Source organism: Acinetobacter sp. AYS6 (assembly GCF_025630795.1).
In the GTDB taxonomy this organism is placed as follows: domain Bacteria; phylum Pseudomonadota; class Gammaproteobacteria; order Pseudomonadales; family Moraxellaceae; genus Acinetobacter.
The window spans coordinates 684,370-799,712 of the sequence record NZ_JAOTNV010000004.1; the positions used below are offsets into that span (position 1 = coordinate 684,370).

Annotated in this window: 93 protein-coding genes, 1 tRNA gene and 3 pseudogenes (2 of these 97 only partly in view); 46 read left to right on the forward strand and 51 right to left on the reverse strand. The window is 38.2% G+C overall.

The window, feature by feature from the left end:
- Positions 1-233, reverse strand: the beginning of a protein-coding gene (locus tag OD757_RS04080; protein ID WP_263030933.1) for a nicotinate-nicotinamide nucleotide adenylyltransferase. It extends 340 nt beyond the left edge of the window; the window shows 233 of its 573 coding nt (coding positions 1-233); the start codon lies at positions 231-233; its stop codon lies beyond the left edge, outside the window.
- A 109-nt stretch (positions 234-342) separates the two neighbouring features.
- Here OD757_RS04080 and OD757_RS04085 point away from each other — a divergent pair, with 109 nt between their 5' ends.
- Positions 343-1,143: an enoyl-CoA hydratase-related protein gene (locus OD757_RS04085; RefSeq protein ID WP_263030934.1), complete on the forward strand. Its 801-nt coding sequence runs from the start codon at positions 343-345 to the stop codon at positions 1,141-1,143.
- On the opposite strand, the gene OD757_RS04090 is transcribed toward OD757_RS04085, so the two are convergent.
- The 4 genes from OD757_RS04090 to purL form a co-directional block, all read right to left on the reverse strand.
- Entirely contained in the window at positions 1,136-1,456 is a 321-nt protein-coding gene (locus OD757_RS04090) for an NGG1p interacting factor NIF3 (protein ID WP_263030935.1), read from the reverse strand. The two genes, OD757_RS04085 and OD757_RS04090, sit on opposite strands and share 8 nt — an antisense overlap.
- 68 nt (positions 1,457-1,524) lie before the next feature.
- A complete protein-coding gene (locus OD757_RS04095) occupies positions 1,525-1,650 on the reverse strand; it encodes a KGW motif small protein (protein ID WP_005307535.1) in 126 nt (41 codons plus the stop codon).
- Between the two features lie 200 nt (positions 1,651-1,850).
- On the reverse strand, positions 1,851-3,056 hold the full coding sequence (locus OD757_RS04100) for a multidrug effflux MFS transporter (protein ID WP_263030936.1): 1,206 nt from the start codon (positions 3,054-3,056) through the stop codon (positions 1,851-1,853).
- Positions 3,057-3,133: 77 nt separating this feature from the next.
- Positions 3,134-6,967 carry a phosphoribosylformylglycinamidine synthase gene (gene purL / locus OD757_RS04105; RefSeq protein WP_263030937.1) on the reverse strand — a complete coding sequence of 1,278 codons (3,834 nt, stop codon included), beginning with the start codon at positions 6,965-6,967 and terminating at the stop codon, positions 3,134-3,136.
- A gap of 309 nt (positions 6,968-7,276) precedes the next feature.
- Between purL and OD757_RS04110 the strand changes: the two genes are divergently transcribed.
- The 10 genes from OD757_RS04110 to pal all read left to right on the forward strand — a co-directional run bounded on the left by OD757_RS04110 (position 7,277) and on the right by pal (position 16,962).
- The gene (locus tag OD757_RS04110) at positions 7,277-8,617 is read left to right on the forward strand and encodes a deoxyguanosinetriphosphate triphosphohydrolase (RefSeq protein ID WP_263030938.1); all 1,341 of its coding nucleotides are present in this window, start codon (positions 7,277-7,279) and stop codon (positions 8,615-8,617) included.
- 92 nt (positions 8,618-8,709) lie between these two features.
- On the forward strand, positions 8,710-9,309 hold the full coding sequence (gene ruvA / locus OD757_RS04115; protein WP_016137345.1) for a Holliday junction branch migration protein RuvA: 600 nt from the start codon (positions 8,710-8,712) through the stop codon (positions 9,307-9,309).
- A 7-nt stretch (positions 9,310-9,316) separates the two neighbouring features.
- Entirely contained in the window at positions 9,317-10,321 is a 1,005-nt protein-coding gene (ruvB, locus tag OD757_RS04120; protein WP_009393711.1) for a Holliday junction branch migration DNA helicase RuvB, read from the forward strand.
- A 203-nt stretch (positions 10,322-10,524) separates the two neighbouring features.
- Complete coding sequence (locus OD757_RS04125) at positions 10,525-11,859, forward strand: M20 family metallopeptidase (protein WP_263030939.1); 1,335 nt, start codon at positions 10,525-10,527, stop codon at positions 11,857-11,859.
- A gap of 210 nt (positions 11,860-12,069) precedes the next feature.
- The gene (ybgC, locus tag OD757_RS04130) at positions 12,070-12,477 is read left to right on the forward strand and encodes a tol-pal system-associated acyl-CoA thioesterase (protein ID WP_009393444.1); all 408 of its coding nucleotides are present in this window, start codon (positions 12,070-12,072) and stop codon (positions 12,475-12,477) included.
- 23 nt (positions 12,478-12,500) lie between these two features.
- Positions 12,501-13,199 carry a protein TolQ gene (gene tolQ, locus OD757_RS04135; protein WP_003650232.1) on the forward strand — a complete coding sequence of 233 codons (699 nt, stop codon included), beginning with the start codon at positions 12,501-12,503 and terminating at the stop codon, positions 13,197-13,199.
- Positions 13,199-13,651, forward strand: a complete 453-nt coding sequence (tolR, locus tag OD757_RS04140) for a protein TolR (protein WP_003650231.1) — start codon at positions 13,199-13,201, stop codon at positions 13,649-13,651. Before tolQ ends, tolR begins: the two co-directional genes overlap by 1 nt.
- Before the next feature lie 3 nt (positions 13,652-13,654).
- On the forward strand, positions 13,655-15,001 hold the full coding sequence (gene tolA / locus OD757_RS04145; protein ID WP_263030940.1) for a cell envelope integrity protein TolA: 1,347 nt from the start codon (positions 13,655-13,657) through the stop codon (positions 14,999-15,001).
- Positions 15,002-15,093: 92 nt separating this feature from the next.
- Entirely contained in the window at positions 15,094-16,374 is a 1,281-nt protein-coding gene (gene tolB / locus OD757_RS04150; RefSeq protein WP_009393565.1) for a Tol-Pal system beta propeller repeat protein TolB, read from the forward strand.
- A gap of 27 nt (positions 16,375-16,401) precedes the next feature.
- Positions 16,402-16,962 (forward strand): peptidoglycan-associated lipoprotein Pal, encoded by a 561-nt coding sequence (gene pal, locus OD757_RS04155; protein ID WP_009393712.1) that lies wholly within the window; start codon positions 16,402-16,404, stop codon positions 16,960-16,962.
- Between the two features lie 58 nt (positions 16,963-17,020).
- Here pal and OD757_RS04160 read toward each other — a convergent pair whose 3' ends face one another.
- Entirely contained in the window at positions 17,021-17,206 is a 186-nt protein-coding gene (locus OD757_RS04160) for an NF038105 family protein (protein WP_009393678.1), read from the reverse strand.
- 185 nt (positions 17,207-17,391) lie between these two features.
- Between OD757_RS04160 and OD757_RS04165 the strand changes: the two genes are divergently transcribed.
- The 5 genes from OD757_RS04165 (at position 17,392) to OD757_RS04185 (ending at position 20,662) form a co-directional block, all read left to right on the forward strand.
- Positions 17,392-18,363, forward strand: coding sequence for a class 1 fructose-bisphosphatase (locus OD757_RS04165; RefSeq protein ID WP_263030941.1), 972 nt, complete (start codon positions 17,392-17,394; stop codon positions 18,361-18,363).
- A 59-nt stretch (positions 18,364-18,422) separates the two neighbouring features.
- A complete protein-coding gene (locus OD757_RS04170; protein ID WP_009393594.1) occupies positions 18,423-19,199 on the forward strand; it encodes a TrmH family RNA methyltransferase in 777 nt (258 codons plus the stop codon).
- A 159-nt stretch (positions 19,200-19,358) separates the two neighbouring features.
- The gene (locus tag OD757_RS04175) at positions 19,359-19,973 is read left to right on the forward strand and encodes an RNA polymerase sigma factor (RefSeq protein ID WP_004790645.1); all 615 of its coding nucleotides are present in this window, start codon (positions 19,359-19,361) and stop codon (positions 19,971-19,973) included.
- Positions 19,963-20,283 (forward strand): hypothetical protein, encoded by a 321-nt coding sequence (locus tag OD757_RS04180; protein WP_004643705.1) that lies wholly within the window; start codon positions 19,963-19,965, stop codon positions 20,281-20,283. The genes OD757_RS04175 and OD757_RS04180 overlap by 11 nt, the downstream gene beginning before the upstream one ends.
- The gene (locus tag OD757_RS04185) at positions 20,273-20,662 is read left to right on the forward strand and encodes a DUF3106 domain-containing protein (RefSeq protein WP_004790640.1); all 390 of its coding nucleotides are present in this window, start codon (positions 20,273-20,275) and stop codon (positions 20,660-20,662) included. The genes OD757_RS04180 and OD757_RS04185 overlap by 11 nt, the downstream gene beginning before the upstream one ends.
- Before the next feature lie 95 nt (positions 20,663-20,757).
- Here OD757_RS04185 and OD757_RS04190 read toward each other — a convergent pair whose 3' ends face one another.
- The 4 genes from OD757_RS04190 to cxpE form a co-directional block, all read right to left on the reverse strand.
- Positions 20,758-23,181 carry a CSLREA domain-containing protein gene (locus OD757_RS04190; protein WP_263030942.1) on the reverse strand — a complete coding sequence of 808 codons (2,424 nt, stop codon included), beginning with the start codon at positions 23,179-23,181 and terminating at the stop codon, positions 20,758-20,760.
- Positions 23,182-23,196: 15 nt separating this feature from the next.
- The gene (gene rbtA, locus OD757_RS04195) at positions 23,197-25,047 is read right to left on the reverse strand and encodes a rhombotarget A (RefSeq protein ID WP_263030943.1); all 1,851 of its coding nucleotides are present in this window, start codon (positions 25,045-25,047) and stop codon (positions 23,197-23,199) included.
- Positions 25,048-25,377: 330 nt separating this feature from the next.
- On the reverse strand, positions 25,378-26,076 hold the full coding sequence (gene hda / locus OD757_RS04200; protein WP_003650214.1) for a DnaA regulatory inactivator Hda: 699 nt from the start codon (positions 26,074-26,076) through the stop codon (positions 25,378-25,380).
- Positions 26,077-26,096: 20 nt separating this feature from the next.
- Positions 26,097-27,293 carry a chloramphenicol efflux transporter CxpE gene (gene cxpE, locus OD757_RS04205; protein WP_009393553.1) on the reverse strand — a complete coding sequence of 399 codons (1,197 nt, stop codon included), beginning with the start codon at positions 27,291-27,293 and terminating at the stop codon, positions 26,097-26,099.
- Between the two features lie 135 nt (positions 27,294-27,428).
- On the opposite strand from cxpE, the gene purM reads away from it, so the two are divergent.
- Together purM and purN are read left to right on the forward strand one after the other, a co-directional pair.
- On the forward strand, positions 27,429-28,499 hold the full coding sequence (purM, locus tag OD757_RS04210) for a phosphoribosylformylglycinamidine cyclo-ligase (RefSeq protein ID WP_263030944.1): 1,071 nt from the start codon (positions 27,429-27,431) through the stop codon (positions 28,497-28,499).
- Entirely contained in the window at positions 28,496-29,125 is a 630-nt protein-coding gene (purN, locus tag OD757_RS04215) for a phosphoribosylglycinamide formyltransferase (RefSeq protein ID WP_263030945.1), read from the forward strand. The genes purM and purN overlap by 4 nt, the downstream gene beginning before the upstream one ends.
- Positions 29,126-29,193: 68 nt before the next feature.
- On the opposite strand, the gene OD757_RS04220 is transcribed toward purN, so the two are convergent.
- Positions 29,194-30,003: an alpha/beta fold hydrolase gene (locus OD757_RS04220; protein WP_263030946.1), complete on the reverse strand. Its 810-nt coding sequence runs from the start codon at positions 30,001-30,003 to the stop codon at positions 29,194-29,196.
- Positions 30,004-30,024: 21 nt separating this feature from the next.
- Positions 30,025-31,041 (reverse strand): signal peptide peptidase SppA, encoded by a 1,017-nt coding sequence (gene sppA / locus OD757_RS04225; RefSeq protein ID WP_263030947.1) that lies wholly within the window; start codon positions 31,039-31,041, stop codon positions 30,025-30,027.
- A gap of 133 nt (positions 31,042-31,174) precedes the next feature.
- On the opposite strand from sppA, the gene OD757_RS04230 reads away from it, so the two are divergent.
- Complete coding sequence (locus OD757_RS04230) at positions 31,175-32,158, forward strand: lysophospholipid acyltransferase family protein (RefSeq protein WP_009393703.1); 984 nt, start codon at positions 31,175-31,177, stop codon at positions 32,156-32,158.
- Here OD757_RS04230 and OD757_RS04235 read toward each other — a convergent pair.
- The 3 genes from OD757_RS04235 to OD757_RS04245 all read right to left on the reverse strand — a co-directional run bounded on the left by OD757_RS04235 (position 32,111) and on the right by OD757_RS04245 (position 36,541).
- Positions 32,111-34,543, reverse strand: coding sequence for a DNA internalization-related competence protein ComEC/Rec2 (locus OD757_RS04235; RefSeq protein WP_263030948.1), 2,433 nt, complete (start codon positions 34,541-34,543; stop codon positions 32,111-32,113). The genes OD757_RS04230 and OD757_RS04235 overlap by 48 nt on opposite strands.
- Positions 34,544-34,626: 83 nt before the next feature.
- Positions 34,627-35,313 (reverse strand): ABC transporter ATP-binding protein, encoded by a 687-nt coding sequence (locus OD757_RS04240; protein WP_263030949.1) that lies wholly within the window; start codon positions 35,311-35,313, stop codon positions 34,627-34,629.
- On the reverse strand, positions 35,306-36,541 hold the full coding sequence (locus OD757_RS04245) for a lipoprotein-releasing ABC transporter permease subunit (RefSeq protein WP_034679099.1): 1,236 nt from the start codon (positions 36,539-36,541) through the stop codon (positions 35,306-35,308). Before OD757_RS04245 ends, OD757_RS04240 begins: the two co-directional genes overlap by 8 nt.
- Before the next feature lie 149 nt (positions 36,542-36,690).
- On the opposite strand from OD757_RS04245, the pseudogene OD757_RS04250 reads away from it, so the two are divergent.
- A pseudogene (locus tag OD757_RS04250) lies at positions 36,691-36,771 on the forward strand (PilZ domain-containing protein); the annotation flags it as partial.
- A gap of 29 nt (positions 36,772-36,800) precedes the next feature.
- Here OD757_RS04250 and OD757_RS04255 read toward each other — a convergent pair.
- Positions 36,801-37,709, reverse strand: coding sequence for a DMT family transporter (locus OD757_RS04255; protein WP_263030950.1), 909 nt, complete (start codon positions 37,707-37,709; stop codon positions 36,801-36,803).
- Positions 37,710-37,716: 7 nt separating this feature from the next.
- Positions 37,717-38,205, reverse strand: coding sequence for a YaiI/YqxD family protein (locus OD757_RS04260; protein WP_263030951.1), 489 nt, complete (start codon positions 38,203-38,205; stop codon positions 37,717-37,719).
- A 245-nt stretch (positions 38,206-38,450) separates the two neighbouring features.
- Here OD757_RS04260 and OD757_RS04265 point away from each other — a divergent pair, with 245 nt between their 5' ends.
- Both OD757_RS04265 and OD757_RS04270 read left to right on the forward strand, forming a co-directional pair.
- Complete coding sequence (locus OD757_RS04265; protein ID WP_263030952.1) at positions 38,451-39,392, forward strand: hypothetical protein; 942 nt, start codon at positions 38,451-38,453, stop codon at positions 39,390-39,392.
- A gap of 33 nt (positions 39,393-39,425) precedes the next feature.
- Entirely contained in the window at positions 39,426-39,572 is a 147-nt protein-coding gene (locus OD757_RS04270; protein ID WP_171061988.1) for a hypothetical protein, read from the forward strand.
- A 58-nt stretch (positions 39,573-39,630) separates the two neighbouring features.
- Here OD757_RS04270 and serC read toward each other — a convergent pair whose 3' ends face one another.
- Entirely contained in the window at positions 39,631-40,710 is a 1,080-nt protein-coding gene (serC, locus tag OD757_RS04275) for a 3-phosphoserine/phosphohydroxythreonine transaminase (RefSeq protein ID WP_009393618.1), read from the reverse strand.
- Between the two features lie 386 nt (positions 40,711-41,096).
- On the opposite strand from serC, the gene OD757_RS04280 reads away from it, so the two are divergent.
- The 8 genes from OD757_RS04280 (at position 41,097) to OD757_RS04315 (ending at position 50,007) form a co-directional block, all read left to right on the forward strand.
- On the forward strand, positions 41,097-42,584 hold the full coding sequence (locus tag OD757_RS04280; RefSeq protein ID WP_263030953.1) for a TolC family protein: 1,488 nt from the start codon (positions 41,097-41,099) through the stop codon (positions 42,582-42,584).
- 12 nt (positions 42,585-42,596) lie between these two features.
- Positions 42,597-43,718, forward strand: a complete 1,122-nt coding sequence (locus OD757_RS04285; protein ID WP_263030954.1) for an HlyD family secretion protein — start codon at positions 42,597-42,599, stop codon at positions 43,716-43,718.
- Between the two features lie 3 nt (positions 43,719-43,721).
- The gene (locus OD757_RS04290) at positions 43,722-44,849 is read left to right on the forward strand and encodes an ABC transporter permease (protein WP_263030955.1); all 1,128 of its coding nucleotides are present in this window, start codon (positions 43,722-43,724) and stop codon (positions 44,847-44,849) included.
- Positions 44,849-45,940, forward strand: a complete 1,092-nt coding sequence (locus OD757_RS04295; RefSeq protein ID WP_263030956.1) for an ABC transporter permease — start codon at positions 44,849-44,851, stop codon at positions 45,938-45,940. Before OD757_RS04290 ends, OD757_RS04295 begins: the two co-directional genes overlap by 1 nt.
- Before the next feature lie 259 nt (positions 45,941-46,199).
- Positions 46,200-46,994, forward strand: a complete 795-nt coding sequence (locus tag OD757_RS04300; protein WP_263030957.1) for a ChbG/HpnK family deacetylase — start codon at positions 46,200-46,202, stop codon at positions 46,992-46,994.
- Positions 46,991-47,971, forward strand: a complete 981-nt coding sequence (locus OD757_RS04305) for a glycosyltransferase family 2 protein (protein WP_263030958.1) — start codon at positions 46,991-46,993, stop codon at positions 47,969-47,971. The genes OD757_RS04300 and OD757_RS04305 overlap by 4 nt, the downstream gene beginning before the upstream one ends.
- Positions 47,971-48,351, forward strand: a complete 381-nt coding sequence (locus tag OD757_RS04310) for a GtrA family protein (protein WP_263030959.1) — start codon at positions 47,971-47,973, stop codon at positions 48,349-48,351. The genes OD757_RS04305 and OD757_RS04310 overlap by 1 nt, the downstream gene beginning before the upstream one ends.
- 9 nt (positions 48,352-48,360) lie before the next feature.
- Positions 48,361-50,007, forward strand: a complete 1,647-nt coding sequence (locus OD757_RS04315; RefSeq protein ID WP_263030960.1) for an ArnT family glycosyltransferase — start codon at positions 48,361-48,363, stop codon at positions 50,005-50,007.
- 52 nt (positions 50,008-50,059) lie between these two features.
- Here OD757_RS04315 and gyrA read toward each other — a convergent pair whose 3' ends face one another.
- The 6 genes from gyrA to xerA all read right to left on the reverse strand — a co-directional run bounded on the left by gyrA (position 50,060) and on the right by xerA (position 58,210).
- Positions 50,060-52,774, reverse strand: coding sequence for a DNA gyrase subunit A (gene gyrA, locus OD757_RS04320; protein WP_263030961.1), 2,715 nt, complete (start codon positions 52,772-52,774; stop codon positions 50,060-50,062).
- A gap of 415 nt (positions 52,775-53,189) precedes the next feature.
- Positions 53,190-54,149 (reverse strand): MBL fold metallo-hydrolase, encoded by a 960-nt coding sequence (locus OD757_RS04325; RefSeq protein ID WP_263030962.1) that lies wholly within the window; start codon positions 54,147-54,149, stop codon positions 53,190-53,192.
- A 90-nt stretch (positions 54,150-54,239) separates the two neighbouring features.
- Positions 54,240-55,082 (reverse strand): helix-turn-helix domain-containing protein, encoded by an 843-nt coding sequence (locus OD757_RS04330; protein ID WP_263030963.1) that lies wholly within the window; start codon positions 55,080-55,082, stop codon positions 54,240-54,242.
- Between the two features lie 76 nt (positions 55,083-55,158).
- Positions 55,159-56,091: an electron transfer flavoprotein subunit alpha/FixB family protein gene (locus OD757_RS04335; protein WP_009393589.1), complete on the reverse strand. Its 933-nt coding sequence runs from the start codon at positions 56,089-56,091 to the stop codon at positions 55,159-55,161.
- A 17-nt stretch (positions 56,092-56,108) separates the two neighbouring features.
- Positions 56,109-56,858: an electron transfer flavoprotein subunit beta/FixA family protein gene (locus tag OD757_RS04340; protein ID WP_009393511.1), complete on the reverse strand. Its 750-nt coding sequence runs from the start codon at positions 56,856-56,858 to the stop codon at positions 56,109-56,111.
- A gap of 455 nt (positions 56,859-57,313) precedes the next feature.
- On the reverse strand, positions 57,314-58,210 hold the full coding sequence (xerA, locus tag OD757_RS04345) for a site-specific tyrosine recombinase/integron integrase (RefSeq protein WP_263031016.1): 897 nt from the start codon (positions 58,208-58,210) through the stop codon (positions 57,314-57,316).
- 170 nt (positions 58,211-58,380) lie between these two features.
- Between xerA and OD757_RS04350 the strand changes: the two genes are divergently transcribed.
- Positions 58,381-59,004, forward strand: coding sequence for a LysE family translocator (locus OD757_RS04350; RefSeq protein ID WP_263030964.1), 624 nt, complete (start codon positions 58,381-58,383; stop codon positions 59,002-59,004).
- A gap of 49 nt (positions 59,005-59,053) precedes the next feature.
- Here the strand turns inward: OD757_RS04350 and OD757_RS04355 are convergent, their stop codons facing one another.
- The 5 genes from OD757_RS04355 to OD757_RS04375 all read right to left on the reverse strand — a co-directional run bounded on the left by OD757_RS04355 (position 59,054) and on the right by OD757_RS04375 (position 63,652).
- Positions 59,054-59,659: an alpha/beta fold hydrolase gene (locus OD757_RS04355; protein ID WP_263030965.1), complete on the reverse strand. Its 606-nt coding sequence runs from the start codon at positions 59,657-59,659 to the stop codon at positions 59,054-59,056.
- Positions 59,660-59,759: 100 nt separating this feature from the next.
- Positions 59,760-60,605, reverse strand: coding sequence for a diaminopimelate epimerase (dapF, locus tag OD757_RS04360; protein ID WP_263030966.1), 846 nt, complete (start codon positions 60,603-60,605; stop codon positions 59,760-59,762).
- 5 nt (positions 60,606-60,610) lie between these two features.
- Positions 60,611-61,861, reverse strand: a complete 1,251-nt coding sequence (gene lysA / locus OD757_RS04365; RefSeq protein WP_263030967.1) for a diaminopimelate decarboxylase — start codon at positions 61,859-61,861, stop codon at positions 60,611-60,613.
- A 22-nt stretch (positions 61,862-61,883) separates the two neighbouring features.
- A complete protein-coding gene (lptM, locus tag OD757_RS04370; protein ID WP_263030968.1) occupies positions 61,884-62,105 on the reverse strand; it encodes an LPS translocon maturation chaperone LptM in 222 nt (73 codons plus the stop codon).
- 140 nt (positions 62,106-62,245) lie between these two features.
- A complete protein-coding gene (locus OD757_RS04375; RefSeq protein WP_263030969.1) occupies positions 62,246-63,652 on the reverse strand; it encodes an amino acid permease in 1,407 nt (468 codons plus the stop codon).
- A gap of 488 nt (positions 63,653-64,140) precedes the next feature.
- Here OD757_RS04375 and radA point away from each other — a divergent pair, with 488 nt between their 5' ends.
- Together radA and OD757_RS04385 are read left to right on the forward strand one after the other, a co-directional pair.
- On the forward strand, positions 64,141-65,529 hold the full coding sequence (radA, locus tag OD757_RS04380; protein ID WP_009393526.1) for a DNA repair protein RadA: 1,389 nt from the start codon (positions 64,141-64,143) through the stop codon (positions 65,527-65,529).
- Between the two features lie 82 nt (positions 65,530-65,611).
- A complete protein-coding gene (locus OD757_RS04385; RefSeq protein WP_263030970.1) occupies positions 65,612-66,601 on the forward strand; it encodes a Tim44 domain-containing protein in 990 nt (329 codons plus the stop codon).
- 58 nt (positions 66,602-66,659) lie between these two features.
- On the opposite strand, the gene epmA is transcribed toward OD757_RS04385, so the two are convergent.
- From epmA to OD757_RS04410, 5 genes are all read right to left on the reverse strand, one after another.
- Positions 66,660-67,634, reverse strand: a complete 975-nt coding sequence (epmA, locus tag OD757_RS04390) for an EF-P lysine aminoacylase EpmA (protein ID WP_263030971.1) — start codon at positions 67,632-67,634, stop codon at positions 66,660-66,662.
- The gene (locus OD757_RS04395; RefSeq protein ID WP_263030972.1) at positions 67,631-68,698 is read right to left on the reverse strand and encodes a 4-phosphoerythronate dehydrogenase; all 1,068 of its coding nucleotides are present in this window, start codon (positions 68,696-68,698) and stop codon (positions 67,631-67,633) included. Before OD757_RS04395 ends, epmA begins: the two co-directional genes overlap by 4 nt.
- Positions 68,699-68,804: 106 nt before the next feature.
- Positions 68,805-69,197 carry a YkvA family protein gene (locus OD757_RS04400; RefSeq protein WP_009393458.1) on the reverse strand — a complete coding sequence of 131 codons (393 nt, stop codon included), beginning with the start codon at positions 69,195-69,197 and terminating at the stop codon, positions 68,805-68,807.
- 151 nt (positions 69,198-69,348) lie between these two features.
- Positions 69,349-70,131, reverse strand: a complete 783-nt coding sequence (fdhD, locus tag OD757_RS04405) for a formate dehydrogenase accessory sulfurtransferase FdhD (RefSeq protein ID WP_263030973.1) — start codon at positions 70,129-70,131, stop codon at positions 69,349-69,351.
- 77 nt (positions 70,132-70,208) lie between these two features.
- Entirely contained in the window at positions 70,209-72,617 is a 2,409-nt protein-coding gene (locus tag OD757_RS04410; RefSeq protein ID WP_263030974.1) for an FdhF/YdeP family oxidoreductase, read from the reverse strand.
- A 397-nt stretch (positions 72,618-73,014) separates the two neighbouring features.
- On the opposite strand from OD757_RS04410, the gene OD757_RS04415 reads away from it, so the two are divergent.
- The gene (locus OD757_RS04415; protein WP_263030975.1) at positions 73,015-74,157 is read left to right on the forward strand and encodes a glycerate kinase; all 1,143 of its coding nucleotides are present in this window, start codon (positions 73,015-73,017) and stop codon (positions 74,155-74,157) included.
- A 51-nt stretch (positions 74,158-74,208) separates the two neighbouring features.
- Positions 74,209-74,814 carry a nitroreductase family protein gene (locus tag OD757_RS04420; protein ID WP_263030976.1) on the forward strand — a complete coding sequence of 202 codons (606 nt, stop codon included), beginning with the start codon at positions 74,209-74,211 and terminating at the stop codon, positions 74,812-74,814.
- A gap of 166 nt (positions 74,815-74,980) precedes the next feature.
- Here the strand turns inward: OD757_RS04420 and OD757_RS04425 are convergent, their stop codons facing one another.
- Positions 74,981-75,667: a hypothetical protein gene (locus OD757_RS04425; protein ID WP_263030977.1), complete on the reverse strand. Its 687-nt coding sequence runs from the start codon at positions 75,665-75,667 to the stop codon at positions 74,981-74,983.
- A gap of 287 nt (positions 75,668-75,954) precedes the next feature.
- Positions 75,955-76,515, reverse strand: a complete 561-nt coding sequence (locus OD757_RS04430) for a TetR/AcrR family transcriptional regulator (protein WP_263030978.1) — start codon at positions 76,513-76,515, stop codon at positions 75,955-75,957.
- A 673-nt stretch (positions 76,516-77,188) separates the two neighbouring features.
- Between OD757_RS04430 and OD757_RS04435 the strand changes: the two genes are divergently transcribed.
- From OD757_RS04435 to OD757_RS04445, 3 genes and pseudogenes are all read left to right on the forward strand, one after another.
- Positions 77,189-77,653 (forward strand): hypothetical protein, encoded by a 465-nt coding sequence (locus OD757_RS04435; protein ID WP_263030979.1) that lies wholly within the window; start codon positions 77,189-77,191, stop codon positions 77,651-77,653.
- A gap of 88 nt (positions 77,654-77,741) precedes the next feature.
- Positions 77,742-78,158: pseudogene (locus tag OD757_RS04440) on the forward strand (histidine phosphatase family protein); the annotation flags it as partial.
- A gap of 78 nt (positions 78,159-78,236) precedes the next feature.
- Entirely contained in the window at positions 78,237-78,512 is a 276-nt protein-coding gene (locus OD757_RS04445; RefSeq protein ID WP_263030980.1) for a hypothetical protein, read from the forward strand.
- A 301-nt stretch (positions 78,513-78,813) separates the two neighbouring features.
- On the opposite strand, the gene OD757_RS04450 is transcribed toward OD757_RS04445, so the two are convergent.
- The 3 genes from OD757_RS04450 to OD757_RS04460 form a co-directional block, all read right to left on the reverse strand.
- A complete protein-coding gene (locus OD757_RS04450) occupies positions 78,814-79,692 on the reverse strand; it encodes a MetQ/NlpA family ABC transporter substrate-binding protein (protein WP_009393726.1) in 879 nt (292 codons plus the stop codon).
- A gap of 467 nt (positions 79,693-80,159) precedes the next feature.
- A complete protein-coding gene (gene posA / locus OD757_RS04455; RefSeq protein WP_263030981.1) occupies positions 80,160-84,158 on the reverse strand; it encodes a delta-poly-L-ornithine synthetase PosA in 3,999 nt (1,332 codons plus the stop codon).
- Between the two features lie 279 nt (positions 84,159-84,437).
- Positions 84,438-85,340 carry a LysR family transcriptional regulator gene (locus OD757_RS04460; protein WP_009393614.1) on the reverse strand — a complete coding sequence of 301 codons (903 nt, stop codon included), beginning with the start codon at positions 85,338-85,340 and terminating at the stop codon, positions 84,438-84,440.
- A 107-nt stretch (positions 85,341-85,447) separates the two neighbouring features.
- Here OD757_RS04460 and OD757_RS04465 point away from each other — a divergent pair, with 107 nt between their 5' ends.
- Positions 85,448-85,771, forward strand: a complete 324-nt coding sequence (locus tag OD757_RS04465) for a nuclear transport factor 2 family protein (RefSeq protein WP_263030982.1) — start codon at positions 85,448-85,450, stop codon at positions 85,769-85,771.
- The gene (locus OD757_RS04470) at positions 85,771-86,553 is read left to right on the forward strand and encodes an SDR family oxidoreductase (RefSeq protein ID WP_263030983.1); all 783 of its coding nucleotides are present in this window, start codon (positions 85,771-85,773) and stop codon (positions 86,551-86,553) included. Before OD757_RS04465 ends, OD757_RS04470 begins: the two co-directional genes overlap by 1 nt.
- A 259-nt stretch (positions 86,554-86,812) precedes the next feature.
- On the opposite strand, the gene OD757_RS04475 is transcribed toward OD757_RS04470, so the two are convergent.
- Positions 86,813-86,902: transfer RNA gene (locus OD757_RS04475), tRNA-Ser, on the reverse strand.
- Between the two features lie 89 nt (positions 86,903-86,991).
- Positions 86,992-87,486 (reverse strand): transcription elongation factor GreB, encoded by a 495-nt coding sequence (greB, locus tag OD757_RS04480; protein WP_009393688.1) that lies wholly within the window; start codon positions 87,484-87,486, stop codon positions 86,992-86,994.
- Between the two features lie 371 nt (positions 87,487-87,857).
- Between greB and OD757_RS04485 the strand changes: the two genes are divergently transcribed.
- Positions 87,858-88,970 (forward strand): transglycosylase SLT domain-containing protein, encoded by a 1,113-nt coding sequence (locus OD757_RS04485; protein WP_034679120.1) that lies wholly within the window; start codon positions 87,858-87,860, stop codon positions 88,968-88,970.
- Positions 88,971-89,062: 92 nt separating this feature from the next.
- On the opposite strand, the gene OD757_RS04490 is transcribed toward OD757_RS04485, so the two are convergent.
- Both OD757_RS04490 and ttcA read right to left on the reverse strand, forming a co-directional pair.
- A complete protein-coding gene (locus OD757_RS04490) occupies positions 89,063-89,446 on the reverse strand; it encodes an SCP2 sterol-binding domain-containing protein (protein WP_002118641.1) in 384 nt (127 codons plus the stop codon).
- Positions 89,447-89,651: 205 nt separating this feature from the next.
- Positions 89,652-90,557, reverse strand: coding sequence for a tRNA 2-thiocytidine(32) synthetase TtcA (ttcA, locus tag OD757_RS04495; protein ID WP_009393631.1), 906 nt, complete (start codon positions 90,555-90,557; stop codon positions 89,652-89,654).
- 574 nt (positions 90,558-91,131) lie between these two features.
- Between ttcA and OD757_RS04500 the strand changes: the two are divergent.
- Together OD757_RS04500 and htpX are read left to right on the forward strand one after the other, a co-directional pair.
- Positions 91,132-91,923 (forward strand): annotated as a pseudogene (locus OD757_RS04500) (lytic transglycosylase domain-containing protein); the annotation flags it as partial.
- A 247-nt stretch (positions 91,924-92,170) separates the two neighbouring features.
- Positions 92,171-93,076 carry a protease HtpX gene (htpX, locus tag OD757_RS04505; protein WP_005307880.1) on the forward strand — a complete coding sequence of 302 codons (906 nt, stop codon included), beginning with the start codon at positions 92,171-92,173 and terminating at the stop codon, positions 93,074-93,076.
- Between the two features lie 51 nt (positions 93,077-93,127).
- Here the strand turns inward: htpX and OD757_RS04510 are convergent, their stop codons facing one another.
- Together OD757_RS04510 and OD757_RS04515 are read right to left on the reverse strand one after the other, a co-directional pair.
- A complete protein-coding gene (locus OD757_RS04510) occupies positions 93,128-93,703 on the reverse strand; it encodes a DUF4112 domain-containing protein (protein ID WP_263030985.1) in 576 nt (191 codons plus the stop codon).
- A gap of 72 nt (positions 93,704-93,775) precedes the next feature.
- Positions 93,776-96,871 (reverse strand): multidrug efflux RND transporter permease subunit, encoded by a 3,096-nt coding sequence (locus OD757_RS04515; RefSeq protein WP_263030986.1) that lies wholly within the window; start codon positions 96,869-96,871, stop codon positions 93,776-93,778.
- Between the two features lie 263 nt (positions 96,872-97,134).
- Here OD757_RS04515 and OD757_RS04520 point away from each other — a divergent pair, with 263 nt between their 5' ends.
- On the forward strand, positions 97,135-98,277 hold the full coding sequence (locus OD757_RS04520; protein ID WP_263030987.1) for a glycerophosphodiester phosphodiesterase: 1,143 nt from the start codon (positions 97,135-97,137) through the stop codon (positions 98,275-98,277).
- Between the two features lie 46 nt (positions 98,278-98,323).
- Here OD757_RS04520 and OD757_RS04525 read toward each other — a convergent pair whose 3' ends face one another.
- The gene (locus OD757_RS04525; protein ID WP_263030988.1) at positions 98,324-99,286 is read right to left on the reverse strand and encodes an MBL fold metallo-hydrolase; all 963 of its coding nucleotides are present in this window, start codon (positions 99,284-99,286) and stop codon (positions 98,324-98,326) included.
- A gap of 106 nt (positions 99,287-99,392) precedes the next feature.
- On the opposite strand from OD757_RS04525, the gene OD757_RS04530 reads away from it, so the two are divergent.
- On the forward strand, positions 99,393-99,767 hold the full coding sequence (locus OD757_RS04530; protein ID WP_009393710.1) for a diacylglycerol kinase: 375 nt from the start codon (positions 99,393-99,395) through the stop codon (positions 99,765-99,767).
- 170 nt (positions 99,768-99,937) lie between these two features.
- Here OD757_RS04530 and groL read toward each other — a convergent pair whose 3' ends face one another.
- The 5 genes from groL to OD757_RS04555 form a co-directional block, all read right to left on the reverse strand.
- Entirely contained in the window at positions 99,938-101,572 is a 1,635-nt protein-coding gene (gene groL, locus OD757_RS04535; RefSeq protein ID WP_004790490.1) for a chaperonin GroEL, read from the reverse strand.
- A gap of 58 nt (positions 101,573-101,630) precedes the next feature.
- Positions 101,631-101,921, reverse strand: coding sequence for a co-chaperone GroES (gene groES / locus OD757_RS04540; protein ID WP_002120604.1), 291 nt, complete (start codon positions 101,919-101,921; stop codon positions 101,631-101,633).
- A gap of 240 nt (positions 101,922-102,161) precedes the next feature.
- Positions 102,162-111,743 (reverse strand): biofilm-associated Ig-like repeat protein Blp1, encoded by a 9,582-nt coding sequence (gene blp1 / locus OD757_RS04545; protein ID WP_263030989.1) that lies wholly within the window; start codon positions 111,741-111,743, stop codon positions 102,162-102,164.
- A 305-nt stretch (positions 111,744-112,048) separates the two neighbouring features.
- A complete protein-coding gene (locus OD757_RS04550; protein WP_263030990.1) occupies positions 112,049-112,807 on the reverse strand; it encodes a metallophosphoesterase family protein in 759 nt (252 codons plus the stop codon).
- Positions 112,788-113,726 (reverse strand): diacylglycerol/lipid kinase family protein, encoded by a 939-nt coding sequence (locus OD757_RS04555; protein ID WP_263030991.1) that lies wholly within the window; start codon positions 113,724-113,726, stop codon positions 112,788-112,790. The genes OD757_RS04550 and OD757_RS04555 overlap by 20 nt, the downstream gene beginning before the upstream one ends.
- A gap of 388 nt (positions 113,727-114,114) precedes the next feature.
- Here OD757_RS04555 and OD757_RS04560 point away from each other — a divergent pair, with 388 nt between their 5' ends.
- On the forward strand, positions 114,115-115,343 hold the 5' portion of the coding sequence (locus OD757_RS04560; protein ID WP_009392199.1) for a phosphoenolpyruvate carboxykinase (GTP). Its footprint extends 604 nt past the window's final position; 1,229 of the gene's 1,833 nt are visible here — the first part of the coding sequence; it begins with the start codon at positions 114,115-114,117; its stop codon lies off the right edge, out of view.

Below are 115,343 nucleotides of genomic sequence, written 5' to 3' on the forward strand. Positions count from 1 at the left end.
ACTACATGTACAAAAAGAATCCGCTTTTGTTCTTCCAATGAAAAATTTGACAAGATCATTTGCTCACGCTCTACTGCTAAGAATGGATTCTTAATATTACGTTCCATTTGAGCAGAGCCTAAAGCTAAAACTACATAGTGGCTTTGTTGTAACGCAATTTCAATTGTCTGCATATGAGCCAAATGAAATGGTTGAAAACGCCCTATAAAAACGAGATAGTCAAATTTATACATAATTAGATTTTCACTTTTTATGAACTCATCAGTAACGCTCATTGCAAAAAATATGCGCCATAATGAGAACCTAAAAATTAACAACGTGGTTTAAAGCAAGGATAGTACGATGACACTTAGCTGTATTCAACAACCTCATCAACATTTACACGCAAATTTAGAAGGTGGCGTACTCACCTTAGCCATAAATCGCCCAGATGCAAAAAATGCACTCTATGGCGAACTTTATTTATGGATTGCTCAAGCACTAGATGAAGCCGACCTTAATAAAGATGTTCGAGTAGTCATTCTACGTGGTGTAGAGCAAGATTTTACCGCTGGCAATGACATGAAAGATTTTATGGGTTTTGTACAAAATCCTAACATGGGCCCAGCCGGAAAAGTTCCGCCATTCGTTTTACTTAAAGCGGCTGCCAAATTATCAAAGCCACTTATTATTGCAGTAAAAGGTGTGGCAATTGGAATTGGCGTTACGATTTTATTACACGCAGATTTAGTTTTTGCTGACAACACCGCCCTTTTCCAAATTCCATTTGTAAGTCTTGGCCTTTCTCCAGAAGGTGGTGCAAGTCAATTACTCATTCAACAAGCGGGTTATCACAAAGCAGCTGAACTTCTATTTACTGCGAAAAAGTTCAATGCAGAAACCGCGGTACAAGCTGGGTTAGTTAATGAAGTCGTTGAAGATGCTTATGCCTCTGCTCAGGCAACAGCTCAGCATTTAGCAGCTTTACCACTTGCATCGTTAAAACAAACCAAAGCGCTCATGAAGCATAATTTAGAACAGATTATTGAATGTATTGATCACGAAGCTGAAATCTTTATGCAACGCGTTCACTCACCTGAAATGCTAGAAGCAGTGCAAGCATTTATGCAAAAACGCAAACCGGATTTTTCTCAGTTTAATTAAAATCAATTTCTATGATTTGAATAAACTCAAAGGCAGGCTCTTCATAAGGATGGCTTGCCTTTAGTGCTTTCGCTACGGCCTTGGCATTTTCTTCAATCACGATTGTTTCCACACGCCATTCTTCGACTTGTTCAAGTTCACCTAGTTCTCCGATATAAGGGTCTGCGCCTTTAACTGGCTTAAACTGCCCTATTCCTTTCACTTGCCATGCGCAGTGTTCATAATTACCAATACCACCTGCACCAGCAGAGAAAATGGCTTGTTTAGTCGACTCAAGATGTGACTCAGGTACGTAATAAATCAGCTTTAACATGAGCAAAATGACTCAAAACTAGTGAACATGCTTTAAATCATACCGTTAAAAAAGCTTCAGAATCAAAGTCAGCTCATCATTACCAAATAATTTGCTCCAATAAAGAGAATTTGAATCGCAAGCGCCAAGCCAAATAAACGCCAGCCCATATCTTTTTTATAAAACGTTTTTATGTGATTTTCATTTTTCATCATTTTGATCTCCGATTTTTTATCGTTGTTACAGAGAAAGCAAAAATTGAACCAACCTCAAATAAAGCATAAGGGGTTAAATAGTAAGCTGTCTATACTCTTATACTTTTTTTTAAAATGCTTCAAGAGTTTCAAAAATCCATATGCAGCTATTAGTTTAAAGAAATTTGAAAAATCAGTGAATTATCTTCATTCCTATAATTTTAAGCATCCGATTTCTTTAAATATCTATTCTCATATATTGTCATGGCAAAAGCTAAACCACACAAAATAACAAAACCAAAGGTCATTGGAATTAATGTACCGTTATATAACTGTCCAATAATAGAGGCAAGAATAAGTGACAAGACAGAGGAAGCTGCACCAATAATAGCCGATGCCATTCCAGCGACATGCCCCATTGGTTCCATCGCAATCGCGTTTAAATTACCAAATAGAGTTCCAAATAATAAAAATAAAATACAGGCATAAAGCATAAACATCCAGAATGATACAGCCACGCCTAAAAGCTGAATTCCTAAGAAAATTAAAGAAATTAAGCACAAGCCTAAAAAGCCATAAATACAGATTGGACGCATTCCAAACTTCATAACAATTTTAGAGTTTGTAAATGAGGCGACTCCCATCACACCAGCAAGCACGGCAAAATAAGCACTAAATTCTTGTCCTGTTTTACCAAACTGTTGCATAAAGATTTGTTGAGAAGTTCCCAAATAACCAATGAATCCACCAAAGCAAAAACCTGCACATAGCAAATAGCTCATGGTGGTTTTATTACTCACAACTTCTTTAAAGCCCTCTTGAAATGCTTGCAACCGCATAGGTAAACGATTTTCAGGCATTAAGGTTTCTTCTAATCGTAAAGCAACCCATGCTCCAATCACTGTGGCATAAACCATATATAAAACAAAGATCTCACGCCAACCAAAGAAATGAATAATGAGTTGCCCTAGACTCGGTGCAACTGCTGGAGCCACCATAAATACCATCATGATTAAAGACATGATGCGAGCCATTTGAGCTCCGCTGTATTTATCTCTAACAATTGAAATAGTAGCAACATAAGGCCCTGAAACACCAATGCCTTGAATAAAGCGCCCAACTAAAAACCACTCAAAACTTTGTGTTGTAAAGCACAATAAACTTCCCAGAAAATAAATAATAATTCCTGTGAATAAAATACGTTTACGCCCAATCGCATCGGATAGAGGCCCCGCAATGAGCTGCCCAATGGTCATGCCAGAAAAAATACCAATAATGACCCATTGTGACTGATTACTATTTTTTAAGTCAAAAACTCGCCCAATCTCACCTAAAGCAGGTAAAACTGCATCTATCGAAAAAGAAACAATCGACATGAGCAATGCCATGAGCAATGCAAATTCACGGAAATGGATTTTTGATTTCATTTTTCTTCTCCACTATTTATTAATATTCTACTACATATAAATAAGCCACCTTACGGTGGCTTATTTTAATCTTTATATTAACCAATAAACTTACGAGCATTACGGAACATACGTAACCATGCACCGTCTTCAGTCCACTCTTCTGGTTTCCAAGAATGCTGAAGCGCACGGAAAGTACGCTCAGGATGTGGCATCATAATCGTTGCACGACCATCTTTAGAAGTCACACCAGTAATCGCTTCAGGTGAGCCATTTGGGTTCAATGGATAATGCTGAGTCGGGTTACCAAGGCTATCAACATAGCGTAATACAACTTGGTTACCTGCATTTAAACCAGCAAGTGCACTTTCACTAGCAACCGCACGACCTTCACCATGTGCAACAGCAATCGGTAAGATTGATCCTTCCATGCCATCAAGTAATACAGAAACAGATTTTTCAACACGAACGTTTACGCTACGAGCTTCAAAAACTTCTGACATATTGCGGTGGAAACGTGGCCAGTGTTCAGCACCCGGAATAAGTGGCGCTAATTGTGACAACATTTGGCAACCATTACAGATACCTAAGCTGAACGTATCTTCACGGTGGAAGAATTGTTCAAACTGATCACGTAATTTAGCGTTGAACAATACTGATTTTGCCCAACCACCACCAGCGCCCATTACGTCACCGTAAGAGAAACCACCACAAGTCACTAAACCTTCAAAATCACTTAGGCTAACGCGACCAGCAAGTAAATCACTCATATGCACATCAATAGTATTGAACCCAACCTTATCAAAGGCTGCTGCCATTTCAATATGACCATTTACACCTTGCTCACGCAAGATCGCCATATTAGGACGACGTGTATTAATGAACGGCGCTTCAATAGGTTCATTCAAATCGAATGTTGGTTTAGCAATTAAACCTTGGTGTGCATTATCAGTAATTAATGAAAATTCCTGGTCAGCAGTTTCTACGTTATCACGTAAACGTTGGATCTGATGAGATACCTCAGACCAAGCTTGTTGTAATTCAGCACGATCTAAAGTTAAACCATTTACAGATAATTGATCTGAGTTATTTACACGACCAACTACAGCAATTGCATCTTTTAAGCTAGAAGCTGCGATTTCTGCTTGTAAAGCTTCCCAATCAGTTGCTTTGATTTGAAGTACTGCACCAATTTCTTCTGCAAATAAGCCAGCAGTAGTCTGGTTTTCTAACGCAACACCTAAACGTGCAGCAAACATCATTTCAGCTACAGAAGCTAATAAACCACCATCACCGATGTCATGGTAAGCTTGAATCAAGCCACGATTGTTCCAGTCTTGGATTAAAGCAAAGAACGCTTTGAAGTCATCAAAACTATCTACGTCTGGAGTGATTGAACCGATTGCTTTATATACTTGTGCAAGAATCGAACCGCCTAGACGGAACTGACCTTTAGATAAATCAATACGTACAAGTACAGAATCTTCTAGATTCTTAAGTTCAGGCGTTAAGGTCTTACGAACATCTGTCACTGGAGCAAAAGCAGTGATTACACCCGTCATTGGAGAAGTTACAGCTTTATCTTCGCCGTTGTCATTCCAAGTCGTGCGCATTGAAAGTGAGTCTTTACCTACTGGAATTGCAATTCCTAAAGCAGGACACATTTCCATACCAATTGCTTTCACGCCTTCAAACAGTGCTTGGTCTTCACCTTTTTGACCAGCAGCAGCCATCCAGTTTGCAGAAAGTTTGATATCGCTAATTTGTTCAATGTTTGCACATGCAATATTGGTAATTGCTTCAGCAACTGCCAAACGAGCAGATGCTGCTGGATTTAACAATGCAACTGGTGGACGTTCGCCCATTGCCATTGCTTCACCAGTGAAACCTTGCAAACTTGTTGTCGTTACTGCTGCATCTGCAACAGGAACCTGCCAACGACCAACCATTTGATCACGAGCAACCATACCTGTAATTGAACGGTCGCCAATTGTGATTAAGAATGACTTAGATGCAACTGTCGGGTTTTTCAATACACGGAAAATCGCATCTTTCAAATCAACTTTTGAAGCGTCAAAATCATCGCCACTACGTTCAATAGTTTCATAAGAACGCTGCATGCGTGGCGTACCACCAAGCATTACCTGCATTGGGATATCAACAGCATCATTTTGGAACAATGGATCTTCAACTGTTAAGTGACGTGCTTCAGTTGCTTCACCTAACACAGCAAACGGACAACGTTCACGTGCACAGATTGCTTCGAACTGCTCTAAAGATTCGGGACGAATAGCAAGAACATAACGCTCTTGTGCTTCATTTGACCAGATTTCCATTGGGCTCATGCCCGGCTCTAATGAAGGGATCTTACGAAGGTTAAGAACTGCACCTAACTCATGATCATTCACAAGTTCAGGCATAGCATTTGATAGACCGCCCGCGCCAACGTCGTGTACAGAAACGATTGGATTGAAGTCTTCTAAGCGCCAGCAAGTATCGATCACTTCTTGACAACGGCGTTCCATTTCTGGGTTTTCACGTTGTACTGAAGCGAAATCAAGGCTTTCACCCATTGTACCGCTATCTACAGAAGATGCTGCACCGCCACCAAGACCGATTAACATTGCAGGGCCACCCAATACAATGAGTAAATCACCTGGTTGAATCGCATCTTTTTCTACATGGTCAGGACGGATATTACCGTAACCACCAGCGATCATGATTGGCTTGTGGAAGCCCTTCACTTCACCATTTACATTCTGTTCGAAAGTACGGAAATAACCATTTAACGCAGGACGACCAAATTCGTTATTAAATGCCGCACCACCTAATGGACCTTCAATCATGATTTGTAATGGCGATGCCATACGTGAAGGTTTACCGTAGTTTTCTTCCCAAGGTTGTTCAAAACCAGGAATGTTTAAGTTCGAAACTGTGAAACCTGTTAAACCAGCTTTTGGTTTACCACCACGACCTGTTGCACCTTCATCACGGATTTCACCGCCTGAACCAGTTGCAGCACCAGCAAATGGAGAAATTGCTGTTGGGTGGTTGTGAGTTTCAACCTTCATTAAAATATGAGCAGCTTGGCTCTTATATTTATAAACAAAGTGACCATTTTCATCCGCTTTCGGATAAAAACGCATCGTGTCATAACCCACAATTACTGACGCATTATCTTTATATGCCGATAAAACATCATTTGGTGATTCTTTATAGGTGTTTTTAATCATCTGGAACAATGATAATGGTTGTTTTTCACCATCAATTGTCCATTCAGAACCAAAGATTTTATGACGACAGTGCTCAGAGTTTGCTTGTGCAAACATCATCAACTCGATGTCATTTGGATTACGACCAAGCTTACCGAATGCTTCAGTTAAGTAATCAATTTCTTGTTCAGACAACGCAAAACCGAACTCATTGTTTGCTTTAACCAAAGCTTCTTTGCCTTGACCTAAGATATCAATTGAATTTAATGGTTTTGGAGCAGTTTCTGAAAATAATGCTTTTGCATCATCAATTTGAGCAAAAACTGTTTCTGTCATACGGTCATGAAGTACTTGTTTAACTTCATTCGTAATTTCAGTAACACCTTTTAACGTGAATAAAAGACCACGTTCTAGACGGTGTACTGGTGTATTACAGTTTTTGAAAATATCAGTTGCTTTAGAAGACCAAGGTGAAATAGTACCCACACGTGGCGTAACTAAAATCTGAATCTCATCACTTGCAGATTGACGAAGTTCAAAAGACTCACCGTCATTTAATAATTGCAAAGCAGATTGATGTTGCTGCTCGTTGAGCGCTTGATCAAACAAATAGACCCACTGGCTGTCAAAAGATTGAACAGAACTAATTGACGATAAACGTGTTAATAGTTGAGCTTTCTTAAAAGAAGAATGTGCTGCTGCACCGGCCACGATAAACATGTTGATTTTGGCTCCACGGGCAGGTCTTGTGAACCTTACCGCAATGTGACTTTAGAGAGAGCGCATATTCTACTGCGTCTTGCTAAAATCAGCTAGATGTAGAATCAGTATTCTGTAACCTAATTCTGCAAGAAGTGATGAGTTTTTTGTTCAAAATCATTTTTTTAGGCATTCTGGCTAAAAATAAATTGTTTCATGTTTAGTCAATAACATAATAAAACCTGAACTAAGACAAACTATGTCGCACCATGCTAGTGCTTTTAACTTTTTTTTGGCATGATCAGGTTTTATAGTTTTGAATAATGATAAATGGAACAAATGCGTTGGTTAGAGCTGCTTTCTGCAGTTCGTTTAGGTAGTAAAAAAAGTAGTACAGAACTGGCTCGTAGCCCATTCCATAAAGATTATGATCGCATTATATTTTCTCAAAGTTTTCGTCAGCTAAACCGTAAGACGCAAGTTCACCCACTCGCACAGCATGATGGCATTCACACCCGTTTAACTCACTCACTTGAAGTTTCCTGTATTGGCCGCTCAATGGGTATGCTTGCAGCAGAAAAAATAAAAAATGAATTACCTGTCTGGATTTCTCCTGCCGATGTTGGTGCAATTATTCAAGCAGCCTGTCTAGCTCACGATATTGGTAACCCTCCTTTCGGTCATGCTGGTGAATATGCAATTCGAGAATGGTTCGATGATGCTTCACATAATGATTTTTTAAAAAAATTAAGTCCAGAAGAAGAAGCAGATGTTCGCCAGTTTGAGGGTAATGCTCAGGGATTACGTTTATTAAGTCGTATTGACTATCATCCGAATGATGGAGGAATGCGCTTAACCTATGCAACCTTAGGAGCTTATTTAAAGTATCCATGGCTTTCAAAGACCATTGCTTCACAAGGTGATCGCCCTTCTCATCAACGAGCAAAGTTTGGGTGCTATCAGTCTGAAAAAGAAATTTTAAAACAAATTGCTGAACAGCTCGGGCTTATTCAGTTAGGTGAATATCACTACTGCCGTCACCCACTGACCTACTTGTTAGAAGCTGCTGATGACATTTGCTATGCCTTAATTGATTTAGAAGATGGCATTATCTTAAATATGCTCACTTACCAAGAAGTTGAACCAATTTTCTTAAATCTTATTGCCGATTATGGGCAGCCCGAAGAATTGTCACACCCGAACAGTACGTGGCAACAAAAAATTTCGGCACTACGTGGTCGTGTCATGAAACGTCTAGTTGATGAAGTCACCACAGCCTTTGCTAAACATCATTATGAAATCATTACCGGTCAGCTTAAAGGCAACCTTTTACAATATTGTTCACCCGATATTACAGTTGGTATCGAAACAGCCAAAAATCTGGCACGTGACAAAATTTTTGAACATCCACAAAAATCAGGGCTAGAAATTATTGCGCATCAAAGTTTGCAAACGATTTTGGATGCATTTGTACCGCTGACTACCCCACATAAATCTTTAAGCTTTAAAGAACAACGTTTAATGTCTATCCTTAGTCTATATGGTGCTAACTTTAGCAATAATCACTACAGCAATATTATGCAAGTACTCGATATTATTAGTAAGTTCTCAGATCATCAGGCTTATAGCTTGGCGCAAGAGTTGCAAGGTAATAAAATAGGTTTGTTTTAAACTGGCTTAATATAGAAAGAAATAAAACCAGTATCATTTTAATTAATTTTAAAATGACCAGATTTACAGTTATGAATAAGTGAAACTACTCTATGATCGGATGTTTAATTGGCGAAGTGTTTGCCCTAGAAGCCCCTACTGTATTACTAAATGTAAATGGTGTGGGCTATGAAATTGATACGCCACTTTCAACATTTTGCCAATTACAAAAAGGCCAGAAAGTTACGCTATGGACGCATTTGGTTGTCCGTGAAGATGCTCAACAGCTCTATGGGTTTAGTGATGCTCAAGAAAAAACTATTTTCCGCACCCTATTAAAAGTAAATGGTGTCGGTCCGAAAATGGCATTAGGTATCTTGTCGACATTAAGCGTTGAGTTGTTAGTGCATACGATTGAGCATGACGATATCAACACGTTAGTCAAAGTTCCGGGCGTTGGCAAAAAAACAGCCGAGCGTTTAATGATTGAGCTTCGTGACCGTTTCAAAACATTGGCTCAAGGAACTTCTACTTCAGCTACCCTGCCTCAAATTCAGTTTGCTGCAAACTCACCTGTAGCAGAAGCAGAAGCCGCTTTGCAATCTTTAGGTTATAAGCCACTTGAAGCACAAAAAGCTGTTGCTGCGGTTAAAGCCGATTACACCGAATCAGCCGATATTATTCGTGCTGCTCTAAAATCAATGATGAAGTAAAACACTTATGCAAGACCGTTTAATCAGTGGAGCAGAAAAACCAGAAGATCATTTTGATCGGGCGATTCGACCGACTTCACTTGCCGACTACATTGGACAACCTGTAGTACGCGAGCAAATGGAAATTTTTATTGGCGCAGCTCGCGGTCGTGGTGAAGCACTCGACCACACGCTAATTTTTGGTCCACCGGGCTTGGGTAAAACCACACTTGCCAACATTATTGCGCGTGAAATGGGCGGTAATCTTAAATCTACTTCAGGGCCAGTTTTAGAGCGTGCGGGCGACTTAGCGGCAATGCTCACCAACCTTGAAGAAGGCGATGTCTTGTTCATTGATGAAATTCACCGCCTTTCTCCAGTGATTGAAGAAATTCTCTATCCAGCGATGGAAGATTACCAATTAGATATCATGATTGGTGAAGGTCCGGCTGCTCGTTCAATTAAACTCGATTTACCACCGTTTACATTGGTCGCTGCAACGACTCGTGCGGGCTTGCTTACATCACCACTACGTGACCGTTTCGGTATTGTGCAACGTCTTGAGTTTTATTCTGTAGAAGACTTAACTCATATTGTGTCACGCTCTGCAAACTTAATGAATGTGCCAACTACAGTTGAGGGTGCAGAAGAAATTGCACGTCGTGCACGTGGAACACCTCGTATTGCCAATCGATTATTACGACGTGTGCGTGACTATGCACAAGTGAAAGGTACAGGTGAAGTGACCCACGAAATGGCGCAACGTGCTCTTGATATGCTCAATGTTGATAAGGCAGGCTTAGACACCTTAGACCGCCGTTATTTGAGCATGCTGTTAGAGCGCTTTGATGGTGGTCCTGCAGGAGTTGAAGCGCTAGCAGCCGCAATGGCTGAAGATAGTGGCACACTTGAAGACGTGATTGAACCTTATTTAATTCAACAAGGTTATGTGATGCGTACCGCTAGAGGACGTATTGCAACTAATCAGTCTTATTTACAATTTGGACTGACGCCACCCGAGCCTAAAAACTAGCCAAAGGAAGAGAACTTTCTCTTCCTTTTTAGTCTCACTATACTTTCTTAAATAAAATAATAATTGTCTTATCAATCGATTAGCGAATCGATACCTTTTAAGTCTTTCTTTATACCTTATTGATTTTTTAATTTTTTTAAAAACTGAATTATAAGAAATCTAGATATTAAATCTTATGAACAATAATATTTTAGGATAAGGACATGTATAAGAAAGCCGCTTTATTTTTGCCACTCGCCTTCATGAGTCAGCTGAGCCTAGCAGATTGGGTTAACGATGCTACTCAACAAAATGAAAATCAGGTCATTCAGCTAAGACAAAACATTCACCAACATCCTGAACTGGGCAATATGGAATTTAAAACCTCTGCACTTGTTCAAAAAGAATTAAAGTCTTATGGCATTCAAGTCAAAACAGGCTATGCGAAAACCGGTGTAATTGGCATCTTAAAAGGCAACAAACCAGGCCCTATTATCGCACTTCGAGCGGATATGGATGCTCTACCCATGGAAGAAAAAAGTGGTGTTCCCTTTGCCAGTAAACAAAAGGCAATTTATCAAGGTAAGGAAACTTACGTAATGCATGCTTGTGGTCATGATGCACACACTGCAATGTTATTAGGCGCAGCAAAAATTTTAGCTGCGAATAAAGATAAAATATCGGGCATCGTTATTTTTGTTTTCCAACCTGCTGAAGAAGGTGGTGCAGATATAGATAACTTCACTCAGGGTGATCAAATCGGTTCACGAAAAATGATCGCCGATGGTGCTTTTAATAACTATAAACCAGAAGCTATTTTTGGAATACATGTCATAGCTGGTATGAAAAGTGGTCATCTTTATTACAAGGATGGTGCTATTTTAAACAGTGCAGATCACTTACGTATTCAGGTCAATGGCAAACAGGTCCATGGCTCTACCCCGTGGTTAGGTAGAGATCCAATTTATGCATCGGCACAAATGATTAACAATTTACAAAGTCTTATTAGTCGAAGAACCGACCTAACTCAAGGTATGGGTGTAGTGAGTATTGGCAATATTCAAGGTGGTACAGCAGGAAATGTAATTCCCGAACAGGTTAATATGATCGGTACCATTCGCTCTAATAACGAAGAAATAAGAAATAACATCTTAAAAAGTCTACCGGTCATGATAGAGCATAATGCTCAAGCCAATGATGTAACTGCTAAGGTTGAAATTGCACCTTATGCACCAGTGACCATGAACGATAAAACCCTTACTCAACTTATTCAGCCAACATTAGCCAAAGTTGCTGGAGATTCAAAACTGCATGTGCTTGATCACAATGCCAGCGCCAGTGAAGATTTTGCCTATTATGGCAAGTTAATGCCCTCATTTTTTGTTTTCTTAGGTGCAACTCCAGAAAATCAAGACTTAACTCAGGCTGCGCCAAATCATAGTCCTTATTTTATCGTAGATGACAAGGCCTTAAAAACTGGAACAGAGCTGCATGTAAGATTCGTATTAAATTATCCGAATATATCAAAACAAGTTCAAACCGCATGGAAACCGTCATAATTTAAAAGCATACTCGCCATGAGATGTACCGTTTTTAGACCAGAATTACAGCAATCGCAATTGAAAGGTTGTGCCATAGGACTTAGTATGCAATCTGCTAAACTGCCCCGTATTTAAAGCATATACGTGGCCTCGAATAAAATTGATGTTTTATTCAGCAGTCACAATTTAAATGCAAAGCTCTATAGTGAACTAAAACGGAATCCTCTCATGGCGAATCATTTTGAATTCAACATTCGTGTTTATATTGAAGATACGGACGCAGGTGGCATCGTTTATCATGCCAACCACATTCGCTATATGGAACGTACTCGTACTGAGTGGCTCCGTGCCGCTGGCGTTGATCATTACTGGCATCAAAAAGACTACAACTTTGTCGTACACAAAATTGATGTAAAATACATGCGTCCTATTTTAATGGATGATTTAATTACTGTTACAGCACGTGTAGTTTCATGTAAAGCTGCGTCATTTATGTTGCAACAAAATATTTATCGTGGTGAAATCTTGCTTGCTTCTGGTGAGGTCGAGTTGGCATGTTTAAACAAAGAAATGATGCCTCGTCGTCTTCCAGAAGAAATACGTGATCTTATTCGTAAAGAATTGGAACAAGACTAAAAAAACAACCGGCATATGTAACTATGGCAACAAACATTGAATCAACCCTGCATATTTCTGACCTTATTTTACAGGCAAGTCCAGTCGTTCAGTTGGTCATGCTAATTTTATTGTTAGCATCAATCTTTAGTTGGTATCTGATTGCCAAGTTACATATGAGTTATAAAAAAGCACATCAAGAAGACGAGCATTTTCAAAAAATGTTCTGGTCGGGTGCTGAACTCAACACGCTTTACAACAATGCTCAGCTCAACTCAAAACGCTCAGGTCTTGAAGACATCTTTTATCAAGGGTTGAGTGAGTTTTTTAAACTTAAAAAACGTCAGGCTCCTGTTTCACAAACCATTGAAGGAACTGAACGTATTTTACGTGTAGGTTTGAGTCGTGATCAGAGCCATCTAGAATATGGCTTAGGTAGTTTAGCCAGTATCGGTTCTGTAGCTCCTTACATCGGTCTATTCGGTACCGTTTGGGGAATTATGAATGCCTTTATCGGCTTAGCTGCTGTTGATCAAGTTACTCTAGCAACTGTTGCACCGGGTATTGCCGAAGCACTTATTGCAACTGCAATTGGTTTATTTGCTGCAATTCCTGCCGTATTGGCTTTTAACCATTTCACTTCTAAAAGCGAAAGTGTTTACTCTGATCGTGCTTTATTTGCTGAAGAGATGATTGCCTTATTGCAACGTCAGTCTGTGGGTTCATCACAGGAAGATGCATAATGGCAATTCAGCGTTCAGGGCGCTTTGAGCGCATAAAAAAACCACTAAAAAGTGATATGAACGTCGTACCCTATATTGACGTTATGCTCGTACTTTTGGTTATTTTCATGGTGACTGCTCCCATGATTACTAGTGGTATTAAAGTCGATTTACCTCAAGCAAATAACCACCCAATCGAATCAAAAGATATGCCAGCCATGGTAACGATTGGTAAAGATGGCAATATTTATCTTCAATATGAAGATTACAAAGATAGTGAACCATTGTCTCGTGAAAAACTTGAAGAAGTTTTAAGCGATGCTCAAAAACAAGCTGAACAAGAAAATAAACAACTCACAGTTTTAGTCAATGGTGATAAGTCTCGTCCTTACGGGGAAGTCGTATCATTGATGGCAAGTTTACAAGAAGCAGGTTTAACTCAAGTTGGCCTTCTGACAGAGCCTTTAAAATAAGCTATGAATAAAAATCAAAAGCCACACTTTAAACAAAATGCGATTGCATTGAGCTTTACACTAGGAGTTCATGCAATTGCCATTGTTGGCTTGCTTTTTTTAGGCTTGAGTAAACCACCTGAACAGCCAAAAAAGCTCACAACTATTTTAGTTAAGCCAGAAGATTTACCTCCTCCATTAGCAAAAGAAGTTGAACAAGAGACTACAGCTACAAATGAAGCAAAAGAGGTATTAACCCCTATTGTGGATGAAACGCTTCCTCAAAATCTTCCGGTTACGCCTCCTCCTCCAACAGCTCAACAACTTGCTGCTCAAAAGCAAAAGGCCGAACAAGCACAGCAAGCAAAATTAGCTGAACAAAAACGTAAAGCTGAAGAAGCTGCAAAAGCTAAACAAGCGGCAGAACAGCAACGTATAGAGGAAATACAAAAGCAACAGGTTGAAGCTAAGCGCCAAGCCGAGGCTAAAGCAAAATCTGAAGCTGAACAAAAACGTAAGACCGAACAAAGTGCGAAAGCCGAAGCAGAAGCTAAGGCCAGACAAAAAGTTGCTGAAGAGGCTAAGCGTAAAGCTGAGACTGATGCAAGGCTAAAACATGAGGCCCAAAAAGCCGAAAACGCTAAACTTCAAGCACAGCAAGACGCTAAACGTAAAGCTGAAGCCGATGCAAAAGCGAAACAGCAAAAAGCCAATGAAGATGCTAAGCGTAAAGCCGAAGCGGACTCGAAAGCTAAACAGCAAAAAGCTAATGAAGACGCTAAACGTAAAGCTGAAGCAGACGCCAAAGCTAAACAGCAAAAAGCCAATGACGATGCTAAACGTAAAGCTGAAGCAGATGCTAAAGCGAAACAGCAAAAAGCCAATGACGATGCTAAACGTAAAGCTGAAGCAGACGCTAAAGCTAAACAGCAAAAAGCTGACGACGCTAAACACAAAGCTGAGGCTGATGCAAAAGCGAAACAGCAAAAAGCTGCTGATGATGCTAAACGTAAAGCTGAAGCAGAGGCCGAAGCAAAAGCTGCATCTGCTCAAAAAGCACAAGAAGAAGCAGCTCAGAAGAAAGCCGAAGCTAAAAAAATTGCTTCTTCAGCTAGACGTGATTTTGAGCAAAAAATTCGACGCTCTTGGGATGTTCCGACTGGCAGTAGCGGTAAAACAGTTGGTGTCCGTTTTACCCTTTCAGACTCAGGTAGCGTTAATTCTATTGTGATCACACGTTCAAGTGGCGATGATGCTTTAGATGCAAGTATTAAGGCCGCAATTCAAGCCTCTGCACCATATCCTATGCCATCAGACCCTGATGCAAGACGCGAAGCAAGAAGTGTTAACTCTACATTTAGAGCGCAATAATTTTGAAAGAGTTACATGCTTTAAATAGTTTAAGGCATGTAACTATGCTACAAAATCAACAGTCACAAAATACCAGCTATGACTTTAAACTTATGAATACGAGCCGCAAACACCTGCTATCTTTAGCATTAATCACCGCCTTAAGCCCTATTGCTTCTACAACTGCTTTTGCCCAGTTATATCTGGAAATTGCTAAAGCACCAGATCAGGCACCAAAAATTGCTATTGTTCCGTTTAATAATGACAATGGGCTCTCACCTATTGTCGAAACTGACTTAAACCGTTCTGGACGCTTTACAAGCTCATCTAAAAATTTACCGGCTAATGCTGCAATCAATCAGATTCAAGCTTCTGATTGGCAAGCCGCTGGAATTCCCTATGTAGTTACTGGACAAATTAAACAGACAGCTACAGGTTTTGAAGTTCATTACCAACTTTATGATGTACAAAAGCAGCAATACATTTTAAATGAACTTTTAAATGTGCCTGCTTCACGCATACGTCAAGCTGGCCATATGGTGAGTGATGCTATTTATCAGGCACTTACTGGTATTCCAGGTGATTTTAGCGGCCGTATTGCGTATGTACTGAGAAATCCAGCCACTCCTGCTGAACGTTATACTTTACAAATTGCAGATACAGATGGTGAACAACCAAAAACTGTTTTGTCATCTCGTGACCCAATTCTTTCTCCGGCATGGACACCTGATGCCAAGAAAATTGCTTATGTTTCTTTTGAAACCAAACGTCCAGCAATTTATCTACAAGATTTATCTACTGGAACACGTGAAGTACTCACGAGCTTTAAAGGTCTAAATGGCGCACCGAGTTTTTCACCTGATGGCCAATCAATGCTATTTACAGCATCTATGAATGGCAATCCAGAAATCTATCAAATGGACTTATCAACTCGCCAAGTCAAACGTATGACAAATGACTCGGCAATTGATACAGAAGCACGTTATACACCAGATGGAAAATCGTTTATTTTCACTTCTGACCGTGGTGGTTCAGCCCAAATCTATCGTTATACCTTTGCTGATGGGTCAGTAAAACGTATAACGTTTAAAGGGTCATTTAATGCACGTGGAACTTTGAGTGCAGATGGCAAAAAGATTGCTCTTGTTCATCGTCCAAGTGGCAGCAGTTATAAAGTTGCAATTCAGGACATTAATACTGGTATCACCAATATTCTTACTCCAACCAGTTTAGATGAATCACCAAGTTTCTCACCGAATGGGCAAATGGTGGTCTATGCGACTCGTGAAGGCAACCGTGGCTTGTTATCTATCATGTCTACTGATGGACGTTTCCGTATGAATTTACCAAGCGAACAAGGTGAAGTACGTGAACCAGCTTGGGCACCAAAATAACTTTTAATTCCATTGATGGAGATAGTCATGAAATCAATCAAATATTTAGCTTTACCCTTTCTTAGCGTAGCGCTTGTGATGACAGGTTGTGCTAGCCGCAAACCTGCAGCAACTACAACAACTGGTACAAATCCAAGTACAGTTAACACTTCTGGTTTAAGTGAAGATGCAGCATTAAATGCTCAAAATTTGGCTGGTGCTTCATCGAAAGGTGTAACTGAAGCAAATAAAGCTGCTTTAGCTAAACGCGTTGTTCATTTTGATTATGACAGCAGTGACTTATCTACTGAAGACTATCAAACGCTTCAAGCTCATGCTCAGTTCCTTATGGCAAATGCAAACTCAAAAGTTGCTTTAACTGGCCATACAGATGAACGTGGTACACGTGAATACAACATGGCTTTAGGCGAGCGTCGTGCTAAAGCTGTACAAAGCTACCTAATTACCAATGGTGTAAACCCACAGCAACTTGAAGCTGTAAGTTATGGTAAAGAAGCGCCTGTTAATGCAGGACATGATGAATCTGCATGGAAAGAAAATCGCCGCGTTGAAATTAATTACGAAGCAGTACCTCCTTTATTAAAATAAGGGAATATGCATAAAAAAACGCTCATATTTTATGAGCGTTTTTTTATAACAACATAACTTAAGAAGATTTCTTTTCTTCTTCAGTATGTTGCATAGATTCAATCAAATCATGCTTATTAAAATCTTTATATTCAGGTTTTGCCTCATAATCTTTCCACGCTTCCTGAACATTCTCTTTCGAAATTTCATCTAGATTGATTGGTTCACCTGCCGTGGGGGTCGCATCAAACTTCTTTGTTGTCATTTCGATTCTCCTAAAAATATACAGTCCGTTGTCATGTAATCAACATACCATTTAAAATGAGGGTTGTAAGCATAAATCCAACACAAATAAAGTAAGATAATTTTTATTTTGTGACATTCTCATCTAGAATATGCCACGTATTTATCTGACTCATTTTGATGCTTGAAGCACAGGAGCTATTCTATATGTCCAACCTCACATTGTCCCAATTTTTACAACAACAAAAAGGGAACCTGACACCTGAGTTGGCTCAAGTCATCGACACTATCGCCACTACCTGTAAAACAATCGATCAAGCCTTACAAAAAGGTGCGCTCGCTGGTATTTTGGGTAGTGCTGGTAATGAAAATGTTCAAGGTGAAACACAGAAAAAACTTGATGTGATTTCTAATGACTATTTAATTGATGCTTTAAAAGTTCATCCACAAGTGGGTGGTCTTGCTTCTGAAGAACTTGATGAGTTCACACCTGCACAAGAAAATGGTAAATATTTGGTTTTATTTGATCCATTAGACGGCTCAAGCAACATCGACATCAATATGTGTGTAGGCACAATTTTCTCTATTCTTCCTGCAAAAAATGCGGTAACTCAAGCAGACGATTTCATGCAAGCTGGTACACAGCAAGTTGCTGCTGGTTACGTACTTTATGGTCCATCAACCATGATGGCCTTAACTGTAGGGAATGGCGTAGTATTCTTTACTTTAGACCCAGAAACTCAAACATTCTTACTCACAACTGACAATGTTCAAGTTTCAGCAGATACTCAAGAGTTTGCAATTAACGCGTCTAACCAGCGTCATTGGGAAGAACCAGTAAAACAATATATTGATGAATTACTTGCAGGCAAAACCTCTGTTCGCGAAAAAGATTTCAATATGCGCTGGGTCGCATGTATGGTTGGCGATATTCACCGTATCTTATGTCGTAGTGGTATTTTCCTTTATCCATATGACTTAAAAGATCCGACAAAAGCGGGGCGCTTACGTTTAATGTATGAAGCAAATCCAATGAGTATGCTCATTGAACAAGCTGGTGGTGCATCAACTACAGGCCGTGTTCGCATTTTAGATATTGAACCTACAGAACTTCACCAACGTGTTCCTGTAATTATTGGTTCTAAAAACGAAGTTGAACGCGTAACAAGCTATCATTAATAATTTTAATTATTTAGGGCATCATAGTATGATGGTGCCCTTTTGTTGGATATTTTCTTATGGCGGTTATTTTTTTAGAATCAAAAGACAATGCAAAAATTAAACATTTGCGTGGGTTAATCGAACTTAATAGCGCCCGAAAAAAGCACCAACAAACTGTCCTTGAAGGTACCCATCTCTGCTTGACGTGGTTACAACAGCAAAAGAAGATTTTTTCTTTATTTACAACAGAACAAGCATTAGAACATACTGATTTAAAAAAAATAATTGAACTGCATCAAGGTCATATTTTTGTTATTAGTGAAGTTTTATATAGAGATTTGAGCACATTAGGTACAAGCTTACCTTGTTTAGCTATTATTGACTTGCCAAAAACTGCATCAACAATTGACTATAAAGTAGATACTTTAATTCTGGAAAATATACAAGATCCAGGTAATGTAGGCACATTATTACGTTCAGCAGCAGCAGCAAATATTAAACAAATTATTTGTACACAAGGCTCTGCATCACTTTGGTCGCCACGAGTTTTAAGAGCAGGTATGGGCGCTCATTTTAGCTTACATTGTTTTGAAAACTTTCAACTGACAGATATTCTTCCAAAATTTCATATTCCAGTTTTTGTTACAAGCTCACATCGCTCAACCAGTATCTACTCAAAAGATCTTTCCAAACCGTGTGTCTGGATTTTAGGAAATGAAGGTCAAGGTGCAAGTGATTACGCCTTAGAGCATGCAGAATCGGTGACTATTCCTCAGCCAGGTGGCCAAGAGTCATTAAATGTAGCAATTGCAGGTTCTATTTGTTTTTTTGAAATGGTTCGTCAGCGCCAATAAAACGTTAATTTATTTTACATCTCACATATTTGTGAAAAAAATCAATTACACTAGTAAAAAATAACCGATTGTTGTCAACCTCCCACCTCTTTTCAACGTTATATAAGAGATATATTGAAGATAAGGTGGGTATGTCCAATGACAGGATTTTCCATCTCCATGGATTTAGCACCGAAAAAGTCTCGATCGGAAACATCTAGTGCTCATGCAAGCACGGCTGAACAACGCCTGAAGGTTTTCATGCAAGATGTTACTGGACGTGCTTTGGTGATGATGGAGAGTGCTACCCAAGGTCAACAAGGTATTGCCATGGATTTGGTTCAAGAAGCATTTATTGCTTTACACAAATCTTATGCCGATAAAAGTACTGAAGAATGGTATCCCCTGTTTTATACTATTTTAAACAACAAACTTCAGGATTGGCGCCGCAAAGAATCTCGTAGAGCAAACCCATTTTCATTCTTCAAAAAAGTTAGTCTGGACAATGACGACGACGAAGTTATTGATGTAGTTGATGAAAAAGCCATCAATCCTGCAGATTTTCTTGATCAAGCAGTGACTATCGAAGAAATTCGAGAAGCAATTTCAAAGCTACCTGTTCGTCAACAACAGGCATTTATGTTACGTGCGTGGGAAGGTTTTGACACACACACAACAGCTCAGATCATGAACTGTACTGAAGGTAGTGTTAAAACCCATTATCACCGAGCAATTCAGGGACTTAGAGAGTACTTAGCCCATTTAAATCCCTTGGGAGGTTCTGATGAATCATGATGATTTCACTAAAAAGGTGACGTCTAAACTTGATAGTTTGGCACATCACCATAAAAATAAAACAGTGGTCATGAATCATGTGCTTGACCATATTCAACAAAAACCAGCCTCTTTTTATAGTGTCTGGAAAATGTCTGGTTTTGCACTTGCAGCTGCGATCACAGGTTTTGTAATTTTACCTAATTCAGCAGATATTGTTGATAAGCCGCAAAATCAAGTGATTGTAAATCCTAAATTATCTCCACAAATGGTGGAAGATTTAGAAATGCTAATGGTCTTGGGTGAGGATAAAGTACAACATGGCAGCTAAAAAATTAGCACTTATCCTGTGTTCATTAAGTTTCTTGCAAACCAGTTTTGCAGGTTTTGAACGATTTTGGATTTTTTCTAAGGATGCCAATACACAAGTTGATGACACATGGAATGCTCTTTCTGAAGAGGAACAACGTGCAGTTATCAAACGTTATCAGAGTTTAAAAGAGTTACCAGCAAATCAAAGTACGAACCTACAACAACGTATGGACTGGTTTACTCAACTCCCCGATGCTGAAAAAGAAAAAATGCGTGAAGCATGGCAAAAAATGAGTACACAAGAGCGTAATGACTTGCGCCAGCGTATGCTTAAAGCGAATGGAGAAGAAAGAACAGCTATTCGTGAAGAGTATATGAACAAGTATTTAGAACACTAAATATACTCTATAAAATTCCTACACAGTGAATTTAATGTCTTAAATAATTTTCTATAAAAAAGCCTCCAATTGGAGGCTTTTTTATTTTATATCGTTTATTTACGGTAGCGTCTATAGATCACTAAACCAAGTAAAGATGCTAAAGACAAAATTCCTAAGCTACCACCACCACCGCCCCCACTTCGAGAATCATCTGTGGTAGTTGCAGTACTTATTAGATTAATTGTCCCCGGTTTCGCTGAAATTAATCCATTAGCATCATAGACATTATAAGAAAGTGTATCGTTAAAGGTGTTAAAGACATTTTTAGCTTGAATATAAATATTGCCGCCATAACATGTATTTTTACTGTCTTTACCAGGACACGGTCCTTCTCGATCTGCCTTAACGACCGTAAAAATTCCATCTTTTGAAGCTTTGCTTGGTAAATAAATTGGTAAATCCGCAAATTGAGACTTATTAGAATTTGTACTAAGTGTACTAGCCGGCCCATCTCCATCATCATTCGCATATTTGAGCAAATTCAAAGGAATCATTTCATTTGCTAAATACTTAAAAGTTATTGTGCCGTCTCCAGAAACAGGAGCGATATTTGCAAATTTTGCTTTAATCAATCCACTACTAAGTTCGACACCCGCTTTAGTGGTAATTGTATATTTACAAAATTCATTAGTTGTACTTGAAGTAACATCATCATCGACACGATAAAAAAGAATTTGCTGTACGGTTGGATTCCACACACATCTCTGGTTTTTCTTAGTCTCTGTTTTGGGAGTTAAATCTTCTACTTTTTGTGCCACCCCCAAAGGTTCTGCTTTAACATTATAATCAGCCGTATTAAAAAACTTTAACACATGGTTACTGTCTTCAGTTGGTAGAGGAAAACCATAATTTTTTAAATCTATATAAATTGCTCGATATTTTGTATTTACATGAGCCGTATCATTTTTAAACTTATCCAGTAAATCCTTAAATTCAGCTAAACGAACTTTATAGTAAACGATAAAGTTTGATGGCGTAGTTGGATCTTTGAGCAGGCTATCATACAAATCATAGCTTTTTTGATATGTCTCTATTAAAGTCGTAAATGAAATATTACCTAAACCTTCTAGATCACCTGCCGTAAGTTTCATTAATTCAACTGAACCAATATCACAACTATTTTTATTTTCATTTAAAGTTTGATAATAGTATGTGTTACTTACCAACCTAGCTAACCCACGCTGATCTTGAGTCTGGCAAGTACCTTTATTTTCTGAATCTACATCAATTAAATCTGGCTCTGAAAAATTATTTTTAGGATAGTAAATTGGTAAAAAACCATTATTTTCATTAGGTCCTTTTAAAGGCTCTAATAAAGTATTTAAAGTATTATTTTTTACATCAATATTAGTATTACCTGTAGGAACTACTTCTTTGGGTACATCACATTTTGGTGCATTGCCTGTTAAATTTAAAGCATTAAACCTCAAATCTAGTCCAGTATCTTTTTCCTCAGCTGCAGCCCCAAGTAAATATCGGCAAGCATAAGCCCCTTCATTAAAAGCTAATACATTAAAATTTAAGTTTTTATCACCTAATTTATCATATAAAAAAGTTGTGTTTGCAGAGTTCTCAACAATCGTATTATTTTGCAGTATTAAACTACTATCCGAACTTAAATTACTGGTTTGATTTTTTGCTGGATCAGCATCACCTGTAAATTTAAGAATACTACCGTTAGTCGGACTCGCAATATTTTGTGCAATTGTATTATTTGTAAAGGAGGCTGTAGGGCTACCACAAAAATTAAAAGCACTTATTGAACTAGCCGATCCATTATTAACAAAACTATTTGAATCCAACGATATAGTACGTGCGCTATATGAAGTATTAAACATACAACTCATTGCGAGAATACTACCTTCCGTTGAAGACTGGCCATTGTTTTGAATTAAAGAATGACTCATCGTTAAACTGGCAGTATTACCTCCAAGGTAAATCGCTCCACCTTTAGATGCTTGTGAGTTTAATATCTGACTATTTTTTAAAGTTACATCGGCGCCAGCATAAATTGCACCACCAGACTCAGTAGTTTTACCATTTTCTAAAATAATATTAGTTAATGTTAAAGGTTGCTGGTAAACAGCCGTATTAAAGATACGTGATTTTCCCCCAGCATTTATACGAGTTTCAAGCGCTTTTTGGGCTGGATAGTCATTAGTTAGAACCCCTTTTCGCTCCCAATCCGTCGCTTCTTTCCCAATAATATTCAAACCGATTTTAGGGGTTAATTCTTTATTTAAGGTGTAAGTACCACCTTCGAGTTGAATTGTGTAGTTTGCATCAATTGCAGAAACCTCACATCCCCCATAAGATTTACGCATTTCTGCTGCTGTAATAGCTTCACGTAGAGAACATGCATTCATGTTCTCATTATCCTCATCAGCAAATGTTGTAACTTTTATTGTTGTTTGAGCCATTAAAGGCATTGCTGCGATAACAGTAATTACACCCAGTGCTTTTTGATAATTTTTCATAGCCCACATCCCTGTTTATGACTTGAAACGGCGTAATGCAATTAATCCAATTAACCCTAAAATTAAACCACCGCCTACACTTCCCCCACCGCCAGTACTTACCGATTTATCTTCAATTCCAGATAAAGGTTCCTGAACAATTCTTGTTGGGATAGTAATATATTGAAAATCTTCACCCTCATTAAAACGAGATACGCTAGTAACTACTTGCATACTAAAAATATCTGCACCATGCCAATTTCCATTTGGCGTATAAATTACATTACCATTTTGATCTAAGGTTATAGTGCCTTTTGAAACTGGTGTATCTGTACTTTGTCTAACTTTAAGACATCCTGGTTGCCAGTCTTTGCCATCAGCACGCTCACCAAACAATCGCTTACACGTAGCAGGCGTAACCAAATCAGCTTCACTTAAAGAACCTAAAATACCGAATTTTGCAACTTGGCCATATTTAATATCTTGACCAACTGAAGAGACTTCACTATCTACAATATATTCGATTGCACCTAAATCACAGAGCTCATCATATCCACTCCGACTCTTACCACGTTGATCGTATCGTTCACAACTCGCTAAACCAATTGAAGAGCCATCACTATAAAGACGTCCCTTATTAATGATCAATGATTCAGCTAAATTTTTATAATTCTCAAGTAATCGTGGTCTAAAGAAACCCAAAAAGCTATTTTTTGGCGTGTTATAAGGGCATAACAATCCATTTTGAGCCGTTACATCGCATACACCTTCATCTGTATCTCCCGCAATTAATTTTTCATTAGCGGGATAAAGAATATTAGGAAGCTTTGAGGTCGCATTTCGGTTACATTCTGCGGTAACCAAATTACTTTGTATAACTGCTTTATCGGTTGTACCTACCTGACAATTTAGAGTATTCCCTACTAATATACTGTTTGAAACAGAAGCATTTCCTTGAGGAGCATCAAGAAATAGTCCTTTGTCATTTTTAATCATCGTAATGTTATTAACAAACATCCCATCTCGGATATTTGCAATAAAACCACCTTTATTATGAAAAATTGTACTATTACTTAATCCAATAGCACGTGAAGTTAAATATCCCCCAGTACTTTCATCTGCAAACTTGGTTTGAACATACAATAAAGCGTTATCTGCGGCTGTAACTTCATTATCACGTAAAACAGATTGAGTAATGTAATAAAGAGGCATTTCGCTATATAAAACTGCTCCCTGAGCCGCTTTATTATTCTGTATTAAATTATTGGTAAGAGTAACTGTACCAGCTGTTCTTGTCGTATTAGATAAATTACCAGCATTGTAAATTGCACCACCACGGGTAGCATAACCATTGAGCAAACGTGAATTTTTAATAGTTAATTGTTCATGGTTATAAATTAGCCCTCCATCTAATACGGAGGTTTTAGAGCCAGCCCCTTGTAAATTAAGGTCACTCAAAGAAACAGAGAAAGAGGTTTTTTCAACATTACCATCATCAATTTTAAACAGGCGGTCTGTACCTGCCATTTTAATGCTAGCGTTATGGGTTCCTGGAGCATCATTATCAATAAAACTAGAGTCACTCTCTGTAAGAATATTTAGAGGCCCGGTAATTGTTATACTTGTATTCAATGCATATTCTTTATCACGCTGCAAAATAATATTTGAAGAGGCGTCTTTACCTCCGCATCCATGATAACCAGTTGCATATTTTTCAACATCAGCAGCATTGGAAGATGCTCGATAATTAAGAAACTGTACTGCTTCACGCAATGTACATAGCGTATCGTCTTTATCTTCATCAATTAAGCTTGTGACTTGAATATCGGCAGAATAAGCGTGTCCAGCAGCAGCCAATAAAGCAAAAGCAATGCTCCGTTTGAGCATACCCATCTCCTTACATCTTTTTTCATTTTTTTTGTCAATATTGCAAAATTTTCACTTTTGCAATCGCATCCTTTGTGCGTACTTTGTCACAGCAAGTAGAATTTCTCAAGACATTTTGGTCGGTCTATAGAGTCATTTTTGAGTCAGATTACAAAAAGCTTCATACCCTAAAAAACTTTTTTAAATACAAAAATTCACTCATTTAAAAATTAGAAGGGATTTAAAAGACATAAAGATAAGTACTCTAAAATTAGCGATCTTTTATCAGAAAATCTTTTTTAATAGGTTTTATAAACTTAGGCCAAGCAATAAGCCCAAATGAAAGAATATCTATTGTTGATATTCATCAATCAAAGCATAAATTTGCCTTAAAGTTGCATTCGAAAGTTTTGTTTTTTCGCCTTTGAGTAATTTTTCTAATTGGGCAACTGTCTGTAGCAAAAGAGAGGCTTGGTGAGGGCCATGTAACAATAAATAGTCAACAATTTGCTGATCAAAATGAATACCTCGTCTAGACATTACAGAGGTGACTAACGCATAACGGTCTGCATATAGACTTCCACTCGGCACTTTAACGCTGACAGCTTGGGTCAGTCTTGACTGTAAATCGGGTAATTCCAACTTTAATTCGATAGGTGCTACACGCGAAGAAAATACTAACTGTCCTTCATGATTATTCATCAAATGAAAGACAGCTTTTTGCCAATGAGGCACGCCACTAATCGATTCAATATCATCTAAAGCAACAAGGTCATAATGTTCTAAAGAAGTAATAGCTTCGATAGGTGCATCAAGGAGTTCAAGCAAAGAAACTTTAATTGCAGATTTGCCTATTTCTAAATAAGAGTCACAAATTGCGGAAAGTAAATGACTCTTACCTGTCCCTGCTCCACCGTAGATGTAAAACCTACTGACCAGACCGGCATGTAGTTGACGCACAGCATCGACTACATTCCCCCAACTCGGTCCCGAAAAATCACTGATTCGAGCATCAAGTTGAGGTTCTATATCCAGTTGGAGTTGACGCATATATTGAATTAACCTTGAAATTATTTCTGGTCAGATGGTTTCACTTTATCTGTATCTTGCTGTGTTTTAACCTCAAGATCAAGCTTAGTGCTTTCGGTTTCTACATGAATTTGCTCAATATTGCCGCCTTCTTGTATCAATAAAGTAGAAGGTGGAGCATATAATGAACTACGCTCATAATTATCTCTTAAATGTTTTAACAGCACTACAATAACAGCCGCAACAGGTAATGCAATTAACATTCCCAAGAAACCTGCAAGCTGTGCACCAGCTAGTACTGCAAAGACAACTGCTACAGGAGATAGACCAATTTTATCGCCCAATAGGAATGGCTGTAGGATATAGCCTTCTACGACTTGGCCAATCATAAAAACTACACCAACAAGTAATAAATGCATCCAGTCCAATCCAAACTGGAATAAGCTTGCGATAACTGCAGCAATAATACCTACTGCAAATCCTAAATAAGGAATAATACTGGCAAGGCCAGCCACCATACCAATAATAAGACCAACTTCCAAGCCAATGAGCTGCAAACCAACTGCATAGACCACGCCTAGCAATAGCATAACGAGGAACTGACCTTTAACAAATGCTCCTAAAACGCTATGGCATTCACCCACTATCTGTAAGGTAGTGGCTTCATATGGACGTGGAATGAGACGACGTAAGTTTTGTAACATACGGTCCCAATCTAGTAAAAAATAAAAGGCAATAATTGGAATTAAAACAACTGTCCCACCGATCTGAATAAAATTAAGACCCGATTGCGCAAGCTTTAATAAGACAGCTTGAATACTATCAGCACTGTAATTTGTCTGAACATAGTCCATGACAGCTTTGGACATTTGATCGGTATCAATTTCCATTTGCTGAACATTAAATGTCGAAGAAACCCATGGTAATAGTTTTGCATTAATCCAGTGAATACCCGCTGGAATGCTATCTCGAGCGTAGACCAATTGTTTCCAAATCAGGGGAACCAAATACCAGAGTGCAATAGTTAGGGTAACGCCTATTCCTATAAACACCGCACTAATCGCTAACCAGCGTGGCAATTTGATTTTTACCAGAACATCAACAAGGGGGCTGAATAAATAAGCCAGGAAAAAAGCACCGATAAAAGGAATGACTACAGGCTTGAGTAAGTACAATACCCATACCAGCAATACAATACCTGCGAGTAAAAGAATACGGCGCAGTATACGATCTTGCATAAAATCTAGCCTTTTTTGATTTAATCGTTATAAATGAAAAAATATTTTTATTAAAGATAGCATTTTCGAGCATAAATAACATAAGAGTTTCGTATATTCAGGTTATAATCTGCCGCCAATGCGGAGACTTCATTTATGAGCAACTCAACTTCTACCCCAAATACCGGTTTAAGCTATAAAGATGCGGGTGTCGACATTGAAGCGGGCGACGCACTGGTCGATCGTATCAAGTCAGTCGCTAAACGTACAAGTCGTCCTGAAGTAATGGGCGGTCTTGGTGGCTTTGGTGCACTATGCAAAATTCCCAAAGGTTATGAAGAGCCTGTTTTAGTTTCTGGAACCGATGGTGTAGGAACTAAATTACGTTTGGCACTTAATCTCAATCGTCATGACACAATCGGCCAAGATCTTGTGGCTATGTGTGTAAATGATCTTTTAGTTTGTGGCGCAGAACCATTATTCTTCCTTGATTATTATGCAACAGGTCACTTAAATGTTGACGTTGCTGCAAATGTTGTTACTGGTATTGGTAAAGGTTGTGAGCTTGCGGGTTGTGCACTTGTAGGTGGGGAAACCGCAGAAATGCCAGGCATGTATGAAGGCGAAGATTACGATCTTGCTGGTTTTGCCGTTGGTGTTGTTGAGCAAAGCAAAATTATTGATGGCTCTAAAGTAAAGTCTGGTGACGTACTTATCGGTGTTGCATCAAGCGGTGCTCACTCGAATGGATATTCATTACTACGTAAAATTTTAGACGTTAAAAATGTTGATTTAACTCAAACGATTGATGGTCGTCCTCTTGCAGATGTTGCAATGGAACCAACACGTATTTATGTAAAACCAGTTCTTGAGCTTTGCAAACAAGTTGATGTACATGCTATGGCACACATCACTGGTGGCGGTTTACCTGGTAACTTACCACGTGTATTACCAAATGGTGCTCAAGCAGTTATTGATGAATCGTCTTGGGAATGGTCTGAGTTATTCAAACTTCTACAACGCGAAGGCAATGTAGAGCGCTTTGAGATGTACCGTACGTTTAACTGTGGCGTAGGTATGGTCATTGCTGTTGATGCAAATGATGCAGAAAAAGCAATTGAAGTGCTTAATGCTCAAGGTGAAAAAGCTTGGAAAATTGGACACATCCAAGAAAATGCTGAATCAGTGGAAGGTGCAGACGAAAAAATTCGTGTGATCTTTGCATGATAAAAATTGCTGTTCTAGTCTCTGGGAACGGCAGTAATTTACAGGCCTTGATAGATGCAAATCTATCAGGGCAAATTGTAGGTGTACTGTCTAATAAAGCAGATGCTTATGCCCTTGAGCGCGCTCAAAAAGCCAATATTGCTACGGCTGTTATTTCCCATAAAGACTTTCCAACTCGTGAAGTGTTTGATGAAGCAATGCATCAACAACTCTTGGCTTGGCAAGTGGACGTGGTTATTTTAGCTGGTTTCATGCGCATTTTAACTCCCGCCTTTGTCAACAAATGGCAAGGGAAAATGCTGAACATACATCCCTCCCTCCTTCCAGCTTATAAAGGTGTGAATACTCATCAACGTGTTTTAAACACAGGTGATCGTTTACATGGTTGTACCGTACACTTTGTAACTGCTGAACTGGATTCTGGTCAATCGATTGCCCAATCCGCTATTTCAGTTAGAGAACATGATACTGCCGCTTCATTAGCAGATCGAGTGCATACACTTGAGCACTTTATCTACCCACAAGTAGCAGAGTGGTTATGTAACGGTCAGCTTACATGGAAAAATGGACAAGCTTATTTCCGTGATCAAGTTCTTGAACACCCTATTCGTTTTGCAAATTGGTAAAACTTTTTACTTAAAAGCAAAATAAAAAAAGGACATGCTGGCATGTCCTTTTTTTATAAGTCTAAAAATTAATTTGGCTGATGATGAATCAATTTCTTTATAGTGTTCACTGTATCAATAGGATGTTCTAGAGGGAACATATGCCCTCCTTCAACTACAGTAAATGGAATTCCCATTTTTCGCTTTGCCATTTGAGGAAAGCCTCTCTTTAAGAAAGCACTTTCTTTCCCCACAACCAAATGCACAGGCATCTTAGGTTTTGGCATTGGTAGCCACCACCAAGAAGGATTTTTGCGGAAAATTGCCACTTCATCATCACGAGAAATCGTTAAAGTTACTCCACCGCGAACCGGATCCTCTTTCAAAGCATAGTCAATGTAAGCTTGAAAACAATCTTCATCAAAATCTTTATAGAAACCTTTAGGACGCAGTAACTCAGCAGCCTGCTCTCTCGATTCCCAATGTTCACGACGTCGTGCAGATAAGCCTGCAGGAGTCATCGCGTCAACCAATTTAGGACGAAATAGTTTTGCCATGTGAAAAGCAAATGAATATCGTCCTAAAATAAGAGGTGGATCTAACATAATGACTTGAGAAAAGAGTTCAGGACGCTGAAATGATGCCATCAATGTTAAAACCGAACCAAGGGAATGGCCCAATCCAATGACTTTACGTCCTTTCGCCTGACGCACAATACTATCAATCACCTGATCAACTAAAGCAGGCCAATGATTCGTCACAGGATAACGTTTATCAGGACCAATCAAGGGAACATAAATAACGTCATATTCCCCTTTCAATTGGTCAAACAGTTTTTGATACACTTTTGAGGGTACGCCATTGGCATGAGCAAAGTGTATAACTGGTTTCATTGACATAACGCTATCCTAAAACAGATTTTATTGTAATTTTGCGCTTTGACGAGTCTGCACTTCTTGAGCAATAGATTCACTTACCCCTTGCCCGATTTGTGCACCCATACGACCTAAAATGGATTGTAATGGGTTGCGTTCAATTGTGTAGTCAACTTTATTATCAAGGTTTAGTTCACGCATCAAGCTTGTAATGTTACCTGAACGGTCAGCAACGCCTAATTGGATTGCTTGTTCACCAGTCCAGAATAAACCAGAAAAAATAGCTGGATCATTCGATTTCAAACGCTTTCCTCGCCCTTCTTTAACTGCGCTGATAAAGTGAGTATGAACATTATCAAGAACAGATTGAATATGTTGCTTTTGCACAGGATCAATCGGTTTTGTCATACTTAAAATGTCTTTATTCGTTCCTGCGATTAAAGTGCGATCTTCAATACCAAGTTTCTGAGCTAAACCAGTAATTCCATAGTTAGGCATGATCACACCAATTGAGCCCACCAAACTTGATGGATTGACAATAATCTCATCAGCAGCAGAAGCAATATAGTACGCACCCGATGCACCCATATCACCAATAACAGCGTAAACCTTCTTATCTGGATGCTGTTTTTTCAAATAACGAATTTCCTGCCAGATTTCATCAGACTGAACTGGAGAACCGCCAGGTGAGTTAATATTAAGTGCAATAGCTTTACTGTTTGATGCTTCAAAAGCACGCTTAAGCGCTTTATTTGTATCTTCACTATTTACCGCTTGATTGCTTGAAGCATCAATAGTACCCACAATATCAACGACTGCCAGATGAGCACCACTACTACCCACAGCTGAGCCATCTTTATTGGTTGAGCAGCCTTTACCCATGAGTACAATAATGAATAATAAGTAAATAAAAGTTAATGTTTTAAAGAAGATACCCCAACGACGACTACGACGTTGCTCCTCTACAGAGGCAAGTACAGCCTTCTCGATAATTTGCCATTCTTGTCCATTGTGTTTAGGAGTTATAGGTTCATTTTGTGGTTTTGGTGGCCAATCGGACATAAAATTCCAATCCAAATTAATCTAAAATGATGTCATTATATACGTTGATTTGATAAAAACTGTCTAAATAATATGATTTCATTTATAATAATTTTATCTTTTTTTAATTGTTGCTTCCTTTTTCCCGCGATAGATGACCAAATTAGATTCAAAAAGCATGAACTATTACCTACTCAAAACTTTTAGCCGTCAGCCAATTAAATTTGGACGTTTTATTGCTCGTATGTTGGCAGGGTTAATCAATACTTTAAAAATCACTAAAACATCAAAAAGTATAGAACTAAACTTACAAATCGCCCTTCCACATTTAACGCCACAGCAGCGAATAGAGATTACGCAACAAGCTATTCGTAATGAAATAACCTCATACTTTGAATTTTTAAGTATTTGGGGTTCATCAAATAGTCAGAATATCGAGAGAATTCACCATATTGAAGGTGAGCATTACTTTCATGAAGCGCTTGCAGCAAAAAAAGGTGTGGTATTGATTGTTCCACATTTTGGCACATGGGAAATCATGAATGCTTGGTGTGCCCAGTTCACTTCAATGACAATTTTATACAAGCCTGTAAAAAATGTAGATGCAGACCGTTTTGTTCGTGAAGCGCGTAGTCGTGAACAGGCCAACTTAGTACCTACCGATGAAACAGGTGTTAGACAAATTTTTAAAGCGCTAAAACAAGGTGAAACTACTGTAATTTTACCCGACCATACACCGAATGTTGGTGGGGATATGATCAATTACTTTGGTGTTCCGCTTGCCTCAAGCAATTTAAGTGCTAAGCTCATCCAAAAAACAAAAGCCAAAGCATTATTTCTTTATGCAATTCGTAATGAACATGACGGTTTTACGATGCATATTGAACCAATGGATGAGAAGATTTATGAAGGTAGTGCGGATGATGGAACCTTTGTTATTCATCAAGCCATAGAACAACTGATTCAACACTATCCGGATCACTATCACTGGAGCTATAAACGTTTTAAAGCAAATCCTGCTTTAGATAATATTTATAATATTGATCCAACTGAAGCTCTTCAAATTGTGGATAAGCTTAAAGCTGAAGCTTCACCAATTTCTGTGAAGCCACGTACGCTCGAAACGTCGAGTGTATAAAATCATTTGATGATTGTGAGATACAAAACTTAATGTTCCTTGCTCAACTGTGCTTTTAAACGGAATATTAAGTGCTTGTATTCTCGCTAAGACTTCTTTGCTTGGATGACCATATCGGTTATTAAAACCGGCAGAGGCAACAACAAGCTTTGGCTTTAAAGTCGCTAAGAAGTCATAGGCTGAACTATGTTTACTACCATGATGACCTAAGACCAAAACATCTACTTTTAAATCAGGATATTCTTTTATCAATTGATATTCTGCTTCCCATCCCGCATCCCCCATAATTAAATAATTTTGATAACCCCCTACTTGTTTCAAATGAATATAAACGACACAAGAATATTGATTTTGATTTGAAGAAACTAAATTTAAATCTTTTTCTTTAGGCCAAAGTATCTCAATATCTATCTGTGGATATTGCCATTTTTGCCCTTGATGACAATAAGTAAATGGTTGTGTCACCTGCTCTGCCCATAGCTCATTTGATATGACTTGTTTAATAGGAAAAGCCCGAGCGATAAAAGGAAATGCCCCACTATGATCTTGGTCTAGATGAGATAACACCACATGATCTAGTTGTTTAATACCTTTCTGACGTAAATATGGAATCACTACATTTTGACCAATACTAAAAGCTTTCTCATCATAAGAACCACCCGTATCAATTAACCATGTCTGCTCTGGATGTTTTAGAAAAATCGCTTGTCCTTGGCCTACGTCTATAATATTTAATTGAATTTGCTGGGATGACTTATCTGGAATGACTAAGGGTAAACAACATATGAGCCCCCAAGATTTCGGTAAAACACCACGTGGTAAAAATAAAATAATAATGACACAGCTAAAACCCAACAAAGCAACTGGTGTCAGGCTAAAACCTTGCAATGGTAAGGATAATTTCTCTAAAAAACTAAAACATGTCAGCACTATACTGAGCAAAATATCATTAATCTGAAAAAGAGCATTTCCAATTGAATTAAAAATAAGCCACACACAGGCAGCAAAAATATTCAAAGGAACAATAACTCCTCCTAACAGAGGAACAGCAATAATATTTGTGAGAGGTGCTACCCATGAAATCTGCTGAAAGAAAATCAACATTAAAGGACATAGGGCGATAAATATTTTACCCTGAGATTCTATTAAGGTTTTAGTTAAAAGAATTATTCTAGATAGCACACTCACTGAAACAAGCTTTGGAGTCTGTACAATAGTTTGATAAATGCGCAATAAAATAAAGCAAGAACCATAAGAGAGCCAAAAACCTGCCGACAAGACACTAAATGGGTCGAAAAGTAAAAGTAGACTTGCGCTATAAACCAAGAGCGAAAATGGCTTGATAGGCAGTTTAACTAACAATAAAAAGGCAAATAAAAATATTGAAAGTAAAGTTCTTAAGGCTGGAATTTCAAAGCCCACGAAAGCCGTATAAATTAAAACCCCAAAACATAATGGAATCATGGTCAATATTTGCTTGGGTTGCCATAAATAAATCTGCGAATAATAACGTCGTATGAGTTGGTGTAATCCCCAAGACAACATGATAGAAAAAATAAGGACATGGGGTCCTGAAATGGCCAATAAATGAGAGACTCCTAACTGCTTAAATTGATTTTTAGTTTCTTCATTTAAAAGACTTTCATCCCCTGTTAGGAGCGCTAATAACAATCCTTTATTCTGAAAGGGAGATTTTTTTAGCATTAATCTAAATTTAAGACGGAGTTTTTCTATATTTAACTGTTGTCTAGTAAAAAACTTTTGTTGCTGTTTTAAGTGATTTTGATAACCCAACCGATAAATTTCATTAGAACTTAAAGACTCAATATGCTGAACACTAAAACCTGACATTATGTTTCTTTGAATGAACCATTGTTCTTGATCAAAAGCACCTGATACTGCATAACTATGAGCTGGTCTGGTTTTACCCGAAATTCGATAATAATGACCTAATTGTAATTTTGGCCCCTCTATTAATGCACTCTCATTTTCATTTTTTAAATATAGTAACCAATTCACCACATGAGATGACTGCCCTAGAACCTGAGCAAGTTGCTGCGTCTTATTATCTTTTTCTTCGCTTATTCGGTCTATATACACAACAATGTCTAAAGACTCAGGTTGCATTGCTCTTAGCTGTAACCTTTCATTTAAGGCATGCTGCACATACTGATGACCTATAACAAAAAGGCTTAGACCACAGATTAGGCAATAAACTGCCTTTAATATGGGGCGATTTACAATTATGGACCGCTTAAAAATATAAAAAATAAAGCTAATAAAGAGCAGAACTTTACCAATCCAACCATATTGCATTACTAGAGGAATATTTACTCCCATGAATGCAATACCTACAACCCACCCCACTAAAATAAGTTTTAACATTTAAAGTCATATCGTTATCTTTTTAGGGGCAAAATTAAAGCCCAACTAAGTGGGCTTTAACAATGTGTTTTAATGACAATTTTTTAAGAACCGCTCACCCACAGACCATCTTCCATATGCAAGATTGAATCTGCTGCCTGAGCCAACTGCTCATCATGAGTCACAATAAGCATAGCCATATTGAGCTCTTTCTTAAGATCGGTCAGTAATTCAAAAATACCTAGAGCTGTTTTACGATCGAGGTTTCCTGTTGGTTCATCGGCCAGAACAACAGCAGGTTGAGTGACCAAAGCACGAGCCAAAGCAACACGCTGGCGCTCACCGCCTGAAAGCTCACCTGGCTTATGATCCATACGATGGGATAACCCCACCCGATCTAGTAAATATTCAGCTTGTGCTTTTACCGATTTGAATTGACTATCTGGTCGAAGCATAAGAGGCATTGCCACATTTTCAAGCGCAGAAAACTCAGGTAACAAATGATGAAATTGATAAACAAAACCGAGATATTTGTTACGTTGGAAGCCACGTTCGGCTTCACCTAAATTATCAAAACGCTGACCATTTAAGAATACTTGTCCTTGTGTTGGTTGCTCTAAACCACCTAGCGCATGAAGCAAAGTACTTTTACCTGAACCACTCGCACCAACAATCGAAACAAACTGTCCTGCTTCAACTTGTAAAGAAAGACCTTTAATGACTTCAACCTTAGATTTACCATCATCAAAATGTTTATAGACATCTTTTGCTTCTAAAACAATTTTACTCATAGCGCAGTGCCTCGGCAGGTTGAACTTTGGCAGCACGAAGCGCCGGATAAATAGTTGCCAAGAAGCTTAAGAGTAAAGACACTGTCACAATGATTGTCACATCTTGCCATCTTAAATAAGAAGGTAGGTAATGCACAAAGTAGGCATCAAATAGATTTAAACCTAACACATTGTTAAACCATGAAATGATATCACTAATGGTTAAAGCCAAAATTACACCTAAAACCGTACCAGCAACTGTACCAATCACACCAATCACGGTGCCTTGCACCATAAAGATTTTAGTAATCATCGATGGCGAAGCGCCTAGTGTACGCAAAATGGCAATATCAGATTTTTTATCTGTCACAACCATGACTAACGATGAAACAATATTAAATGCTGCAACAACAATGATAAGTACAAGCAATAAACCAACTAGTGTTTTTTCCATTTGAATGGCATTAAACAGATTGCCATGCGTATAGGTCCAGTTCGTTGCGTAGAAATTGCTTGGTAAACTTTTTACCAAGTCATCGGCAACTTGTGGCGCGGCAAAAATATCATCGAGCTTTAAACGAACGCCTTGAGCACCATCTGGTAAACGTAATAGGGTTGACGCATCATAGAGGGCGATATAACCCACCATAGAGTCGACTTCGGCCCCTACACTAAAAATACCAACCACTTTAAAACGTTTAAAGCGAGGTACGACACCCGCTGGAGATGGCGTTGCTTCAGGTAAAACCAAAGTCACACTGTCATTTAAACGCAAACCTAATGAATCGGCCATATCCTTACCAAGGACAATACCAAACTCACCCTTTTTAAGTGAATCTAAGCTACCCGCAACAATATGATTTTGAATAATAGAAACATTCTTTTCATATTTTGGGTCAATACCCGTCACCATAATACCAGCGACTTGCCCTTGCGCGGTTAACATACCTTGCAATTGGGTAAAAGGTGCAACCCCAGTTACATGTGGATGATGTTCAACTCGTTTTACCAGTTCAGGCCAATCCGTGAGGATTTGTGTAGATGAAACTGTCGCTTGCGGAACCATTCCCAAAACACGGTTTTTTAATTCGCGATCGAAACCGTTCATCACAGAAAGTACCGTAATCAGCACAGCGACACCTAGTGTCAAACCGACCATCGAAACTAATGCAATAAAAGAAATAAAATGATTACTGCGTCTTGCGCGAGTATATCTCAACCCTATATACAGTGAGATTGGTTTAAACATACCTTCTAAATCCAAGGTGATTGATGGGAAATAGCAGATGCTAATGTCAAATTACATCCTCATCTACTATTTGACCATATCGTTAGATGCTGTATTAAGGTTTAAAAATCAGTAAGTTCTGATCTTTCCTTAATAATCCTAATATTATATTGCTGCGCTATTTTCTACTACTTAAGTTGGGAGATCAATTTGATCATGCATTTCGCTACGAATTAGAACAATTTAATGAATAAGCTCAACAAATTACCCAAATCTTCTCCTATTTAGACTTAATATGTCGAACAAAATTTCGATTTGCCTGAATGTCTTTATAGAAATATAAAAAGAGTCCAAACAAGATAATTAAAGCCCCCACAAAAACCATAATCGAAAGTTGTTCGTGGTTTAAAGCAGCTCCAATCATCATGGCTAACATGGGGGTAATTACTGTTGTTAAAGATAAAGTCGTTGCCTGAATATTTTGTATAAGTTTGAAATAACAAAACATAGCGACTAATGAAGCCATCAGTACCGTATAAATTAAGGCAAATAAAGATTTAGCTTCTGGCAAATGTGTCGGCGCATATTGCCAAATAAATGGAATAAGACAACTAGCAAAAATAGAAGACACTAAAATAGAACCTGTTGCCTGAGCCATCGGCTGAATCTGAGCATTAACTTTCTTCACCCAGAAAATTGAAAAAGAATAAACAAACACACTCATCAGCATGAGAACAATGCCAAACGGATGCACATGCTGATTTGCACCGCTCAGACAAATAATGGCTAAACCACTGACTGCAATTGCCATACCTAGCCATTGCAACTTATAAAGTTGCTGGCCAAATGCAAAGCGGCCTATAAGCCCTGCCATAATGGGGGCTAAGCCAAACATAAGTGCAATCATGCCTGAGCTTAAATATTGGGTAGCAGCATAGGTAAAAATTTGAGAACCAATTAAGCTAAAAGATCCGGCAACGTAACTATGAATTGCTTGTCGATGAGTCGGAAAAGGTGTTCTTAAAATTAGTAATATGGTCACGGCCAAAGGCAATGCAATAAAAAAGCGTAATAACAATGCCCACATCAGATGTAAATCAGACACACTCCAAACAATGGCCAATGGAGTTGTGGCCCAGATAAACACTAACAAGGCATAAGTTAAAGCTAAATTGGTTTGCGATGGCATGCGATGCTCACTTAGCTGTTTTACGTTTTTGCTTTAAAATTGTTTGATCTAATGCACTCGAAAATTCACGTTTATCCCGCTCGGAAATAGGCGGTGGACCACCAGTTTGTACACCCGCGCCACGTAGCGTATCCATGAAATCACGCAGATGTAATCGCGCTTTAACATTAGCAGTTGTATAGACTTCACCTCGGGGATGAATAGCAACGCCACCCTTTTCAATTACCTGAGCTGCTAGCGGAATATCCTGTGTAATGACGATGTCATTTTCAATCATACGATCAACTATTTCTTTATCTGCTTGATCAGCACCACTTAAAACCTGTATTGACTTGATCCGAACAGAAGGCGTAATCCCAACATTTTGATTGGCAACAAAGATGACTTCTAACTGATAACGATCTGATGCACGCAAAATCACTTCCCGTAATATTCTTGGTAAGGCGTCTGCGTCTACCCATAGTTTAAATGGCAGCACGTTATTCTCTATTTCCACTAAAAATGTAAGTCTAACAGATGCTTTTCTAAGGTGAATAGTAATAAACATTAAACTTATTTTTAATTTCAACATTAAAGTTTTTATAGATTAAATTTAGTTTTAACCTATAAATATAAGCAGTATTTCTCTTTAAATGACTAAATACGTGCTTTTACAAGAGAATTTACATATGGCGACTTGAAAAATAGTAAACACCCTCGATTTAATATAACAAGTAATGTGAACCCAACAGCATCGTGCTTATGAAAAATCAAAACAGTCCAGAAGTAATTAAAGTAAATGACCAAAATTTTGGTAGTCATGGCGAACATTGGAATCTATTGACGTCCCATCCTGAAACAGATGTACCAAAATGGTTAGGACTAGCACTTGATGCACCTGTAATGCCAATGGGCTTATGTGAACATGAAGAAGACATGGACCCATCTTTTTGGTTGATTCAAGGTCCAAAAGACCAGAAAGTTACAATCAATCAGATTATTGCGGTTGAGAACCAAAAACCTCGTGCACTCAAAACAGCCTTTCCAAGTTTTGAAAGCCCATATCAATATAATGCAAAAATTGAACGTATCATTACTTGTGATTCTGCAACACAAGCCGTGTTAAGTTTAAGACTAAATAAAAATACAACTGTTTATGCATTTGATAATTTATTTAGCGTTAACGCTTGTCAATATGACAAAACTCAAAACTATCAAGTCCAATTTAATGCATGGGCTTATGAATTAGAATCTGTTCCAGCCGGTGAAAAAATTGTTGTTGATGACCCAGCCTCAATTAAACATCACCGTGCATTAAATGCAATTTTAACTGAACATAATGGTGTTGCTCCTGAAAACTTACAGGAACTCATTAATGAATGGCAACCAAAAACTCCAGAAGATCAAGAGCCTGTAACCGTTGATTTTTCTAAAATGGTTGCTTATTTATATGGCGAAAATCTTGGTCAAGAAGATGAAGCATGGTTCCAAGGTAATATTGTTGGTAAAACTTCTATGACATTTATGGGGGCAGAATATACCCTTTATGATGTCACTTTGGTTTTAGAAGATGAACTTCCTGCTATATTAGTGCGCCTTGCGACCAAAAACGATTTGTATAAAAACTTTAATATTGGCGAATATATTCGCGGTAATATCTGGATTCAGGCGACTATTTGTGCTAAAAAGGGTGAAACTAATTGAATTTCACTAATATTTTAATAATTAGGTTATTGAATGAAGATTATACCCGAACAAACGACCAGCCTCATTCAATCTAGTAGCCTGCGCATAAAGGTCGATACTGGTGCGTTTTGCTTTTTTGTATTGGGTATGTTCTTAGCTGCCATATTCATGCACCAGTTTGGTTTAGTGCCTTTTTAATTAATAACTTATTCAATAAATAAAGCCCTCATTTGAGGGCTTTATTTATTTGATTTGCTTAACCATTACGCTTGGCAAAATCATCCATAAAGCTAATTAAAGCTTGTACGCCTTCTAAAGGCACTGCGTTGTAAATACTTGCACGCATCCCACCCACAGAGCGGTGCCCAGCTAAATTCAACAAATGGTTTGCTTCCGCTTCTTTTAAGAATTGCTTGTCTAAAGCTTCATCTGCCAAAGTAAACGGTACATTCATAATTGAACGGTTTGGAATGGCAATCGGGTTGTTGTAGAAATCACTTGAGTCGATATAACCATATAACAACTGAGCTTTTTCAAGGTTAATTTTATGGATAGCATCTACCCCACCCTGCTCTAGTAACCATTCAAATACTAAACCAGACAAGTACCAAGCGTAAGTCGATGGTGTATTGACCATAGAACCATTTTTCGCTTGGTCACCATATTTTAAAATGCTTGGAATTTCTGGTTTAGCTTGATCAAGTAAGTCATCACGAATAATGACAATTGTTAATCCAGCAGGACCAATATTTTTTTGTGCGCCAGCATAGATCAAACCAAACTTGGTCACATCTAATGGAGCAGATAAAATGCTTGATGAATAGTCACAAACGAGTGGTGCTTTTACATCAGGAATTCCTGCGAACTGTAAGCCACCAATTGTTTCATTATCTGCATAATGTACATAAGCTGCGTCGTCAGACAAATTCCATTCGCTTTGCTCAGAAATTGCGAATTTGCCATCTACTTTAATACCAGCATTTACAACATTAATATCGCCATAACGTTTTGCTTCTTTTAATGCTTTTTCAGACCAGATGCCAGTATCAATATAATCAGCTTTACTGTTCTTACCTAAAAGGTTTAAAGGAATCGCAGAAAATTGTAATGACGCACCGCCTTGTAAAAACAGTACTTTATAGTTTTCTGGAATATTCATTAGTTTGCGTAAATCTGCTTCAGCTTTTTCAGCCACAGCAACATAGTCAGCACTACGGTGACTCATTTCCATGATGGATAGACCTTTACCCTGCCAATCCAACAATTCTTGTTGAGCTTTTTCTAAAACGGCAGTAGGTAATGCAGCAGGACCAGCACAGAAATTGTACGCGCGCATGATTTTTCCCTTGTATAAAGTCAAACACAATAAAAATGGCATTTAACCACAGATTGCTTAAGCTTGCAGCAGCTTCTCAAGTAAATATTTCAATGCTGGACTGTATTTAGGTTTTTTTTTTCAATTAGTGTGATCGTTATTTTTTAGTTTTAATTAACACTTTCCAAATTTAAAAAATTTTTTAATCAAAAAGATCAGCTTGACTTGAGATTATGATTTCACATACTTTGATAAGGATTACAAATATATAGGCTTCGTCATATTCAATAATTAAAGTGAGGTTAAAACTACAAGGTTTTTATACAAATGTATAAGAAACAAGATGATAATTGAATTTAATAACAAGAAATTTAAACTATAAGGGATGCCAAAAATTGTTATTTAAAATGCCAACACATCGATATAGACAGTCTATTTGCCCTTTTTTCTTTAAACCAAAACATCTTGCTTTGGCTTTAGGCTTTTTTTTCACAAATCATTTATATGCCGAAAGCATAAGCTATGCTGAAGCAGAGCAGCAAGCTTTAAAGAGTTCATATAGTACTCAAGCCAATCAAGCTTTACAGCAAGCATCTCAATTAGAAGCTGAAGCTGTAAAAGGACTCGGATTACCTCGAGTTGATTTAAATGTCAGAGCATATGCTTTTCATAGCGAAACTGACGTACCGCTTGGCTCTTTTAAACAGAAACTTGAGAATGATTTAAGTCAGGGATTCAACGATAAACTTTCGCAGTGGAACAATGTCATTCCATCAGATGTGCTGGGGCAAGTCCAAGAAGGCGCAAATCAAACTATCCATGATGGAATAAATCGCTTTCCCGATTATGCGAATCTGACCATAGAAGATCAGGTCGTACGCCCTTCTATTTCGGTCGTAATGCCACTTTATACAGGCGGCTTAACCAGCAGTGCAAAAAAAATAGCCAATATCCAAGCACAGCGTTCTGAACTTTCAAGCCAACAACAACAAGATATACAGCGTTTTGAAGTGGTACAAAGTTACTTTAATGTTCAATTACAGCAGCAATTGGTAGCAAGTAGCTTATTTAACTTTAATGCCATGCAAAAACATTACAGCAATGCCCTAAAGCTCGAACAACAAGGGTTTATTAGTAAAGGGCAACGCATGCAGTTTGAAGTAGCTCGCAATAATGCAGAACGTACTTTACAAAGTACTCAAGCCAATTTAAATGCTAGCCGCTTTAGTCTTAATAATCTTTTACATCAACAAAATAATGTAGATTTAAGCACACCCTTATTTGTAAATAACACGCCAAGCCAGTCTTTAGAGTCACTTTTAACCAGTTATTCGCAAAAGTCCAGCCTTGTACAAAAAATGCAGATGGATACTCAACTGGCCAATGTAAATATTCAGGCTCAACAAGCCGCAAAAAAACCAAGTTTATTTGCCTTTGGTGAATATGCCCTTGATGAAAATGAAAACTGGATTGTAGGTGTAATGGCAAAATACAATCTATTTTCAGGTGTAGATAAAAATAAGAATATCCATGCTGCCGAATTGAAGCGCTACGCTTCTGAACTCCTGACTGAACGGACTAAACAAGAGATTGAAGGTCTTTTGAATAAGTCATATAACGAGCTCAACTCTGCTCAGCAAAGCCATCAGCTTTTACAAAGAAACCTAAATGCCGCTCAAGAAAATTTGCGTATTCAAGAACTTTCTTTCCGTGAAGGAATGGGTACAGCAACCCAAGTAATTGATGCACAAAATGCATTAAGTGCTTTAAAAACAGAAATGGCTTTAAATGCTTATAAATATGTCATGTCACTCGCGACTTTACTGCAAAGTCACGGCTCAATTGATCAATTCAAAGCTTACGTTAATCAACCACATACCGACTATATCCGTTAATAGGAGCATAAAATGAATCAAGAATCATCTCATTCAGAACAAGATTCTCTTGCTGCGGATACGGTAGAAACGAATCAACCTCCCAAAAACGATCAAACAAGTGAAAACCCAGAATCAAGCATCAATAGAGGTGACTCTCAACCACCTAAAAACTCCAAAATTAAACTGATTATTGGTTTAATCATTATTGCGCTGTTAGGTTTAATTATTTTTGGTTTGTGGAAAAGTTATCAGCCTAAACCTATTGAACTACAAGGTCGTGTTGAAGCTGAAACTATTCACGTAAGTACAAAAGTTCCGAGTCGTATTGAAGAAATATATGTGCAAGAAGGCCAAAAAATTTCCAAAGGCCAGCCACTTGTTCGTTTAGTTAGCCCAGAAATAGAAGCTAAAAAGCAACAAGCCTTGGCAGCCTTACAATCAGCTTTAGCATTTCAATCTACGGTAGACCGCGGTTCTCAACAAGAAAATATCGATACTCTTTATGCCAACTGGCAAAGCACCAAAGCTCAAGCAAATCTTGCAAAAATGACTTATCAACGTGGTGAAAATTTATACAAACAAGGTGTAATTTCACGTCAAAGACGAGATGAAATGCTCGCGGCACAAACTTCTGCTCAAGAGTTAAGCGAAGCATCTTATCAACAATATGCTCGTGCAAAACGTGGCAGTACGAGCCAACAAAAATCTACAGCAGATGCACAAGTTGAAATTGCAAAAGCGGCTGTAGGTGAAGCAAAAGCGTTAGAGGAAGAAACACGTTTACTCTCCCCTATTTCAGGTACGGTTTCAAAAACTTATGGTAAACCTTCTGAATTAGTCGCTATGGGTGTACCTGTTGTCAGCATTTTAGAAGATGATGATTTATGGGTGAGTTTAAATGTAGGTGAAAATCAATATTCCTCTGTTTATAAAAATAAAACCCTTGAAGGATTCATTCCAGCCCTTAATCAGAATGTGAATTTTAAAATTAAGAATATTGATGCTGAAGGTGAATTTGCCACCATTAAAACGACTCGCCAAACTGGAGGCTATGATATTCGTAGCTTTAAATTACATCTGGTACCTGAAAATCCTGTCAAAGATTTAAAGGTTGGCATGAGTGTTCTATTTAAAATTAAAGAAGAAAAATAAAGCATGTTTGCCAGTATATTACGTGAACTAAACTATCTAAAAAGCAACAAATGGGATTTGTGTATGGTGACACTCATCCCCGCTTTTATCATTTTTATGTTTAGCAGCATGTTTTACGCAGGTAAAGCTGAACACTTATCAATTGCGATTATTGACCAAGACCAAAGTGAACTCAGCCGTAATATTGAAAAGTATCTTTCATTAAATCATACGGTAGATATTAAAACGATTACGGCAAGCTCAACTGAAGCTGAACAATTACTTAACGAAACTAAAATCTGGGGCTATGTTTTCATTCCAGACGGCGCTGAAAAACGCTTTGTAAAAGCGCAAGATGCTCAAATCAGCATTGCTTTTAACCAATCTTTTTTTAGTGTCGGGAACACGATTTCCTCTGCCATGTTAGTCAGTACACTCAATGCTTTAGCAGACTATGCAGGTCAAAGTTATCTTGCAAATAATATTCCCTATTTAGATGTACCTACTGCGCATGTCAAAATCTCAACGCTCTATAACCCCAGCATGAGCTATGAGTTTTATTTAGAACCCTTCATGGTTCCAGCGGTACTGCATCTATTGTTATGCTGCTGTGTTGCCTTTGCAATTGGACAAGAACTAAAACGTGGCACACTTACTCAATGGGTAAACCGAGAAAGTTTTATTCAAGGCTTATTGGCTAAAAATTTGCTCTATAGCCTTATTTTCTGTTTCTGGACATGGTTATGGATGTTCTGGCTGGTTGAAATTCGTGGCTGGTTCGTAGCAGGTTCTCTTAGTTTCTTATTAGTTGCCCAGTTCTTACTTTATTTTGCCTACGCTTTGATTAGCAGTACGGTCATTCTTGCCACTAAAAATTTAAGTAAAACTTTTGGCTTTATTGCTGTCTATGGTGGGTCATCTTTAAGTTTCGCAGGCGTTACTCTTCCTTTGAATAATGCTCCTATTTTTACCAAGTTTTGGTCACTTATTATTCCCTACACTCCTTATGCCAAACTGCAAACTGAACAATGGGTCATTGGAAGTCCAATTTTTATTTCAATCACTCCATTTTTAATACTTCTGGGTTACTGCCTTATTTACTTTTTTTTAAGTTCTGTGCTGCTTAAAAAATTAATTCGGGGAGCAATTTAATGAAAGATTTTTTTCAGGCATATTTGCAGACTTTTAAAGATATTGTAAGTAATAGTTCGGTTTTTACGACACTCATTTTATCGGTCTTTCTTTATAGTTTTTTTTATCCCACTGCCTATAAAGCTGAGCGTGCAGAATCAATTCCTATCGTGATTGTTGATGAAGAGCAAAGCCTCTTAACTTCTCAATTAATAGGCCAAAGTGCCAATAGCCCTCATGTTCATATCGTTACCATTACAAGTAATTTTTTACAAGCGGAACAAATGGTTCGTGAACAAAAGGCCGATGGTATTTTACTTTTACCAAGCAATTTAACGCAGAGCCTACGCCGAGGAGAAACCGGGGGAATTGGCTTATATTTAAGTACAACTAACTTTTTAAAAACTAAAGAAATTGGTTTAGGTCTCGCCACATCTATTGAAGCGACCTTAAAAGAATATATTGAAAAATTTGGAGAGCGCACGCATTTCCAGCCAGCACTTTCTATTCATCAAGTCCCGTTATTTAACCCCCTTTCAGGCTATGGAAGTTATATTTTTCCGGCTGTTGCCTCTTTAATTATTCACCAAACGATTGTGCTAGGTTTAGCGATGCTAATCGCAAGCTACCGTGAACAAAACCAAAAAATTACAGCGGTTCGCTTTGCTGGAATTTTTGCCAGTATATTGACCATTGGTTGTTTAAGCAGTTTTTATCTTTTTGGTTTTACCTTGTGGTTCAACGACTATCCACACGGTGGAAATTTTATAGGTCTACTCGTTGCCGTTCCAATTTTTATTAGCTGTGTGATTGGACTAGGTATGTTGATCGGTTCACTTTTAGATATGCCAGAACGCGCTGGACATATTATTGTGTTTAGCTCTGTACCCCTCTTTCTATTAACAGGTGCTGCATGGCCCCATCAAGCAATGCCCGAATGGTTACAATGGTTTGCGTGGTGTTTACCATCAACACATGCGGTACAAATGTTTGTACAACTTAATCAGATGGGTGTTCCGTTAGCCACAGTTGTACCAAAACTAATATTTCTTGCGACAATTGGCCTTATTTTTTTAATCTGGGCATATTCACGTTTAAAAGCATCCAAGTGAAGAATCGACTGAACTTGGAGCATAAATTATATTTTTATTTACTATAAAATCTTATAGTTGAAACTCATTTCTTAAAAATCATTGACCATAAAAATATAAAAAAACGAATAAATTCAATTTTTTAATTAATAACAATTGTCATAAAACCTTAAAAAAACTTTAAGTTGAAATTAAGAAAATTTCTACATAGTAAAACTGTTTAGTTTTTCAGCAGCCTAAAAGGGTAACTCTGCTACCCTGCTCTATGACGGAATTTGATATGGCAAAGGTATGTTATTGCGCAGATGACTTTGCAATGAATGCAGAGATATCTAGTGCAATTATTGAGTTAATTGAAAAAGGGGCACTCCAAGCGACCTCATGTATGACCCAGTCTGAACTATGGGAAACTGCTGCTGCCAAACTTAAGCCCTTCTCAAATCAAATTGATATTGGATTACATTTAAATTTTACCCATGCCTTCACATCAGGTAATACAGTTTTTTCATTACCTGCACTTATGTTACGTGCATGGTCATCAAATCTTAACCGTGAATTAATTACTCAAAGTATTGAAGAACAGTGGGATGCTTTTGTTTCCGTCATGGGAAAACAACCCGATTTTATTGATGGCCACCAACATATTCATCAATTCCCGTTTATACGAGATATTTTGCTGCAACTTTTAAAAGAGAAAAATTTCACTGGTTGGATACGTAATTTAAAACATCCAATTTATCTCCCCCATTATCGTTTTAAAACTCAAATGCTTTCTGCACTTGGTTCAAATGCCTTAGCAAAAGCATGCCAAACCTACCAGTTTAGCCAAAATGAATATTTCGCTGGTATTTATGACTTTAAACAAACTGATTATGCCGAACTTAACCAATATTGGCTTGCTCAAGCAAAAGATCACTTACTGATTATGTGCCATCCCTCACTTTCTATACCAAGTGAGCAAGATCCAATTCAGCATGCACGCATCCAAGAATACCAATATTTTTCTTCTGATCAGTTCCCTCTTGATTGCCAAAAAAATGGCATCCAACTTACCAGACTAGGGGCAATGCAATGAGCACAAAACCTTTTTTATCCTGCGTTGTTCCCGCTTATAACGAAGCAGAGAATTTAAAGACATTTATTCGAGCTTTGGCAAACAGCTTAAAGCAACAAAATCTTAGCTATGAAATCATTGTGGTCGATGATGGAAGCAAGGACGATACCATTCCAATTCTGCAAACGATGATCGAAGATTATCCTTTAGTGGTGCTGGAATTATCACGAAATTTTGGCAAGGAAGCTGCATTAAGTGCGGGTTTAGACCATGTCAATGGTGAAGTCGCATTGCTCATTGATGCTGACTTTCAACACCCTTTTGAAGCAATTCCAACCATGATTAACCTCTGGAAAAATGGTTATGATATGGTCTATGGCATTCGTAATCGTACCACTGAATCATGGCTAAAACGAACCTTAACCCAAGGTTACTACCGTATCTTAAATTTAAGTTCTCCTATTGATATTCCTGAAAATGCTGGTGATTTCAGACTTCTTGATGCAAAAGTTGTTGAAGCGATTAAACAATTACCCGAAAAAAATCGCTACATGAAAGGTCTCTATGCATGGGTCGGTTTTAAAAGTATCGGGATTAATTTCTCCGAGCAAGATCGTCAACATGGTCGTTCTAGTTTTAATGCGAAAGCATTATTTAATCTGGCCATGTCTGGTTTAACTGGGTTTTCAGATTTACCTTTACGAATTTGTATTTATCTAGGTGCCTTATTAGCTTTTGGTGCGATGAGTTATGGTGTTTGGATCATTATTAAAACACTGATTGAAGGAATTTCAGTGCCTGGTTGGGCAACACTTGCGGCAGGCATGACACTCTTAGGTGGGATTCAATTGCTATTTATTGGGATCGTAGGGGAATACATTGGTCGAATTTATGCAGAGGTTAAAAATCGACCAAAATATATTGTTTCAACCGAACATTCTCATATTAAGCAAGAACATCCAATCTCTCACCCCGAAAATACTTTCTCTAGTTTTTAATGTTTACTCATCTTTTTCAGCTCGCGCGGTTTACCACGACTGGGGCCGCAGCAGCACTTACGCACTATAGTATTGTCATGCTCTTGTTTAAACGAAACATTGCATTGCAGTATGCCAATTTAATTGCCTTTCTACTTGCCTATTGGGTGAGCTATTTTGGGCATCGCATTTTTACTTTTAAAGCACAGCATATAGCTCATCGACAAACACTACCAAAATTTACTTTAGTCGCTGGATTAGGTTTTTTATTCAATGAGAGCTTTCTCTTGCTTTCTAATCTGTATTTCAACACCCCTATTTCAACATTAGTTTGTGTTGCTATTGTCCTGACTTCAATTTTGACTTTCTTGCTTAACCGTTTTTTTGCATTTCACCATTGAGGATTATGTATGCAGCAATGGCTTCGTAGTTCCAAATTTTTATTAATATTTTTACCTATTTGGCTATTTGTCTTGTCTTGGATAAGACCCCTCTCTGTACCAGATGAAGGGCGCTACGGAGATATTAGTCGGTCTATGTTTGAGTCGGGAGATTGGTTGATTCCCCGTATCAATAGCTTGCCATTTATGCATAAACCTCCTTTATTACATTGGTTAAGCTCTATATTTATGGAACTTTTCGGTATGTATATTTGGGTATTGCGATTAGTTCCTGTATTAGCTGGCACACTCATGCTAGTCAGCCTATTCTTATTCGTTAGAAAGCACATTTCAGAACGTGTAGCACAACTTACTGCCATTATTTTAGCCACCAATTTACTGTTTTTTGGTAGTAGTGAATATATTAACCATGACCTACTGCTTGCTTCATGGATTACAGTCAGTGTTTTATGTTTTGTGGATTTTACAATTTCAGCCCGTAAATCTATTTTATTTTTAGGATATTTTGCAGGTGCAGCAGCGTTCTTAAGTAAAGGTTTAATTGGTGTATTAATTCCCGGCATGATTCTCTTACCGTGGTTGCTCTACACTAAACAATGGAAAAAAATCCCTTCGTTGCTCAACCCTTTTGCTATTTTGTTATTTATATTATTGGTTAGTCCATGGCTCTACGCAGTACAAAGTAAATATCCTCAATTCTTACACTATTTCTTTATCGACCAGCAATTTAGCCGTTTTAGTTCAAAAGAGTTTAATAATAAGCAACCATGGTGTTTCTATCTCATTATTTTAATGTTCAGCTTTTTACCCTGGATTCTCTCGAGTAGATTTCAATCTATTAAAGCCGTATTTCAAAATTACAAGCAATGCGCTTTACTTGCTCTGCTTGTATGGTGGTTTATTTCTGTCACAGTTTTCTTCTCTATTCCGCCTTCTAAGCTAGCTGGCTATATTTTACCTGCTGTGCCCCCACTCGCTATTTTCTTGGCACTTGTGATCAATCAAGTTATTGAAAGCGACTACAAAACTAAATTACAGGTTTGGGGCCTGCCTATATTTATTATACTTGTCGGAATAGGTATTACTGCTACACCGCATTTCATTCGTGCACATCAACCTTTTTTCCAAAGCCAAGCCCTGTTTATTTATATCATTGGCACTCTATTAATTGTGCTTCCATTGGCTTTGGTCGGGTTATATAAAAAGCAGAAATTAAACTATTTGAACTATATTTTTATCAGCTTAATTGTTCTGTGTAGTTCAGTCCCTTTTGCCGTTCGTATTTTAGATACCAAAAATAATGTGGGACAAACGAGTTTTTCTGAATATATGACACCATCAACAAAAATAGTTTTCTACAATTACTATTTCTACGATGTGCCATTTCTTTTACAACTTAAACAGCCTGTATATATTGTAAACCAATGGGATACAGTGCATTCAGATAGTGCCTCTTTAGAAATTAAAGATGGCTTGTTGTTTGAACCACAACGCAAAAAATACTTATGGAACGAGCAACAGCTTCAAACTGCTTTAACCCAAAAGCAAGATTTGATTGTCGTAAGTCAACCCAATAATTTCGTGACTAAAGATCCATCTGTTAAAACTCTGCATTATCGAAATTATGATGTGTTTATCTTTCATAACTCTAAATAAACCACCCATAAAAAAAGGAAGCTTACGCTTCCTTTTTTTATTTAATTACGACTTACTCTTCTGATACATCGTCATTTGTAGAAACTGCTTCTTCACCATCTACTTCTGAAGTATCCACTTCTCCTTCGAGAAACTCTTCTTCATCTTCAACAGCTTCAATAGACACAACACCCACTAAGGTTTCTTCTTCGCTTAAACGAATCAGACGTACACCTTGTGCATTACGACCAGTCATTGCAACTTCTGCGGCACGAGTACGTACTAATGTACCGCCATCAGAGATAAGCAACAGTTCTTTGCTTTCATCAATAGATACTGCACCTACAAGCTCACCATTACGTTCACTTGTCTTAATCGCAATAACGCCCTTACCACCACGTTTTTTGGTTGGGAAGTCATTTACAGGAGTACGTTTACCATAACCATTGGCACTCGCACACAGCACTTCACCCGTTTCAGGAACAACAACAAGCGATACGATGCGGCTTACTACACTTAAATCTGCTGAATCTTCATTATCATCAGATTCATCATTTTCAACTTCTGCATCTTCTTCAGTTAAAGTGCTGCTTGCAAAGCTAACACGCATCCCACGGACGCCTTTTGCAGTACGCCCCATTGAACGCACGTCAGTTTCTGCAAAACGAATTGCCTTACCTTCATTTGAGAACAACATGATTTGCTGATTACCATCAGTAATCGCAACACCAATTAAGGTATCTTCTTCATTCAGTTCAATTGCACGTAAGCCATTTGAACGAATGTTAGCGAATTGCTCCAAATCAACACGTTTAACCGTACCTGAAGCTGTCGCCATAAATACGTAATGATTCTCTAGGAACTGTGTTAACGGCAAGATAGCAGTTACAGTTTCATTCGCATCTAAAGGTAACAAGTTTACAATCGGGCGACCTTTTGCACCGCGTGAAGCTTGAGGCACTTCAAATACGCGAAGACGATAAACTTTACCTACGTTAGTAAAGCAGAGTACAGTCGCATGGTTTGAAGCCACGATGAGATGTTGAATAAAATCATCATCTTTCATTGAGGTTGCAGACTTACCACGTCCACCACGGCGCTGAGCCTGATAGTCAGAAAGCGGTTGAGTTTTTGCGTAACCTGTTTGTGAAACCGTTAATACGACTTGCTCTTCTGGAATTAAATCTTCACGACTAAAATCAATACGCGATTCAATAATTTCAGTACGACGTCCATCACCATACTGTTGCAGTACTTGCGCTAATTCTTCACGAATCACAGCCATCAATAAATTAAAATCATTAAGAATTGCTGTAAGTTCAGCAATTTGGCCTAAAATTTCAGTATATTCTGCATGTAACTTATCTTGTTCAAGACCCGTTAAACGATGTAAACGCAATTCTAAAATTGCACCCACTTGCGTTGGTGATAAACGGTAAATTGATTCAGTTAAACCAAATGGACGATCTGGGTTTTCACCTTCGATTTCATCTGGACGTACAGAAATAGCACCAGCTTTTTCGAGTAAAGAAACAACACCACCGCCAGCCCACTCACCTGCAAGCAAACGCTCACGCGCTTCACTTGGGTTAGCAGAAGTTTTAATGGTTTCAATAATTTCATCAATATTGGCTAAGGCAACGGTTAAGCCTTCCAAGATATGGCCACGTTCACGTGCTTTACGCAATTCAAACATGGTACGGCGTGTCACAACTTCTTGGCGGTGACGAATAAATGCCGCAATAATATCTTTCAGATTCATCAATTTTGGTTGACCGTTGTCAAGACAAACCATGTTGATGCTGAATGAATTTTCAAGCTGTGTATTTAAGAATAAGTTATTTACGATGACTTCTGCGTTTTCACCGCGTTTCAAATCAATCGCAATACGCATCCCGTCTTTGTCAGACTCATCACGAAGCTCTGAAATGCCTTCAAGTTTTTTCTCTTTAACTAACTCGGCAATACGCTCAATAACTCTTGCCTTGTTGACTTGATAAGGAATTTCAGTAAAGACGATAGTTATACGACCTGTCTTTGCATCTTCTTCGAAATGGTATTTACCACGAATGTGTAGTCGACCTTTACCTGTACGGTAAGCATCAACAATACCTGATTTACCGTAAATAATACCGCCTGTAGGGAAATCAGGACCAGTAATGTATTCCATCAATCCTTCAATCGAGATATTCGGATTGTCAGCATAGGCTAAACACGCATTCACAACTTCTGTCATGTTATGTGGTGCCATGTTTGTTGCCATACCTACAGCAATACCAGCAGCACCATTAATTAACAAGTTTGGAACACGTGTCGGAACCACCTGAGGAATACGCTCAGATCCGTCGTAGTTATCTTCCCAGTCAACAGTGTCTTTTTCTAGATCTGCAAGAAGTTCGTGCGCCAACTTAGTCATACGGACTTCGGTATAACGCATTGCAGCTGCGCTATCGCCATCAATCGAACCGAAGTTACCCTGACCATCTACCAATAAGTAACGTAAGCTAAAGTCCTGAGCCATACGTACAATGGTTTCATAAACAGCTGAGTCACCATGAGGGTGATATTTACCGATTACGTCCCCAACAACACGTGCAGATTTCTTGTAGGCTTTGTTATAGTCATTGCCCAATTCGTGCATGGCAAATAGCACACGACGGTGAACAGGTTTTAGACCGTCTCTCACATCCGGCAATGCACGAGATACGATTACACTCATCGCGTAATCTAAATATGAATGCTTGAGTTCATCCTCAATGGCAATCGGTCGGATTTCCGATACGCTCATGCATACTCCTTCTTACAGATAGAAATTTCTATCTGCTTATATGTCTTGATCTTGCAAAAAATTTAGTTCCGAAAACTGAACTAAAATCGAAAAAAATATAGCTGTATACTATAGCACAAACTGCTTGATAACTGGGAGTTTAGCACTCTGAAAATAGCATTTTTTTACAATAAAAATCCCATTAGAATTAATAAGTTAAAATTAGAGAATTCTAGTTATAAATGTATTTCTTAAAACCCAACAGTTCGACCAAAATATAGACAATATAAAAGTGCTCACTTTAGAGCACTTTTCACCTATTCTTAAAAATAAAACTTATTTTATTATCTAAAATAAATAATATTTAGGTTGAATATGTATGCCTTTATGCAAATCTATTCTTCAGTTAACTTCTTTAAATAATAGGTTTGACATGTCATTTCACGGGCCGATATTGAGCATGAATCCACTGATATCCCATTGAATTTTTACCAATATGTCCTATACCGGGAAAAGCGACATGCGCTGCTCCCACCCACCATTGATTTTGATAGGCTTGCTCAAAAATACTTTTACGAACAGCTATGGCACGATTTGAGTCAGTATCTGGCTTGTAGCTGGCTTCAGGATAAGGAAACTGTACTGCACCATAATGTACAACATCACCAAGACCTAAAAACTTTTGACCGTTTTGTCCATCTACTAAATAAGATGAATGACCTTCTGTATGGCCATGAGTGGCTAGGAGTTGAACATTGGGTACATTAAAAGAAGTTTTGGTAAAAGCGACGAGTTGTCCTGCCTTTTGATATGGCTGTAAGGCATCTCTCGTCATTTTAAATATTGGCTTAAAAAAATCGGTAGCTTTTGCTTCATTCGCTGGCGATGTCCAAAAATCTACATCTTCTTTAGCCAAGTAAACTTTTGCATTGGGATAAGCCATTTTGCCATCAAGTGTAATACCGCATAAATGATCGGGATGAGCATGTGTAATCAAGATGGTATCTATTTGTTCAGGTTGTACTCCTGCCTTCTTCAAATTTTCAAGCACATGGCCCAAGGTTGGACCAAAACATTTTGCAGTTCCAGCATCAATTAAAATATTTTGTGTGGGTGTTTGAACAAGATAGGCAGAGAAATCTGTGACAATATGATTATGTTCATCTACAGGAACAAAGTTTTCTGCAAACAGTTGATTGGCTTTTTTAGCTGAAATACCCAGCAAATCACTACGAGGTAATCCGAGTTCACCATCAAATAATGCCGTCACTTTAAGATTACCTACAGGTTGTAAAAAATAACCATCAACCTGATGCACATTCGTATTTTGTTCACCAGATGTGAACGCACTAGCACTTAATAACAATAATGTTGCAATTGATTTTAATGTTTTCACAATAGAGTCCTTAATATTTTAATAACTTAACTCTATCGGCTTTTATTTATTTAAATCGCTCAACAAGCTACACAAATCGCTCAAACTGAGTTATTCAACAGCTAGCACAGTCGGATCTATGCCATAACGCTGTATAAAACGTTCACGAAAAGTAGAAACAGATTGGTAACCCGATTTGGCTGCAATGGTCTTCATTGGCAACTTGTTTGAATATAACAGCTCAAGCGCATAAGCAAGGCGTGCATACGTAATCGTTTCTCTTAAGGAGGTTTCTTCATGCTTAAGTTTGCGGCGAAGAGTTGCACTACTCAGACCTAAACGCATTTCAATCTCACTAGATTGCCAATGGTGCTGCGGATTATCGGTTACCCAGTCATGAATTATTTTTGTTAATTTAGGTGGAGGTACAATTAACACATCTGAATAATGCTGTTGGCATAATTGCACAAGTATAGAAGCAATACTTAAACGTGCTTTCACCAGATCATTATCAAACAATGCTGTCTGCCATTCAGCAAGATGGCTAGCAAAATCATCAATTGAAAATTTTAATATGGCTTCAGTTTTGTCTAGAATCGGCTTAGCCCAAATCATCTGTGCAGCTTGAATCACCTCTTCACACATAGGTACAAGAATGGTTAAGTATTCACCCGTCACGGGATCTGGCCGATTAACTGCATCAATAATCGTATCGGGTTTGACAATATAGAGGTGACCAGCACTTAAGTTGATTTGTTTTGTTTGAATATTGAGTTGTTGTTGACCATGTAAAATGATACCCATGTGCAATTGGTTCACTTTAATATTTGACAGGCCATGCTGGCTTTTTGATCGAATACACAAATAATCTCGCGCCATATCTGCTCTTGCCAATCTCACAAGTGATTGATGCAATTGATAAGCCTCTACGGAAGCAGAAAAATTGATATTCATAATGATGATCTAAATAAAAAACGCCCTTGGCTATTTATAGCACAAGGGCGTTTTTGAATAAGTGACAAGCTGTAAATTACAACTTGCTTACTAACTCAGGTACTACAGTGTTCAAATCACCAACTAACCAGTAGTCAGCAACACTGTTGATTGGCGCTTCTTCGTCTTTGTTGATTGCAACAATAACTTTAGAATCTTTCATACCAGCTAAATGCTGGATCGCACCAGAAATACCTACAGCAACATACAGGTCAGGCGCAACGATTTTACCAGTTTGACCAACTTGGAAATCGTTAGGTACAAAGCCTGCATCAACTGCTGCACGTGAAGCACCTTGTGCTGCACCAAGCTTGTCAGCTAATGGATCAAGTACTTTGTGGTAGTTCTCACCAGAACCAACACCACGACCACCAGAAACAACAATACGTGCAGCAGTTAACTCTGGACGATCAAGTTTCACGATTTCTTCGTTTACAAACGTAGAAATACCAGCGTCTTTTGCTTCACTTACTGCTTCAACGGCAGCAGAACCACCTTCAGCAGCAACTGGATCAAATGCTGTACCACGAACTGTACCAACAATGATTGCTTCGTCAGATTGAACAGTTGCAATCGCGTTACCTGCATAGATAGGACGCTTGAATGTGTTCGCAGATTCAACAGAAATAATGTCTGTGATCATGCTTACATCAAGAAGAGCAGCAACACGTGGAAGAATGTTCTTACCAGTCGTTGTAGAAGCAGCTAATACGTATTTGTAACCTTTAGCCAAATCAGCAACTAAAGCAGCTACGTTTTCAGCTAACTGGTTTGCATAAGCTGCGTTGTCAGCAAGTAAAACTTTGCTTACACCAGCAACTTTAGCTGCAGCATCAGCAACTGCCTGAGCACCAGAACCAGCAACTAATACAGTAATATCACCACCGATTTTTTGAGCTGCAGCAACAACGTTTAAAGTAGCACCGTTAAGTACTTGGTTGTTGTGATCAGCGATAACTAAAATACTCATGATTTTATCCTTCCGTATTAGATCACTTTCGCTTCATTTTTCAATTTTTCAACAAGCTCATCTACAGATTTCACTTGTACGCCAGCTTTACGTTCTGCTGGAGCTTCAACTTTAACAGTTTTAAGCTTAGTACCAGCTGTAACGCCATAGTCAGCAGGAGATTTAGTATCAAGTGGCTTTTTACGAGCTTTCATGATGTTAGGCAATGCTGCATAACGTGGCTCATTCAAACGCAAATCAGTTGTAATGATTGCTGGAAGCGCCAGTTCAACAGTTTGTAAACCACCGTCAACTTCACGAGTTACTTGTACTTTACCGCCATCAACTTTCACTTCAGAAGCGAATGTACCTTGACCAGCACCCAATAATGCGCCAAGCATTTGGCCTACTTGGTTAGAGTCATCGTCAATTGCTTGTTTACCAAGAAGGATAAGCTCTGGCTTTTCAGCTTCAACCACACCTTTTAGAATTTTAGCAACTTCTAAAGCGCCAATTTCATCAGTAGTTTCAACCAAAATACCACGGTCTGCGCCTAGAGCCATTGCAGAACGGATTTGTTCTTGAGCTTCTTTAGGACCCACAGAAACAACAACGATTTCTGATACTGTTCCTTTTTCTTTTAAGCGAACCGCTTCTTCCACTGCGATTTCACAAAATGGGTTAATTGACATTTTAACGTTGGTAAGGTCAACCCCACTATTGTCCGGCTTAACACGAACTTTAACGTTGGCATCAACCACGCGTTTTACAGCAACAAGAGCCTTCATGTAATCCTCGGCTGTTCTAGCAAAAGTAAATGTTGAGAAAAGTATATTAACTCTTCAATTAAAATTTTTTAGGTGCCCTATCTTGCAATGTGTTTGGCATTTCGGTCAAGTCACAATTTTCCAGAACAGCACAAAAAAGATGGAACCATGAGTTCATAAAAAAAATATGAGGCCTTAGTAGGTGCTATTTTATTCTTTTTGCTCTCTATTTTATATATTGATTTTTATTATCTTTTTATCTTATTTAGCTTATTAGTTAGAAACATAAGTTTGACCCAAAATAATCTAAATTAGATGTTTTAAAGTCAGGGGGAGCGATAAAATATCCAAAGATCAAAATGGTCAATTTGACTATTTCTACGATTTCTCTTAAACAAATTTGTAAAAAAATACAAATGATTTCTACATTCGCCCCAAGCTCGTCAGATTAAACAACTTTTTATTAAGACAATTTTTTAGAACTCTTCACTTTTTTGAGCTCTTGGATGAGCGCGATCATAGACTTGTGCCAAATGATCAAAATCGATATGTGTATAAATTTGTGTCGTAGACAAATTACTGTGGCCTAACATTTCTTGCACCGATCGTAAATCACCACTACTTGATAACATATGGCTAGCAAAACAATGCCGTAATAAATGAGGATGTAAATCTACATTCACACCTGCTCGTTGCGCTTGAAGTTTTACACGGTTCTCGATTTGTCGTGGAGTTAACACACCACCTTTTTGAGAAATAAAAACAAAAGCATTTTGATCAAAAAGGCCTTTCCAGATTTTGTAAATTTTCAGCCAATTCAATAGGCTTTCTTTCGCCTTTTTTCCAAACGGTACAATACGGGTTTTATTTCCTTTACCCGTAATACGTACTAGTTGACGATTAAAATCGATATCTTTAATTGTTAAGCCTTGCAGTTCCGCCAGACGCAAACCACTCGAGTAAAGTAACTCTAGCATGGCTTTATCACGTAACCACAATTGCTGATCAATTGGTTTTTCAGGCATAGGTTGATCTAAAATCTGATTAACCGTTTCTATGTCGATCATACCAGGCAAAGGTCTAGGCTGACGTTTAAGCTTAAAATCATCAGTAGGGTTAATTTCTAGATATTTTCCCTGTTCAGCCCATTTCATAAATTGGCGAATTGAAGTGAGATGGCGCTGCATACTACTTGAACTTAACTGGTCCTGCTCGACACGCTGGGCCAAATATTCACGTAAATCTGAAGCTTCAATATTTCTTAAATCAATTTGTTTGAGCTCGCAGAATTCAAGAAAGCTTTTAACATCTCTTTCATAAGCTGTAATCGTGTGCTCAGACTGGTTCTGAATTTTTCTTTCTTTTAACCACATCGAGAGCAGCTGTAATGCAAAATCCAAATTGCTCTCCATTTTATTTGCTCATTTTATTTTTTCAGTGTATCAAAAAGTAGTTGTTCAGGAAAATTGAGATCGTACTGCATAACAACTCACTACCTTATATATTACACTTCATCTTAAGTATTTGTCGGAACCCTGCTGTCATGACTACCATACTCCTTCCCTACTTAATTGCGATTACATTACTTACCCTTACACCAGGTCTGGATACGACTTTAATTATTCGTACCGCTACTCTTGAAGGTAAATCGAAAGCGTTTCAAGCAGCAGTAGGTATTAGCCTTGGCTGTATTGCATGGGGAATTGTGGTCGCTTGTGGTCTGGGTGCTTTGCTCATGGCTTCTGATTTAGCTTTTAATATTCTGAAATGGATGGGGGCTGCTTATCTTGCATGGTTGGGTTTGAATATGATTTTAAAACCACGTAGCCAACTTACAGACATGCAAGGGAATAATTCAGATACAGCTTCTTCCCAGAACTGGTTTATTAAAGGTTTCTTGGGTAACTTACTCAACCCGAAAGTCGGTATTTTTTATATTTCATTTCTTCCACAATTTATTCCACCACAAGCATCAGCTGTTACTTGGGTCATGGGACTTGTGATGATTCATGTGGTGATTGGGATAGTATGGTCAACTTTATTAATTTTGGCCATGCAGCCGCTGTCACGTTATCTAAAGCAACCTAAATTTGTGAAATATATGGACCGGATTACAGGCAGTATTTTTGTGTTGTTTGCTTTGAAATTGGCTTTGAGTAAAAGGTAAATTTTAAAAAGCGTACTGACATATAGCACGCTAAATAATACTTAAAAAATTACATTAGTTTTTCTAAGTAGGTTTTTATTTGAACTGAAACTTCATCGGCATGTTTTTCTGCTAATTGATGGTCGCCATTTTTCACAACATATAACCTCGAATTTTTAAACTTTTGATTTAAATATTGACCCACCTGAACAGGGCTCACTGGATCGTTATCGCCCCATATCAATAAAGTTTCAATGTTTATATCTGACAAGAACTCTTCATAGTTGGCATTAGTGGTAACAAACCAATCTGGATATTTTAAAAATGCTTGGCGGTATGCTTCACGCCAGTCCTGAACATTAAACGGACTCAGATCTATTCCGCCTGATGTAGCAATCAGGACTAAACCTTTAATCATTTGAGGTTTCTTTAACGCTGCGGCAACAGCAAAAATGCCACCCATAGATTGCGCAACAATTACAGCTTCCTCATTAATTTGATCGACTACATAATTTGTTAGGTCTTCAAAACTTTTGACCTCAAGAGATTCTGGTGTATCGCCAAAACCGGGATAACCAATAATTTTTGTCTGGTAATGCTGAGGTAATTTTTCAATTAAGGGATGCCAAAATGCAGTACTGCCTGATGCACCAGGAAGGAAAATTAAATTATTCATATTCTTATAAATTAATTAAATCAAATAGTATTATACATATAAAAGAAAGCCTCTTTTATCACTTTAGCTAACAAAAGAGGCTTCTATTTTGGTAATGCTATTAACCTTGGAAATAACGTAAATCTAAACGCCCATCATATACATGGGTTGTTGGACCAGTCATCCAGACCACATCACCTTCTTGCCATTCGATTTGTAGCTTACCGCCAGCAAGTTCAACTTCAACTGAGTTAGCAAGTAAGCCACGACGCATGCCACTTACCGCAGCCGCACAAGCCCCTGTACCGCATGCAAGTGTTTCACCTACACCACGTTCGAATACACGAAGGCGCACATGGTTTTCATCAATGATTTGCATAAATCCAGCATTCACACGTTCAGGGAAACGAACATGTGATTCAACTTGCGGGCCAATACCAGCAACATCTGCTGTGAGTACATCAGGAACAATAGTGACAGCGTGAGGATTGCCCATATTGACCACATCAATGCTAATGTTTTGATCGTTGGCTAACTCAAGTGTATATAAAGCTTCTGGTTGTTCAGCAACAAATGGAATTTCATTTGGTAAGAATTTCGGGTAACCCATATTCACGCGTACCCAACCATTTTGTCCAAGTTCTGGCTTTACAATACCAGCTTTGGTTTGAACAGTAATATTCGTTTTGCTCGTTAAATGACGCTCATGTACAAAGCGAGCAAAACAGCGCACACCATTACCACATTGTTCAACTTCAGAACCATCTGCATTGAAAATGCGATATTTAAAATCTGCTTCCGGTAAATCTGGTGGTTCAACAATTAAAAGCTGATCAAAACCAATACCGAAATGACGGTCAGCTAAGCGTTGAATAGTTTCGGTATCTAAATAAGCACGTTGGCTAATCAGATCAACCACCATAAAGTCATTGCCTAAGCCATGCATTTTAGTAAATTCTAACAACATTTCATTTACTCCTCAGGCAACAATCTTTCTTTTTCCCAAAGGGATTCAACTGTTTCACGTTCACGAATCAAATGGGCTTTATCACCAGACACCATCACTTCAGCAGCACGCCCACGTGTGTTGTAATTTGAACTCATTACAAAACCATAAGCGCCTGCACCGAGAACAGCTAACAAGTCATTTTCTTTTAAAGCCAATGAGCGATCTTTACCAATAAAGTCACCTGTCTCACAGATTGCACCAACCAAATCCCAAGTTTTTTCTTCCGTATCTGAACTTGGCACCACAGGTTGGATATCCATCCATGCTTCATATAATGCAGGACGAATCAAATCGTTCATTGCAGCATCAATAATCGCAAAATTACGGTGGCTTGTTGGCTTGAGCAAATCAACTTTTGTTAAAAGCACACCTGCATTTGCACTAATGCTACGACCCGGCTCCATATAAACTTTGAGACCTAACTTTTCTAAAGCAGGTTTCATTGAGTTCGCATATTCTTCGACACTTGGCGGCGTTTCATCTTTATAACAAACACCTAAACCACCACCGATATCAATGTGTTTAAGATTGATACCAAGTTTTTTTAATTCATCAATCATGACCATGACACGATCTAAAGCATCAACGAATGGTTTAGTCTCGGTTAATTGCGAACCAATGTGGCAGTCAATTCCAATGATCTCAAGGTTTGGCAAAGATGCAGCATATTGATAGGTTTCATAAACGGTATCACTTGGAATACCAAATTTATTTTCTTTTAAACCCGTTGAAATATAAGGATGTGTTTTTGCATCTACGTCTGGGTTTACACGTAAAGAAATCGGCGCTTTTTTGCCTAGACGAGCTGCAACTTTTTGAAGACGGTCTAGTTCTGCATATGACTCTACATTAAAGCAGGCAATGCCTACGTTTAACGATGTTTCAATATCGACTTCGGTTTTACCTAAACCCGAAAAAACAATTTTAGATGCATCCCCACCCGCTTTTAAAACACGTGCAAGTTCACCACCAGATACGATATCAAAACCCGCACCCAGTTTTGCCAATACATTAAGAACAGCTAAATTTGAGTTAGATTTCACCGCAAAACAGATTTGATGATCAATAAAGTCAAAAGCACGATCCATATCTAAGTAATGTTTTTCAAAAGCTGCTTTTGAATAAACATACAACGGTGTGCCAAATTGCTGCGCAAGCTGCTCCAGAGAACATTGCTCTGCGTGCAATACTCCATTAATGCGAGTGAAACTCATGAATGTGTCCTTATTTCAAAGCTTAGGGTGAAGTTGTTTGGGTTGGGGCTGATGCTTCAACTGGCTGTTCAGCTTGTTCATCCTGTTGCACAACTTGTTTTGGTTCTTTATTACGATAGAGCAAGTATTTCGCACGTTTGTCATAATTTGGATCAGAAGGTAGTTGTAATACTCCTGACTGACCACAAGCACTAAGCAAAACACTGCTGCTCAATAAACTGATGAGGCAAATGACACGACGCATCTGAGCACCTGATTTAAACAATTCGATGCAGTATACCGTGATCATGCAGGCGGCTAAAGAGTAAACTTAAAGAGAAAAACAATATGCATAAAAAACGCCAGCTTTTAGGCCGGCGTTTGATCATAACTAAATAAATTTAATTACTTTTTATGACGCGGTTTATAGAAGAAGAAATAACCAATGATCAAGATAACAAACCAAATTGGGCTGACTTTAAGCGCTTTAAACGTATCTGGCTCTAAAGACAACACGTAAATCATACCAATAAAGAAAATAATCGTGATCCAACATGTAAATAGGCCGCCCGGCAATTTAAATGTTGATTTTGCATGCAGCTCAGGACGTGTAGTGTAATAACGGATATAACTCCAGATAATGAGTAACCACACGCAAATGAACAGAATCGTTGAAAGTGTTGTTGCAAGCGTAAATGCCTCAACGGTATTTGGTACAAAATACTGTAATGCTGCACCTAACAATAAACACGCAGCAGAGAAATACAATGCATTTGCAGGTACTGCACGTCTGTTCAATTTACCAAAAGCTTTTGGTCCCTGATCTTCACGTGATAAACCAAATAACATACGGCTTGTTGAAAATACGCCACTGTTCATTGATGACATCACTGATGACAATACCACTAAGTTCATCAAGATTGCTGCGGCTGCAACACCTGCTTGACTAAACAAGTTTACAAATGGGCTGATGGCTGGATCAATTTTATTCCATGGTGTTACTGACATTACAATAATCAATGCGAACACATAGAAAATAATGATACGAATTGGAATTGAGTTAATGGCTTTAGGCAAATTACGTTCAGGATCTTTAGTTTCCGCAGCCGTTGTTCCGACAAGCTCTACACCCACGAAAGCAAAAATCGCAATCTGGAAGCCTGCCAAGAAGCCATGTACACCCGTCGGGAAGAAACCACCATTTGCCCACAAATGAGTAAAGGATGCCACTTCACCAGTAGTCGAGGTAAAGCCTGTAAAGATCATCCATAGACCCACAGCAATTAAAATAATAATTGCTAGGATTTTGATAAGCGCAAACCAGAACTCCAACTCACCAAACAGGCGAACTGTTAACAAGTTCAAGCCCATAATGAATACAATGGCTGCCACACTAATCATGGCACCTTCGACAGGCGAAAAAGGTAGACCATTATTGAAGAATTGTAGGTAATAAATAATTGCAGAAAGATCGGCAATACCAATGGTGATCCAACACAGCCAATAGGTCCAGCCTACAAAATAACCTGCCCATGGGCCAATTAAATCTGTGGTGAAATCAATAAATGATTTATAGGCAAGATTTGAAAGAAGTAGTTCGCCAAGCGCTCGCATGACAAAAAACACCATCACACCAATGATTAGGTAAATGAATAAGATTGAAGGGCCAGCAAGACTAATTGTTTTGCCCGATCCCATAAACAATCCCGTACCAATTGCACCGCCAATCGCAATCAGCTGTAAATGCCGATTTGACAGGCTACGATGGAGCTCACCTTGTTCATGAGACTCATTCAGATTTTGATTCGACATCTTATCAATACACTCCAGTAATTTTTTTTAGTCCGTTAGCTAAAATCAAAAAGACGATATCGCACCATTTGCAGGTATCTTTTAAATGTATATTTTTTGATAATTTTTCAGCTAACCGATTTTTATCTGTATTGCTGATGATTTCAAGCTACATACAATTAAATCTGATAATACGCACAAGCCCATAGCAATACAACGCACTTTACGGTCTAAAAACATGACTTGAACTTGTCTGATTTTTAAATTAAAAAGACGATTCAATTGACCGTTTTTCTAATCTTCAATTTCATTTCAGTCCTTCATCTGTTTATTAAAAACACCCCTGCTCGACCTTAATCTTTTAAATTAACTAACACATGACAATGACCTGATATTTTCGTTGTTTTAAATTAAGCAAAATGTATTCCACTTCAAAACTGATTCTCTATTTTGGTTTTGTTATACTCAGCTTCTACTATTAATTAAGAAGTTTTTAACTGAAGTCGAATATGAGCAAAGTCAAAACTGTTTACCGTTGCGAACAATGTGGTGCTGACCACCTTAAATGGGCAGGTCAATGTTCAGAGTGTGGTGAATGGAATTCTTTGACTGAAGTCAAACTTGAACCTACCACTGCTCACCGCGCACGTCCCAAAGTTGGGGGCTATGCAGGCCAAGTTGCCAATATTACAACGCTCAATAAAGTTACTTTTTCCCATGAAACCCGCTTACAGACAGGTATTAGCGAATTTGATCGCGTACTTGGCGGTGGCTTAGTCACGGGTTCAGTTGTATTGATTGGTGGTGACCCCGGCATTGGTAAATCGACCATTCTTTTGCAAACTGCAACCTATATGGCAAGTGCAAAAAGCTCTGCACTTTATATTACCGGTGAAGAATCTTTATCTCAGGTTGCACTTCGTGCTCAACGTCTTGACTTACCTACTGACCAGTTAAAAGTCATGGCAGAAACCTGCGTTGAACGAATTTGCGAAGTTTTAGAACAAGAAAAACCTGTCGTGGCGATCTTAGATTCGATCCAAACGCTGTATACAGAAACACTTCAGTCTGCTCCGGGCGGTGTTTCACAAATTCGTGAATCTGCTGCTTTATTAACTCGTTATGCAAAAAATAGTGGCACTGCACTCTTCATTGTCGGTCATGTGACCAAAGAAGGTGCACTGGCTGGTCCACGTGTTTTAGAACACATGGTGGATTGCGTACTTTACTTTGAAGGCCAATCTGACTCTCGCTACCGAATGATTCGTGCGGTTAAAAACCGTTTTGGTGCAGTCAATGAGCTTGGCGTATTTGGCATGACAGATAAAGGTTTACGCGAAGTTGCCAACCCTTCTGCCATTTTCTTAAGTCGTTATGATGAAGCAATCCCCGGTTCAATTGTCATGATTAGCCGTGAAGGGACTCGTCCGCTTTTAGTTGAAGTACAAGCTTTAGTTGATGATGCTCAAGGGCAACCTCGCCGCGTCGCATTAGGTCTTGAACAAAACCGTTTAAATATGCTTCTTGCTGTCATGCATCGTCACGGCGGTGTTCAAACCACTGGTCAAGACGTCTATGTGAATATTGTGGGTGGCTTAAAGATTACTGAAACAGGTTCTGACTTAGCCGTTTTACTTGCATGCGCTTCAAGTTTACGAACTAAAGCTTTGCCCCAACAGCTTGCAGTTTTTGGAGAAGTTGGCCTTTCTGGAGAAATTCGTCCTGTACCAAATGGTCAAGAGCGTTTAAAAGAAGCTGCAAAACATGGCTTTAAATATGTCATTTTGCCAAGAGGTAATGCGCCGCAAAAAGCAATTCCAGGCGTACAAGTCATTGCGGTTGCCCGCCTGCATGAAGCATTGACAGAAGCAATGCAACTTAGTGATGAATTGACATAAAAAAACATACTTTTATGGTTGAAATTTAGCGTAAATACCTTCATAAATACTATTACAATTTAACTTTAGACAGGAATTTCCTATGGAAGTACACCAGCGTGGCTTGATTACCGGTATTTTAATGGCTGCTTTAGCAATTTCGCCTCTTGCTGAAGCTAAACGTGCAGGTGGTGGTAAAAGCCACGGTATGGCACGCTCTACTACTTCAAGCCAGTCTTATCAACAACCTCGTCAAGTGACTCCTGCTCAACAACCTGCTACTGCACCTCAACGATCAGGTCCAGGTGTTGGTTCAATGGTTGCAGCTGGTGTAGCTGGTGCTGCCGTAGGTGCTGTTGCAGCAAATGCTTTAGCTGATGACAAATCAACATCAACTGAACATCAAGCGACTCAAGCTGGAAATGAACAAGCTGCTCAAGCCCAAGAAGAGAAAAAAGGCGGAATTCCTGGCTGGATTTGGGTATTACTTGCAGCAGCTTTAGCCTTTTTTGTGTTTCGCAAATTGGGCGCAAAAAAAAAATTAGCAGGTAACAATCCTTACGCACCAAATAACAACGGTCAAAACCCATTTGGCCGTTCTGCTGCCCCACAAGCTGCTCCACGCAATACTGGAGATAATACAAATATCTTTGGTCAATCTGTGGGTGGCGGTGCAGCAACCCAAGCACCTTTTGGTGGTGCAACAACGAGCAATGGCAATCAACTTCCTGATGGTAGCGAACCTGCTGCGTTCTTGCGTATTGCACGTCAACGTTTTAATCACATCCAATCGATGAATACTGCAAGTAATATCGAAGAAATTCGCCGTTACTTAACACCAGAACTTTATAGTTCTATGTATAACGACATCATGGAAAACCAAGATCAAGACGTTGCTGAATTTAGCAATCTGAATGCGATGGTTGTAGACAGTGCAACTGAAAATGGTCAATACGTTGTAAGCGTACGCTTCACAGGTACTGTAAGTGAAGACTTAAACAGCTTGCCACAACCATTTACTGAAATTTGGCACTTTGTTAAGCCTGCTGGCTCTCAGCAAGACTGGGTTGTTGCAGGTATTCAACAAGCTTAAGCTAAATAAATCCTCAATAAAAAAGCCACAATATTGTGGCTTTTTTATTTGTCATTTTTTAAGCAATTTCAGCTGGGAATGTAATGACTTTTTCAATTTTGACCTGATCCATTGCAACCATGAGTAAGCGATCTACCCCTAAAGCAATTCCTGAACATTCTGGCATACGAGGCAACGCTACTAACAAGTGTTCATCTAAAGGCATGACATGCAGGCCTTGCTTAGCACGCTCTGCATTGTCTGCTTCAAAACGTGAGCGTAATACGTCTGCGTCGAGCAATTCATCGTAGGCATTTGCGAGCTCTAAACCTTCAATATAAACCTCAAAACGCGCTGCTACCTCTTCCCCATCTTCATCTACTTTCACTTTTGCCAAAGAGGCCATTTCTGGTGGAAAGTCAGTTAAAAAGACAGGCGCATCAAACCCTAAACTCGGCTCAACAAAATGAGAAAACAACAAATCCATATAAGCTAAACGGTCATCGCCTAAATCAAGATTTAATCCCACACGATTTGCCGTATCTTTGAGTTGCTTCAACGTTGCTTGTAATGGATTAATATCGAGACGATCTTGAAAGGCATGCTTATAACTTAGAATAAACGGACGAACTTCGCCAAATCGATGCTGCAAGCAAGTTTGCAATAAATCAGCTGTTTCATGCATTAAGGCTTTTAAGTCTAGACCCGGACGATACCACTCAAGCATGGTAAATTCACTATTGTGTTTACGCCCATGTTCATCGTCTCGAAAAACCTTACAGATTTGATAAATCGGTCCACTACCGCTTGCCAGCAAACGTTTCATGGCAAACTCAGGTGACGTCTGTAAATACTGAGTCTGCAATTTACCATTGATATGACGTAAAGCCTGAACCGAAGCTAAATGCACATCGGTGACGCCTGCTTGTGAAACAATTGGTGTTTCAACTTCCATAACATCACGTTCAGCAAAGAATTGACGAATCTGGCTATAGAGCTTGGCACGCGCTTTTAAGGCATCAATTGAACAAGTTGGTTGATAACTTAAATTCATGCCTGCGGCCCTCCATGCGCTGCCCACTCACGGCGTAGCGGATAATTCTTACGCAATAAATCAAATGCTTTTTGCTCTACTTTGCCCTCTTTAATGCAGGCACGTATATTGGCGTCATCTTGAGCAATATCATAAATTTGAGTTAATTTTTGCTTTAACACTGCTTTTAAATCATTTCCTGAAAAATAGTCTTCACACGTAGGCAATTGGGTCTCGAAACGCTTATTGATGTCGAATCCGAATTTTTGGCAGAATGCTTCATAAATCATTTGCGTACCGCGGGCCTTCCCTTCGAGGCTATAACCCGCAATATGCGGTGTTGCCAAAGCCAACATTTCTATAAGTTCTTCAGATATGACTGGTTCATGTTCAAATACATCGAGTACAACTTTACGCTGGGTACGCTGAATATCTTCGATTAAAGCAGATTCTTTAACGACTGGACCACGCGCACTATTAATTAAAATTGTATTAGGTTGAAGTGCTGCAAACGCTTTTTCATCAAATAAATGATATGTCGCATGCTCAGCATTTTTGGTAAGTGGCACATGAATTGAAACTGCGTTGGCTTGTTGCAACAGAGTTTCTAAACTCACATTTTTAATTGAATCTAACTGAACAAATGGGTCAAAGCCAATCACATTCCAGCCAAGTAACTGCGCCATATAGGCCAAACGTTTACCGACGTTTCCAAGCCCCACAATGCCTAGGGTAAATTTTTCTTGTTGCTCTAAAAGGTTGATGTCTAAATGCAGCAAAGCAGTAATGACATATTCAGCAACTGCCTGTGCGTTACAACCTGCGGCATTTGCCCACGTAATACCTTGTTTTTCTAAAGCTGAAATATCTAAATGGTCGGTGCCAATTGTCGCGCTACCCACATATTTTAATGCAGTATTTTCAATTAAGCTTGCATTCACTGCGGTTACCGAGCGGACCAATAATGCTTCTGCATCTTTTACATCTGCATGAGTTAAGGTGCGTCCCGCATGGTGTTGAATATCGCCAAACTCTGAAAAAAAGTAATCGGTAAATGCCAAATTTTCATCTGCGACGATTTTCATTATCTGCAACTCAAAGCTTATAAAAACGTTATTATCCTTTGAGTTGTAGCAAAGCACAATGTTAATGCCTTTAAATTCACGATTCTATATCTTGCACTTTTAAGGCTTACAAACCGCCGCCAAAATAGAAATAAGCCATGACCGCCAAAGTTATCCAAACTAGAATAATCAGCACAGCGACCAAATAATTTTGAGGTCGACGCTCCTGTTGTTCTAGCCACTCTTCAGCTTGTTGCTCTGCCTCTAACATGACTTGCTTAGGCGTAAAGCGAACAGCTAACCAGATGAGGATTGGCAAAATTAAAGCGTCATCAACAAAGCCTAAAATAGGGATAAAATCTGGAATTAAATCAATTGGACTAAAAGCATAAGCAACAGCAATTACCGCTAAAACTTTCGGCAATAGCGGCATCTGAGGATGCTTTGAGGCAAACCAAAGCATAATAATTTGTTTTTTTAGGCGTTTTGCCCAATCTTTTAGAGACTGTAACCAAGTCATTGGCCCACACTCTGACCTACAAAAATCTGATCATAATGTATAAAGCTCATGTTTAACTTAAAATTAGGCAAAATAGAAATGTATATCTCGATTATTTTTGAGCCTTCTTTTCACTTGAGCTTATCTAATTAACCCTTTGTACGCGTCTTGCTTAGGTATATAAAACAAAATCATCTCCACGACAAAAACTTGCCAAAGTTAAACCAGAAGTTTTTGCGAGTCGAATTGCCATGCTGGTTGGAGCAGAAATAGAAGCCAATAAACCAATATTGAGCTGAGCACATTTACGAATTAGTTCATAGCTTGCACGACTGGTCATGACCACAAAACCCGAACTGGTGTCATAGTTTTCTTGAGCTAAATAACCCAACAGTTTGTCTAAGGCATTGTGGCGACCAACATCTTCAAATAAAGCCATGATTTTGCCTTCAACCACCCAAGCTGCTGCATGCGCTCCGCCAGTTAAGGCTGTAATTTTTTGCTGATCTTTTAAATGAGAAATCGCAATTGGAATTTGCTTGAGCCATTCTTTAGAAGGCTCGGTTGTAATTTTAGGAATATCGAGCTGAAACTGCTCTAAACTTTCAATGCCACATAAACCACAACCTGTACGACCCACCATCATTCGACGATGTTCTTTTAATGCCGCGAATGCTCTAGATGAAATGGTCATCTCAACCGTAATACCCAATTCATTTTGATGTACATCAAGAGCATATAGTTCTTTTAGGTTCGTCAAAATGCCTTCCGACAAACTAAAACCTTTAGCAAACAAACTCACATCAGTCGGTGTTGCCATCATCACCGCATGGGAAATACCGTTATATACCAAAGCAATTGGATATTCTTGAACAATATTATCTAAAACACTTTCAGATTCGGTTTTCTTAAACCGCTGTACTTGTAATGTTTCAACCCCATAAGAAGGTGTCAAAATAATTTCCTTTATCTTGAAATGGCGCCATTAATAGCGCCATGGGTTTGAGTTAAATTTTTAGTATCGCCTTTAATTTAAAGGTTGCTTACTTTTCTATCTGCATCTTCAGGGTCAACTGCTGTTGCCAAGTTGAAGTGCTCTGGCGCATTGCCGGGATGCAAAATCACAGGAACACTTTTTGAAGCCGGAATCTTGGCGTATTTATCATGACTGCTTAACGCCACCAAAGGATTGGTTTCCGGATAGTAAGCGGCTAAGCTGCCACGTGGAATGTTGTACGGCACAATACGGAAACTATGCACAATACGTTTCACGCCATCTGAGAAAACACTTTCAATATCGACCCATTGATTTGCCTCAAAGCCAGCTTCATCAATATCAGCCTGATTCATAAACAAGACACGGCGCTGACCGAACACCCCACGGTAACGGTCATCAAGACCATATAGCGTGGTGTTGTACTGATCGTGAGAGCGAGTCGTCATTAAGGTATAAACTTTACTCTGGGTATAGGCGGCAGCATATTGATTTTCTTTATCGCCATAGACTTCACTCAGTGGTGTAATCATAAACTGTGCTTTACCACTTTTTGTGTTCCAGATGTGCTGATTGGCTGGATGCTCTAAGTGGAATCCACCTGGGTTATAAACACGTAAATTAAAATCATGGAACTCGTCAAACACTTCAGCAATTGAGTCACGAATACGATCATAACTTTCAATGTACCATTTCCATTTGATCTTGCTGTCTGGTAGCACTGCTTCAGCCATTCTTGCCACGATGTCTGGTTCAGATAAAATATTTTCAGAAATTGGGGTATTACGCCCAGCCGACAAATGAATATTACTCATCGAATCTTCGACTGAAATGGCCTGCGGACCATGAAGCTGCTCATCAATTTCGGTACGCCCTAAACAAGGCAAAATGAGTGCCTCTTTACCACACACCAAATGGCTTCGATTTAACTTGGTTGCCACATGAACGGTTAAATTACATTTTCTGAGCGCTTCTTGCGTATACGGCGTATCGGGAGTTGCAACTGCAAAGTTTCCACCTAAACCAATAAAGACTTTGACCTCACCCTCAGCCATGGCTTTAATGGTTTCTACGACCCCAAAACCATTTTTTCTTGGCGATTTAATACCGAACACACGGTCAATGTTATCGAGTAATTTAGGGCTAGGAAGTTCATTAATGCCCATGGTTCGGTCACCTTGCACATTACTGTGCCCACGAACCGGACAAAGCCCTGCACCTGGTCTGCCAATTTGCCCACGTGCCAACAACAAATTCGCTAACATGTGTACATTGGCTGTTCCGTGACGATGTTGGGTAATGCCCATCCCCCAACAAAAGATTGAGCGCTCAGACTCTAAAAACAGTTTAGCTAATTTTTCTAGATGTTCAGGTGATAGACCTGAGTGTTTATAAATATCTGCCCATTCAGTTCTTTCAACCTCAGCAATCATCTCATCAAAACCGATTGTATTGACTGCAATGAAATTTCGGTCAAAAACACTTGGTTTACCTGAAGCAAGGGCTTTTTTATCCCACTCATTTAAGTGCTTTAACATCCCTAACATCAGTGCATAGTCACCACCAATTTTAGGCTGGAAATAATAACGACTAATTGGGGTACTGCCGTTGGTCATCATTTCAAGTGGTGCTTGGGGGTCTTGGAAACGCTCTAAGCCTCGCTCTTTAATCGGGTTAATCGCAATAATATTTCCGCCGCGTTTAGAGACTTCTCTTAAAGTACCTAACATACGTGGGTGATTGGTTCCCGGGTTGTGTCCAAAACTAAAAATGGCATCGGCTAAATCAAAATCTTCTAGCGTAACTGTGCCCTTTCCTAAACCAATCGAATCAAGTAATCCAACACTTGTGGTTTCATGACACATGTTCGAACAGTCTGGAAAGTTATTTGTACCGAAGCTTCGCACAAACAATTGATATAAAAATGCAGCTTCGTTACTCGCACGGCCCGACGTATAAAATGCCGCTTGGTCTGGATGGTCTAGCGCATGTAAATGTTTGGCAATAATCTGAAATGCTTCATCCCATGAAATTGCTACATATTTATCAGTTGCTGCATCGTAGCGAACTGGGTCGGTTAAGCGGCCTAAATCTTCAAGAAAAAAATCACTTTGTTCAGACAACCAACTCACCGTGTGGTTAGCAAAATATTCAGGAGTAACTGTTTTACTGGTCGCTTCAAATGCAACCGCTTTCGCACCGTTTTCACAGAAGTTAAACGCATGAGCATTTTTCTTTTCAGGCCATGCACAGCCCGGACAGTCGAACCCCGTAGGCTGGTTAATATTGAGTAAGGTAATTGAACCTTTTTTTAAAATATCTTGTCGTTTTAAGTTTCGGGCAACACTCAGAAGCGCACCCCATCCGCCAGCAGGATGAGTATAGGGTTCAATTCGTGCAAAGCCGTTATTTTCTTGTATGTGCTTTTGTTCTTCAGAATTATCCACTTTGTCATCCTCTTATTTCTTTTTACACTTTCAGCAGGTGCAATAAATTCATAAATAATTATGGTTATATCTATGCTTTCTGCTGCTTATCTTAATTAAGTAAAAGTCCACTTTTATCTTATCCATGATATTTAGAAGCAGCCTCAACTCTTCTTATAATATGTGCCATATTTTTTATAATTACAATCATTCGGCCAAAACCAAAAAATTAATTAAATTCAGTAATAACAACAGTCTAAAAACACAAAGATCTGTTTTTTACAGATAAAAACATAATTCACTTTATATTTTTTAAAAATAGAAATGAGGTTGCGAACTAAAATTTAAGACATTTTAAGTAGGTTTTTATGGGTTTAAGCAGTATAAATTAATTGGAAAAAACAGATTTAGAGAACTTATGAAGGTTGTGATTGCGCCAGACTCTTTTAAAGATAGCCTATCGGCTTTGGGCGTCGCTCAAGCAATTGCTCAAGGATGGCATGAGGTTTTCCCAGAGGCTGAAACGCTTATATGCCCAATGGCAGACGGTGGTGAAGGTACAATTGAAGCCGTGTTAGAAGTCTGCGAAGGTCAATGGCGTGAAAAAACTGTAATTGGACCACTAGGGCAGCCTGTTCAAGCCAAATGGGGATGGTTAGAAAAACAAAAAATCGCCATGATTGAAATGGCTCAAGCCAGCGGCATACAGTTAGTTCCACCCTCAGAACGTGATGCCTGCCAAAGCACAACATTTGGAACAGGCCAGCTTATTTTAGAGGCGTTAGACGCAGGTGCAAAAGACATTATTTTAACTGTGGGTGGCAGTGCAACCAATGATGGAGGCACAGGACTACTCCGTGCGCTAGGTGCATCGTTATTAGACTCAGACCAACAGGTTTTACCCAATGGTGGCCTCGCATTACAAACCTTGTCAAAAATTGATTTAACACATTTCGACCCGCGTATTCAGCAAACTCGGTTTTTATTGGCTGCCGATGTCACCAATCCACTCTGTGGTCCAAACGGGGCATCTTATATTTTTGGTCCACAAAAAGGTGCTTCCCCTGCTCAAGTACAATTACTTGACCAAGCCCTTGCCCATTTTGCCGATGTCTCTGCGGAGCTTTTGGGTGTCGATAAACGAGATGAAGCTGGCTCTGGCGCTGCGGGAGGTTTAGGCTTTGCAGCCAAAAGTTATTTAAATGCAGAATTTAAGGCTGGAGTTGAAGTTGTGGCTGAACTCAATCAGCTGGCCCATAAAATCGCCAACGCCGACTGGGTGATTACAGGTGAAGGAAAATTTGACCGACAGACTTTAAATGGCAAAACAGTTTTTGGTGTGAGCCGAGTCGCGAAAATGCAAAATATACCTGTTATTGTAATTGCAGGAACTTTAGGCGAAGGCTACCAAGCGCTTTATGAAAACGGCGTTACGGCTGCTTTTTCACTGACAAATGGCCCCATCACATTAGAACACGCCTGCGAACATGCATCAGAACTCATTCGCGAGAGAACAATTGATATTGCCAGATTAATTCAGTTTAATCTGAAACAACACTAAACATTACTTCGTTATCTTTAAAACGGTTAAACCATCAAATAGGAATGTCTTATGAACGTTATTGATGCCATTCAGCAACGTCGTGCGGTTAAACGCTTCGACCCTTCGTTTCAAATCTCTGAAGAAAATAAACAACAGTTATTACAAGAAGTTTTAGCCAATGCACCAAGTGCATTTAATTTGCAGCACTGGCGCCCTGTTGTGATTGAAGACGCTGAACTCAGACAAAAAATTCGTACCATTGCATGGGACCAACCACAAGTTACCGAAGCTTCTTTACTGATTGTGTTATGCGCAAAAGTAAGCTCGTGGGAAACCGATGCTAAACGTGTGTGGGATGGCGCTTCTCCGGAAGTTCAAAATATTATGGTAGGCGCGATTGACCAATATTACCGTGACCGCCCACAAACCCAACGTGACGAAGTTATGCGTAGTGCAGGCATTTTTGCTCAAACCTTAATGCTGCTTGCTCAAGAGCATGGTTTAGACAGTTGCCCAATGGACGGTTTTGACTTTGATGCGATGGCGAAACTCATTAACTTACCTGAAGATCATGTGGTGTGTTTAATGATTGCAGTGGGTAAGTCGGCATCTCAGCCTTACCCACGTGTGGGCAAACTTCCTTACGATGATGTCATTATTCAAAATACATTCTAAGTTTTATCTAGATTTTAGGCTTCCAACTATTTCTATTTTTTATTATGAATCGTTGGAAGCCTTTAATTTTTATTTCAAAAGTATGAGTCCAGCAACATACTAGACCCATCCAAATCAAGCTGTTTGATGATGAGGGCACTTGGTGTAGTTCAGTTTTACTCTGTTATTATTTAGAGAGTTTCCCTACACCAAACTGAATGGGTAAAGTAATAATATCAAAACCTAGCGCTAGTGGAGACAATAGCTTCTTTTTTAAAACATTCTTTTTATTTTCTTGGTTAGTTAACTGCTGTTCTTGAAGAATAATTGGGAGAGAATCTGCCCATGAAAGCTGATTGGCTTGTTGAGTTCCTTCATAAACAGAACCTTTTATCGCAATATTTTTACTTAAAAATACGTCTTTAACTCCACTCTTTACAGGTAAAGACTCTTCTAAAAATCCCAATGTTAAAAGTTCTTGTTTCTTTGTTTTACTCAGCTGATTAACAGGCACCGGATGATAAAAATGGATGTGTCCATAAAATACATTGTCATTATAAATGTCTAATTCAAGCGGTAATTTATTAAGCACAATACGCTCTTGTTTAGGTAACTTTTGCGTAATATTCAATAAATCATGACCACCTTCGGTAAGTAAATAGTTGAATTTCTCACCGATGAGTAGAACATGCGGCGATTGTTCATTTTTAGATTTCGTTTCGCCTAGTCCAATAATATTGTCTTCTTGCAATACCGTAGTATTAAATTTCTGCTCGTAGGTTGGATATTTATACTCTAATGATAATGAGGCACAAGCGGTAAGATGAATTGAGGTTATAAGAAAAATTATCTTTAAGCAGTTTGAAATAGACACGCTCTTATCACTTGAATAACAAAGAAAAGGCCAAAAATTCTACCTCATATGAGTTGTGTATGTAGAGTAAAAAAGTATTTTTTGATTATATTTCAACCTTTACGATTAGAAGCGTTCATTCTGTTTTACCGTCACAAATAAGATGAGTGTAGAACTTATAAGTGATCTACTCGAAATTAAAGAGTGCATCGAATTGAATGAAATATCGATTTTCAATAATAAAAAAGCCCATTCTCTTTTTTAAAACAGGCTTTGAGAAACCTATAAAATTCATAGAGGCATGCACACTACGTCGATATAAGCTGATTCAAAAAGCAATCTAACGACGTCTCTCTTTGCTCTGCCCGATCTGAGCTTAAAAGCTGGATAATTGTGCCTTCAATCATATATAAAAATAACTTGGCGTCATAAAACGAAGCATCGTTTTTTATTTTTATGAGCTGACTATAAATTTCATTGATGAGCCACGTTCTATATCTAACCGCGGTTTGATAGGCTTTTGGATAGCCTAGTTTCGTTTCAAAAATGGCTTTAAATAATAAATAGTAAAGTCCCTCTAAATTTGTATGTAAGAAATAAAACGCTTTGAGTTTATCTATCGCGCTTGGGTAGTGGATGTGCTCAGCAATGGAAATTACTTTTTGTTTTAGGCGCTCTTTTTGCACGGTTAAGCAGATATCAATCAAACGCTCTTTAGAGTGAAAATAATTATAAAAAGTCGCTTTTGGCATTTCACACTCTTGAATAATTCTATTGACCCCAACCGTATGAAACCCATGTTGGTGAAATAAATGAATTGATATATTAACGGCTTGTATAGCACGTGAAGAGAGAACTAAATTTGGCATAGTTTTACCGTTATAAATTCTTGTTGTTTCTAAAAGAGATACTTTTTTGGGAGAAAAAAGGCATAGCAAAGCCGTAAAGACTGTGCTTGGCACATCTCAAGTTTTATTGTGGATGCAAATTTTTTGAGCAGTAATGACTTAAAGCCTGAGAACCTTTTGGCTATCAAGCTGCTTTAATTTTTAAGTTGTGTCGTTATAGCTTTCGGCAAAGGCTGCCAAGAAATTAAGAATGTCCAAAGCCAACTCCTTTTTATTGGGAGTTCTGCCAGACATTAAAATTATGGTGGCAGAACGAAAGGGGGTTCGCAGACTGGCTCAAGACCCAGCACACCCGAAGGTGTCCCCCTTCCGTCCTACCGCAACAAAAGGGAGACGAACGGGTCTACATTAAAAAAACGAATTTTTTCAATGTACTTGAGCACGGTCTGCGACAACCGACTGGCAATGTAGGCCAGCAGGCAAAGAATAGTGCCCAACCCTTTTGCAGTCAAGCACACAAAATGACATTTGCTTTAAATTAGATCATTAAAAAGTAAGGATAAATAATGAGTGAGTTATTGTTAAATGAGGGTTTATAAAGGGGGAGATAATTGGCTTGGAAGGCTGTTTAGGATAAGCAGAATTTTTAAATAAGGTGTATCATGTTAATTTTAGGAAGATTAATAAACTTATTATGAGTGATGATACTAAATTTTGTCTTAGATTAAAGTTGAATGTAGGGCTAATCACTCCTAAAGAAATTCAAATTTGGGCAGATAAAAAAATATTGGAAGACAAGAATAATCCATTTGTTCTAGATATTTGTTTCCTAAAATCTGAAGCTGAAGTTAAGGATTATTTTAATAATTTAATACAAGCCGATTTAGATATACAGAATAAGCAATTAATCGCTATCAATGTTTTAAAAGAATACATATCGAAAAAAAAACCTTCAAACTTAGACTCTGATTTAGATCAATATATAAATGATATTGAATTAATTTGTTGGCATATTCATGATTCAGCTTTAACTTCTTTGCTATACATTTATGGCGATCAAATTAATTTAGCTTATCAAGGAGTTCTTACCCTCTCTGTTCAAAAAGCATTTGATGAGTTTTCAGAACATGTAAATGAATGGCTAGAAAAATCTATTTAATATAATAGACTAACATTGAATTATTTATGAACCCAAGGCACGGCTGGTGAATCAATCTAAGCAGATTTAGACGAAATATTTTCACGATTTACGAACACAACCGACAGCAGTACCACTACTCTAAAAATATAATCTCACTCCTGAAATCGATAAATATTTGCATGAGTTTAACTATTTATCTGAGCGTAAGTGTGCCAATACCAATATGGATGATCGTAAGGTAAACGCATATTGGGAGAAAATGGATTATCAGTACAAAGATACCGATGATGCAGAGTCTTTTGAAGATCTATATGTTCGGGTTCAAGCTTTTCATGAAAAGCTAAAGGCATTAACTGAAAATTATGTCCAAAAGAATTTGGTTGTGTTTAGCCACGGACAGTTTTTACAGCTTTTGATGATGCAATTACAGCAACCTCAGCCACTTTCAAAAGAATTGATGCAGCAGTTTAGATACAACTTGGTTAATCAGCCGATTAGAAATACTCAAGTTTTTACTTATTGAACTAATAAATTTCATATAAGCTGTATTGTGTATTTTAGGAAATTTTCATTTTTTCCAAGTCTAATAAAAAGGAAATATATGTCCTCTTATTTTAATAAATATGCATATTTAATAGGATTTTTTCTGGGATATTTAGATATTTTTGAAAGCAACCAAGATATTTTAAATTATTTTCAAAAAAAACCTGATGAAATTCCTACATGTATTGATGAAATTTCAAAGCTAATAAATGATGATTTATTAGATTGGAAGATCTTTATAGATGAAGCAAATATTTACTTTCAATCTGAAACTGATTTTATTAATTTTTTTAATTGGCTAAAAGCTGAATTAATAAAAATATCTTTAGAATAAATAATTTATAAAAATTTCTACTATATAAAACTCCAAAAAGGTAATATGGGAATTTCCTATACAATTGGCCGTAAATCTAATAATCGAGGAATAGATGGTGATTGGGGAGCTCATGGCTTATGGAAAGAGATATTTAATTTAGAACTAGTAACTATCAGTGTAGGCGTAGGCATTTTAATTACTCTCATGCTTATGTTAGCAGTTTATTTTTCTAGAGAATAATATTCTTAAACTAATAAATAAAAAAGCTAAGCCCCGATTACCGAGGCTTAGCTTTAAAATAATTTATATTAAAAATTACTTATTTGATGTCTGTAAACTCAGAAACAGGTTTGTTCACTTCAACTTTTGTACCACCAAATTTTTCGCTCACAAACTTTTGTACTTTAGGTAAGTGGTAAAGTTCACCTAACTTCGTATAGATCGGGTCATTTTTATTCGCTTCAGCCACACCTAATAAATTCACATAAAGCTTTGTAGACTGGTCAACAGGCTCGCGGAAGATAGAATCTTTCAGAACGTTTAAACCGCCTTCAAGTGCCAATGTATTACCCAATACAATTGCATCTACATCGTTTTTAACACGAACTGCTGTCGTCATTTGAATTGGTTTTAATTTCAAATTTTTAGGGTTTTCAACGATGTCATTTACAGTCCCTTTTACAGGGTCAAAGTCTGGTTTGAGTTTAATCAGTTTAGCAGACTGTAATAATGTTAATGCACGAGCTTCGTTGGCAGTATCGTTTGGAATTGCGATGGTAGCGCCTTGTGGGAACTCATCAACAGTTTTCGCTTTATTTGCATAAAGGCCCATTGGCTCCAAGTATGTTGTCGCAACAGCAGCAACTTTAGCATTATTTGAAGCATTGTAAGCTGCCAAATAATTAAATGACTGGAAGGCATTTACGTCTTGTTCGCCACTTGCTACAGAGGTGTTCAACACAACATAGTCAGTCAGGTTGGTCACTTCGAGTTTAATGCCCGCTTCTTTAGTCTCAGGAAGCGTTGCAACATATTTCCATACATCAGTATCTGAACCTGTTGAAACAAGTTTAATTGTGCGTACTGACTCAGTTTTGTCTTTAGCTGGTGCTGTATTTTCAGTTTGTGCAGGTTGCTTATTACATGCAGACAGTGTGAGTACAGAAGCGCTGAACAGGACACTAAATAATTTTTTCATAGATACATCCTAAAATAGGAAACGCCTACTCTACAAAAGAGTGAGACATTCCCAACCATTTGGTCAAAATGCAAAATTTGGCTGGAAATAATTTCCAGATATATACGGGTTTAGAAGCCTGAATTCAGCCTTATTTCTTCCTTGATCTTGCTCGCTGAACAATAGAATTATGTTTTGAATCAGTTTCTAAATATTGGCTCATCATATATCAATAAGTGAATATTCTACAAATAACTTGCTTGATTTTGATATATAGACACGCTCACAGTAAGACATTGAAAATAAAAAACATATTATATGAATATAGCAATTTTGATTAAAATATATACTTATTTGATTTATATGAAATTTTCAGGATTTGTTAGCAATAATTAAGCTAACTATGACTGTAATTTATGTCCTATGCATAAAAAAAGCCCCTGTTTTCACAAAGGCTTTTTAAATTAAAGGGTTAACCTTAATATCAATTATTTATGAACCCAAGGTACAGCTGGCGAACCAATCCATGCAGATTTAGCAGGAATATTTTCACCCTTCATAACCAAAGTTAAAGGCCCTAACACTGCATGATGGCTCACATTGGCGTTATATAAAATAATACTACGTGAGTTTACGACCACATCATTTCCAACATTGACCTGTCCAATTTTCATAATACGATCTTCAAACAAGTGGGTTTGTGGACCTGAGAAGCTATTAAACTCAGCACGGTCACCAATGCTTACACAGTCAAACTCAGTGATATCAGCCGTATCCATGTAAACATCTTTACCAATTCGAACACCCAAAATACGCAAGAAGAATGGCAACATTGGCGTTCCTCTTAAGTAATTTAAGAAGTTTGGAATCGCAACTGATTCATATAGGCTAGTAATCCCTTCACTTAACCATACAAACATGGTCCACATTGGCGCCGAACGTGGTTGATAACGTCCAATTAAAGTCCACTTCATCAATGCAACAATAACGAAGCAGCCAACACCGTAGAGCAGCCCTGCAATGGTTAATGCTAATAGGCCTTTTGCAATTCCGTAGTTATTAATAACATCGATTACGTCTAATACAATCATATAACCCACACCAATTGCGAGTGCAGCGGGTAATACAACACGAAGTCCTTCAATAAAACCACGCATGAAACGTCGCTTAAAACTTGGTTTAAACGTTAAATGGTCAGGATATTTTTCAGCAGCTTCACGTGCAGGCAATAACAATGGCGGAGAACCAAACCAAGTTTGGCCATCATACATTTCAAGGTTATCTGGTGTTTTTGACTGTACGCCAATTAAAACGTTATCTGGTAAAACAGTTCCATCAGCAATATAAGCACTGTTTCCGACAAAGCTACGGTTACCAATTTTGGTCGATTTTAATGTCATCCAACCGCCTTTAATTTCTTCGTCGCCTAACATTACAGCATCGGCAATAAAGCTTTCTTCGCCCAAAGTCAGCATTTCAGGAATTACACCATTGGCGGTAGAAATTTCAGTATTTTTACCTACTTTCGCCCCTAACATACGGAACCATGTAGGTGCATAAATCGTAGCAAACAAGCCATGAAGTGTTTGTAAGCTTGTTTCTAAAATTTGAGATGCAAACCATTTCCGATAGTACGTTCCGCCATGAACAGCGTATGTTCCGGTTTCAAGGCTCGGTAATACAATTTTGCGTAGACCAGAAGAAATGACGGCCGTAATCATCATCATCATTGCACTAGCAGGAATCGCTAAAATGAAATAATAAATTGCGATTTGTAGGTGGTTATTCGGGTTGATATTAAATACATTTACATCTAACCAATCGACCAAAAGAAAACTTGGGAAAATTGGAATAAAGAAGATACAAGCAATAATTAATGCACTAACTCCATAATATCCATATTCAGCAATTTTACGAATAAACGATAATTTAGGACGTTCAGCTAATTTAACGTGTTCATCGACATGCCCTATTTTTTTAGCGGGCGTACCATCCCAAATTTCTCCGGCTGGTACAACCGTGTCATATTCAATTGAAGTTAGGGCATTTACATGAGCTTGTTTTTCTAACACTGTATTTTCTTCTAATACAGCATATGAACCAACATAGCTCTCTTCTTTAAGGTGGATTGAACCTAGCACCAAATGACCATGTTCGACTTTGGCATTTTCTAAATTCACTTGAGAGCCAATGCTCACCCCATCTTCAACAGTGAGTAAAGATGGCATACGAATATGAACTGAACTAATGGTGACATCATGTCCGATTTTTGCGCCAAGTGCTTTTAAATAGAGGTTAAGTAAAGTTGAACCTGACAATAGATAAACTGGTGAAATATTGCTAATACGGTCTGCTAACCACCAACGGAAATACGTCATTCCCCAAAGTGGATAACGTCCCGCACCAATGCCCAACATTAATAATCGTTTCACCGTAATTGAAAGCACAAAACTGCTCATAATAACGCTGATATAAACCAACAGAGACAATGCGATTGCATATGGAATGCTGTCTCGAGTTCCACCTGTAAAATAGTGATAGGTAAAGAATGGCGCTAACCACTGCAAAATATTAATCGAAATTAAAACTGGAATAGTTGCAAACTGAGCAATCCCACATAACCATTTATAAGTTTGATTACGCGGGTTGTCTTGACCAATCTGGCTATCAAATAAAGTTGGCTCAGGCTGCTCCAACATTAAAGCAGCAATAGCTCCCACTCTTCGGGCCTGATATAAACTTTGAATGGTAAGATGGCTATATTCTTGATGTTCACGCAGGTTTGAAATTAAAACGGCTGCTAATAGCGAATGACCACCTAAATCATCAAAGAAATCTGAATCTAGTTTAATCGGCATGTTCGGAAACAGACGAGTTAAAATTTCAAATAAGATTTCTTCGGCTGGATTTTGTGGCTGGTCAGATTCACTGCGGTCAATCACACTGGTAAGCGGTCTTGCTTTTAACGCTTTACGATCAATTTTCCCAGATAATAAACGCGGTACTTCTTCAATAATCTCAAAACGATTCGGCACCATATAAGGTGGTAAACGTTGAGCTAGAGTATGACGAAGTTGCTTAATTTCTATAGGCTGTTTTGCATCAAGCTCAGCTGCAATAAAGGCAATGAGCTGATCAATTCCATCTTCTTGACGTAAAATTACCGCTGCTGTGCCAATACCTTCAATATCACAAAGTGCCGCTTCAATTTCACCGAGTTCAACACGGAAACCCCGAATTTTCACCTGATCATCCGCACGCCCTAAACAGTGCACTTGACCAAATTCATCAATTTTTGCCAAGTCACCAGTACGGTAAAGCAACTCTTCATCCGCACTCATTGCCCAAGGGTTTTCAATAAACTTATCAGCCGTTAAATCAGGTCTGCCTAAATAGCCAGGCGCCACACTCGGACCGAAAATACAGAGTTCACCTGTCTCACCTTGAGGCAATAATTCTCTTTCAGCATTAATCACCAACATGCCGTAGTTTGGTAAAGGTTTACCAATGGTGACGGGTTTACCACGTTCTAACGACTCAAGGCTTGCAGTAACCGTAGTCTCAGTGGGACCATAGGTGTTAAACATTTGATGATGAGGTAATGCCCAACGGTCAACCAATGAATCCGGGCACATCTCTCCACCTAAGTTAATAATTCTTAAGTTAGGTACATCTTCAGGAAATAAAGCCAATAATGTTGGAACTGCGTGTAAAACAGTAATTTGTTCCTGCTTTAATGTTTGGCATAACCGCTCAGGGTCACTTACTAAAGTTTTAGGAGCGATCCACAAAGTTGCCCCCACCAAATAAGACAGCCAGATTTCTTCAAACGACATATCAAAAGCAACTGAAAAGCCTTGATAGACTTTGTCTTGCTCTTGAATACCTAAAATACTATTTTCACTACGCAAGAAGTGACAAATATTTTTTTGAGTAATTACAATCCCTTTCGGCTTACCCGTTGAGCCTGACGTATAAATAATATACGCAGGTTGATCGGAGGTCGTTCTAGCTAAAGGAATATTTTCACTGAGTGGTTTTTGAAGTTCAGTATTTGTCCATTTTGTTTGTGGCACTTCAGCTAAATGTTCATACCACTCATCTGTAGTAATCATGCCTACAGCTTCAGCATCTTCAAGACAAACCGCAATACGGTCTGCTGGCGTATCCATATCAAAAGGAAGCCACGCTGCCCCACTCAAACAAATTGCCAGTTGTGCTTTTAAAAGTTCAATGCCTCTTGGTAGCCATAACCCAACAATATGACCTGGTTTTACCCCTCTTATCGTCAAATGTTGAGCCATAATTAAGGCTTGCTGATATAACTCCCCATACGTCAACGTTTTATTTGCTTCAATTAAAGCTGTTTTATCTGAGAGATTTTGAGCAGTTTGAATAAAAATATCGGCGAGTACTTCATCTTGCAAAAATTCGGGGTGAAATTTACCACGAATAATATTCTTCGAACTTGTTACGAATTGGTTCATTTTTTATAACTCACTTTAATTTTTTGATTTAGCTAAAATAAAGTCATGTTTGAGTTTTTCTGACTTATTAAAGAAATCAATTGCTATGTAATAAATTAAAGAGTTGAACTTAAATGAAGATTAAAGATTTTATTTTAAGAAAGGAGAATGACTTATTAAATGAAAAGAACAATCGATTTTTATTACTTATAAATCAAACTAAGAAGACAATCAGGAAAAATATAGGCATGTGTTTTTATAAAATTTAAATAGCGTTATTCAAAATTAATATATAACGAATTACTCATTGCACAAGGCTACTTCACGAACTAGGGCAAGGAAAGCTTTCAAACCAGCAGATTGGTTGCGTCTTCCTGAATAATATAAACAGAGACCAGACATACAAGGCATCCAATCGTCCAAGACAGAAATAAGTTGACCTGACTCAATTTCAGCACGAACATCTTGTTCCATAAAGTATCCTAAGCCAATATTCTCTAATACTGTAGCTCTTGATAAGCTTGCTTCATCAAGGGTAATCGGTCCTTGCACATCAATTTGAATAATTTCTCCATTTTTTTCAAACTTCCAGCTAAATAGTGCACCATCAGGAAGACGTACTCGAATACATTTATGTCTAAAAAGATCTGTTGGTATTTTTGGCTTTCCGTAACGCTCCAAATACTCAGGTGAACCAACAACAACATATCTTTGAAGTTTACCAAGAGACACCGCAATCATGTCACTTGGAACAAGATGGGCAACTCGAATACCTAAATCAAAACCATCAGCAATAATGTCAACAAGTTTACCCTCGGTCACTAAATCAATATTCATTTCTGGGTAACGTCGAAGAAATTCGATAATCACAGGAGAAATAATCTCTCTCGCTGCAAATGCAGCCGCATTGATTCTTAATGTACCTGAGGGTGTTTCTCTCTGCGAACGTACAATATCTAAGGCACTATGAATATCCTGAAGAGCAGGCCCGACTTGCTCTACAAAAAGTCTGCCCGCCTCTGTCAATGAGACACTACGTGTTGTCCGATTAAACAGACGTACACCCAAATTTTCCTCTAATTTACTAATTGCATGACTTAAAGCTGTTGTAGACATCCCAAGTTCAATCGCAGCGCCACGAAAAGTTCCTCGCTTGGCGATTGCCATTACTGCTTTTAGATCATTTAAATTTGCTCGTTCCATTATCCTGATTTATTCAACTAAACATCCCATTTTATACGGATTGTTAGAACAATCGTCAAATTATAAAATTTAAAACACCAATTTAGATCATTCCAAAAGAGCGACTCATGAAAGATATACCAGAAGTGGTTAGTGCATATTTTGATGCTGATCAAGCGAACGATGTAGATGCTTTGAACCATATTTTTTCTGATTCTGCCATTGTTGAAGATGATGGCAGCCTATACAGAGGAATTGTGGAAATTCGTACATGGTTGCTAACAATGAAAGAAAAATACCAGTACTCTCTTGAAATTATTGAGGTTTCTAATACAGACCATATCAGCACGGTTTTAACACAAGGGAGTGGCAACTTTCCAAATAGCCCTGTGAAACTTAAGTTTCAGTTCACACTTGAAAATGGCAAAGTTGTTAAATTGAGGATTTATTAATGGAAGATTTTATTACTTTAAAAGGAAAACGTACCTTAATTACTGCGGGTACAAAAGGTACTGGCGCAGCCACAGTTCAATTATTCCATGAACTCGGCGCAACAGTACTAACTACTGCTAGAACTCAACCAGATTATTTACCGAATAATACACATTTTGTTTCTGCTGATCTCACAACTCGAGAAGGTTGTGAAGCTATCGTCCAAGCAGTACAAGAGATATTAGGTGGTGTGGACATAATTATACACGTACTTGGTGGTTCATCTGCACCAGCAGGTGGATTTGCAGCATTGACCGATGAAGAGTGGTATAAAGAACTTCACCTAAATCTGATGCCTGCAATACGTATTGATCGTCAATTAATTCCCGATATGATTCAGCAAGGCCAAGGTGTTGTAATCCACGTTACGTCAATACAACGCTCACTTCCTTTACCAGAAGCTACGACAGCTTACGCTGCTGCAAAAGCAGCACTAGCGACTTATAGTAAAAGCCTGTCAAAAGAAATATCTCCCAAAGGTATTCGGGTTGTTCAAGTCTCGCCAGGATGGATTGAAACAGAGGCATCTATTGCTCTTGCAGAGCGACTGGCTTTACAAGCTGGCACAGATTACGAGGGTGGTAAAAAGATAGTTATGGATTCAATCGGAGGAATTCCTATTGGACGACCAGCTAAACCTGATGAAATAGCAAATCTTATCGCTTTTTTGGCATCATCCCGTGCGTCTGCAATTACAGGTACTGAATATGTGATTGATGGTGGGACGATTCCTACAATTTAATAGTCATATTGAATCACTCCTACACTATATTTTCTCTTCACTTGAGCAGTTTATAATTACACTAGACTTCTCAATTAAAAAAATGGCTGAGAAAGCAAGAATAGGACATATAACTAAGATTGGATTTAAATTGGCGCAATTGTAGCTAATTTATTCTTATTTAGATTATTCCAATCCACATTTTAATGTGAAAGGGTGAAGGGATAAAACAATAGGTAAAAAAAAGCCCTTGTCATTAACAAGGGCTTTTTAAGAATTTTGGCGGAAGCGGTGAGATTCGAACTCACGGAGGACTCACACCCTCGTCGGTTTTCAAGACCGGTGCATTAAACCGCTCTGCCACGCTTCCAACGAGCGCTATAATATAAACAAAAACACAAGTTGGCAAATCTTTTATTTAACTTTTAATTCAAACGCTCAAAATAAGTACAAATTAATTTAGTTTTCTGGGTTTTCGTTCTTTTCATAACGAATTGTATTGATATACCAAAGCTTTTTTCCAGATGGCGTATGTACTTCAATCTCATCATCGACTTCTTTGCCGAGCAGTGCACGAGCCATCGGCGACTCAATCGAAATATGCTGCGGGTGATGATCATAAATTTCATCGATCCCTACAATACGTAAAGTTTTTTGCTCACCCTCTTCGTTTTCAATCTCTACCCAAGCCCCGAAATAAACTTTACCGTCTTGCTCAGGCGCATAATCAACGATTTTTAATTCTTCTAAACGTTTTCCTAAATAGCGTACTCGTCGATCAATTTTTCTAAGGAGCTGCTTATTGTATTGATAATCGGCATTTTCACTGCGGTCACCTAAGCTTGCAGCCCAATTCACTTTCTTTGTGATTTCTGGTCGTTCTTCATGCCAAAGTTGTTTTAATTCAGCAACTAATTTGTCATGTCCTGACCGAGTGATTAAGTTAGATTTCATGATTAAAAACCACTGTTCAACAACATATCGCTTACAAGATGTAGCATTTTATACCCTATTTTCTCATATCAGAAGTGTATAAATTTTCTTCCTTAAGAAATTCATGTGTTTATGATGATATATCGAATATTTAATTGTACGAAATTTGACAATACTTTTTTTCAATACTATGATGCGCGCAGATTAAATGTTGAGCGTTTTTTAACCTTCTAGAAAACTATGTAGATTTTCTACACAGTTTGTTTTTTCATTTCATGTCATTTTGAATGACGTCATGACTGCCCACCCCTTATTGAATTTATCAACTTTTAGAAGTTATGGCAGCTTATTGTCTGACTTTTGGGGCATAAATTATCTGTAGCGGAGACAACATGCACAGTAATTCAAGTTCAGGGTCGAGGCTTTGCCTTAACTCTTTATTTTCCTCTCTCCCGTTAAAAGCACTTGCACTCAGTACTATGCTTATTCCATTTCATAGTATTAATGCAGGAAAAACCCTACAGTACAATACTGTAGTAAATACAAACACTCTAACAGTTGTTGCGGTAGAAAGCCCGACAACCGTTTTCAAAGAAGATCAGTTTTTACATGGTTTTGGTTACGACTTAGCACGTAACTATGCGCAAACCCTTAATGTAAAGCTGGACTTTAAAATCGTGGCAGACAATGCCACTGCACTTAGATGGGTTCAGCAAGGTAAAGCAAACTTTGCCATGACGACCGCAGGTTTAAGTACCATCGAGAACAAAGGTTTAATGTCTTTTTCTGCAAGTTGTGGTGACATAGTCAATTTGCAAAAAAATGGTTTAAATCCTGAGTTAAGCTGGGTGTTTAAACAAGCTGATGACCCCCTCACCCAGACTGCCAGTGGCTTTGTATGCCAAAGTAAGCAAAATGGTGTGACTCAGCAACTCGCTTCTTTCTATAACCGCAATGTGGTTAAACCAGAAGCTTGGTCAACCATTCAACGTGACTTAACGACGCGTTTACCGATTTATAAAGCGAGCTTTAAACAAAGCGCAGCTAAATATGATCTCGACTGGCATTTACTTGCCGCAATTGGTTATCAAGAATCATACTTAAAGCCAGAATCTGTTTCTCCCACAGGTGTTCGTGGCTTGATGATGCTGACCAATAGTACTGCTCGAGCAATGGGTGTGAGCAATCGTAGTGATCCTGCCCAAAGCATTCAAGGTGGCGCAAAGTATTACGACCAGATGCTAAGTGAATATGATGATATTCCTTTCCCTGATCGGAACTGGTACGCGCTAGTGGCCTACAATATGGGACCGGGTGCGGTAAACCAGATCCAGAAACGTTTGCAAGCACAAGGGAAAGATCCAAACCAATGGGTTAATCTCTACAATTATTTGCAAAGTAATAAAGCGCGTAATGGTCGATATAAGCAAGCGGTTCAATATGTCACTCGTATTCGTGCTTATCTTGAACATATCAAAACAGCGCAAACACGAATCAATATCTAATTTTTATTATTTAAAAGTTGATAAATTCTTTGTTTGTATGAATAAAAAGCTTACCTCTTGGGGTAAGCTTTTTATATGAATTCTTTTAAGTTTTAAGCTGTATGCTCTAATACTTTTTTGAACAAATCTTTTTGTTCTTGGCTTGGCTTAGCTGTTTGTAAAGCCATTAATTGAGACATATCGCCTTGAACTTTAATTTTACCAGTCATGAATGCCTGCATAGCAGCAGCCATATCAAACTCTAAGAATACTTTACGTAAAGTTTCAGCATCCATATTTAAAGTTGTTTTGGCATTTGAAGACAAACCTTTTTGGATTTTACCCCCATCTAAAGCTAATTCGGTATTTCCAGAAGCATCTGTAACTACTAAATTAATTGCCAAATTCGCAAGAGCAGGTGGCAAATTAAGATCCCCTGCTTCAGCAGTTAATTTTTCGACAGTAGCAAACCAATCTTCAGTTAAAAATGCAGGCATGATTCTTCCTCAAATTTATTTGTTCAATTTCTCTAGTTGTCTATCCAGACAACATCATGTGAAGCAATTCTGCTTGAGCGTTGTTATAGCATGTAATTTAAATTTAGGGCTATGACTTTTTGTACGGAACATTCATTTTTTAGTATTTTGATACATTAAAGGCACTTGTTTATAAAGTGCCTTTAACATTCTCTAGGTCTAGCGTTTATTCAGCAGCAAAGCTTAAGTTCACGACATCTAAACGGTTTTTAAGCTCTTCCGGATCTTTAAAATCCAGCTCGCGCTGAGAATCTAGTGCTTCGAAATCGAACAATTCACGGTCCGCTAACTGAGACGGAGAAACGTTTTGTAACGCACCGAAAATACTGTGTAAGCGTTTCGGATATTGTTTATCCCAGTCACGTAGCATTTCATTGAGCATGGCACGTTGTAAATTTTCCTGCGAACCACAAAGGTTACATGGAATGATTGGGAACTGACGTAACTCTGCATATTTGATGATGTCTTTTTCTTCAACATATGCTAATGGACGAATCAGAATATTCTTTTTGTCTGATGATAAAAGCTTTGGAGGCATCGCCTTTAAGCTACCACCATGAAACAGGTTTAAGAAGAACGTTGCAAGAATGTCATCGCGGTGATGTCCTAAAGCAACTTTAGTCGCCCCAATTTCTTGTGCAAAACCGTACAAAGAACCACGGCGTAAACGTGAACATACTGCACAGTAGGTTTTACCTTCTGGTGTTAAACGCTTAGTAATGGTGTAGGTGTCTTTTTCTAAGATGTAATATGGAATGTTATTTTCTTCCATATAACGAGGTAAGACATCTTCGGGAAAGCCGGGTTGCTTTTGATCAAGGTTAACCGCAACTACATCAAAGTTGATTGGTGCAATACGTTTAAACTGCAACAAAATATCGAGCAAGGTATAACTGTCTTTACCACCAGACACACACACCATGACCTTATCGCCCTCTTCAATCATCTTGAAGTCACGAATAGCATGCCCAACTTGACGGCGAAGCTTCTTGAGCAAACGGTAATAGGCCGAGCTTGTTGGAAGTTCAGGCTTAAAATTAAATCCCTGATTAGACTCAACTGGCGCGTACATAGACGAGATATACCCATAAATAAAAATACCGCGCAATTTTATATGATTCAGAAGAGAATCGCACCAAAAGAATAGTTTCAATTCTTGAAGTCGTCACATTGCTCATGCATGATGCAAAAGTGATGCTCTATTTTTGACTGAAGCGTTCAAAAAATGTGCAAAATGCTTACTTTTTGGACTTTTCCACAGTTTTCCACAAAACCTGTGGATAAAATTGTGGATTTCTTCGTACTTGACAAACTGTTTTGACCTTCTGTTAAGGGTTTTATTTAAATTGATCATTTTTTAACCAATGTTTTTTACCCTTTAATATCAACATGTTATTCAAGTCAATAGAATCATTTTAAAAATAATTTTTAATTTTTTTTGATGAGCATTCGAACAAAATAGCTTGATTTTTTGAAAGAGTCGAAATAAAAAAAATTACACAAAACTTCTTTAAGTAATATTTTTTGATAAACTCTTTGGCAAGTTTTAAATACCTTAAAATTGTGAATAATATAAAATGAAAAATTCGGTTCAATTTCTTATTTCTTGTGTGCTGGGGATGACCACTTTTACGGTCGGCATAACGTCGAGTTCAGCAGGCCAAATGTATATTTACCAAGATAAAAATGGTAGTACATTGCTGACTAACCGAAAAAGTTATGATCAATCACTTAAAAAAGTAAAAGTGACTTACTACCCTGATAGTAATATTCATAGTTATACGAACTGGGGAGCATCAGAAGCTTCTGTTCTGCCAAGCTACAATAAAAATAAAAATGCTTTTGATCATATTATTAAACAAGCTGCTCTACAGCATGGTGTGTCTGAAGGCTTAATTAAGGCCGTTATGCATACTGAGTCAGGTTTTAATGTAAATGCTCGTTCACCAGTCGGCGCACAAGGCTTAATGCAGCTTATGCCTGCGACTGCACGTCGATTTAACGTGACCAATGCATTTGATGCACAGCAAAATATTTTTGCCGGTGCGAAATATTTAAGCTGGTTGCTCAAGCGTTTTCGTGGCAATACCCAAATGGCACTTGCTGCTTATAATGCAGGTGAAGGTAACGTTGATAAATACGGCGGTATTCCACCTTTCCGTGAAACACAAGATTATGTACGCCGTGTAACGAGTCGATATCAAAACTTATATGCATCTGGTGTAGGTTTCTCATCTTTTTCTAATACTACCGCGCAAGACACTTCTCAATCTTCTAATTTAGCGGAAAACACAACCGCTCAAATAGCAGCACCGGCACCTAAATATTCCTCCTCTCGTCAAATTGTGACTTTATCTAATGGAACAATTACTGATGCACCTACGGGTACTTATGTCACGAATAATGCCACTGCAATTGCACATATTCGAATAGAATAAAAACGTTTACTGACAGTTGTATGGCGTCAAGTCCATGTGCTTTAAATTGTAATGATCTATTACCTGATCTTTACCATTTAGGCGAATTTAGCCAATAATTCTTTAAATTTAGGTACATTCTACTCTGTGAAAGAATGTATCAATTCCTTATTTTTTTCTTGAATTTTTCCCCTAAGCCCCGCATATTAGCTGCATGATTTAGAATTTGTAAATCAGATAACATTTTATTTATAAGAGGGTTTTCTCAATGATGCGGATTGGTTTGTTTTTGCTTACCAACCTCGCGGTACTGGTTGTAGCTGGCATTATTTTGTCACTCTTCGGTGTCGGTAGTTACCATGGCGCGGGTGGCTTGAATCTAGGCAACCTTTTAGTGATCTGTTTTGTGTTTGGTATGGTGGGATCTTTAATCTCGTTATTCATGTCAAAATGGATGGCTAAGAAAACGACCGGTACAGAACTGATCGACCCGAATGCTCCTCGTAACCAAGCTGAAAGCTGGTTATTGCAAACAGTCGCTGAACTTTCTCAACGTTCTGGTATTAATATGCCAGAGGTTGGTATTTTTCCATCATATCAATCCAATGCCTTTGCAACAGGCTGGAATAAGAATGATGCCTTAGTTGCCGTTTCATCTGGTCTACTTGAACGTATGAACAAAGATGAGCTACGTGCTGTGCTTGCGCACGAGATTGGTCACGTTGCGAATGGTGACATGGTTACCCTAGCACTCATCCAAGGTGTCGTGAACGCCTTTGTTATGTTCTTTGCTCGCGTAGTCGGTGATTTTATCGACCGTAATGTTTTTGGTCGTCAAGATGATCAAGCCCCAGGTATGGGTTATTTCCTCATTACCATGGTATTAGATATCGTCTTTGGTATTCTCGCTTCTGCGATTGTGATGTGGTTCTCTCGTTATCGTGAATACCGTGCTGATGAAGCAGGTGCACGTTTAGCAGGTAAACAAGCAATGATTTCTGCATTATTACGTTTACAAGCTGAGACAGAATTGCCAGATCAAATGCCAAAAGAAATGAAAGCTTTCGCGATTGCGGAAGGTAAAGAACAAGGCTTTAGCTTAGCTGCATTGTTCCAAACCCACCCAACAATTGAACAACGTGTGGCAGCTTTACATCAATTAGATTGCCCATAAAACGTTTAACGTGAAGAAGTAAAGCCTCCATTTGGAGGCTTTATTTTTTTATTACATGGTTTGATAGAGACCCCAGAGATAACTCGCTCCCCACCAAACAGCGAGGCCAATTAAAAGCAGTACAAACGCACCTAATAAATCGGGTATATGCAACCATAACCAGCTCACCACAGGATTACGCCAGAAGGCTGAGTGTTGCTGCTTCTTTTCGAGCTTTTCATGTAAATATGGATGAACAACATGAATATCGCTTTGAATCGCATATTCTTCGCGTATATGCGTATGAACCACATCTAAGGCTTTTCGACTCGGTCGTATAAATATATCGAAAATAGTCCCTGCAACCGGAACAAACCCCACCACAGCATCTACAACAGCGAGTTTGATGACTGGAGTTAATTTATGTTGAGGCACACCAATTTGTTTAGCTTTATAAATCGCATAACACGTCAACACAAACCCTGCGACATCACCAGCAATTGGAATTGTACTCAATGCTGCATCAGCACCAATGCCCTGCTTTGTAAAAGGAATACGTACCGCGCTGTCCATCATGGTGGCAAACTTGGCAAGGTCTCGTTCTAGTGCGATGACCTGTTGCTCTGTTAATTTTTTTTCTTGAGGCATCTAAATCAAATATATGAAGAGAAGTTAAACTTAATATACTTGATTTAATGCCTCTTTTTAAATTGTTTACGTTTAACTAGATGCTTTCGCTTTAAATAGTGAACGCAATAATACGTACATAACTGGAATAAAGAATAAAACCAGCACCGTACCAAACATGACTCCACCTAAAATACTGATACCAATTTCTTGACGGCTCACAGCCCCTGCGCCTTGAGCAAATACAAGAGGAAGCACACCAGCACCAAAAGCTAAAGATGTCATTAAAATCGGTCTTAAACGCAAGCTCGCGCCTTCTAAAGCAGCTTGTATTGCATTCTTACCTTTTTCTTGAGCTAAGGCAGCAAACTCAACAATTAAAATTGCGTTTTTACATGACAATCCAATCGTGGTTAACAGTGCAATCTGGAAATACACATCATTGGGTAGTCCAAAAATATAAGAGAAAATGACACTTCCCCCTACACCCAACGGAATAGAGGTCATCACAGCAGCTGGAATACTCAAGCTTTCATATAGAGCAGCTAGACATAAGAAAATAAAGCCTGCCGAAATTAAATATAACCAGACGGCCTGATTTGTCGACTTCTGTTCTTCAAAAGATAAACCAGTCCACGCTAAACCAACATCCTTTTGTTGGTTCACGAGTTGTTCAACATCTTTCATTGCCTGACCTGAACTGCTGCCACTCGCAACATCTGCCTGTAACTGCAAGGCGCTATAACCCATATAGCGTTTTACGATTTCAGGAGCCCCACCCCAGCTAAAGTTAGCAAATGAACTAAAAGGCACCATTTCATTTTGGTTGTTACGCACAGACCAGTTATATAAATCTTCAGGTTTGGATCTAAACTCGGCATCACCTTGAATCATGACACGCTTAATACGACCACGGTCAATAAAGTCATTTACATACGTTCCGCCCCACGCACTCGACAGGGTGTTATTAATTGCAGGAATTTCTAAACCATTTGCTAATGCTTGTTTCTGATCAATTTTGATATTGAGGTTTGCTTTACTATTGGTGGATTGCTTATCAAAGTTTTCAAAAGTTGAGTAGCTTTTACTTTGAGTTTGCAACTGACGGAAAGTGCTATCTAGAAAATCTTGTCCCTGCCCATTTAAATCTTGAATCCATAAATCCATACCATCAGTTTGACCTAACCCATTTACTGAAGGAGGTAAAGTCACATTGATTTGAGCATTATTAAAATGGCTAAAATATTTCATTGCACGCTTTTGTATAGCATCCGCTGAGTTTTCTTTTCCAGTACGTACATCCCACGGTTTTAAAGCAATAAACCCTTGCGCCAAGTTCTGCCCTGTACCCGAATTGTTTCGACCATAGCGGATTAAGACTAAATCCACATTTTTATCTTCTTGAGATAAGAAATATTGACGAACTTGTTCACCAATTTTCTGACTTTGAGAAATCGGAGCACTATCAACAAGCTTAATTTGAACGCTTAAAATCCCTTGATCTTCTTTAGGAATAAATCCACTTTTTAAACCACTATAGAACAGCATAAAAACAGCAATCAGAGCTACAAAAATCACAACAACTGATTTACTGTAATCAATGCTTGTTTGAACGATCTTGATATATTGATTTTTAAGTTGATCAATCTTTTGGTTAAACCAAACTGCCCAACGCATAGGCTGAGGATTAGGCTTTAAAATTAAGGCACACAATGCAGGTGTTAGAACTAATGCAACAACAAGCGATAACGCCATAGCTGCCACTAAAGTAATGGAAAACTGGCGGTAAATCACCCCAATTGAGCCACCTAAAAAAGACATTGGAATAAAAACAGCAGTTAATACCAATGTAATCCCAATTAAAGCACCACTAATTTCGCCCATTGACTCAATAGCTGCTTCTTTGGGTGTTAAATGCTGCTCATGCATGAGCCGTTCAACATTTTCCACGACTACAATAGCGTCATCCACTAACAAGCCAATGGCGAGCACCAGTGCAAATAACGTTAAGGTATTAATACTAAAACCGAGCACATATAAAACAGCAAAAGTTCCTAAAATAACAACCGGAACGGTAATACTCGGAATGAGTGTCGCGCGCCAGCTTTGCAAAAATAGGAACATTACCAGAATAACGAGAATAATGGCTTCAACAAGCGTCTTTACAACTTCCTTAATCGACTCTTGAACAAACGGCGTGTTATCTCGTGGATAAACAATTTTATAACCCGCAGGTAGTTTAGTTGTAAGCTGATCTAGAGTTTGATGGATGAGTTTAGAGGTCTGAATCGCATTTGCACCCGAAGACAGCGAAATACCTAAACCTGCGGCAGGATAACCATTAATGGTGTTAAAAGACTGATAGTTTTCTGCACCTAGCTCAACTCTAGCAATATCTTTTAAATAGACATAGCTCGCTGTTTGATTTGATTTCACGACAATATTTTTAAAATCTTCGACTGTTTTTAGTCGAGAACCAGCTGTAACTTTAGTATTTAAATATTGACCGTCGATAACAGGTAAATCACCAATTGCACCCGCAGCCACTTGGGTATTTTGAGAAGTGATTGCACTGGCAACATCACTGGGCATTAAATTATATTGTTTTAATTTATCTGGGTTTAACCAGATTCGCATTGCATATTGCGAACCAAAAACATCAGACTCACCCACCCCTTCAATACGGTTCAGGTTATCTACCACGTGTGTCGTTAAATAGTCTGATAGCTCAATATTCCCCGCTTTACCAGACGAGTCATATAAACCTACTACCATGAAAGTATCGCCCAGAGACTTACTTACCGTCACCCCTTGGCGTTGTACTTCATCTGGTAAACGTCTTATCACGCCACTAATGCTATTTTGTACTTGCACCTGTGCCGTATCTGGATTTGTTCCATTATCAAAACTAATCGTAATTCGACTACGTCCCGACGAATCACTGGTAGAACTGAAATAAAGTAAGTGATCAATACCTTGGATTTGCTGTTCTAAAATCTGAGTAACACTTTGCTCAACTGTTTGTGCATCTGCCCCACTATAACTTGCCGACACCGTAATTTTTGGAGGTGCAATATCGGGGTAGCGTTCTACTGGCAAATTCAGCACCGAGAAAATACCAAATGCCATAACAATAATTGCGAGTACACTGGCAAAAATAGGGCGCTGAATAAAAAATTTAGATAGCATGGCTGCTCAGAATTAAGTCGTCAATTAACAGGTGGCAATACCGAATTCGGCATCTTGATCATCAACGAGCAATATATAAAAGACAAGTAGAATTAACACAATAAATGCAATTAGGACAAAAACAAAGCAGGAATGGCTATTTCCTACAAAGCCATAAAGAAGGTTTTAACAAGTGTCACTGAAAATTCATGAATTCTTCATGATCACGTCAAGTTCAATGAGCAGACTAGAGCCGTTTCAACTAAAACAATATGAGTAGAATTATGTTTAAAAGAGCAATTTTATGCTTAAGTTTAATTAGCTTGGTTGGTTGTAATGACGATGATAAAACTGAAAACACGCCAACTACACCAGAATATCAACTTCCTAAGATTTTAGTGATTGGGCACCGTGGTGCTAGCGCTTTACGCCCTGAACACACTCTAGCTTCATATCAAAAAGCCATTGATGATGGTGCCGATTTTATTGAACCGGATTTAGTGTCTACAAAAGACGGTGTATTGGTTACTCGTCATGAAAATGAGATTGGTGGAACAACTAACGTAAGTACTTTAACTCAGTTTGCAGACCGTAAAACAACAAAAAATATTGACGGCAAAGACTTAACAGGTTGGTTTACAGAAGACTTCACTTTAAGTGAATTACAGCAACTTAAAGCGCGTGAACGTATTCCAGAGTTCCGACCTGCAAACACAGCCTATAATGACCTTTACCCTGTCCCGACTCTAGAACAAGTGATTGAGCTGGCTGAAGCAAATTATAAAAAAACAGGAAAAATTATTGGTTTATATATTGAAACCAAACATCCGACTTACTTTAAAAATCATAATCTGGCTATGGAAGATACCCTTCTTAAAACATTAGCCAAATATAAATATACACGTGATATTGCACCTGTCTATTTACAGTCTTTTGAAGTAAGTAATTTAAAATATTTAAAAGAACAGCTGGATCTTCATAAAACTATTAAGCATGCACAAATTATTCAATTATATGATGCTAAAACCTCTCAACCAGCCGACTTTGTTGAATCTGGAGAAACTAAAACTTATGCCGATTTAGCCACAGCACAAAGCTTAAAAGACGTTGCTAAATATGCAAACGGTGTAGGACCAAGTAAAGGTTATATTCTGAACTTTAATGACAATGGTTCAGTTCAAACGACTTCGTTTATTTCTGATGCTCATGCAGCTGGCTTAAAAGTACATCCTTATACTTTCCGTCCAGAAAATAATTTCTTACCAAAGCCTTTAAAATGCAATCAAGATAAACCAGCTGAGCGCTGCCCAACTGGTGCTTTAAAAGAATTTGAAGCCTATTTCAAAGCGGGTGTTGATGGCGTCTTTACAGATGACCCAGCACTTGGCCGTGAAGCTGTTATTAATTATGAAAAAGCCGCAAAATAATTAAAGCTTTTAATAAAAAACAGGGCAATAAATGCCCTGTTTTTTATTATTTCTCTACGACATTATCAAAATAAAGTGGGATCCACTGATATTGCTCAGCGTTTACTTTATAAACATGGCCAATGCCTGGGAATGGTAAATGTGGTGCTGCGACCCATTGCTGTTTATTTGAAATTTCAGCGAACATTTTTAAACGGGTATTAATCGCCTGCTCAGAATTCACATCAAAATCCACACCAGTTTTTGGCGCATCAAACTGCAAAGAATGTGAGTGAACAATGTCTCCAACAAAAATGATTTGCTGATCATTACTCTTTAAGCGAAAGCTATGATGCCCAGGTGTGTGACCGCGCGTATCAATCACTTCAAAACCTTGAATAACATCGCCATCTTTAAATGTCTTGAATGCTTTTGTTGCTAGATATGGAGCAAGAGCAGTTTTTATGTTTTTCACAGTACCTAAGTAGCTTTCTTTTTTATCAGCTGGCACTGTTTTTTCAGAAGCTGGATTTAACCAATAATCAGCCTCGCGTTCATGTGCATAAACGGTTGCATTTGGAAATACAGCTTTCCCATTTTGGGCAATACCACACACATGGTCAGGGTGTAGATGAGTAAGTAAAACAGTTTTTACATTAGCAAGTTGATAACCTGCCAATTCAATATTTTTTGCAATCGAACCAAGTTGTGGTCCAAAGCAGCTTGCTGCACCACTATCGACAAGTGTCAAACTTTTGCCATCATCTACTAAAAATGCATTAACTGAAGTTTGGATCCCCTTCTCATTCACAGCAGCATATTTAGTTAATATTTTAGTTTTCTGAGTCTGATTTAAGTTTTTAAACAAGTTAGGATTTAGATAAATTGTGCCATCAAGTAAAGACGTTACACGGTATTTGCCAAATTGATGCTTATAATATCCAGGTACTTGTTGAGTAGGAGTTTGCTCGGCATACACAGCGTGCATGCTACAAAATGCAAGACCCAAAGCTACACATAATTTTTTCATCTCTTCTTCTCTATTCAGTTATAAAGTCAAAATCTTTAAAAAAGATTTAATAATTTTTTAAGACCCGAATTATATAATGCATGAAATGTGTCAGAAATATAAGTAAATGAATAGCTATTCTCCTTATAAAGGCAAAACTGGTCTTAAGCGTATATTAAATGCAACCGGCTACTCGATTTCTGGTTTTAAAGCAGCGTATAAAAATGAGGCAGCTTTTCGTCAAATTGTTTTGATTAACCTTATTTTAATTCCAGTTAGTTTTTTTCTTGATGTAAGTCGTAGTGAACACGTCTTACTTATTATTGTTTGTTTATTTGCAATGATCGTTGAACTGTTCAATTCGGCTATTGAAGCAGTAGTAGACCGAGTTTCTCTTGAAAAACATCAGCTTTCTAAAAATGCAAAAGACATGGGAAGTGCTGCTCAATTTGTTGCACTTTCTATCATTGCCATTACATGGTTGTTCATTTTATTAGGATAAAAAAAACCATGCTTATAAGGAAATAAGCATGGTTGTAACAAAGAGGAACTTCTAGCTGCTGTTCCTGTTTTTTAATATAAGTTATTGAACTTAACTATTTCTTAAAATCATGTAAAAATAAAAAATCCCTGCTTAAGCAGGGATTTTTTGGTTAAAGCGTTGATGCGTTATTACATCATTCCGCCCATACCACCCATACCGCCCATATCTGGAACAGCTGGTTTATCTTCTGGAATGTCAGTAATCATACATTCTGTAGTTAACATTAAACCAGCTACAGAAGCAGCGTGTTCAAGTGCAGAACGAGTTACTTTAGCAGGGTCAAGAATACCCATTTCTAACATATCGCCATATTCGCCAGTTGCAGCGTTATAACCGAAGTTACCTTCACCCGCTTTAACTGCATTGATAACTACAGATGGCTCATCACCAGCATTTGAAACGATTTGACGAAGTGGAGCTTCGATCGCACGGCGTAAAATATTGATACCCGCTGTTTGATCTTCGTTAGCACCTTTTAGGTTATCTAATACATTTACAGCACGTACTAGCGCAACACCACCACCAGCAACCACACCTTCTTCAACTGCTGCACGAGTTGCATGAAGTGCGTCGTCTACGCGGTCTTTCTTCTCTTTCATTTCAACTTCAGTTGCTGCACCGATTTTAATTACAGCAACACCGCCTGCTAATTTAGCAACGCGTTCTTGTAATTTTTCACGGTCGTATTCTGAAGAAGATTCTTCAATTTGAGCACGGATTTGCTGAACACGCTCAGCAATAGCAGCTGCATCACCAGCACCATCAACAATTACAGTGTTTTCTTTAGAAACAGTGATCTTGTGTGCAGTACCTAAATCTTGAAGAGTCGCTTGCTCTAAAGACATACCAACTTCTTCAGAAATAACAGTTGCGCCAGTCAAGATCGCGATGTCTTGAAGCATTGCTTTACGGCGGTCACCGAAACCAGGAGCTTTAACAGCACATACTTTAATAATACCGCGCATGTTGTTTACAACAAGTGTAGCAAGCGCTTCGCCTTCAACATCTTCAGCGATGATAAGAAGTGGTTTACCAGTTTTCGCAACTGCTTCTAAAACAGAAATCAATTCACGAATATTACCGATTTTCTTGTCAACAAGAAGAATGAACGGGTTTTCAAGCTCAGCTGTTAAAGTATCTTGCTTGTTTGCAAAGTACGGAGAGATATAACCACGGTCAAACTGCATACCTTCTACAACGTCTAAAGCGTCTTCGAAGCCAGAACCTTCTTCTACAGTGATTACGCCTTCTTTACCTACTTTTTCCATCGCTTGAGCGATAAGTTTACCAACAGTAGTGTCAGAGTTAGCAGAGATAGAACCAACTTGTTCGATCGCTTTAAAATCATCAGCAGGTTTTGCATTTGAACGGATATTTTCAACTACAGTTTTTACTGCGATATCGATACCACGTTTTAAATCCATTGGGTTCATACCTGCAGTTACAGATTTGATCCCTTCATTTAAAATTGCTTGAGCAAGTACAGTTGCAGTTGTTGTACCGTCACCAGCAATGTCGTTAGTTTTGCTAGAAACTTCACGAACAAGTTGAGCACCCATGTTTTCAAACTTGTCTTTTAATGAAATTTCTTTAGCAACAGTTACACCGTCTTTAGTGATGTGCGGAGCGCCGAAAGAACGGTCAATAACAACGTTACGACCTTTAGGGCCTAAAGTCACTTTAACAGCATCTGCAAGTACGTTTACGCCTGCAATCATTTTTGAGCGAGCTGAATCACCAAATTTTACGTCTTTAGCTGACATATTAAACTCCGAATCTTTTTAAATACTGAATCTGATAATGAATTGAGTTATGGATTGATTAGCCTTCCAATACAGCTAAAATGTCTGACTCTTTCATGATTAAGAGTTCTTCACCACTTACTTTCACTGTTGTACCTGCATAAGTACCAAACAATACTTTGTCACCAACTTTAACATCCAAAGCACGTACGCCATTCTCAGTGATTTGACCATTACCTACTGCAATTACTTCACCTTGAGATGGTTTTTCAGCAGCAGAACCTGGAAGTAAAATACCACCAGCAGTTTTGGTTTCTTCTTCTACGCGACGAATTACAACGCGATCATGTAATGGACGAATGTTGCTCATAATTAACTCCATCAGACTAAGTCTTTTTGATTAATCGTTACTGCCATAATCCATAGCAATAACAAAATATTTAGATGTCACTTTTGTGGGGATGAAAAAAAACGCTTCAAGGGGAAAATGAAAAAAAACTTATCTTTTTTGGTCATTTTTTAACAGGTTGTGAAGAGTTTTTATTAAATTTAAAGCACAAAATAAAAGGGACTATTTTCATAGCCCCTTTTATTAATAAAAATAACAATATTAAACAACAAGTTGTCGGTTATTCAACAGTTCATCCAATGTTGTATTTACCTGATTTAAAGTAATCAATGAAATACTACTAAATATTGTACCTTCACCATCTCGGTCAAGACTAATAGTGGTGTTTCCAGCATCTTGTTCTACAGTAATAAATTTAGCTAATGTGCTCACATCTTTAGAATAGTCAATTAATAGTTCACTTAAATCGATTTTGTCAGCTTGGAAGTCAGTTCTTACATCACCTAAAGTAAAATCTAACACCGTATCATGTCCATTCCCGCCAGTCGCATCTTGGCTATTTAGCAATTGAAACAAAATGGTATCAGCACCTTCATTAGTCATATAGGTATCGTTACCTTCACGCCCATTCAAAACGTTATTACCAGTGTTACCTGTTAAAAGATTATCTAAAGTATTGCCTGTTGCATTCAGATGAGCAGAACCAACTAGCTCCAAGTCTTCTACATAACGACCACTTTCTAGACCTGTTGACCAATCAGAATATCCAACCAGACTATAACTCACAGAGCTAACTATTTTATCGTGTCCACCAAAATCGACATCTCGGTAGCCTGATTCGACAAGCTGGTTCTCCCAATAGCCACTTTCTACCCAAACATCTTCATAGTGGCTAGTATCTACCCAAACATCTTCATAACGGCTAGCATCCACCCAAACATCTTCATAATGACTTGTATCAAAATAAATATCTTCAAAATGACTAGTATCAACCCAGCCTTCTTCTGAACGGATATAGGTCAATTCATAACCTTCTCGCCATTGTTCATTTACAGCATCATAATGTTGTTCTACATATCGACTATAGTCGCTCTCTGCCGTGCCATTATCTATATAAGTTATATTATCTTGATTTACATATATTTTTTGTATAGTCGAATAACCACTTATGATCCACTGCTTTTCATAATATACATCTGTTATTAATTGTTGTTCATAATATCCATCAACAAGCCATATCTGTTCATAATGCCCTTCATTAATCCATTCTGGATACATATAGCTATTATCAATCCAGACATCTTTATATATTGCATACGGCTCAACCATATATTCTTGAACAAAATCACTTATATGATCAACTATATAAATGTTATCCGTAGCATCACCTATAAACTGATCAACCGTGATCGTATGTAAGTCACTAATCGCTTTGCTGATAGTTTCACTACGATTTCCTGCACGATCAATAACAGTAATATCAAATGATGTCGCATTCTCATACATATAAGTAGAGAAAGTTCCATCTGCCATGACCATAGTATTTGTTACAAAAGGTTCTTGATCAGCAAAATGATATGTAACTTCAAGAGTAGCCTTACTTTCTGCATGCCCCGTGAGCTCGCCCCATCCTTTCATAGCAAGCTGTGTGGCTACATTCGGTGCTGTTGTATCATTTATAGCAACAACCGTTGTACCCTCACTCTCATTTTGATTGGCATCAACTACTTTTACCGTCAATGTTTCACCATGCCAATATTGTGACCATAAGTATGTTGTGAAACTTCCATCATTTCTGACAGTAGTTTGACCAACTAAATTATTATCATCAAAAATATTAACAGTTGAATATGCTTCCGCTTGTCCTGAAAGTACATTTCCATCTTCTAAGACAAGCTGAGTTGCTGCATTTGGTGCGACGATATCTATAGGTGCGGTAATTTCGGTGTAAGTGCTTAGATAGCCATTTTGTTCCACAACAATGCGTAAGGTCTGTCCACTCACCTGAGGTGAGTACAACTGGATATTAAAGTGTCCTGTTTCATCTACAGAACCACCACCAATATGATTAGTATACACATCAAAAATATATACATAACTACTTGCTAAAGCAGTCCCCTCAATAAACAAACCATTTTCAGAAACAACAATATGCTCTGCTGATGGAGGTGCATTAGTATCTGCATTAAAAGTAATATTCAATGGTGTACTTATATTTTTGGCTAAATCGATTGCCGTGATAAATAATTGCTCTCCACGTAATATAGGTGGATAAATATTAGCATTGAAATATCCTAATTCATCCGATTGAGATTCTGCTCGTAAATTCCCATCCGCATCCATTACCTGAATGATTGCTTTTGAATCAGTGTGGCCTGAAATTCCCTGACCATCATTGTTAATCACCACATCGTCAATCACTGGAGCAATATTGTCTAAAGGCGCAATAATTTCAGAGATTGGGCTATATTGATTGGTATTTTGGTCATAAACTCGAACTTGTAATATCTGTCCCTTTAGATAATAGTCATTTAACTCAATAGCAAAACTACCATCTTCGTTCACGACACTGTTCCACCCCCAATTAATGCTTTGACCATCCGCGGATGTAACAACAATCGTCATTCCTACTGTCGCCTTACCCGTAAGAATATGGCCATCAATATCCAATTTTAGCCCTGTTGCAGCAATTGGTGAGTTCGTAAATATAGGTACTAACTGATGAGCAACTTCACTTCGGTTGCCAGCAATATCTTTGACAACAATACTCAAATTTTGTGTCTGATATTGACTCAGATTGATCCATTGATAAAATTTTCCATCATATCCAACATACATTGTTGTGATAACTGCACCATATTGATCAATAATTTCAACAGTTGTATTTGGTTCAGCCTCACCAAAAAGCAATCCGTCTGAGGCTAATGTAATATTTGCAGCAGCTGGCGGTGCGACATCATCAATTAAAGCATTTTGTTTAACCTCAATACTTCGGTTACCTGCTATATCTACAACGATGAAAGTTAATTCCTCTCCATGTAAATAGACTTGATTAAAATAACCTGACACATTACCAGCACCATCTACATAACCAGAACCTATTACCTCACCCGCAGCATTTTTAACTTCAATCCGAGTATTTACTTCTGCTTGCGCCGTAAAGTTTTGACCGTGTGAGTCGAGCACAATATTCTCAATCGGATTTGGTGCGATATCATCAATCAAAGCATTCTGCTTGACCTCTGTACTACGGTTCCCCGCTCGGTCAACGACAACAAAAGTGAGCTCTTCGCCATGTAAATAGACCTGATACAAGTAACCAGAAACATTACCCATGCTATCGGTTGAACCAGATCCTACAACCTCACCAACAGCATTTTTAACTTCGATTCGACTATTTGCTTCCGCTTGCGCTGTAAAGTTTTGACCATTTTCATTTAAGACGATATTTTCAATCGGATTTGGTGCAATATCATCAATCAAAGCATTTTGCTTAAATTCAACACTTTGATTACCTGCTTTATCTATAACGATAAAAGTGAGTTCCTCACCTTTTAAATAAACCTGATTGAAATAGCCTGTCACATTACCAGTGCTATCGACATAACCATAACCGACAAACTCACCCGCAGCATTTTTGACACCAATAAAACTATTGGCTTCTGCTTGTGCCGTAAAATTTTGCCCATTTTCATCAAAGATGATGTTTTCAATTGGGTCTGGCGTAATGGTATCCACCAAAGCATTTAACTTAAGTTCGACACTGCGGTTACCCATTCGATCCATGACAACGAAAGTTAATTCTTCTCCATGTAAATAAACTTGGTAGAAGTAACCCGTTACATTACCAGTGCTATCGGTAGAGCCCCAACCTATCTGATTACCAAATGAGTCAAAAACTTCAATCTGACTATTTGCTTCTGCTTGTGCTGTAAAGCTTTGCCCGTTCGCATCAAGAACAATATTTTTAATCGGATTTGGCGCAATATCATCAAATGGAGCCTTAACTGAAACAGCTTCACTCACATTTCCGGCTCGATCTTTAACAGTGACTGTGAACACTTCACCATGTAAATTGTAAGTACCGAAAAAAATAGTAAATGTTCCATCAGCATTTACACTCTGACTCCACGTATTCATCTGCTGACCATTTTGATCAAAAATCTGGATGAAGGTATTTGGCTCAGCTACACCAGAAAGGGATGAGCCATCTTCATTAAAGACCAGATCACTTGCAGCTACAGGAGCAATATCATCAAGCGGTGCTTTTACAGTAACCCCACCACTCAAATTACCAGCCCGATCTACTACAACTACCTTAAACTCTTCGCCATGCAAGTAGTTACTGTCTAAATAGATGTTAAATGTTCCATCCCAATTAACATTATTATTCCACTGATTTACCAATTGCCCATTCTGATCAAATATCTGAATCGTAGCATTTGGCTCAGCCATACCAGTTAGATATGAACCATCTTCGCTAAATACTAAATTAGTCGCATTTTCTGGTGCAGTATTATCAAGAAAGGCTGTTTGTTTTACTTCAACACTGCGATTACCAGCTTGATCAATCACAACAAAAGTGAGCTCCTCACCTTTTAAATAAACTTGATTCAAGTAACCCGAGACATTACCAGCACTATCTACATAACCAGTACCTACAACCTCACCCACAGCATTTTTAACTTCAACTTTGCTATTTACTTCTGCTTGCGCTGTAAAGTTTTGACCATTTTCATTAAAGATAATGTTTTCAATCGCGTTCGGAACAATATCATCAATCAAGGCATTCTGCTTGACCTCTGTACTGCGGTTCCCCGCTTTGTCAACTACAACAAAAGTGAGTTCTTCTCCATGTAAATAGACCTGATAGAAGTAACCAGAAGCATTACCCATGCTATCGGTTGAACCAGATCCTATGACTTCGCCAGCAGCATTTTTGATTTCAATCTGAGTGTTTGCTTCTGCCTGAGCTGTAAAGTTCTGTCCGTTCGCATCAAGTACAATATTTTCAATTGGATTTGGTGCAATATCATCAGTTAAAGCATTCTGCTTAACTTCTGTACTACGGTTACCCGCTCGGTCAACGACAAAAAAAGTGAGTTCTTCTCCATGTAAATGGACTTGATATATGTATCCTGACACATTACCAGCACCATCCACATAACCTGAACCTACGACCTCACCTGCAGCATTTCTAACTTCAACTTGAGTATTTGCTTCTGCTTGTGCCGTAAAGTTTTGACCATTGATATCTAATACAATATTTTCAATCGGATTTGGCGCAATATCATCAATCAAGGCATTCTGCTTAACTTCTGTACTACGGTTACCCGCTCGGTCAACGACAACAAAAGTAAGCTCTTCGCCATGTAAATGTACTTGATAAAAAGATCCTGAAACATTGCCCATGCTATCTGCGGAACCATACCCGATTACATCACCATTGGCATTTTTAATTTCAATTTGGCTATTTACTTCTGCCTGAGCGGTAAAGTTCTGACCATTGATATCTAATACAATATTTTCAATCGGATTTGGTGCGACATCGTCATTCAAAACACTCTGCTTGATCTCTGCACTGCGGTTACCCGCTCGATCTACTACAACAAAAGTAAGTTCCTCACCGTGTAAGTAAACTTGCGGGAAATAACCAAATACATTACCTAAGCTATCGGTATAACTAGTAGTAATCTTATTTCCATCCTGATCGAATACATCAATAGAGCTTCCAGCTTCTGCATGAGCTGTAAAGCTTTGGCCATCTTCGTTGAAGATGATATTTTCAATCGGGTTTGGTGCAATGGTATCAATTAAAGCATTTTGCTTAAATTCGATACTGCGGTTACCAACTCGATCTATGACAACAAAAGTAAGCTCTTCACCATGTAAATAGATTTGATTGAAAAAGCCTGAGACATTACCCGCACTATCTGTAGAGCCCCAACCTGTCTGATTACCCAATGAATCAAAAACTTCAATCTGACTATTTGCTTCTGCTTGTGCTGTAAAGTTTTGACCGTTTGTATCAAGTAAAATATTTTTAATTGGATCCGGTGCAATATCATCAAGTGGAGCATTTATTGAAACAGCTTCACTCACATTTCCGGCTTGGTCTTTAACGGTGACCGTGAATGCCTCTCCATGTAAATTGTTGCTACCTAAGAAAATAGTAAATGTACCGTCCGAGTTTATGGTGTTATTCCATATATTCACGAGTTGACCATTATGATCAAAAACCTGAATCGTAGTATTCAGTTCTGCTACACCCGTAAGATATGAACCATCTTCTGAGAAAACTAAATTACTGGCTGGTGTAGGAGCAACTGTATCAGCGGTAATTACAGTATCGGTGCTTATTTGTCCACGAGCATCCTTAATTGATAAGAACAACTGCTCACCATCAACAAGAGGGCGATCAAGTTGGAGTTTAAAATAACTTGATCCATTCCAGCCGTTATCTTCACCGACTTTAATTTCAGCTACGACTTCACCTTTGGCATCTTTAACAATCAGAGTACTATTATTTTCAGCTTGCCCACTTATCACTCCGTCTGAAGTAAAGCTATCTACATAGGGAGCAAAAGCATAGTTAGGCGCCTGGATCTGCGCTGCTAAACTTACATTTCCATTTACATCGGTAGCCGTGACATAGACCGTCTCAGCATTAGTTAAAAACATACCTAATTCTATCGAGAAACTTCCACTCTCGTCGGTCCAGTTATTCCAAAACCATTTATTAAGAATGTTTCCTTGTCCATCTTTAACTAAAATTTCAGAGAAAGGTTCTGCATGACCATAAACTAAATCGCCAGCATCATTGAAGTTTAAATCTGTTGGAACAGGCGGAGGAGTCAAATCTACAACAATATTCTGCTCAGGGCTCATCAGACTTTTATTATCAATAATTTGAACGGAAATTTGCTCTCCATCAATTAAAGGTCGGTTTACACTCAAGCTAAAATGACTAAATTCATTCCAACTATTGTCATCACCTAATGTAACCTTTCCTAATTCATTACCGTCAGCATCACGCACAATTACCGTACTATTATCTTCAGCAGACCCAGAAATTAAGCCTTCTTGTGTAATACGTTCAACATGTGGAATATAAGCAAAGTTTGGAACTTCGATTAGGGCTTCACTCGTATTTTGATTTTTATCTACTACTTGTACGGTAACCGACTCACCTTCTTTTAAAAATTGGAACACATGTAAACTTGCAAAGCCTTGTTCATCTGTAACACCGTTAGCGATTAGATTTCCTGTTCCGGAAAACACAAGAATAAGGCTGTTAGGTTCATTGACATGTACTGATAAAGTTTCACCACTGATATCAAATTGTGGAGTTTCTAAAAATACTGCGGGCGTATAGTCTGCGGTAATATATTGTGGATGGCCTGAAACATTATCTTTATCGGTAGAGATAATAATTTGAGTACCTTCCTTCAAAGGTTGATCGAGGGACAAAGTAAATGGTCTAACTTCACCTAATTCCATTACACTAAAAGGCATAATACCTGAGCCCTCAAATGCAATAGAGTTAAACTCTTGTAGAATATTTCCATTCTGATCTTTTACAATAAAATGACTGCCTTCAGTCGCATAACCAGTGATCACGCCTTCTGGACTAATTCGTAAAATACTAAGAGCTGGAACTTCAGTAACTAGTCCAATTGATGAGTTTTCGCTGCTGTATCCATTATAAGTAGCAACTGCATAAACCTCTTGATTTGAGTTAATCGAAAGGTCTTGTAAAGTAAATTTACCTTCTTCATTAGTTATTGTAGTTGCAAGCCAATCACCATTTTTATTGTAGATATCGACTTTACTTCCTTTATATGCGCTACCCGAAATGATAGCTCCATCTATATTATTAAAAGTTAGAGAATCTAGTGTTGGTGAATTCGGAGTATGATCTACATTATAATTTTGAATCTGTTTAATAATGGCTGTATTACCAGCTTGATCAGTAAAGCTAATATCAATTGATATATTGGTTTGCGATTCTTCTGACCACAGGAACTCTGCTGGAATTTCAGCAACCCATTCTTGGGTTAACTCATCAAAATGAAAGTTATAAACAACATCATTTAATGTCGTATTTATTGAAGTCAATGAGCTATTTAAATCTATTGGTAGATTATCGACTTCAAGTCTTATAGAAATAACTTGATCTTTTTCAACCAGGCTTATTGTATTGTCTTCAGTAATCGGCTTTACAATTATTGTAGTTGATTCAATATTTAAGGAATTATCTACAACTACTTTTTGCACAGCAGTTTCTGATGTGTTACCCGCAAGATCCGTCACCACAGCTTTATATTGATAAATACCATCAGCTAAATCTTTTTGTTCAGCTGTTGTTTCGTGCCAAGTTTTTCCGTCATCTTTTGAAACTTCATAGTGGTCTAGTAAAGCAGCTTGTTCACCGATCACAATTGGTTGAGCTAGCTTCAAAGTAAAATTATTATCTTGTGTAATTTGATCCGTTGCTGAAACACCTGTATCAATTAAATCAGATAAAGTCAGTTCACCTGCTTTCGGCGCTGTAGTATCTACCGTGACTTTTTGTATAGCGGTTTCCGATGTATTACCTGCAAGATCAGTCACTACAGCTTTATATTGATAAACACCATCAGCCAAATCTTTTTGTGCAACTGTTGTTTCTTGCCAAGTTTTTCCTTCATCTTTCGATAGCCAGTACGTGATTTGGCTATTCACTTCTTGTCCGCTAACCTTTAAATCAAAAGTTTTATCTTGCGTAATCTGATCTGTTGCCGAAACACCTGTATCGGTCAAATCAGATAAAGTCAGTTCACCTGCTTTCGGCCCTGTAGTATCTACAGTGACTTTTTGTATAGCGGTTTCTGACGTATTCCCTGCAACATCTGTTATTACTGCTTTATATTGGTAAACTCCATCAGCCAAATCTTTTTGATTTACTGTCGTTTCTTGCCAAGTTTTTCCTTCATCTTTCGATAGCCAGTACGTGATTTGGCTATTCACTTCTTGTCCGCTAACCTTTAAATCAAAAGTTTTATCTTGCGTAATCTGATCTGTTGCCGAAACACCTGTATCGGTCAAATCAGATAAAGTCAGTTCACCTGCTTTCGGCCCTGTAGTATCCACAACGACTTTTTGTATAGCAGTTTCAGATGCATTTCCAGCTCGGTCTGTTACTACAGCTTTGTAAAGATAACTTCCATCCACTAAATCTTTTTGAGTGACCGTTGTTTCTTGCCATGTCTTACCATCATCGGTAGAGACCAAATACGTTACTCGACTGCCACTTTCCTGACCTTCAATCTTTAAATTAAAGGTTTTATCTTGAGTGATCTGGTCCGTTGTAGATACCCCTGAATCCAAAAGATTTTTAAGCTTCAAAGTACCTGATTCAGGAGGCGTCGTATCTTTAGGATCTTTCCGTGACAATAAAGCAATCGTTCCTGCACCCGCTAAAGCACTGACCACCCCAGACCAGAGAGGCACAGAAGATGAAGAGTCTATAAACTTTGGAACATCTTTTAATTCTAAATAATTAACAGTGGTCTTTCCTGCAGCATCTTCACCCAAATTGGCAGTCCAAGAACTCTGCCCTTCATTTAAAAGAATTTGCGGGTTTTCGCTAATAAAATAGTTTTCTAAAACAATTTCAGTTCCATCTTTTAGATGAAGAATTGCATTATTTCCCTCTCTTGTTATTGAGGCAATTTTTTCTGGGCTTATATCGATTTTTGCGATTTCTTTAGGATCTACTACAATATTTTTTGTCTGGCCTACATTAATATCAACTGTATTATTTTTTGAAGCATTATTTGCCATTAATGATACTTGTACCATTTTTCCACCATGAAATTTTAAATAATTATTAAGTTTTTCTAAAATATTAAGTCAAATAGTTACTCATTTTTATAAAATATTATTAAACCTTACAAAACACTAAACCCTTATTATAGCTACTTTAAAATCGCAGCTTTTTATATAGTTAAAAATCTTTATGTATCCGTTAATATTATTTTAAATAATGATAAAACATTTAGAATGTTTTCCTATTCCCCATATATAGAATTTAAAGCTTAGGCATTGTAATGGATAAATTTTTATCAATCTACTCTTAAGTTAAATGTCTTATATAATTTTTATAATTAAATTAATTGAAAAATATTTAAATCGTAATTAAACCAATAATGATCAATTTTCCCTTCATTTGAAATGACATTAAAACTATTCGGAACATGATAATGTAAACGGCTAGATGTCGCTGTCCCTGCATGAATATCATAAATAGGATGATCTATTTTTAATTGATAAATCTGAGTTAAATCATATACAGCCGTTTTATGCAGATGCCCATGTAACAAACCAAATAGCCCTGTCGTACTCCATTTTTCGAGTGCCATTTTTCCTAATACTGGGCAATCTTTAATACCATGCTCATCATCAGGCGGCGTATAAAAAGGCTGATGAAAAACTACTAACTTGATTTTATTCGGTGGCCCTTGCTGTAAGCGCTCATATGTCGTTTGAATTTGCTCAATCGAAATATGCCCACGTGTATGATAACGGCGACGTATACTATTTACACCCACGATATAAAAATGCTCAGTTTCTAAAGTGGGCTCAAGCTGACCAAAAAAATATTGATAGCGGGTAAATGGAGAAAAAAAACGGTTCCAGACATGATACAAAGGAATGTCGTGATTACCCGGTACAATAAGATAAGGAATATTAAGACTATCTAAAAACTGGCGACAATTATAAAACTGTTGATAACGGGCACGCTGAGTGATATCTCCACTCACAACAATAACTTCAGGTTTATGTTGAGTACAAAAAAGCCGAATCGCATCTAAACAGGCCTCGATTTCTGTTCCAAAATGCAAATCAGATAGATGTAATAACATTGGGCACCATAATATTTAAAGCATTCTTTTCTACAGTGAAATTTAATGGTGTTTTCATCTCTAATATTTCACCATCTAGAGCCACTATAAGCTTTGATTTTTTTGCACACTCAACGATGACATGGTCAGCACAAAAACTATAAACATCTTGTGTCTCTTCAACTTTGCCCTGAATCCATTGCCACAACATGTTTAATAAACTAAGCCTATCACTTTTTGTAATTACAACACCAGCAACTCTTCCCTGTGCAGCACAATCGGCGATTCTTAATTTCATATCACATAGTTGCAATTGATTATTACCAAAGAAAATGAGAGGTGTTTTAACTGGATATTTCTTCCCATCGACCGTGACGGAAAGTTTCATGGATTTATTTTCTCTTAATAAAACATCCAAAGCAGAGGTATAGGCATGTAAAGGCAAACGTCCTAAATACTTATTGTAAAGCTCACGTTTTTTTATAAATAATGGATAAAGGCCTAGGCTCGCATTATTTAAATAAATATGATCGTTAATCGTCGCAATATGTACAGAACGCGGTGTGCCTGTAGCGATGACTTCAGCAGCTTCTAACAAGTCTAAAGGAATATCTAAAACTTTAGCGACATAGTTAAAAGTCCCTAAAGGTAAAATTCCCATAGGGATATTTGTATGTCGAAGTTTGGAGGCTATTGCATTTAACGTTCCATCCCCACCCGCTGCCACAACAACGCCTAAATTTGCGTTTTGACTATGCCGATGAATCACTTGATTCATTAAATCATCAAATGAAACATCTTGCGCTAATTCAAAAACTTGTATTTCAAACCCAAATTCGGTGAGTACAGTCATTAATTGTTCATACATATCTTCATGTTTTGAAGCATGAAAACCCGATTTCTGGTTATAGATGATAGAGAGAGGTTTTAAAGTCCGCATTTTTATTATCTTAAAGAGGATTCATTTGTATTTTGTATAGAAAATCGCCTAATAAAAGTCTCTTTATGTAAATTTCGAATGATGATCATTTGTTTAATCAATAATAATTCTCAAGAAAAATTTAAACATCAAGTTATTGATTTTAAAAAAAATAAATAATATAAATAACACACATACAACATAAAAATGTAAAGAACAAAATACACAAAAAAACAATAACCAAATGATTTAAATCAAAAAAATTTAAAAGTCAAAATATCTATTTCTTATTCTTTAGTCTTATTTTTTTTATGATTTTATGCTTTAATACAGCCACTTTTTTATTTGATCTTTCATTGTACCTCAATGAATGACTTGTACGTTGTACATATTTTGAATAGGCCTCACCATGACCACAGTGAACGCACCAGAATTCGTTCGTCATCCTAAGCTTATCGCATGGGTTGAAGAAATTGCAAACTTAACCAAACCAGCAAAAATCGAATGGTGTGACGGAAGCGAAGAAGAGTATCAACGTCTAATCGACTTGATGATCGCTAACGGCACCATGCAGAAATTAAACCAAGAAAAACATCCTGGTTCTTATCTTGCAAATTCTGACCCATCTGATGTTGCGCGTGTTGAAGACCGTACTTACATTTGCTCTCAAAAGAAAGAAGATGCTGGTGCGACAAACAACTGGGAAGAACCAGCTGTTATGCGTGAAAAGTTAAATGGTTTGTTCGAAGGATCAATGGAAGGTCGTACAATGTACGTTGTGCCTTTCTCTATGGGTCCGCTTGGAAGCCATATTGCTCATATCGGTATCGAGTTAACTGACTCTCCTTACGTTGCTGTTAGCATGCGCAAAATGGCACGTATGGGTAAAGCAGTTTATGACGTGTTAGGTACAGACGGCGAATTTATTCCTTGTATTCATACCGTAGGTGCTCCTCTTGCTGAAGGGCAAAAAGACGTTGCATGGCCTTGTAACCCTGAAAAATACATCGTTCATTACCCAGAAACTCGTGAAATCTGGTCTTACGGTTCTGGTTATGGCGGTAACGCATTACTTGGTAAAAAATGTTTAGCACTTCGTATCGCTTCTGTTATGGGTCGCGAACAAGGTTGGTTAGCTGAACATATGCTTATTCTTGGTGTGACTAACCCACAAGGTGAAAAGCACTATATCGCTGCAGCATTCCCATCTGCATGTGGTAAAACAAACTTCGCAATGTTAATTCCACCAGCAGGCTACGAAGGCTGGAAAATTGAGACTGTAGGTGACGATATTGCTTGGATCAAACCAGGTGAAGATGGTCGTCTATACGCAATCAATCCAGAAGCTGGTTTCTTTGGTGTTGCTCCTGGTACAAATACCAAGACTAACCCTAACTGTATGGCGACTCTTCACAAAGATGTTATCTATACAAACGTTGCAGTAACTAATGACGGTCAAGTATGGTGGGAAGGTCTTTCTAAAGAAGTTCCAACTAACTTAATTAACTGGAAAGGTCAACCTCACGTAAATGGTGAAAAAGCTGCTCATCCAAATGCGCGCTTCACTGTTGCTGCTGGTCAATGCCCTTCTATCGATGCTGACTGGGAAAATCCAGCAGGTGTTCCGATTTCTGCATT

What these genes read in the sequence shown, in the direction of transcription:
- blp1 (WP_263030989.1), bottom strand. Translation starts at nt 111,743, where the DNA reads ATGGTACAAGTATCATTAATGGCAAATAATGCTTCAAAAAATAATACA.
- OD757_RS04235 (WP_263030948.1), bottom strand. Translation starts at nt 34,543, where the DNA reads ATGTTAAAACTTATTTTAGTGGGGTGGGTTGTAGGTATTGCATTCATG.
- OD757_RS04240 (WP_263030949.1), bottom strand. Translation starts at nt 35,313, where the DNA reads ATGAGTAAAATTGTTTTAGAAGCAAAAGATGTCTATAAACATTTTGAT.
- posA (WP_263030981.1), bottom strand. Translation starts at nt 84,158, where the DNA reads ATGAACCAATTCGTAACAAGTTCGAAGAATATTATTCGTGGTAAATTT.
- OD757_RS04170 (WP_009393594.1), top strand. Translation starts at nt 18,423, where the DNA reads ATGGCGGTTATTTTTTTAGAATCAAAAGACAATGCAAAAATTAAACAT.
- cxpE (WP_009393553.1), bottom strand. Translation starts at nt 27,293, where the DNA reads ATGCAAGATCGTATACTGCGCCGTATTCTTTTACTCGCAGGTATTGTA.
- lptM (WP_263030968.1), bottom strand. Translation starts at nt 62,105, where the DNA reads ATGCGTCGTGTCATTTGCCTCATCAGTTTATTGAGCAGCAGTGTTTTG.
- OD757_RS04340 (WP_009393511.1), bottom strand. Translation starts at nt 56,858, where the DNA reads ATGAAGGCTCTTGTTGCTGTAAAACGCGTGGTTGATGCCAACGTTAAA.
- OD757_RS04110 (WP_263030938.1), top strand. Translation starts at nt 7,277, where the DNA reads ATGGAACAAATGCGTTGGTTAGAGCTGCTTTCTGCAGTTCGTTTAGGT.
- OD757_RS04185 (WP_004790640.1), top strand. Translation starts at nt 20,273, where the DNA reads ATGGCAGCTAAAAAATTAGCACTTATCCTGTGTTCATTAAGTTTCTTG.
- greB (WP_009393688.1), bottom strand. Translation starts at nt 87,486, where the DNA reads ATGAAATCTAACTTAATCACTCGGTCAGGACATGACAAATTAGTTGCT.
- OD757_RS04245 (WP_034679099.1), bottom strand. Translation starts at nt 36,541, where the DNA reads ATGTTTAAACCAATCTCACTGTATATAGGGTTGAGATATACTCGCGCA.
- OD757_RS04450 (WP_009393726.1), bottom strand. Translation starts at nt 79,692, where the DNA reads ATGAAAAAATTATTTAGTGTCCTGTTCAGCGCTTCTGTACTCACACTG.
- OD757_RS04335 (WP_009393589.1), bottom strand. Translation starts at nt 56,091, where the DNA reads ATGAGTATTTTAGTTATCGCTGATCACAACAACCAAGTACTTAACGGT.
- OD757_RS04460 (WP_009393614.1), bottom strand. Translation starts at nt 85,340, where the DNA reads ATGGAACGAGCAAATTTAAATGATCTAAAAGCAGTAATGGCAATCGCC.
- OD757_RS04555 (WP_263030991.1), bottom strand. Translation starts at nt 113,726, where the DNA reads ATGCGGACTTTAAAACCTCTCTCTATCATCTATAACCAGAAATCGGGT.
- OD757_RS04330 (WP_263030963.1), bottom strand. Translation starts at nt 55,082, where the DNA reads ATGAATATCAATTTTTCTGCTTCCGTAGAGGCTTATCAATTGCATCAA.
- serC (WP_009393618.1), bottom strand. Translation starts at nt 40,710, where the DNA reads ATGCGCGCGTACAATTTCTGTGCTGGTCCTGCTGCATTACCTACTGCC.
- OD757_RS04520 (WP_263030987.1), top strand. Translation starts at nt 97,135, where the DNA reads ATGTTTAAAAGAGCAATTTTATGCTTAAGTTTAATTAGCTTGGTTGGT.
- OD757_RS04470 (WP_263030983.1), top strand. Translation starts at nt 85,771, where the DNA reads ATGGAAGATTTTATTACTTTAAAAGGAAAACGTACCTTAATTACTGCG.
- OD757_RS04525 (WP_263030988.1), bottom strand. Translation starts at nt 99,286, where the DNA reads ATGAAAAAATTATGTGTAGCTTTGGGTCTTGCATTTTGTAGCATGCAC.
- OD757_RS04290 (WP_263030955.1), top strand. Translation starts at nt 43,722, where the DNA reads ATGTTTGCCAGTATATTACGTGAACTAAACTATCTAAAAAGCAACAAA.
- ruvB (WP_009393711.1), top strand. Translation starts at nt 9,317, where the DNA reads ATGCAAGACCGTTTAATCAGTGGAGCAGAAAAACCAGAAGATCATTTT.
- OD757_RS04295 (WP_263030956.1), top strand. Translation starts at nt 44,849, where the DNA reads ATGAAAGATTTTTTTCAGGCATATTTGCAGACTTTTAAAGATATTGTA.
- OD757_RS04465 (WP_263030982.1), top strand. Translation starts at nt 85,448, where the DNA reads ATGAAAGATATACCAGAAGTGGTTAGTGCATATTTTGATGCTGATCAA.
- pal (WP_009393712.1), top strand. Translation starts at nt 16,402, where the DNA reads ATGAAATCAATCAAATATTTAGCTTTACCCTTTCTTAGCGTAGCGCTT.
- OD757_RS04385 (WP_263030970.1), top strand. Translation starts at nt 65,612, where the DNA reads ATGGAAGTACACCAGCGTGGCTTGATTACCGGTATTTTAATGGCTGCT.
- OD757_RS04395 (WP_263030972.1), bottom strand. Translation starts at nt 68,698, where the DNA reads ATGAAAATCGTCGCAGATGAAAATTTGGCATTTACCGATTACTTTTTT.
- OD757_RS04285 (WP_263030954.1), top strand. Translation starts at nt 42,597, where the DNA reads ATGAATCAAGAATCATCTCATTCAGAACAAGATTCTCTTGCTGCGGAT.
- OD757_RS04435 (WP_263030979.1), top strand. Translation starts at nt 77,189, where the DNA reads ATGAGTGATGATACTAAATTTTGTCTTAGATTAAAGTTGAATGTAGGG.
- OD757_RS04165 (WP_263030941.1), top strand. Translation starts at nt 17,392, where the DNA reads ATGTCCAACCTCACATTGTCCCAATTTTTACAACAACAAAAAGGGAAC.
- tolB (WP_009393565.1), top strand. Translation starts at nt 15,094, where the DNA reads ATGAATACGAGCCGCAAACACCTGCTATCTTTAGCATTAATCACCGCC.
- OD757_RS04375 (WP_263030969.1), bottom strand. Translation starts at nt 63,652, where the DNA reads ATGTCGAATCAAAATCTGAATGAGTCTCATGAACAAGGTGAGCTCCAT.
- ruvA (WP_016137345.1), top strand. Translation starts at nt 8,710, where the DNA reads ATGATCGGATGTTTAATTGGCGAAGTGTTTGCCCTAGAAGCCCCTACT.
- OD757_RS04530 (WP_009393710.1), top strand. Translation starts at nt 99,393, where the DNA reads ATGAATAGCTATTCTCCTTATAAAGGCAAAACTGGTCTTAAGCGTATA.
- OD757_RS04415 (WP_263030975.1), top strand. Translation starts at nt 73,015, where the DNA reads ATGAAGGTTGTGATTGCGCCAGACTCTTTTAAAGATAGCCTATCGGCT.
- groL (WP_004790490.1), bottom strand. Translation starts at nt 101,572, where the DNA reads ATGTCAGCTAAAGACGTAAAATTTGGTGATTCAGCTCGCTCAAAAATG.
- OD757_RS04350 (WP_263030964.1), top strand. Translation starts at nt 58,381, where the DNA reads ATGACTACCATACTCCTTCCCTACTTAATTGCGATTACATTACTTACC.
- OD757_RS04485 (WP_034679120.1), top strand. Translation starts at nt 87,858, where the DNA reads ATGCACAGTAATTCAAGTTCAGGGTCGAGGCTTTGCCTTAACTCTTTA.
- purN (WP_263030945.1), top strand. Translation starts at nt 28,496, where the DNA reads ATGATAAAAATTGCTGTTCTAGTCTCTGGGAACGGCAGTAATTTACAG.
- OD757_RS04125 (WP_263030939.1), top strand. Translation starts at nt 10,525, where the DNA reads ATGTATAAGAAAGCCGCTTTATTTTTGCCACTCGCCTTCATGAGTCAG.
- OD757_RS04300 (WP_263030957.1), top strand. Translation starts at nt 46,200, where the DNA reads ATGGCAAAGGTATGTTATTGCGCAGATGACTTTGCAATGAATGCAGAG.
- ybgC (WP_009393444.1), top strand. Translation starts at nt 12,070, where the DNA reads ATGGCGAATCATTTTGAATTCAACATTCGTGTTTATATTGAAGATACG.
- ttcA (WP_009393631.1), bottom strand. Translation starts at nt 90,557, where the DNA reads ATGTACGCGCCAGTTGAGTCTAATCAGGGATTTAATTTTAAGCCTGAA.
- purM (WP_263030944.1), top strand. Translation starts at nt 27,429, where the DNA reads ATGAGCAACTCAACTTCTACCCCAAATACCGGTTTAAGCTATAAAGAT.
- groES (WP_002120604.1), bottom strand. Translation starts at nt 101,921, where the DNA reads ATGAGCAACATTCGTCCATTACATGATCGCGTTGTAATTCGTCGCGTA.
- radA (WP_009393526.1), top strand. Translation starts at nt 64,141, where the DNA reads ATGAGCAAAGTCAAAACTGTTTACCGTTGCGAACAATGTGGTGCTGAC.
- tolQ (WP_003650232.1), top strand. Translation starts at nt 12,501, where the DNA reads ATGGCAACAAACATTGAATCAACCCTGCATATTTCTGACCTTATTTTA.
- sppA (WP_263030947.1), bottom strand. Translation starts at nt 31,041, where the DNA reads ATGTCCGATTGGCCACCAAAACCACAAAATGAACCTATAACTCCTAAA.
- epmA (WP_263030971.1), bottom strand. Translation starts at nt 67,634, where the DNA reads ATGAATTTAAGTTATCAACCAACTTGTTCAATTGATGCCTTAAAAGCG.
- xerA (WP_263031016.1), bottom strand. Translation starts at nt 58,210, where the DNA reads ATGTGGTTAAAAGAAAGAAAAATTCAGAACCAGTCTGAGCACACGATT.
- OD757_RS04175 (WP_004790645.1), top strand. Translation starts at nt 19,359, where the DNA reads ATGGATTTAGCACCGAAAAAGTCTCGATCGGAAACATCTAGTGCTCAT.
- OD757_RS04230 (WP_009393703.1), top strand. Translation starts at nt 31,175, where the DNA reads ATGACCAAATTAGATTCAAAAAGCATGAACTATTACCTACTCAAAACT.
- dapF (WP_263030966.1), bottom strand. Translation starts at nt 60,605, where the DNA reads ATGTTGTTAGAATTTACTAAAATGCATGGCTTAGGCAATGACTTTATG.
- OD757_RS04310 (WP_263030959.1), top strand. Translation starts at nt 47,971, where the DNA reads ATGTTTACTCATCTTTTTCAGCTCGCGCGGTTTACCACGACTGGGGCC.
- htpX (WP_005307880.1), top strand. Translation starts at nt 92,171, where the DNA reads ATGATGCGGATTGGTTTGTTTTTGCTTACCAACCTCGCGGTACTGGTT.
- purL (WP_263030937.1), bottom strand. Translation starts at nt 6,967, where the DNA reads ATGTTTATCGTGGCCGGTGCAGCAGCACATTCTTCTTTTAAGAAAGCT.
- hda (WP_003650214.1), bottom strand. Translation starts at nt 26,076, where the DNA reads ATGCGTCAACTCCAACTGGATATAGAACCTCAACTTGATGCTCGAATC.
- gyrA (WP_263030961.1), bottom strand. Translation starts at nt 52,774, where the DNA reads ATGAGCGTATCGGAAATCCGACCGATTGCCATTGAGGATGAACTCAAG.
- OD757_RS04420 (WP_263030976.1), top strand. Translation starts at nt 74,209, where the DNA reads ATGAACGTTATTGATGCCATTCAGCAACGTCGTGCGGTTAAACGCTTC.
- OD757_RS04305 (WP_263030958.1), top strand. Translation starts at nt 46,991, where the DNA reads ATGAGCACAAAACCTTTTTTATCCTGCGTTGTTCCCGCTTATAACGAA.
- OD757_RS04550 (WP_263030990.1), bottom strand. Translation starts at nt 112,807, where the DNA reads ATGTTATTACATCTATCTGATTTGCATTTTGGAACAGAAATCGAGGCC.
- OD757_RS04190 (WP_263030942.1), bottom strand. Translation starts at nt 23,181, where the DNA reads ATGAAAAATTATCAAAAAGCACTGGGTGTAATTACTGTTATCGCAGCA.
- OD757_RS04490 (WP_002118641.1), bottom strand. Translation starts at nt 89,446, where the DNA reads ATGCCTGCATTTTTAACTGAAGATTGGTTTGCTACTGTCGAAAAATTA.
- OD757_RS04280 (WP_263030953.1), top strand. Translation starts at nt 41,097, where the DNA reads ATGCCAACACATCGATATAGACAGTCTATTTGCCCTTTTTTCTTTAAA.
- OD757_RS04515 (WP_263030986.1), bottom strand. Translation starts at nt 96,871, where the DNA reads ATGCTATCTAAATTTTTTATTCAGCGCCCTATTTTTGCCAGTGTACTC.
- OD757_RS04265 (WP_263030952.1), top strand. Translation starts at nt 38,451, where the DNA reads ATGAAAAATCAAAACAGTCCAGAAGTAATTAAAGTAAATGACCAAAAT.
- OD757_RS04355 (WP_263030965.1), bottom strand. Translation starts at nt 59,659, where the DNA reads ATGAATAATTTAATTTTCCTTCCTGGTGCATCAGGCAGTACTGCATTT.
- rbtA (WP_263030943.1), bottom strand. Translation starts at nt 25,047, where the DNA reads ATGCTCAAACGGAGCATTGCTTTTGCTTTATTGGCTGCTGCTGGACAC.
- OD757_RS04315 (WP_263030960.1), top strand. Translation starts at nt 48,361, where the DNA reads ATGCAGCAATGGCTTCGTAGTTCCAAATTTTTATTAATATTTTTACCT.
- tolR (WP_003650231.1), top strand. Translation starts at nt 13,199, where the DNA reads ATGGCAATTCAGCGTTCAGGGCGCTTTGAGCGCATAAAAAAACCACTA.
- OD757_RS04445 (WP_263030980.1), top strand. Translation starts at nt 78,237, where the DNA reads ATGTCCTCTTATTTTAATAAATATGCATATTTAATAGGATTTTTTCTG.
- OD757_RS04255 (WP_263030950.1), bottom strand. Translation starts at nt 37,709, where the DNA reads ATGCCATCGCAAACCAATTTAGCTTTAACTTATGCCTTGTTAGTGTTT.
- OD757_RS04270 (WP_171061988.1), top strand. Translation starts at nt 39,426, where the DNA reads ATGAAGATTATACCCGAACAAACGACCAGCCTCATTCAATCTAGTAGC.
- tolA (WP_263030940.1), top strand. Translation starts at nt 13,655, where the DNA reads ATGAATAAAAATCAAAAGCCACACTTTAAACAAAATGCGATTGCATTG.
- OD757_RS04510 (WP_263030985.1), bottom strand. Translation starts at nt 93,703, where the DNA reads ATGCCTCAAGAAAAAAAATTAACAGAGCAACAGGTCATCGCACTAGAA.
- OD757_RS04220 (WP_263030946.1), bottom strand. Translation starts at nt 30,003, where the DNA reads ATGTCAATGAAACCAGTTATACACTTTGCTCATGCCAATGGCGTACCC.
- OD757_RS04100 (WP_263030936.1), bottom strand. Translation starts at nt 3,056, where the DNA reads ATGAAATCAAAAATCCATTTCCGTGAATTTGCATTGCTCATGGCATTG.
- OD757_RS04085 (WP_263030934.1), top strand. Translation starts at nt 343, where the DNA reads ATGACACTTAGCTGTATTCAACAACCTCATCAACATTTACACGCAAAT.
- OD757_RS04180 (WP_004643705.1), top strand. Translation starts at nt 19,963, where the DNA reads ATGAATCATGATGATTTCACTAAAAAGGTGACGTCTAAACTTGATAGT.
- lysA (WP_263030967.1), bottom strand. Translation starts at nt 61,861, where the DNA reads ATGAGTTTCACTCGCATTAATGGAGTATTGCACGCAGAGCAATGTTCT.
- OD757_RS04400 (WP_009393458.1), bottom strand. Translation starts at nt 69,197, where the DNA reads ATGACTTGGTTACAGTCTCTAAAAGATTGGGCAAAACGCCTAAAAAAA.
- OD757_RS04430 (WP_263030978.1), bottom strand. Translation starts at nt 76,515, where the DNA reads ATGCCAAATTTAGTTCTCTCTTCACGTGCTATACAAGCCGTTAATATA.
- OD757_RS04090 (WP_263030935.1), bottom strand. Translation starts at nt 1,456, where the DNA reads ATGTTAAAGCTGATTTATTACGTACCTGAGTCACATCTTGAGTCGACT.
- OD757_RS04160 (WP_009393678.1), bottom strand. Translation starts at nt 17,206, where the DNA reads ATGACAACAAAGAAGTTTGATGCGACCCCCACGGCAGGTGAACCAATC.
- OD757_RS04095 (WP_005307535.1), bottom strand. Translation starts at nt 1,650, where the DNA reads ATGATGAAAAATGAAAATCACATAAAAACGTTTTATAAAAAAGATATG.